We start from the raw sequence: 113,234 nt of genomic DNA, 5'->3' as shown, positions 1-113,234 counted from the left end.
TTCCAGCGCACCCCGATCTGGGTGTTTCCGAAGAGCGATACCGCGGTCGGCCCGCTCGGGCGGCAGGTGCTGGGCAACAGGCGAATCCGATCGGTGCTGCGACTGGCCGGGAACCTCGGCACCGAACTGGCCATGAGCGGGATGGTCGCGGGCCCGCGCTGGCTCACCGAGGGCGGTCGCCGGTTGGCGGAAATCCCGGTGCGGCAATGGATGCGGCGACAGGTCGCGGACCCGGCGCTGCGCGAACGGCTCATGCCGAAATACGGCCTCGGCTGCAAGCGGCCGTCCATGTCCAACGATTACCTGAAGACCTTCAACCGCACCGACGTCAGCCTCGTCACCGATTCCATCGACCGAATTACCGAACGCGGCGTGGTCACCGCGGACGGGCGCGAACACGAGATCGACGTGCTCGTGTGCGCCACCGGCTTCAAACTCTGGGAGCAGGGCGCGGTGCCGCCGTTCCCGGTGCGCGGCCGCGAGGGCAAGGACCTGCAGCGGTTCTGGGACGAGCACCGCTATCAGTCGTACCAGGGCGTTTCGGTCCCGGGCTTCCCCAATGCCTTCACCATTACCGGCCCCTACGGCTTCGTGCTGGGCTCCTACATCTGGATGATCGAGTCCACCGCCGCGCATCTGAGCCGGGCCATTGCCGAGGCGAATCGCCGCGGCGCCACCGAGATCGAGATCCGGCAGCAGGCGCACGACGAGTACTTCGCCGCCTGCCTGCGACGGCAGCAGAAGAACTTCCTGTTCACGCCGGTCTGCGCGGGTTCCAACACCTACTACATCGACAACCATGGAGATTCGCCGTTCCGCCCGTCCACGCACGGTGAGATGTACTGGCAGAACCGGCATTTCGATCTCGATGTCTACCGCTACACCGTGGGCGCGCCGATGCCCGCACCGGCCGCGCTGCCGGAGGAGGTCTCGTGAAGTTCAATGACATCGAGCCGGGCCTGGTGGTGGTCACCGGTGCGGGCAGCGGGATAGGCCGCGCGGTCGCCCAGCGGTTCGCCCGCATGGGCGCGCAGGTCGTGGTCTCCGATATCGACAAGGACGCGGCGCTGGCGACCGTCGCCACCATTCAGGCCGCGGGCCGCCGCGCGGTGGCCATGCAACTGGACGTCACCGATCCCGAGGCGTGGACGGCCTTCGCCCGGGACGTGCACGCCGACCACGGCGTGCCCGATGTGCTGGTCAACAATGCCGGAATCCTGGTCAGCGGCGCGTTTCTGGACCTGGAACCGGCGGACTGGGAGTACCAGCTCAGCGTCAACCTGCTGGGCGTGGTCTACGGCTGCCGCACCTTCGCGCGCCTGATGTTCGACCAGGGCCGCCGCGGCCATATCGTGAACATCGCCTCCGCGGCCGCCTTCACCCAGACCCCGGTCATGTCGGCCTATTCCGTGTCCAAGGCCGGGGTGAAGATGCTCACCGAATGCCTGCGGCTCGAACTGGCGCCCAAGGGCGTGGGCGTGAGCGCGATCTGCCCCGGCGTGATCAATACCAATATCGGCGCGCATGCCGTGACCGTCGGCGTGGATCCGGATCTGGTCGAGCGCGGTAGGCAGATCGCCAGGGATATGCAGGAATTCGCGGCCCGGCTGCCGTTCTCGCCGTTGAGCCCGGATCTGGTCGCGCGGGCGGTGGTGCGCGCGGTGCGCTACGACCTGGCCGTCGTCCCGGTGCGCGCCGAGGCGTGGCTGGGCTACTTCATGCTGCGCCTCGCCCCCGGCATCAATCGCCGTATGAACCAACCTCTCTCGATGGAGCGCATCCAGGCGGCGGGTGAGTACCTACTCGGTAGGAGAGCGTCCGGATGACCCGCGTCCATCGGATCAAGGTGCGCGAGGTCGTCGCGGAGACGGCCGATACCGTCTCGCTGATCTTCGACATTCCCGACGACCTCGGCCCCCGATTCGCCTATGCGCCGGGCCAATACCTGACCCTGCGGGTGCCGAGCGAGCGCACCGGTTCGGTGGCGCGCTGCTATTCGCTGTCCAGCAGCCCGTATTGCGGTGATTGCCCGACGGTCACCGTCAAGCGCATCCCCGGAGGCTTTGCCTCCAACTGGATCTGCGACAACCTCGCGGCGGGCGACCTGCTCACCGTGCTGGAACCGGCCGGAAATTTCGTGCCGCGCAGCTGGAATCGCGATGTCCTGCTGTGCGCCGCGGGCAGCGGCATCACCCCGGTCATATCGATCCTCAAGTCGGCGCTGGTCCTCGGCAACGGCCGGATCGCGCTGCTGTACGCCAATCGCGACCGGCGATCGGTCATCTTCGACGCACAGCTGCGCGAGCTCGCCCGCCGTCATCCGCGCCGCCTGACGGTCCTGCACTGGCTGGAGTCCGAGCGCGGTATGCCCACCGTCCGGGGCCTCGCGGCGCTCGCCAAACCATATCGTCGGTTTGATGTATACCTTTGCGGCCCAGCGGGATTCGCTACCGTGACCAAGCAAGCGCTGGCACAATTGCGGATACCCGGGCGCGCGATCCGCGAGGAGGAGTATCGCTCGCTCACCGACAACCCGTTCGAGCACCACACCCCCGTGGCGACACCCGCCCCGGCCCCCGCCGGACCGACGGGCGACACCGCCACCGTGAAGGTCGAGATCGATGGCGAGACGCACACCCTGCCCTGGCCGCGCAGCCGGAAGTTGCTCGATGTCCTGCTCGATCGCGGCATCGACGCACCCTATGTCTGCCGTGAATCCGCGTGCGGGACCTGCATCTGCCGCGTCCGGCAGGGCCGCACCCGCATGCTCCTGAACGAGGCCCTGATCGACGAGGAGCTGGCCCGCGGCTACACCCTCGCCTGCCAGACCCTGCCGGAATCCGATGAGCTGCACATAACCTTCGACGAATGAGCGCCGTCGCGGCGCGGACAGACAACGAGGTTCCCATGGTCACCCTGCCCGCCGGGATTCGCGGTTCCGCCGATCCCGCCTTCGCCCCCGCCGTGCGCGCCTTCGCGCTGCTCTTCGCACGATATGTGCGCACCGGCGGTGCGCTCGCGGTCTACCTGCGCGGGGAACCGGTGCTGAACATCTGGACCGGCACCGCCGACGCCGCGGGCGAAATCCCCTGGGAGCGCGACACCGCCGCCCTGACGTTCTCCACCACCAAGGGCATCACCGCCATGGTGATCCACCGCCTGGCCGACCGCGGCTGGCTCGACTACGACGCGCCGGTCGCCGAGTACTGGCCTGAATTCGCCGATGGCGGAAAGCATTCCATTACGGTGCGCGATGTCCTCGCGCACCGCGCCGGACTGTCGGATCTGCGCCGGTTGCTCGAGGATCCCGCCGAGGTGCTCGACCACGCGCTCATGGAGCGGCGGCTGGCCGCGGCCACGCCCGACTGGACCCGCGGCCTGCCGGTGTACCACGCGGTCACCTTCGGCTGGCTGCTGGGCGGTCTGACCCGCGCGGTCACCGGTCAGGAGATGGACGAGCTGTACCGCATCGAACTGGCCGAGCCGCTGGGTCTTTCGGGCCTCTACCTGGGCCGCCCGCCCGCCGGTGGCGCGGTGGCCGAAATGGTGGGCCCGGCCCTGGATTTCACCGGTACCCGGCTGGGCAAGCCGCTGACCGCCGCGGTTACCCGCATTCCGGTGGTCGGCAAACTGATCAGCTCCGCCCATATCGCGGGCGGCGAGGCCACCTTGCACGGCCCCTTCCCGGAGTTCGGCGAAGTCCGCAATGGCGCGGCCACCGGTGTTTTCAGCGCCGATGCCATTGCCCGGACCTACGCGCTCATCGCGGGCGAGGGGGTCTTCGGCGAGCAGCGGCTGCTCGGCGCCGATACCGTTCGCGCGCTCGACCGCCGGACCGGTCTGAGCCCGGACCCGAACCGGCTCACCTTCTGGCACCTGGGCTATCACCCGTTCCCCGCGCTGGGCGCGCCGCATGCCTTCGGCCATATCGGCCTGGGCGGCTCCGGTGGCTGGGTGGACCCGGATTCCGGTCTGGCCGTGGGCTTCGTGCACAACCGCCTGGATCTGTTCCGCCTGCCGGTGGACATGACCCTGACCTCGCTGCTGCTCCCGGCGATCACCCGCTCGGCGGACAGTCACGCGCGCCGCGCCGCCGCCACGCGTGCGGCCTGAAGCGGTTCAGAGCGACAGGCTCAGGGGTCTTTTGCGGCCCGCCACCGAGGCCCGGAAGGTTTCGGCGGTCTGCGGCACCAGCAGTGATGCCACAATGGCCAGCGCCGGACCGACGGCCATGGTCGCGAAGGCCGTCGTGTACGAGTAGTGATCGACCACCACGCCGAAGGTGAACGGGCTGAGCGCACCCGCCAGCTGACCGCCGAAGATGATCACGCCCGTCGCCGCGCCGATATACGCGCTGGGCAGGGCGCGCAGCGGCACCGAGAACGCGGGCATCATGGCCAGGCCCGCCACCAGCGTCATGGCCGTGCCCGCCACGACGAACAGCGGGAAGTACTCGATCTGCGGCAGGATGAACAGCATCGAGGCGTAGAAGGCCATGGACGGTACGACGATGACCCGCGGCCGCCCGCCCAGCCGGTCCGACATGCGCGCCCCGAGCACCACACCCGCGGCCGTGCCCAGTGTCGACGGCACCGCGGCGAAGGCGATGGCGGCCATGGAGATTCCGCGCTCCTCGTGCAGGAAGGTCGGCGTCCACGCCGTTACGCCCCACACCAGCACGTCGTATCCGAAGAAGATGACGGCGAAGCCCATGATGGCGGGGGAGAACAGCACCCTGCGCCGTTCGCCGGAGCTCAGCCCCAGGGTGACGGGCTGCACGTCCTGGGTGAGCGGTTCGGGCATCCACTTGCGCCAGGCCAGGATGACGGCGACGCCGAATACGGAGATGATCCCGAAAATCCACCGCCACCCGATGGTCGGCAGCATGACGCCCGCGATCACCGAGGCCAGCAGGATGCCGACCGCGTTCGAGGAGTTCATCCATCCGGTGGCGGTGGTGCGCTGCTCGGGCACGCTGCGCTCGGCCAGCGCCTTGATGGCGGCCGCGGGGAATACGCCCTGTACCAGTCCGAACAGGAAGCGCATGGCGAGCAGGACCGCGAAAGACCAGGCCACGGCGGTCAATCCGGTGAATATGGACCAGGCGACGAGCCCGACCACCCCGACGCGCAGCGCACCGTAGCGATCTGCCAGCAGCCCTGCGGGCACCTGGATGGCCGCATAGGCCACGAAGAAAATCGACACCAGCAGCCCCTGCTGCGTGTGGTCGAGACCGAGATCCTCACCAATGGCCGGGAGCGCGAAATTGATCACGGTCCGGTCGATGTAGTCGACTACCCATGCCGCGAACAGCAGCATGACGGTGATCCGTGTCGTGCGTGGCATCCGTGCCCCTTCATCGAACGAGGCGTGGCGGAATGCCACGAAAGCCCCATGGCCCGAGGATATGGCGAACTACCGTTTTGCGTCCCCCCACCCATTTTGGGGGCTAGCGGTTGCAATACGGGCAACACTAGGGCAAATTTCGGCCAACTCCGCAGGTCAGCGCCGTCGCCCGCGAGGCGGTGAGCCGTCGCCCTCGATGCGTTGAACCGAGCGGGCGCGCGATCCGTACTACCGGATGCGCTGGTTGTGATCCGGTAGCGGCCGATATGCCCGTCGGGGCGGTTCCGCGTCCGGGACGGCTGCCCTGCCGGAGCTTCGCGGCCGGGTATTCGCGCACCCAAGTGTGCTGTCTATCAGCATATTTCGAGCAAGAACGTGACCAAGGACACATTGCTCGGGACGTGAAAACGTAGATACCTTGTGTGCGACGTATCGCGCACAACGCAATTCGAGATGGGAGATCATGTCCGAACACGGATCGGTGACCCGGACGGTCGCGGATGTAATCGTGGCGCGGCTGGCGGAGCACGCCGATCACCTGTTCGGGGTGGGCGGCGCCAATATCGAGGACCTCTACGACGCGGTGGCGCGACGCCCGGAGGTCATGACCGGCATTGTGGCCAAACACGAATTCGGGGCGGCCACCATGGCCGACGGATACGCGCGGGCGACCGGTCGGCTCGGGGTGGTGGTCGCGACCTCCGGCGGCGGGGCCATGAATCTGCTTGCCGCGCTCGCGGAATCGTACGACTCGCGCGTGCCGGTGCTGGCGCTGGTCGGGCAGCCGCCCACCGCGCTGGAAGGGCGCGGCGCGTTCCAGGACACGAGCGGTGGCGGCGAACGGCTCGACGCCGAGCGGATCTTCGCGACGGTTTCGCGATTCTGCGCCAAGGTCACCCGCGCCGAGGACATTCCCGCCGCCCTGGATTGGGCGATCGACGCCGCGCTCGCCGGTGGCCCGGCGGTGCTGTTGCTGCCAAAGGATATTCAAGCGGCGGTGAGCACCTTGACCGAGCCGCCGATGCGGATCCGGCGCGAGCTGCGGCGGATGACCGGCGAGTTCCGTTCGCACATAGCGGGATTGACGGACAAAGCCGGTGACCTCATCACCGCCTCCGGCCGAGGGCCCGCGGTGATCATTGCCGGGCCGGAGATCGCGCGGGCCGGGGCGCGCGCCGAACTGACCGCCTTCGCCGCGGCGATCGATGCGTCGGTACTGGTCACCCCGGACGCCAAAGACGTCTTCCCGAACCGGGATCCGCGTTTCGCGGGCGTCGTCGGAATCATGGGGCATCCGCACGCCCCGCGCCTGGTGGCGCAGGCCGCGCTGTGCGTGCTGGCGGGCGCGACGCTGCCGATGACCGCGCGCGCCGGATTGGACGACGCCCTGGCGGCGTGCCCGGCCGTCGTGTACCTGGGTGACGAACGGCCCCTGGTCGCGGCGCACGTCCGCGTGCCCGGACCGCTCCGGCACCGCCTGCGCGACCTCGCGGCACGCTGCTCCAGTCCGAAATCCCTAGTGGCGCAGCCGGATCACGCGCCCATACCGGAGCTGGTCGCGCCCGCAGCGACCGGTCTGGGCGTGCGCTATCGGGAGGCCGTGGCCGCACTCACCGCCCGCCTGGAGCCGGGCACCGATGTGGTCGCCGATGCCGGGAACACTGGCGCGGCGGTGGTGCACCATCTGCCGGTGCCCGAGGACGGCCGCTTCCTCATCGCGCTCGGCATGGGCGGGATGGGTTACTCGTTCGGCGCGGGCATCGGCTGTGCGCTGGGGCGAAGGCGACGCACGGTCGTGATCGCCGGGGACGGTTCGTATTTCATGCACGGCCACGAGGTGCACACGGCGGTCGAATACCAGGTCCCGATCACCTTCGTCGTATTCAACAACAATGCCCACGCCATGTGCGTCACCCGGGAGCAGCTCTATTACTCCGGCGACTACACCTACAACCGCTTCCGCCCGGCACAGCTCGGCGACGGCGTCGCCGCCATTTTCCCGGACCTGCCCACCTGGACCGCCACCACGCTGGCCGAATTCGAGACGGCCCTGGACAAGGCCCGGATCGAAGCCGGTCCGGCATTCATCGAACTCCGGTGCGATCCCGACGAGATCCCGCCGTTCGCACCATTTCTGAAGGAGCACACCGCATGACCGAATCCGTGCACGCCGCACCCGTCGAGGTCCCGGACGTGGGGGTGCCGGGCGTCTATCGCATCGAGACGCTGACCATGAAGGAGGGCATGCCGATGGTGCTCGACATGACCCGCGCCGTCTACCCGCACGACGAGATCTTCGGCGAGTACTGCACCGTCAACGAATACATCGCCGCACCGCCGGACGAGGTGTACGCCTATCTGGCCGATACCCGCAGCCTGTGCGAATGGACCTACAGCATGCGAGGTTTCGAGCGCACCGGGCAGCCGGACCTGTGGGTGTCCGACGACCGCATCGGCTCCCACACCCGCATCTACACGCGCACCGTCGCCAATCCCGAGGCGCGCACCGTCGACTATCACTGCGCCTGGGATCAGGGCGAGCACTTGTGGATGATCTACCTCATGCGGGTCGTCGACGCGCAACTGGTCCTGGGCAAGCCGGGATCGGTGGTGCTGTGGACCAATTGCCACCACCCGTTCTACGACGCGAACGGCCACCCCGAGACCGCGCCGCCGGACCGCCCGGTGTGGGTCGGCGATTTCTGGCATCTCTTCGCCGCCGGTCATCTCCTGGAATTGCGCAATCTCAAAGCCATTTGCGAACACCGGCATGCCAACGGTCTGCCCATCAAGCCGGAATGGATGGTCTGATATGAATGCGGTCAGCCTGATCGACGTCGCCGGATATCTGCCCGAGAACATCGTTCCCGCGGACTATTTCGCGCAGTACGCGGATCCCGAGGACGTCACCGCCAACATTATGTTCAAGGCCCCCAAGTTCCGCCGCCACATCGCGGCGGGGGAGACGCCCGCCGATATGGCCGAGCGGGCGGTGGCCCCCATTCTGGCGCGGCAGGGCCGGGATGTACTGGGCGAGATCGATATTCTCATCGTGCACACCCAGCTGCCCGAGACCGCCATCGTGGGCAATGGCGGTGAGGTCGCCGCGCGGCTCGGCATCCGGCCCGAATGGCTGATCGACCTGCACAACGGCGGCTGCGCGGCCTTCGTGCACGGTATGAAACTGGCCCGGCAGCTGCTGCTGGGCAGCGCGGCCCGGGCGGCGCTCGTGGTGACCGTGCAGAACGCTGCCGGTCAGGTGTTCACCCAGGAGCAGGTGCGCGGCAAGCCCCAGGCGGCCATTCCCGGTGACGGCGCAGGCGCGGGATTGCTGGTGAAATCCGGGGATTCGCCCATTCTCGATATCGAGACCAAACACTTGCCCGAGTTCGCGGGGCAGATGACCGTCATCGCCGATCCGCCGCGCCGCTACTGGGAGGCGGGCAGCGGGCAGATGCACGTCGGCTTCACCGAATCCCGGATCGCCAAGGTGCTGGGACGCGGCAACCGCATCGTGCCGGAGGTCGCGCACGCGGTGTGCGGGCGGCTCGGCGTGCGCTCCGACGAGCTGGATCTGCTGGTCACCAATCAGCCCAACCGGGCCTTCCTGCGCAACTGGCGCGATGCGCTGCTGCTGCCGCCGGAGCGGCATCCCGACACCTTCGACGAATGCGGAAACCTGTTCGCCGCGGGCATTCCGGTGACCTTCGACCGCGCCGTGGACGAGGGCCGGGCGCCCGCCGGATCGCTGGTGATGTTCGCCGGTTTCGCGCACGCGGGTGATTTCGCCGCGGCCGCGGCGGTGCGCTGGGGCGGGCGCTGATATGGGCCCGGCGGCCGCGGCGAACCGGCTCGGCCATCGGCTCCAGCTCAATGAGAATCCCTACGGCCCACCGCCGTCCGTGCGCGCGGCGCTGGCGCGCGCCCTGGCCTCGGCGAACCGGTATCCGGAGTTCCTGCCGCAGCGACTGCCGCGGCTGATCGCCGAACGGCTCGGCCTGGCGCCCGAGCGGGTGGTGGTGGGCGCGGGAGCCACCGGGGTGATCATGCACATCGTGCTGGAGTTCGGTTCCGGCGGAGCGCATGTCGTCATGGCCACGCCGACCTTCGACGGCTATCCGATCCTGACCGCCATGGCCGGTGGCCATCCGGTCGCGGTCCCGCTGACCGGTGACGGGCGGCAGGATCTGGCCGCCATGGCGCGGGCGGTGGACGAGCGCACCCGGCTGGTGGTGCTGTGCAGTCCGCACAATCCGACCGGAACACTCGTCGCCCCAGCGGAATTGGAGGCATTCCTGCGCCGGGTGCCCGCATCGGTCCCGGTCGTGCTGGACGAGGCGTACGTGGATTTCGTCCTGGGCGCGGAACGGGCCGATGTGGCGGCGCTGCTCGATCGTTTTCCGAATCTGATTGTCCTGCGCACCTTTTCGAAGGCCTACGGGCTGGCCGCGCTGCGCGTCGGGTACGCGCTCGGCGATCCGGAGCTCATTGCCCGAATAGCCCGGTGGCAGTTGCCCTTCGGGATGAACGCCCTCGCCGAGGTCGCCGTGCGGGCCAGCTACGAGGCCGAACCCGAGATCGCGGCCCGGGTGGCCACCATCGGCGGCCACCGGCAGCGCCTCACCGGCGGACTGCGGGCGCTGGGCCTGTCGGTCCCGGAAAGCCATGCCAACTTCTCGTATCTGACCCTGCCCGCCCCGGATATCGATCGCGTCGGAACCGCCTTGGCGGGCGCCGACATCCACGTCAAGCACTATCCGACCGGGATCCGCATTACCGTCGGCGACCGGGCGGCCACGGAGACGGTGCTCGACGCCATACGCAGTACAGTGCAGTAATGTAAGAGAATCCGCCTGCCGGACCCGAGGGGCGCCGGGACGGAGCGGACGCGGAGATCGATTACGCACTGCTGTCCCTGGGCGCGCAGTTGTGCTTCGCGCTGTACTCCACGTCGCGGTCCATGACCGCCGCGTACCGTCCGTTCCTGGACGATATGAACCTCACCTATCCGCAGTACCTGGTGCTGCTGGCGCTGTGGGAGCGGCCCGGCATCACCGTGAAGGAGCTCGGCGAGCACTTCCACCTCGACTACGGGACGGTGTCCCCGCTGGTCGGGCGGCTACAGACGCGCGGTCTGGTGGAGAGCGTGCGCAGCGAGGCCGACGGGCGCGCGGTCATCCTGCGTGCCACTCCCGCCAGCCGGGAGCTGCAGCGCGGCGCGCAGGACATGATCCACACCGTGCTGGATCGGGTCGGCATGCCGATCGAGGACGTCACCGCTCTGCGCGATCGCATCAAGGCGCTCGGTACGCGCCTCGACGCCGTGGTGGCCGCGGCCCGCGCGCGGTAATCAGCACCGAGCCCGGGTGGGCGGGCGCACATTCCGTGGGCCGCCGTCATGGTCGCGCGCACATTGTGATCTACGGCGCACCGACAGAGCATGGTGGCCCGGACCGGAAACGGCCCGGTTCACCAGTGTGCCCGCAAGCCGGACGGGGGCGTCCGGCGCGCGGTGAAACAGAGAGGTCGTCACCAGATGGTTTCCACCACGGTTGCTCCACGCGAATTCGAGGCGCCGGTGTCCTACACCCTGGCCGAGGATGCGGCGCTGACCGATGTCGTCGACGATCTCGCCGCGAACTCCCCCGATTTCGTGGCCTTCCGGAAACCGGTGAGCGGCGGCTGGAGCGATATCACCGCGGCGCGGTTCGCCACCGAGGTGCGGGCGCTGGCCAAGGGCCTCATCGCCGCCGGTATCGAGGCGGGCGATCGCGTGGCCATCATGGCCGCCACCCGCTATGAATGGACCCTCATCGACTACGCCATCTGGACCGCCGGGGTGTGCACAGTCGCCATCTACGATTCCTTGGCCACCGAACAGGCCCGCTGGATTCTCGAGGACTCCGCCACCAAACTGCTGCTCGTCGAGAACGACCGGCATGCGGCCGTCGTGGCCGAGATCAGCACCCCGGATCTGCGGGAGACGCTGTCCATCGAGGCGGGCGCGTTGGCCGAACTCGTGGAGCGCGGCAAGTCCATCGGCGACGAGGTGCTCGCCGAGCGCCGCGCCCAGGTGCGCGCCGCCTCCCCGGCCACCCTCATCTATACCTCCGGCACCACCGGCCGCCCCAAGGGCGTGGTCCTCACCCATGCCAACCTGCTCGCCGAATCCGCCTCCGGCAAGATCGCGCTGCGCCACCTCATGAAGGAGGGGCAGTCCACGCTCATGTTCCTGCCGCTGGCGCACGTCTTCGCGCGCGCCATCGCGGTGGGCGCCCTGGCCGCCAAGGTCACCGTCGCGCACACCTCCGACTGGACCACCCTGACCGATCAGTTCGCCGCGTTCCGGCCGCATTTCATCCTGGCGGTGCCGCGCGTGTTCGAGAAGGTCTTCAATGGCGCCAAGCAGAAGGCCCACGATGCGGGCAAGGGCCGCGTCTTCGATCTCGCCGCCGCCACCGCCATTGCCTGGAGCGAGGCCCAGCAGTCCGGCGGGCCGGGTCTGGGACTGCGGGTCAAGCACGCCGTCTTCGACAAGCTGGTGTACTCGAAACTCCGTGCGGCCCTGGGCGGCCGGTGCGAGGGCGCGGTCTCCGGCGGCGGCCCGCTGGGCGCTCGGCTTGGCCACTTCTTCCGCGGCGTCGGCATTCCCGTCTTCGAGGGTTACGGACTCACCGAGACCAGCGCCGCCATCACCGTGAACACCGGCACCCACATGCGGGTCGGCACGGTGGGCCTGCCCATCGAGGGCAATGCCGTGCGCATTGCCGAGGACGGCGAGGTCCTGCTCAAGGGCAATGTGGTCTTCGACGGCTACTGGAAGAACGACGCCGCCACCGCGGAAGCCCTGTCCGACGGCTGGTTCCACACCGGCGATCTGGGCGCGCTGGATGCCGACGGCTTCCTGTCCATTACCGGCCGCAAGAAGGAAATCATCGTGACCGCCGCCGGTAAGAACGTCTCCCCGGCGCCGATGGAGGATTCCCTGCGCGCCCACCCGCTCATCAGCCAGTGCATGGTGGTCGGCGACAACAAGCCGTTCGTGGCCGTGCTCATCACCCTCGATCCGGAGACCCTGCCCGGCTGGAAGCAGCGCAACGGCGTCGCCGCGGAGACCTCCATCGAGACCCTGATCGACCATCCGGCGCTGCTGGCCGAAATCAATGCCGCCGTGGCCGATACCAATGCCAAGGTCTCGAAGGCGGAGTCCATCAAGAAGATTCGCATTCTCACGACGGACTGGACCCAGGAGACGGGGGAGCTCACCCCGAAGATGTCGCTCAAGCGCGCCGTGGTGCTGGAGAAGTACGCCGCCGAGGTGGGCGCCATCTACTCCTGAGGCTCAGCCGCGGAGGCCGCCGCCGAAGATCCGATGCGCCGCCAGCGCCAGCTGGATCTCGGTGGCGGAGCGCGGGGAGGTGAGGCGGCGGCCGGTCAGCGTGGCGACACGATTGAGCCGCAGGCGCACCGTATTGCGGTGACAGAACTGGGCCGCCGCGATGGCCGAGACCTCGCCGTCGTGGGCGAACCAGGCGCGCAGGGTGTCCAGCAGGGTGTCGCGGTCGTGCGCGGGCAGCGCGAGCACCGGGCCCAGCACCGTGCGGAACAGCGCCGTGGCGACCTCGGGTGAACCGGCCAGCAGGACCGGGAGCAGGGCATCGTCGTAGCGCAGCACTTCGCGCGAGCCGGGTTGGGTTGCGGCGCACGCCAACTCCGACTGCCGCAGCGCGGCGGGCGCCTCGGTCAGGGTCGCGAACGGCGAGCTGATCCCCACCCGTCCGAGAGCGCGTTCGGACAGGATCGCGAGCAACCGCTGCTCGGTGAATCGCGATGTGAGAACCACGATTCCGACCTGACCGTCGACCCGCACCCGCCACGCGGAGGAGACGCCCAGCACCGTGAGCGCCTTCCCGATGCCCGGAAGCGATTCGGCGGCTTCGGCATCCGTGGCCGCCACCACCGCGAAGCTGCCCTGCGGCGGCAGCCCCAGCGTGCGCGCGCACTCCCAGAGCCGGGCGCCCTCCACCTGCCCGGTGAGCACCGCGTCCAGCGCGGCATCGTGCGCGCGGGCATCGCGCCGCAGCTGTTCGGCGACCGCCTCCTGATACCCGGCGGTCAGGGCCTGGGAGTAGTCGTCCACCAACTGCCAGACCTCCGCGGCCGCCAGCAGCAGCGCCCGATTGTCCGCCGGGTCATTGTGCGTCTCGGCCAGCAACTCGTCCCAGATCACTCCGGACCCGATGCGATACGCCCGCAGCACCGCGGGCAGCGGCACCCCGATCTCCGCGCGCCGATACCCGGTATCGCGGGGCGTGCCCAGATGGATGCCCGGCTTCCCGGCGAGGAAGCCGAGCACGGCCGACAGATTGGCCTTGTTGGACCGAATGAGCTCCTCCCGTCCGACCAGCCGCAACTCCCCGTAAACGGGCTCCATCTGCTGGATCTCATCGGCCACTCGGTCCACCACCTCGTCGAGCCGCGCGAGCAGCGCGGTGCAGGCGCGAATCATGAAGGCGCCGGGCCGGGGGGAATCCATGGTCCGATGATCTCCCGAGGGGCTCGGCCGTCTCGTGCGGGGGAGTGTGGTGCGAGACACAATAGGCTGTTGACGGGCCGTCTATGTAGGTGTAACCATGAGGTACATCTAAATTGCTGTCTCTGGAGAGGCCCTGACAATGACGTCGGCACCCGTGAAGACCGATCCCGTGGTCGCGCTGGCTCGGCAATACGCCGAGAAGCTGCTCCTGCTGTCGCAGGGGTCGGTGGACAAACACTTCGATCCGTTCACCGATATCGATTGGGACAACCCCGATTTCGAGGTCGATGCGAACGACAGGCGGTGGATTCTCCCGGAGTCCGGCGATATGTTCGGGCGGCATCCCTGGTATCGCGCGCTGCCCGAGCAGGCCAAGATCGATATCGGGCTGTGGCGGCAGGCGAATATCGCCAAGGTGGGCCTGCAGTTCGAGACGCTGCTCATCGGCGGCATGGTGCAGCACACCTTCAAGCTGCCCAATGGGTCGCCGGAGTTCCGCTACTGCACCCACGGGGTCATCGAGGAGTGCAATCACACCCTCATGTTCCAGGAGATGGTGAACCGCATCGGCAAGGACGTGCCGGGCATGGGGCCCATCCTCAAGCGGCTCACCTATGTGGTGCCGCCGCTGGCGGCGCTGTTCCCGAATCTGTTCTTCATCGCGGTGCTCTCCGGTGAGGAGCCGATCGACCACATTCAGAAGGCCATCCTGTGCGCGGGCGAGGACGTGCATCCGATCATGCGCGGCGTCATGGCGATTCACATCGCCGAGGAGGCCCGGCATATCTCCTTCGCGCACGAGTTCCTGGAACATCATGTGCCGCAGTCGAATACGGTGAACAAGTTCGTGCTCTCGCTGGCGTTCCCGATCGTCATGTGGATCGGCGGGCGGGCCATCGTCGTGCCGCCGCGGGCGTTCTTCCGGGAGTTCGGCATCCCGGCGGCGGTGCGCAGGGAGGTCTTCTTCGGGCTGCCCGATTCCAAGGAGACCTTCGCGGGCTACTTCGGTGATGTGCGGACGCTGGCCACGCGGATCGGCTTGATGAATCCGGTGGCCAAGCGGGTGTGGAAGGTGCTCGGCATCGACGGCCCGACCACGCGGTATCGCTCGGAACCGGAGCGGAGCGGGCGGGTCCGGGCGGCCTGAGGCTCGCCTTGGTGGACGTAACCCTGAATAACATGTAATACTCGGTGTGGCCGGACGCCGGTGTCCGGCCGCGACCAGACGAAGCGAGTACCTCAATGACGCGGCATGTCGACGTACTGATCATCGGCGCGGGCCTGTCCGGGATCGGTATGGCCTGTCACCTGACCCGGGAGCGGACCGGGCGCAGCTATCTGATCCTGGAGCGGCGCACCGCCATCGGCGGCACCTGGGATCTGTTCAAGTACCCGGGCATTCGCTCCGACTCCGATATGTACACCTTCGGCTACGGCTTCCGGCCCTGGCACGGCACCAAGGTGCTGGCCGACGGGCCGCACATCCGGCAGTACATCGAGGACACCGCCGCGGAGTACGGCGTCACCGACCATATTCGCTTCGGCCGCAAGGTGACTCGCGCGAGCTGGTCCAGCGAGCAGGGCATCTGGACCGTCGAGGTCCGCGACGAGCGCACCGGCAAGACCGAGAACTACACCAGCGATTTCCTGGTGGGCTGCACCGGCTACTACGACTACGACAACGGCTACCGGCCCGCGTTCACCGGCGAGGAGAACTTCCGCGGGCGCATCGTGCACCCGCAGCACTGGCCGGAGGATCTCGACTACACCGGCAAGAAGGTCGTCGTCATCGGCAGTGGCGCAACCGCTATCACGCTGATTCCGGCCATGAGCAAGGACGCCGCGCACGTCACCATGCTGCAGCGCTCGTCCACCTATATCGCCGCGCTGCCCGCCGACGATCCGGTCGAGGTCGGCCTGAAGCTGGCGAAAGTGCCCGCCGCCCTGGCCTACAAGGCCGGTCGCGTCCGCAATATCGCCTTGCAGCGGGCCAGCTACCAGCTCTCGCGCACCAATCCGACGCTGTCCCGCAAGCTCATGCTGGCGGCGGTGCGGGCCCAGATCGGCTCCGGCATCGATATGAAGCACTTCACGCCGTCCTACAATCCGTGGGATCAGCGCCTGTGCGTGGTCCCCAATGGCGATCTGTTCTGGGTGCTGCGCAGCGGCAAGGCATCCATTGCCACCGATCACATCGACACCTTCACCGAGAATGGCATCCGGCTGCGCTCGGGCGCGGAACTCGAGGCCGATATCGTCATCAGCGCGATCGGCCTCACGGTGCAGATGCTCGGCGGCGCGGTCCTGGACGTGGACGGCGAGGTCCAGCGGACCCGGGATCTGGTGGCCTACAAGGGCGCGCTGCTGGGCAATGTCCCCAATCTCATGGTCGTGCTCGGCTACACCAATGCCTCCTGGACCTAGAAGGCCGATCTGGCCGCCGAATACTTCTGCCGCCTGCTCAATCACATGCGCGACAACGGATACACCGAGGTCGTCGCCGTCCCCGAGCCCGGTGACCGGTCCGAGGCCTCGCTCATGGGCGGCGCGCTGACCTCCGGCTACATCCAGCGCGGCGACGGCGTCATGCCCCGGCAGGGCACGCGCGGGCCGTGGATGGTCATCAACAACTACTTCCGCGATCGCGCGCTGCTGCGCAAGGGCGCCCTGGAGGACGGCGTTCTGCGATTCGGCCGCGGCGCCCGCCGCGCGGCTCCGGAACCGGCCGAGACCCGCTCCGCCTGAACCGCTTTCCAAGATCATGCCAGTTTCGGGCGGGCTGGATCTTTCGCGTGCGGTCCACGGCTCGGAGGATGGGGTGATGACGATTGTGCCGACTCCAGTTCAGTTTCCGGCCGTCGTTCGGGAGATGTTCGCGCCCGCGGTGACCTACCTCAATACGGCCAGCTACGGGCTGCTGCCCGAGCCGGGCGCCGCGGCGCTCGCGGCCGCGGCGGACGCGCAGGCCCGGGGCGAACTCGACATCCTGATCGACGGGCTGGTCCACGAGTGCCGGACCGCCTTCGGTGAACTGACGGGCTTCCAGCCGCGCCAGGTCGCCACCGGCACCCAGGTCTCGCAGTTGATCGGGCTGGTGGCGCAGAGCCTGCCCGCGGGCTCGACCATTGTCGTGCCCGAGAACGAATTCACCTCGGTGATCTGGCCCTTCCTGATTCGGCCGGACCTGGAGGTGCGCACGGTGCCGCTGCGGGACCTGGCGGATGCGGTGCGGCCCGGGGTCGATCTGGTCGCCGCCGCGGTGGTGCAGTCGGCCGATGGCGGCGTGGTGGACGTCCCGGCCGTGGTGGCGGCGGCGCGCGCGAGCGGGGCCCGGGTGCTGCTCGATCTCAGCCAGGCGGCCGTGTGGTTCCCGGTGCGCGATACCGGTGCGGACTGGGTGGTCAGCGTCGGCCACAAGTGGCTGCTGGGCCCGAAGGGCATGTCGTTCCTGGCCGGAACCGATGCGGCGCTGGATTCGCTGAGCCCGCTGGCCGCCGGGTGGTACTCGGGCTACGTCCCCCTGGAAACCTGCTACGGCGCGCCGCTGCGGCAGGCCGAGGACGCGCGCCGCTTCGACCTGTCACCGGCGTGGTCCATTCTGACCGCGCAGCGGATCGGCCTGGATCTGGTGCGCTCGATCGGGATCGACGATATCCAGCGGCACAATGTGGCGCTCGCGAACCTGCTGCGAGCCGGGCTGGGCCTGGAGCCCGCGGACTCGGCCATCCTCTCGGTCGAGGTACCGCCCGGCACCATGGACACGTTGCGGGCCGCGAAGGTCATCGGTTCGGTGCGCGACGGCAAGCTGCGACTGGCCTGTCACCTCTACAACACCGAGGAGGACGTCGACCGGGCGCTGGAAGTGCTGACGGCGTAGCTCGGCCGGATCAGACGGGCCGGAATCCGGCCCCGACGCCCTTGCTCGCGTTGACCACCGAGCGGACCGCGTCGAAGGATACGGCGATCACCGGCGTATGCAGCGGGTTGTTGTCGTCGGTACAGCTGAAGCGCAGCACCCGGGTGTCATTGATCAGCGGGCCGGACACCATGCCGGCCAGCTGATCGCCCACCGTCAGCGGCCCGCCGGAATCGCCGTAGCCCGAACACGCCTGATCGATGAAGCCCACAGGGCTGGACGCCCAGACCAGCCCGCAGGCCCGACCGCTGGTGCGCCCGTTCTGGCAGACCACATTTCCGGCGGGCGGGGGTTCGCCGATTCCGGCGATGGTGGTACCGCCGACCGTTCGCAGCGGCGCGACCGCGCCCGGATCGAATTCGATGACCGCGTAGTCCAGTTGGGCGTCCGAGGTCACGACGACACCGACGACTCCGGCATCGGGAAATTGCTCGCCGGATACCGGCGTGCCCGGCTCGGCGCAGTGCCCAGCGGTGAAACCCACCAGGCGCCCGGCCCGGTCGTATCCGATGGTTGTCAGACTGCATTTGGCGCCGCCGCCGAGCACGATGCCGGATCCGCCCCCGAGCGCCGCCGTCGGACCGGCCTGCGCCGGTGCGGCCGTGAAAAGCCCGACCGTGGCGATTACCGCGGCGGATACGGCCCACCGGGTGAATCCGAGCATCTGGAACCGTCCGTCCGTCTCGTCCTGGAGTTTGCCTCCAGTTTGCCACCCCTCGGCAATGCGTTCAGGCGGCGCATTGCGTGCGTACAGGCTATAGCGGGGCCGGTGTGCGCCCGGATCTTTGTTCGTAATGCGGGCGGCCCGGGATGGGCCGACCTGCCCGCGGTGGCGCCGCTACTCCCCTCCCGGCAGCGGCGCCACCGCGGGCGGGTCAGCCGGTGGGGCTCGCGATCAACAGGATCACCACCACCGTGCAGGTGGCGGCCGTGATCGAAGCCATGGCCCAGCGGGAGATATGCCTGCTCCCGGTCCGGATATTGGTGAGGCTCAGGGCGCGGAACTCGCCACCGTGGCGCGAGTGCCCCTCGGCGAAGGCCGGATCGCCCAGATGCAGGTCGTGGCCGAACCACGGCAGGAAGTGCAGGATCCACCGGGTTCCGGCGTCATCGGTTATGCCCAGCCGCATACCCGTTCGCCATCGCACGGGCGCCAGCCGCCCCGCGATGCGCGCGATCGGCCGCGACCGGGAGCGCGCCGCAGTGTGCACACACCCGGCCGCCGCCAGCACCCCGCACACCGTGGCCGCCATGACCGTGCGCGGCAGTGGCGGAATGGCCTCCAGGACGAGCAGGAAGGTGACGAGCACGAACCAGAACGGTTGCAGCACTAGCATTTCCATGGGAGCCGGGTCCGTGGTCACGGTCCCGACGAGGGTGGACCGGCGGGATCGGGCGGTGGCGTCGGCGTCGGCGTACATGATCGGCCGATGGCGTCGGGATCAGTGCCGGACCGGCGCGGAGGCGCCGCGCCGGTGTGCGCGGACATGAACGGAGCCGGAACCGAGGCCGTGGCCGTGGTGGCCGCGATACAGATCGCGTTGGGCCACCCGAACCGCCAGGCGCACAACCACTTCCCGCAATGAGAGCCCCAACTCCGCGGCGTGCGCGGCGGCCATGGCCAGGGCCTGTTCGCCGTCGGCCGGTTCCGGATCGCTCAGGATTTCGTCGAGGGCCATACCGCTGATGGCCTGGGAGCGGGTGAGTTCGCGCTCGGACAGCCAGCTCAGCACCCAGACTTCGCTGGAATCGACTGCGCACACGGCGATTTCGGGAGTTAAGTCACTGGTGATCGACCAGGGGGTGATGGAAAGGGCCATGGGTGCGAACACCTCCTGCTTCAGAAGGGCCTGTGACACCAATGCTAGTGCATGACATTGATGACTGAAAGCGAGTAATTGTGTCTTGCAAAGCTATTGAGAATCAAGTGAGGCTCGAAATGTATCAAACAGGATACTGAGTATCGTAAATGTGCTTGGAGAAAGGCGAACTGGCGCAGAATATCGGCGCTGGAGGCGCTCCTGAAGCGGGCCTCGGGGGCGACGGGAGCATCAAGATCCTTGCCCTGTGACACTCTTCGGAGCCCGAAACGATCCGGATCCGAAAACTCTTTCTAGTTGTGTGGCACGTTTGACACCTCATGCTTAGGATGGGTCCCGCATGACACGTTCTGGGCGCAGAGATGCAGATGGATGGGAGACGCAGCATGTCCCGCTCGGCCTCGGACGGTGAGCAGGTCGGCAAGCTGGTGCGCCGGCTCCGCGAGGAGCGCCGCCTCACGCAACAGGCACTGGCCGATCAGACCGGCTGCTCGCGCAGTCTGATCCAGCAGATCGAAAACGGTACTCGCGTACCACCTCTCGCGCTGCAGGAGCGGCTCAGCTCGGTGCTCGGTGAACGATTACCCACCGAGGGCACCGAGACCGCCGCCGATCTCGCGACCAGCGAGCTCCGGATGCGCTTCAGCATTCTGCTCGGCAAGGATCCGGCCGCGGTGGAACGGGTGCTGTCGATCGGCGAGAGCATTGTCAATGCCAATGCGGCGCGCACGGAGGTCGAACCGCTGCGCTATATCGCCGAGCGGCAGCTGGAGCGCGCCGAGGAGGTGCTGACCCAGATTCCCTCGGGCAGTGCGACGGTGTGGGAATGGAACACCATCAATGACTGGCTGACCGTACTGAGCCGCGCTCAGCAGGGCATTTGTGCCATTCACACCGCCGACCTGGGAGCCATCAGCGGCGATGTGGGCGATGAGTACCACGCCGAGATTCTCCGGCTGGCCGGTGCCGACGTGTGGGTGCGGCGGTTGTATGTTCTCGACAATATCGATGATGTCGAATCCTATGAGGACAAACTGTGGCAGCAGGTGCGCGCGGGTGTCGAGACGGTGCTGGTCAATCGCCGTTTCGCGAGCAATGCCCAAGGAATGTTGATTGTCGATGAGAGCTATGTGGCGACCGGCGAATACGATTACGCCCGCCGGGAACGGGTCGCGACCCGTTTCTCCGCACTGAAGCACGATATTCAGTTCGCACAGACCAGGTTCAACAAACTCTACGATCTCAGGAGCGACGGAATGGCCCTCGTGGTCAACGACATCGTCGCACTGCCGCAGCTGGCCGGTTACCAGCGTCTCGGCCAGGACGACTGTCGCACCCTGTTCCGCACCGCATTGCGGCAGGCCTGGAACACCGATGCGGGTGAGCCGCCCGTCGAAGGCGAACACCCGTGACCGAATCCCAGGCACTGCGGTGCCCGGACTCGGTGCGCATGACGATCCGCTCCGATGAGCGAAAGCTGGCCGCCCGCGCCTACCTCGGCCCGAATCCCCGGTTTCTGGGCACCCGCGATCGCGTGTACGCGGGCGTCATCGACGCCTATCACGGCGAGGCCGCGGCGCTGATGGACGAACCCGCCGCCGCCGCATTGAATGCCGCGTGGGCGGAGCTCATGTCGCGCACCCGGTCCGACGAGTTCCGCGACAGCGCGCTGTACGACAAGAAGCAGCCGGAGGTGCTCCGGAAGCTGGCCGTGGACAAGCTCTTCCGGCGTTTGGCGGAGCCCGCGCCGGGCCTGGCGGGTGTCTCGGTCGACCGGTCCGAGGTCATCGTCTGCCCGTATTCGAGCACCGTGCTGCTGGAAGAGGCCATTGCGACGATCGCCCGGCCCGGCGGCGTGCTGGTATGCCCGGAGGGGTACTACAAGAGCGCCAGTGTGCACGTCGCCAAGTACGGCCTGCGCATGGTCGCCAGCCGGGCCACGCCGGACGCGCAGTTCAAGATCGACCCGGCGGCGCTGGCCGCGACGCTGGAACAGCATGCCCGCCAAGGGGATCTGTGCGGCGTCCTGCTCACCCTGCCCGGCAATCCGGTGGTCGCGGAGTACTCGGTCGCCGATCTGACCGAGATCGGCCGGGTGCTGATCGCGGCGCGGGTGCCGGTCATCTGCGATATGTCCTTCGATCAGGTGGTGGACGACCACATTCCGATCGCGGCGATCACCGTGCCCACCCCGGACGGCCCGGTCCGGCTCTACGACCGGGTGCTCACCATCACCGGTAATTCCAAGGCGTACAACGCATTCGGTCCGTGCAAGCTGGGCGCGGCCTGCTCCGGCGACGCGGACTGGCTGCGGCGCGTGAAGGAGCGACTGCAGGTCGCCTTCCAGCGCGAGACCACCCACCTGGTGCGGGCGACCCTGGAACACACCTCCGAGGAGTACCTGACGGGCAATCGCCGTCGCATGCGCGCTCAGGTGGAGACCGCCCGCGGGATGGTCGACGCCATCAATACCCGCGCCGGTGCGGAACTGCTACGCCCGCTGGGCAGTCCGCAAGGCATGTTCCTGACCGTCGAATTCGATGCGGGGCTGCTGGCCGCCGCCGGGATCGGCACCAGTTCGGAGCTCGAGGATCTCCTGCTCACCGTGACCGGAATCAATTGCGTCGCTTTGGATCGCACCGGATCCATGCGCCTGGGCGTCCGCTTCAACGTGGTGGCCCCGGGCTTCGGCCCCGGCTGCGAGGATCCGGAGCTGATCGCTCAGCTCTTCGACCGCGTCGAATGCCTCCTGCAACGAATGCGCGGCGGACTGCGCTATCGGGATGCCCTGTCGGAGTTGCGGATACCCGCGCTGGCGGAGGCGTCGTGATTGTCGGGGCGTTGCGTGAGACAGCCGCCGGTGAACGGCGTGTCGCGCTGACGCCCGACGATGTGCGGCAGCTGTCGGACCGGGGCGCCGCAATCGTGGTGGAGCGGGGCGCGGGCGCGCTCGCCGATTTCACGGATACCGACTATCGCGCGGCGGGGGCGGAACTGGCGCCGGGGCCCGTCGCGGTCTTCGACCGCTGTGATGTGGTGGCCTGGGTGAAACCGCCCGCCTACGACCTGGATTCGATGCCGCTGCGCCGCGGCCAGGTGCTCATCGGGTTCCAGGATCCGGTGCAGCGCGGCGCCCGCATCGCCGCCCTGCGCGAGCGGGGTGTGGAATCGATTGCCTTCGAACGCATGTCGTACGACGTGGCGGCGGCGCAGCCAGACCCGTTGTCGGCCATGAGCCGCATAGCGGGTGGGATCGCCTACCGGGAGGGCCGCGAGCTGTTGCCCGAGCGGGTCCGGTCGCGCCGGGTGCGGGCGCTCGTACTCGGTTGCGGCCAAGCCGGACTCGCGGCCGTCGCCGCGGCCCGCGAGTCCGGCGACGAGTCCCCGATCGTGATCGTCCACCGTGCGGAACAGGAAGCGGCGGCCATGGCTCGTGGCGCCGGATACTGCCTGGTGAATCCGGATCCGGCGGCGATCACCGCGCTGATCGTCGAGATGGACCCGGAGCTGGTCGTCTGTGCCGCCGGGCAGCGCGGGGCGCATGCGCCGCGACTCCTCGATCACGCCGCCCTCGCCGCGCTCACCGCCGGTGCGGTGGTCGTCGATCTCACCGGCGGCAACAGCGTTGCGACCGTGGTGAATTCCACCGTGCGCCTGGACAACGACGTGCTGGTCACGCACCGGTCCAATTACCCGGCCACGGTGCCGCACACGGCCAGTCGCGCCTACGGCGCGGCAACCGCGGCCGCCATTCAGGAGCTGCCGCCATTGCGGACCGGTGTGGATTGGTCGAGTCTGCGGAATTGACACGGTAGGTCCTTAGGCTGGCGCAACAGGTCATGATCGGAATGGGCTGCACGCCCTACTGTTTGAACTGCCCGGTCTGACCGGGCTATCGGATACGAGGTCCGGTGGGTGGCGTTTCGGCGGCACCCACCGGGCCGTCTCGTTCTCCAGCCCTGCGGCGCGCCGAAGGAAAGATCGCTGGAGATTCGCTGAAATTCTGACACGGAGTGGTTCGATGGTCCGGTGGACCAGCGAACGGAGCTTCGGGGCGCCATTGACGGCCTCCTGCCAGAGTTGACCGAGCTGCTGAAGCAGTTCGTCGCCATCCCGTCCATCGCCTTCCCGGATTACCCGAAGGAGAACGTGCGGCGTGCGCACGATCTGGTAGCCGATGAGTTGCGAAAATCGGGCGTGAATGACCTGCAGGTCCTGAACCTGCCCGATACCTCGCCCGTCGTGTACGGGCGGATTCCGGCGCCGCCGGGCGCGCCGACCGTACTGCTGTACGGGCATTACGACGTGCAGCCCTCGGGAGACGAAAGCCAGTGGCACACCCCGCCGTTCACGCCCACCGAGCGGGACGGCGCGATCTACGGGCGCGGGGCCGCCGACTGCAAGGCCAATGTGGTGGCCCACATCGGGGCGCTGCGGGCCTACGGCGGGAAACCGCCCGTCGGCGTCACCATTGTCATCGAGGGCCAGGAGGAGTACGGGTCGGCCTTCGACGACTACCCGGCCGAGCGGCCCGAGCTGTTCCAGGCCGACGCGCTGCTCATCTGCGATGCTGGCAATATCCGGGCGGGCACGCCCACCCTGGTCACCGCGCTGCGCGGGGTGGCGGACGTCTTCGTCGAGGTGCGCACCCTCGCCGCCCCGGTGCACTCGGGGCAGTTCGGCGGCGCCGCGCCCGATGGCCTGCTGGCGCTCATGGCCGCGCTGACGACCCTGCACGACGAGAACGGCAATGTCGCGGTGCCGGGACTGCGCCGCGACACCTGGACCGGCGCGAACTACACCGATGCCGAATTCGCCGAAATCACCGGTATGGCACCGGGAATGCCGCTGCTCGGCACCGGTCCCATCGGGGAGCGCATCTGGTACGGCCCGGCCGTCACGGTCATCGGGCTGGACGCACCGCCGACGAAAACCGCTGCCTCCGCGGTGGTTCCGTATGCCCGCGCGTACTTGAACGTGCGCGTGCATCCGGAGCAGGATCCGGCCGAGGGCCAGCGCGCGGTGATCGAGCACCTGCGGAAGGTCAAGCCCTACGGGATCGAGCTCACCGTCACCGGCGGCGATGTCGGGGCCGGATTCGCCGCTGCCACAACCGGTCCCGCGTATTCGGCCATGCGGGAGGCCATGGGCCGGGCGTGGGGTGCGGCGGCGGTCGACTCGGCCATGGGCGGGTCCATTCCGCTGACCAACTCCATGGCCGCCGCCAATCCGAAGGCCGAGGTGCTCATGCTCGGCGTCGAGGATTCCCAGTGCAATATGCACGGCTTCAACGAACGAGTCCTGGTGAGCGAGTTGGGCAGTGTGGCGCTCGCGGAGGCCGAATTCTTCCAGCTCTTCGCGGACAGGATGCGCCGGTGAGCGATGTGACGACGGTAGCGGACCAGAAACCGGCCGGGCACCGGAAGAAGCGTTCCTTCCCCTCCACCTACACCATTCTCGCGGGCGTCAGCCTGGCGGTGTGGCTGGCGGCCTTCGTGATTCCGCCGGGCGCCTACCGGACCGACGACAAGGGCCATCCGATCGCGGGGTCGTATCACCGCATCGAGGAGACCAAGAGTTTCGTCGAGCGATTGCGCGATCTGTTCCTTGCGCCCATCAATGGTCTCTACGGTGTGCAGGACGCGCAGACCGGTCAGGTCGGACCCGATATGTCCGGCGAGTTGTACGGCGCGGCAGCGGTTTTCCTGTTCGTGCTGGCGGTGGGCGCGTTCATCACGGTGGCCTTCGCGACCGGGGCGCTGGATGCCGGAATCGGGCGGCTGGCCTACAAGCTGCGCGCGAAGGCCTTCCTGCTCATTGTCGGCATCATGGTGGTCTTCGCCGTCGCGGGCACGGTGGAGGGCTTCGCGGAGGAGACACTCGGCTTCTACGCGCTGCTGGTACCGCTCACCCTGGCGCTCGGCTACGACCGCATGACCGCGGTCGGCGCCATCATCTGCGGCGCGGGTGTGGGCGTACTGTGCTCCACGGTCAACCCGTTCGCCACCGGCACCGCCTCCTCGGCGGCCGAGGTCCCCATCGGTGACGGCATCGTGCTGCGCGTCGCCATGCTGGTGGTGCTGACCGCCGTCACCGTCGGCTATGTGCTCTGGTACGCGCGCCGGGTCAAGAACGATCCGGACAAGTCCTGGTCGGGCTGGCTGCCCGGCGACCGGGATGTGAAAGCCGAAGAGCACGAACCGGATCCCATGACCACGCGGCAGATCGCGGTGCTGTGGCTGGTGGCGCTCACCTTCGCGTTCATGATCTTCGCCATCATCCCCTGGGCCTCGGTCATCAAGGGTCCGGAGGCGAAATCCTTCCCGTGGGAACTGGATTGGTTCTTCCCGGAGCTGACCGCGCTGTTCCTGGTGGGCGCGGTGGTGATCGGCCTGATCGGCGGGCTGGGCGAGGGCCGGATGTCGGAGTCCATCGGCAAGGGCTTCGGGGACTTCGTGGGCGCGGGCATCGTCATCGTGCTGGCGCGCGGGGTCACCGTCATCATGAACAACACCCAGATCACCGCCACCGTCCTGCACGCGCTGGAAGGCGTTGTCACCGGGACGTCCTCGGCCCTGTTCGCGGTCGGGATCTTCCTGGTGAACATACCGCTCGCCTTCCTCATCCCGTCCACCTCCGGGCATGCCACGCTGGCCATGCCGATCATGGCGCCGCTGGCCGATTTCGCCAATGTGCCGCGCTCGCTGGTGGTGACGGCCTGGCAGTCGGCGTCCGGGTGGGCGAACCTGGTCACGCCGACCACCGCGGTGGTCACCGGCGGCATCGCACTGGCCAAGGTGCGCTACGACCGGTACGTCAAATTCGTGGCGCCGCTCATGGCGGTGCTGTTCGTGCTGATCTGCGTCTTCCTGGCGGTAGCGGCCTGGATCGGCTGATCACGAGAGCTGCACGACGGCCGTGGCCCGCCCGAAGATCTTGCGGCCGTTGTGCAGTGCGGTGAGCGCGACGGTCGCGGTGTGCGCATCGGGATCCACGGCTTCGATCCGGCCGCTGAACTCGATGGTGCTGGGCCGATCGTCGGTCACATAGACCGGGCTGGTCATGCGCACGCTGTACTGCCGCAGCGCGCCGGGATCGCCCAGCCACGAGGTGATGAAGCCCGCGCCGTAGGCCATGGTCAGCATGCCGTGCGCCACCACCCCGCGCTCCAGGCCGAACAGGCGGGCCGCGTCGATGTGCCAGTGGATCGGGTTCGGATCCTCGGCGACCCCGGCGTAGTGCACCAGATCGCCGAGCGCCACCGTGACCGTCTGTCCGGGTAGCTCGTCCCCGGCCGTCACCGACTCCAGCGTGCGCGCGTGCGTGCTCCAGTGCGTGCCGACCGCGGGCTGCCAGGTGGACAGCTCGATGAGCCGTTCGCGCGGCGGCTGCGGGCCGCTGCGCACGATGCCCGCCAGCAGTGTGGTGGTCCCGGTGTCCGAGGCCACCTGGCCGGAGCGGGCGATGAGGCTGGTGCGGGTGGTGACCACGGCCTCGTCGAGCTGATTGGTGACCGCGATCTCGATGACCAGCAGATCGCCGCCGAAGGCCTGCCGGAACGAGTGCAGTGCGAGATTGGCGGTCAGCCGGTCGCCCACCACGATCGGGCGGTGGAATTCGTAGACCTGATCGGTCTGCACCGAGGCGGTCAAGTCGTAGCCGGTGAGAATCTCGGTCAGCGCCCGCCGGGCCATACCGCCGAGCAGGCAGGTGAAGGTCGGCGAGGCGGTGGTGGCCGCGTAGCCGAAATCCTTGGCGGCCTGATCGTTCCAGTGGATCGGGTGGAAATCCTGGACCGCCCCCGCGTACTCCCGGACCTTCTCGCGGCCCACCTCGTAGAAATCGTCGACCCGATGTCGTCGTCCGACCACCGAGCGCGCATGGGCCGCCGGATCGAATTGCGGATCGAAGCTGATATCGATGCTGCGCACGTGTCCGTCCCCTCGTTCAGGCTGCAGGGTTGTCTGCCGGCCGTCCCAATTTGAAGCGGCTGCTTGGTTATCGGGATCGATCGCCGAACCGTATCCGTGTGAGGGCTCTTCCGGGGTGGAATTCCCTCTGGTCATAGCTCTGCTCTATGAGTCCATCGACCCGAGGCCGCTACCGAACAGCTACCGATAGGCGAAAAGTAAGCGGTGACCGAATTTCCGAAGAAACCAGGACACCATGTACACCTTGCTGTTCGCGCTCATCCTGCTGTGTGCGCTGGCGGTGGTCCGCGAGTGGCCGCGCCGGTACTCCATGTCGCTGTGCGCCGCGACGCTCGCCCTCGCCGTGCTGGCCTTCCTGCCGCATGTCATCGACCACCGGTTCAGCCTCGGCCTGTAGGCCGCCCACCCAGGAGTAATGCCCCATGACCACCTTCGCGATTCCCGCCACCGAGACCGGCCGCGGCACCACCGAGCCCGCCGCCACCGGCCTGTCGCATCGGCTCGGTCTGTGGTTCGCGCACCTGTACGTGATCGGCATGTGCGCCACCCTGGCCGGTGCCTACACCTTCCAGTTCGGTCTGTGGGAGTATCCCTGCCCGATGTGCCTGTTGCAACGAATGTTCTTCCTGCTCAGCGCCATCGGACCGGTCTGGATCATTGTTCGCTCCCGCACCGGGACGGTCACCACCCGCGAATTCGCCACCGGCTGGGGCTGGGCCGCGCTCGCCGCGATCCTCGGCAGCTTCGTCTCGCTGGCCCAGGTGCTCATGCACATCGCCCCCGATGATCCCGGCTATGCCGGGGCGCTGTTCGGATTGCATCTCTACACCTGGGCTTTCATCACTTTCGTCGCCGCCGTGATGGCCGCCGGGATCATGCTTTTCCTGACACAGTTCACCGAACCGGGCGCCGCGGCCGCCACCTCCAAGGCCTTGCGCCGCGCCGCCCGGATCACCCCGGCCGTACTGATCGCCTTCGCCGCCACCAACTTCGTGGCCTGCTTCTTCCTCCAGGGCCTGCACTGGAAGATGACCGGCGATCCCACCGGCTACCAGTTCTTCTCCGATCTGGGTTGGTGAACCGCCCGCAACACCTGAACGGTCGCTACTTCAGCACGGGGATCACCTCGCGCTCGAAGAGTTCGATACCGGAGGTGTCGTAGGCGGATTCGGGGAAGTTGAAGATGCCGTAGGACAGGCCCAGATCGCGGACGCCGGAAATGCGTTCGATGATCTGCTCCGGGGTCCCGACCGCGGCGGAGGTGCGGAACATGGAGTCCACCCAGTGCTTGGCGGCATCGGCCCCGGCGACCGGGGTGAGCTGGGCGGCGAGGGCGGTGAGGCGTTCCTCCACCTCGGCCTCGGTCGCGCCGACCACGGCATTGAAATTGGCGCTGCGGGTAATGGCGCCGAAATCGGTGCCCGCATCGGCGCAGTGCCCGCGCAGCAGCTCGGACTTGCGGGCGAACTCCGCAGGATCGGCGGAGAAGTTGGTGTACTGCGCGTACTTGGCGGCAATGCGCAGCGTCACCTTCTCGCCGCCACCGGCCACCCAGATGGGAATACCGCCCTCCTGCACGGGAAGCGGCCGCACAATGGCCCCGTTGACCTGATAGTGCTTACCGTCCAGCGTGGCCGAGCCGGTGGTCCAGGCCTGCCGGAAGATCTGCACGCCCTCGTCGAGACGGGCCAGGCGCTCACCGGCGGGCGGAAAACCGTAACCGTAGGCGCGCCATTCGTGTTCGTACCAGCCCGCGCCGATGCCCATCTCGACGCGGCCGCCGGAGATGAGATCCACCGTGGCGGCGACCTTGGCCAGGTAGGCCGGATTGCGGTAGCTGATGGCGGTACACATCTGGCCGAGCCGGATGCGCGAGGTGGTGGCGGCGAAGGCCGACATGAGGGTCCACGCCTCGTGGGTGGCCTCCTCGGTCGGAACCGGCACGGTGTGGAAGTGGTCGTACACCCACAGTGATTCCCAGGCGTCGTTGTCATCGGCGCGCTGGGCGAGATCGCGCATTACGTCCCACTGCGCGGCCGGGTCGATCCCGACGAGATCGAGCCGCCAGCCCTGCGGGATGAAAATGCCGAAGCGCACGAGATTCTCCTGTCGTCCGTGATTCCCGAGCTTGTGGCTCAGGGGGTATCGGTGGTCGGGGTGGGTAGGTCGGTGGGGGAGAGCACCTTCCGCAGCGCGGTCGCGACGGCGTCGAGTTCTCCGGTGTCGAGTCTGCCCCCGAAGCGGCGTTCGATGCCTGTCGAATAGTGCGGAACGGCCTCGCGGAAGCGCCGACGGCCGTCCTCGGTAATGCTGACAAATGCCGAGCGGCCGTCGTCAGGGTTGGATCCACGGCGAACCAAACCCTGCGCCTCCAGCTCGGTCACCAGCCTGCTGACGCGGGTGCGGCTGAGCACCACCCGCTCGCCCAGATCGCTCATGCGCAAACGCTGCGGCCCATCGAGTTCCAGCAGCACGTCGTACCAGCTCAGCGGGAGTCCGGTGGCGCGGCGCAGTTCGGCGTCGAGTTCGGGGACCAGCTTGGCGTGCACCTGGAGCAGTGCGGCCCAGGCGCCGATGGCGGGATGGGATCGGTTCGGCACCCCACGATCATAGCCACTTGCGTGCGCGCGCACATAATTGATAGCGTGCGCACGCACATAAATTTCCATCGAAAGGAAAACCCATGACCGCGTTGATCACTCGCGAGGAGCTGGCCAAGGAGATCGAGGCCGGATCGGTCATCGTGCTCGATGCCCTGGGTGGCGAGTACTACGCCAAACAGCATCTGCCCGGTGCGCTCGCCCTGGTCGAGGCCGAGATGGACAGCCGGGCGGCCGAACTGCTGCCGGATCGCGACGCCGCCATCGTCACCTACTGCAGCGATGTCACGTGCCCCAACAGCCAGCACGTGGCCACCCGGCTGGAGCGGCTCGGCTACACCAATGTCCGCAAGTACCGCGAGGGCATCCGGGACTGGGCCGAGGCGGGGTTGCCGCTGGAAAGCTGACCGATTGTCCCAGGCACGTTAGGATGCAGGGCAGTTCATGATCCCCTTCGACGGGAAAGGCGCTCGACGATGAGCACGATCGAACTGACCGCACCCGACGGGCCCATCGAGGCGCTGCTGGAAGTCCCCGCCGGGAACGGGCCGTGGCCCGGTGTCGTGGTGTTGCACGACTCGACGGGGATGAGCGCCGATGTCGCCCGGACCGCCCGCAAGCTCGCCGACAACGGCTATCTGGCCATTGCCCCGGATCTGTTCTCCCGCGGTTTCGTTCGCTGTGTGCCGTCCATGCTGCGCGAGCTCATGGGCAATCGCGCGGGGCAGACCACCCGCGATATTCTCGCCGCCCGCGATCTGCTGGCCGCCGACGAGCGGTGCACCGGCCGCGTCGCCGTCGCGGGCTACTGCCTGGGCGGCGGCTTCGCACTGCTGGTGGCGCCCAAGGGCTTCGCCGCCGCCGCGCCGTTCTACCCCTCCGGCCGCGGCAATTACGAGGAGATGCTGCGCGGCTCCTGCCCGATCGTGGCCAGCTACGGACAGTACGATCCGGCCAATCCGGGGCGCGGGCGAAAACTCGAACGCGTCCTGACCGAGTACGGCATCGATCACGATGTGAAGACCTATCCCGGCGTCACCCACTCCTTCGCCAATCAGCTGCCGGTCGAACCGGTGCTGCGGGTGGCCGGGATCGGCTACAACGAGGAGGCGACCGCCGACGCCTGGTCGCGCATCTTCGCCTTCTTCGACACCCACCTGCGCCAGGGCTAGCGCCTCAGGCGCGACGGCCCCGCACGACCACCGTGAGACAGCCGATCGCGGCGACCACCAGCGCCAGGAACATGGCCGGATAGCTCGAGCCCGCGTCCTGGTGCAGCACGGCCATGATGGCGGGCAGGGCGAAGCCGAGGTAGCTGACGGCGTAGAAGACCGCGGTCAGGCCCGCCAGATCATCGGGGCGGGCCATACGCTCGATCTCCAGCAGGCCCGCGACCAGGCCGATGCCGTACCCCGCGCCCAGCAGCATGGCCGTGGCGAAGGCCAGCCACAGCGACAGCGTGGCGGAAGCCGCTGCGGCCAGCGACATTCCGATCATGACCAGGGCCAGCGTGAGCAGCGGCAGCCGGATGGTGCCGGGACGATCCAGGCGGCGCGCCATCGACTGGATGCCGAAGCCGCAACCGAGGGTCACGACGGTGATCAGGGCCGAGAAGGCAATGGGCGCACCGGCCACCTTCGGCATCATGAGCGTCGGCATGATGGCGTATGCCGTTGCCGAACAGGTGAACAGCCACAGCGCGACCGGCAGCGCGATCAGGCGGAAGCGGTGCAGCGAGACGGCGGGAATCTTGAGATCGTCCAGCAACCGGCCCGGATTCCGCTGCGGGGCCGCGGTTTCCGGCGCGCTCAGCAACCAGGCCGCGGCGGCCAGGCAGAGCGCGACATTGATCAGATAGGGCAGCGTGCCCGGCCACGGGCCCCACTGGGCGAGCACGCCCGCCACGCCCGCGCCCACGCCGAATCCGCCGGTGAGGCTCATGGCCGAGCGGCGCGCGCCGGTGCCGGAGGCGGTATCGGGCGCGAACGGCGGCGACGACAGCTCCTTGAGCCAGCTGCTGCCCACCGCCATGGCCAGGCCGAGCGCCACGCCGCAGAGCACGCGGCCCGTGGAAAGCATGGGCACGGAGGCGGATCCGAAGGCCAGCAGCAGCGATCCGGCGGCGGCGACCAGCGGGGCCGGGCGCATGAGCGGGCGGCGGCCTTAGCGATCCGAGAGCGGACCGCCGATCAGCAGCGCCGGAATGATGCCCAGCACGTACTCGAACAGCAGCAGATCCACGGTGGCCAGCGGCAGTCCGTCGCGTTTGTACATGACCAGCAGCGGCGTGAATTCGTTTCCGCCCCAGGCGATCGCGAAGATGGCGGTGGACACCGCCAGCCAGGCGCGGGTGGTCGTGCGGGTTCCGGTCGCCGGGCTGCCGGCAACGGCCAGGGTGGCCATTACAGTCCTCTCAATTGCACGCCGTGCACATGCGTCAGATGCTCGGCCAGGGCGGTCGCGAAACCGGTGGCGTCCCCGGCCTCGATCAGATCCGCCAGGCGGGTGTGCTGGTCGATGATGCGCGCGGTGTCGCTGGCGCCGTGCCGCAGCGCGACGCTGTTCATGCGCCGCTGTCGTTCCCGCAGTGAGTCGTAGAACCCGGCCAGCAGCGGATTGCCCGCGGCCACCACGAACTCGCGATGGAAATCGGCGTCCACCACCGCGAACTCGTCGAGGTCACTCGCGGCGGCCAGGGTGCGCTGTTTGTCGAGCGAGACGCGCAGCGCCTTCATGGCCGCGGTCCGATCGGTCTCCGCCAGCGCGCGCACCGCGCCCGTCTCCACCACGTACCGCGCCTGGGTCACGTGCTCGGCCTCGTGCGAGGGCACCGGGACCACCAGCGCGCCGCGCTTGGGGTAGAGCTTCATCCAGCCCTCGGTCTCCAGCCGCAGGAAGGCCTCCCGCACCGGGGTCCGCGAGGTGCCCAGCGCCTCGGCGATCTCGCCCTCGCTGATCAGTTCGCCCCCGGGCAGCGCCCCGCTCAGAATGCGTTCCTTGACCTCGCGATAGGCGCGCTCGGCGGCTGAATACGTCTTAGACACAAGTTGCATCCTAGGCACAGACCACGTGGTATTTGCCGGGCTGTGGCTGGGCTCACCCCGGGCGGAAACTGCGGTAACCTGCCCGCACTTGCGTCGGGCACCGGGTTCCGACGATGATTCTCCCTACTGTCGTGATGCCAATACGTGAAAGACATGGAGGTCCGCATGACCACTGAAGCCGCCCCGCCACTGCACGAGATCATCAACGGCGCGATGGAAGCCACCATCCCGGTTGTGCACAATATGGGCGTCAAGGCGACCGAGGTGCGGCCCGGCTACGCGGCCACCACGGTGCCCGCCGAAGGCAATGGCAATCACTTCGGCGTCATGTACGCGGGCGTCCTGTTCACCGTCGCGGAGGTGCTCGGCGGCGCACTGGCCATTGCCAGCTTCGATACCGCCAAGTTCTTCCCGCTGGTCAAGGATCTGCGCATCTCCTTCCGCAAGCCCGCCGCCACCGATGTGAAGGCCGAGGCCTCGCTCACGCCGGAGGAGATCGCCCGCATTGCCGCCGAGGCCGACGAGAAGGGCAAGTCCGACTTCGTCCTGAAGGCCGTCGTCACCGACGCCAATGGCGTGGTCGTCGCCGAGACCGAGGGCCTGTACCAGCTGCGCGCCCACGGCAAGTAACAACGGGCCATAGATACAGCCGAGGCCCGGGATGGACCCGGGCCTCGCGCTCAGCCGATCGGCAGTTGCGGTACCTGAACCTGCGGCACCTGCAACTGGGGCACCGTGGGCAGTTGCTGCAGCGAATCCGGCGTCACCGGGCTGAGCACGATCCGCCCCGTGCACCCGGTTCCCGCACTGCCCGGCCATTCCGGCGAGGACACCTTGAAGTTCATGACCCCCGGTCCCGGCACCCCGAGATCCACCGAGGTGGTCACCGGCCGGTAGGTGTCCGGCAGGGCCACCGCATTGCCGGGCAGCTCGATGACGGCCCCGTCGGTGAAGTTGTCCGAGGTGGTGATCTCCAGCGTGGTCGGCACCCCGGACCTGGCCAGCAGCGTGGTCTTCCCGCACCTGCCCTTGGCGAAGTCCAGCGCGATCTTCTGCGCCGGTTCGGTCGCGGCGGCCCCGGGCGCGAGGAACGCACCCGCCAGGCCGAGCGCGGAGACGGTCAGGGTGGCGCGGTGGACGTAGCGCTTCGACACGGTATTCACGAGCAGCAAACCCCTCTCCAGTGGTCACGGATGCCCCCCGATCGCCGACATCATGCCGTGGAAGGGGCCCCGGCACACCGGAGACGCGCGGGAGAGATCAGCAGACGTTGTCGCGCAGGCAGGCGAGCAGCAGCAGGGTGACATCGGCCTTGGGCGGCGCGGTGGTGCGCGGCTGGGCGGCCAGCGGGATCTGCGGGAAGTCGGCGACGGTGGCCGCGCCGAGCTCGGTGGCCGAGCGGAAACCGTAACGCTTCCAGGCGATCTGCTGGATCTGCGGGTCCTGTAGCGCGGTAATGAGCTGCTGTGCTTCGGCGGTCAGGGCCAGAATCGGATTGCTGTTGAAGATGGTCTGGTCCGGATAGAGCAGGCGGGTGCCCGCGAGCAGCGCGTCGGTGGCCTGCTTGTTGTCGCGATAGGCCGAGAGCTGTTGCAGGACCTGGTTCTCGTAACCGGCGTAGAGCGAACTCGCGCCCTGGATCAGCCATTCCCGGAAGCCGCCGTCGGAGCTCTCCGATTGCAGGCCCTGGGCATCGTAGAGGCCGCGCACCGTCGGGAGGCCGGTCCTGGCCTCGGCCAGCGTGGGCGGTTGGAAGATATCGCCGGAGGCGACAATGGTGAGTTCCAGTTGCGCCAGGGTGAAACCGGAGTTCGAGGTCTGGGGATCGGTGCTGGTGATGCGGATCGGACCGGCCAGGTTCTGCGCGCCGAGCGTCTCCCATTTCGCCTTGGGCAGTACGTAATCCAGCAGCAGCCGCTTGAGATCGATGATGTAGTACGAGTTGTCGCGCTGAGCGATGATGCCCGCGCGCAGCAGCGCGTCGGTGGCGGCCGGGCCCGCGTAGACGACCTCGGGGGATTCCAGCACGGATTCGGCCCGGTAGTCCGGGAAGTCGGCGGTGTCGTGGGTCTGCTCGAAGACGCTGCGGGCGCTGGCCGAGGACGGCCAGAGGCAGCCGATCTGCTGGCCGCGCAGCTGGTCGGTGGGGATCTGCACCAGATCGTAGGAGCCGTGCTTGTCGAAGCGGACCTCCAGGCGGTACTTGTCGCGCAGGATCTGCTGCACCTCGGCATCGGCCATGAGCGAGGACTTCTCGGAGCCGCCCAGGCAGGTCAGCCTGGTGACGGCGACCGGGGGTTCATTGGCGTCCCGGATCACCACGACACCTACGGCGATCGCGACCGCGGCCAGCACGACCGCGATGAGCAGGGGCAGGCGAGAGCGGTTCATCGGTCCTCGATCCGGGGCAGCGGTGGGGGAGAGAGCAATTCCAGATGCGCCAGCGCGGTGAAGAACGACTCCATATTCGCGCCGCGCACCTGTTCGGCGCTGTGCTCGGCGAACGCCTCGAAACCGGTGAGCACCTGGCGGCTGTGCGCGAGCAGCGCCGCGGCGTCGTGATAGCGCCCGGGCCGGTTCTGGATCTCCAGGTACCGCTCGAGTACGGCTTCGACGCTGCCGAGGTAGTCGTCCAGTGCGCGGTAGGTCGTGGAAAGACTTGCGGGATCGACGGTTTCGGTGCGGGACAACAGGACCGGCACGGTATCGCAGGCGCGCAGCAGCGAGGCGCGGGTGTGCACATCGGTGACCTGACCGGCGAGATAGGCCACCCGAGCGTTGGACTTCTGCACGCGTCTCTGCAGCGCGCGGCGGGCCCGTGCGGCCGAGATCGACTGTCCGGCACTCGAAACGATCACCGCCGCGCCCGCCGCGACGAGGGCCGCGCCCAGGGCGGAGCCCAGTACCGCGTAGAGCCCGAGGAACGAGGCGGCGAGCACGACCAGGGCCGCGATCAGGACGGAATTGCTGGGCAAGCGGGCTCCTACCGGTACCCGGTGGCCTGGCGCAGGGCCGCGACCATATCGTCGGAGGTGAAGTACGAACCGCCGGTGCGTTCGGCGATCTGTTGCAGCGCATCGGCATTGGTGGCCTTGCCGAAACCGATGGCGACCACCGGAACGCCCGCGCTGGCAATGGCGTTCACGCTGCCGCCCTCGGTGTCCTGGCCGTCGGTCATGAGGATGACGAGCCGCTTGCGATCCACATCGGCGATGCCGGAGAACTGGCGGGCCGCCGCGTCCAGGCAGCGGTAGATGCCGGTCTCGCCGCCGGGGCTGCTGTCGCGCACGGTAGTGCGCAGGGTCCGCAGGGTCTGGTCGGAATTGCCGCGCAGCCAGGATATTCCGGAGGCGCTGTCATTGAACAGCAGGACCGCGGTCTGATCCCGGGGGGCCGGTCTGCAGCAGGTATTTCTTGGATTCGGCCGGATCGAACAGCAGATCGGCGGCCCGCAGCACCCCGTCCCAGCCGCCATTGTCGCCCATGCTGCCGGAGGCGTCGATGCAGTAGACGAGATCGGTCGGCGTGCGGTACTCGGTCTGGTACTTGTCCAGGGCCGCTTCGATGACCGCGCTGGCGGGGAAGGTGATGGGCTGCCCGGCCAGGGTGGATTGAATGCCCCAGTCCGGGTTGAAGACGGCCCGCGGGGCATCGGGCAGGGACAGGCCGATGCTGGTGATGGGCCGTCGACCCAGCTCGGTCAGCCGCTTCTGGGTGTCGGCCGAGAGCAGGAACTCCTGCAATTTCTGGAAGTTGCGCAGCTTGTCCGGATTGTCGCCGTGCGGGAGGAAGCCCAGCGGTGCGTCCGAAATGGCGAGCACGCCTTTGGGATACACCACCTCGAGCGGCTCCTGGCCCGCCGCGACCAGCTCCTTGTTGCGCTCGATCACCAGATCCTCGTAGGTGAACATCGTCTTGCACTCGGCGGAGGCCAGGCATTCGTCCATGAGCAGGCCGGTCGACGGCGGGGTGCGGGCGAAGGCGTGCGCGAAGCGGGTGATTCCGGTGCGCACCGGTTCGGAGTCGAGCTGCTCGCGGGTGAGCGGTACGCCGGGGCCATTGCCCGCGAAGTAGTTCAGGTAGCCGAGCAATACGGTGGCGCCCGAATTGGATTGGGTCGGATTGGTCATCCACACCGTGGTCTTCTTCGCCTCGACCGCCGCCAGGATCTCCTCGATGCCGACCTCGCGCCCGGAGAAGCCCAGCTTGTCCAGTTCCGAGCCGCGTCCGGCGTAGACCAGCGGCGTACTGAACATCGGCTGGGCCTGCGACAGCTTCTTCCCGGTGTCGCCGAGCTGCTGGAAGACGCTGCTGGCGAACCAGAACGCGTCATAGGGCGCATCCCCGCCCTGCAGAATCCGGGCCTGGTCCACCGAACCCATCTTGGTCATCGAGCAGGTCAGCTTCTGCTCCCGGCACCAGGGGCCGACGATCTGCTCGAACACCGCCTCGTGCTCGGAGCCCGCCACGAAATTCAGGACGTCGGAACTCGGGTCGTAATCGGTGATGCTGCCGGAGCCACCCTCGTCATCCCCGCCGCCGCAGCCCGCAATCAAGGACGCAACCGTGAATAATACTGCGACAAGCACTTTCGTGCGCCGGACTGGCACTTGGCGCCACCTTCCCCTCGATGACCGCAGCCTAGACAGGGCAACAGGGAGGTTGGGTGAACATTCGGTGTCCGTCGAAGGAACCCTGCGGGGTCAATGGGGGATCGGCGAATCCGAGTGCGGAATCGGCAGTAGATCAGGGCGTTTGGGGATGCGGGTGTCGCCGGAGGAGCGGCCCTGCAGCCGGTGCACCGCCCACGGCACCAAGGCGGTTGCCGCCCACTGCAACTCACCGGTGATCGTGGCCAGCATGCCGCGTTCGGACAGGGCGGGGGTGAGCGGCAGCGTCCAGGCGTCGGAACTGCCGGGCAGTCCCAGCGCGTCGGCGACGGCGTCGGCAATGAGCCGATGGCCCAGCGGACTGGCGTGCAACCGGTCCGGGCTCCACAGTCGCGGATCAGCGACCACCGGGTGATGCCCGGTCTCGGCGACGATCACGCCGTACCGATCGGCCGCGGCTCGCAGGCGCGCGTTCATGGCGTGCACGCGGCCGCGAATCGGGCGGGTGATCGGAATGATCCGCCCGGCATCGGGAAAGGTCAGCGTCACCACGGTCGCGCCCTGCGCGGTGAGGGCCGCGAACATGGCATGAATGTGCTCGATGACCTCGTCCGCGTCGAAGCCTGGCCGCAGCAGATCGTTCATACCGGCCATGACGGTGGCCAGATCCGGCCGCAGCGCCAGCGCCGCGTCCAGTTGCTGCGCCCGGATCTGGCGGGCCAGTTTGCCGCGCACCGCCAGATTGGCATAGCGCAGTTCCGGATTGACCGCGGCCAGCTGCTCGGCGAGCCGATCGGCCCAGCCGCGCAGGCCGGTCGCGTCGTCCCCGTCGCCCACGCCTTCGGTCTGACTGTCGCCCAGGGCGACATAGCGGGTGAATATCCCGTCGCACATGATGAATCGCCTTTCGGTGACTGTATCGAGCATCATCACCGATGAAACCCTCGCGCGTGGAGGGTCGTCGCCCGAAGTTCACTCCACCGCAACGCGGATGTGGCGGTCGTTCGCGATCCGGATCAGAGCGCGCGCAGCAGCTCCGCGGCCAGCGGGGCGGAGGAGGCCGGATTCTGGCCGGTGTACAGGTTCCGGTCCACCTCGATGTGCGGTGCGAACGGCGCACCCGCGCGGAAGTCGGCGCCGAGCGCCACCAAGCGGTCCTCCAGCAGCCATTGCGCCTTGTCGGCGAAGCCCGCCATGGTCTCTTCGGCATTGGTGAAGCCGGTCACCCGGTAGCCCGCGAAAGGGGACTCGCCCGCGGCGTCGGCGGTGGCCAGCAGGGCGGCCGGGGCGTGGCAGACGACGCCGAGCGGTTTGCCCGAAGCCAGTGCGGCAGTCAGCAATCGGCCGGAGTCGGCATTCACCGACAGGTCCTCCATGGGGCCGTGGCCGCCCGGATAGTAGACCGCGTCGTAGTCGGCGAGATCCACCTCGTCGAGTCGCACCGGATTGTTCAATTCGACTGCCTTGCGGAGTGTTTCGGCGATCCTGTCGGCGCCCTCCGGGCCGCCGTTGGCCTCGGGGGCCAGGCTGCCGCGATCGATCGCGGGCGCCACGCCGCCCGGCGTCGCGACCACGATCTCGTGTCCGGCGGCCGTGAACGCCTCGTACGGTGCGGCGAACTCTTCGGCCCAGTACCCGGTCGGGTGCTTGGTGCCGTCGGCGAGCGTCCAGTAGTCGACGCCGGTCATGACGAACAGGATTCGCGCCATGCGATTCTCCTCGGATGGGAAGTCGGGGTACCGGCAGCCAACGGTAGGATGGGCCGGATCGGATTGCCAATAGACTCGGCTATATGAGATACAGACAAACCGATGGCACCTTGGATTTGTCGCAGCTCCGCACCTTCCTGGCCGTCTATCGGGCCGGATCCCTCACCGCGGGTGCGACCGCCGTCGGCCTGTCCCAGCCCACCGTGACCACCCAGCTCCAGGCCCTCGAACGGCGCCTGGGCGGCCCGCTCTTCGAACGCCTGCCGCGCGGCGTGGCCCCCACCGCCGCGGCGCACGCCCTCGCCGCCCGCGTCGCCGACCCCCTCGATGCGCTGGCGACCGTCGTCATGACGGCTCCCGCCGCAGCCGCCGCCGAACCTCCCGTTCTGCTGGGCGGCCCGGTCGAATTGCTCGCCGCCCTGGTGCTGCCCGCGCTGGCCCCGCAGATCGACCGGGGCATCCGCCTCACCGTCGCCACCGGCCTGGCCGACGATCTCCTCGCCGATCTCCGCGTCGGCAAACTCGACCTGGTCCTGTCCACCATTCGCCCGCGCGGTCGCGCGGTGCTGGCCGAACCGCTCGCGGATGAGGAATTCGTCCTGGTGGCCGCCCCGGACGTGGCCGCCCGCACCGACGTCGATCGCCTGCGCGCCAATGACTTCACCGGTGTGCCGCTCATCAGCTACGCCCCCGATCTGCCGATCCTGCGCCGCTATTGGCGCCACGTCTTCGAAACCCGGCTGGAAACCGAACCTGCCCTGGTCATTCCGGACCTGCGCGCCGTGCTCGCCGCCGTGGTCGCCGGTGCGGGCCTGTCCGTCCTCCCGCGCTACCTGTGCTCCCGCGAGCTCTCCGCGGGCGCCGTCGTCACCCTGCTCGACCCGGACGACGCCCCCATCAACACCATCCACCTGGCCCGCCGTGTCGGCGGCCCGGCGCGCCCGCACGTCGAGGCGGTCGGCGCCCGGCTGCGCGAGGTCGCCGCGGGCTGGCGGGCCTGCGACCACTGACCGTCGCTCCGGATGTGATGTGCGACACCCGCTTCGGTTGCGGCGTTGACCTGAACAATTGTTGAGGTTTCAAGATGGACTCACACGAACTTCACAGCTTCGACTCAGGAGGTCATCATGACGACCGCGACCCACATCACCGCCCGCACCGCCCGCAGCGCTTTCAGCATCCCCGCGCTGAACCGACCGGTCGCCGTGCTCGGCGCGGTCGCCGCCGCCGTCCTGCTCAACCTGATCGTCTGGCTGATCGGCGCAGCGGCGGGCGGCACCTTCGAAATAAGCAATGCCGGTCAGGTGCAGGACGTCGCCCCCGGCGGCATCGTGACCCTCACCGTCGTCCCCTTGCTGATCGGCCTGACCGCCGCAGCACTGTTGTCCTACAAGTGGATCGCCGTCCTCCGCCTGGCCGCCCTCATCGGCTCGGTCCTCGCCGTCGGCACCATCGCCCTGACCCTGAGCACGAACTTTGACACCCCCTCCAAGATCGCCCTGTCGGTGACCCACCTGACCCTGGTCCCCGCCCTGGTCATCGCCACCGAAGGAATCCGCCGCAACCTGCTCGACCGCTGACCGACTCGAGCACTGACCGACCGAAAGGGCCCGCATCCCAAGGGATGCGGGCCCTTTCGGTCGGTGCGGTACCGTTTCGGGCCATTACGCAAGATCGGAGTGGGAGTGCTGGGTGGCTGGTAGACAGAGAGATCCGTACATGGGCCTGGAGCCGGTGGAGATGAACGAGAGCCTGCGACTCGGTTTGTACGCCTTTCGCACGGTGCGCAAAGTGACCCAGCAGGAACTTGCCGACGCGCTGCACATCAGCGTGAGCACGCTCAGAAAATACGAGAACGGGCGACTCGGAATCCCGAACTCCATCATCGTGAATATTCTTCTGTACTTGAAGATTCCGCGGATCCTCATCCCCAGGATTCCGTGGCTGATACTGGGGCCCGATCTCTACACCTACGAGGCCGGTAGCTGGCCGGGCGAGCTCACCGAGGCCGACCTGGTATTGCTCGAGATCCAGGCGCAGCCCTCGCTGTACAACACCTTTCCGGGCCTGGACATCCTCGCCGCCAGTTCGCGGATGCTCGAGTACGCGGAGTTCCTGCGCCCGGCGCCACCGGGCGCGGACCGGCCGGTCAATCTGCTGGAGGAGGTGGTCACCAATCCGGCCGCCAAGGAGGTCTTCGGAGACTCGTGGGCGGTCGTCGCCGGTGGGCTGGCATTGACCTTCCGAACGATGGGCGCGGGATTGCTGCCTCCGGCGCGAATGACGGAAGTGCTCACGAACTGCTCGGCCAACCCCGAGTTCGAGAGGCTGCTCGCGATCGAGGAGCTCACGGATGACTCCTTCACGGCGAGCAGCGTGACTCTGCGCGTTCCCGAATCCGGGGAGTACAAGCTGCACGAGATCATCGGAAGCGGGCAGGACTTTCCGGCCCAGGGCTGGAAGATGACCAGTTTCGTGCGGGTCGAACCCTAGAAATCTAGCCGTACTTGTAGAAGCCTTCTCCGGTGGCGATGCCGAGCTTGCCCTTGTCGATGTAGTTGTCTTTCAACCACTTCGCGAGCTTTTTGCTGTTCTCGTCGCTGTTGGCGAGGATGTTGTACGGGGTGTTGAGGCCGATTACGTCGAGGATTTGGAAGGGGCCGAAGGGGGCGCCGGTGCCTATGCGCCAGGTTTTGTCGACCGCTTCGGGGGTGGCGTAGCCGCCCTCGCCCAGTTCCATGGCTGCGTGGAGGAGGGGCACCAAGAGTGAGTTGAGGACGTATCCTGCTTTCTCCTTGTGGATTTCGATGGGGACTATGTTGATGGCGGAGGCGAAGGTGACGACGGCTTGGAATACGCCCGGGTCGGTTTCGGGGGTGCCCATGATCTCGGCGGTGTTGAACTTCCAGACCTGATTGGCGAAGTGTAGGGCGAGGAATCGGTCGGGGCGGCCGGTGTAGTCCTTCATGGCGCTGGGGAGCAGGGTGGAGGAGTTGGAGGCGAAGATGGTCTTCTCGGGGGCTGTCTTGGCGAGCTCGGTGTAGAGCTGCTCCTTGATGGTGAGTACCTCCGGCACCGCCTCGATCACCAGATCGGCATCGCGAACCGCTTCGGCCAGATCGGAAGTCAGCGTGATCTCCGCGGCGGTCTGCTCCGCTTTGCCGTCGCCCGCGCCTTCGACCTCTTTCTCGTAGACGGCCGCGAGGTTCTCGAATCGCTTCCGCGCCTCCTTCAGCGCCTCCTCGCTGATGTCGTAGGCGGTGACCTCGAAACCGCTGAACGCGGTCTGGAAGGCGATCTGCGAACCCAGGACTCCGGTTCCGAGGACGGTCACGGTGCGAATGGTCATGCTTTTCTCCTGTTCTCGAGCGAAGCGAAGAACCCGGCCACGATCTGGGTGATCTGTGCGCGTAGGTCGTCGAGGGCATTGTGGCCCGGATGCGCGCCGGTGGCAGGCTGGACGACGGCCAGTTGCAGCACCGCGAAAACACTGCGCCCGGCCAGCCGCGCCTGACTGTCGAGCCGGGGTGAATCGAGCCGCCGGGCCCGGGCGTCGAGGGCCAGCCGCTCGGCGAGCACGGCCTCCAGCCGGGCCACCAGCGCGAGCCCTTCCGAGCGGTACTTGTCGGTCGGCGATCCGAACAGCAATTCTCGTTGATACACAACGGTATTCGTGGGATGCCGGTTCGCGGCCTCGGCGATCGGTCCGGTCACGGCGAGAATGGCCTTGATCGGATCCCGCTGCGCTCGCGCCTCGCGCTCGCCGCGTTCCAGGGCCGCGCGGAAGTCCTCGTTGTAGACCATGAGCAGCAGTTCGCCCTTGGAGGCGGCGTATCGGAACAGCGTCCCGGCGGCGATATCCGCGCGGTCGGAGATCTGTTGTGTTGTGACACTATCGAATCCGCGCTCAGCAAACAGCGTCGCCGCCGCCTCGAAAATCCGCGACTGCTTATCGTGCATATTCCGCAAGCGTCGGCCGACCTGCGCCGACGTGGGCGGTGTGGTCATCGGACACCTCCAGACCCACGGCTGGTAAATGATTAGGCTCAGTAATGAGCGTACTCCCAGTTATCAAACCCGCAACCCCCTATTCCGGGCGGGGGGTCGTGGCACGCATTCGTTAACGAGGCTAACCTTGAGAGCGGGACAATTACGGCGCTCCCCGTCATGGAAGCCGAGCCTAGCCGCTGCGCAAGCCACCCACGTCCACGGACTCGTGTTCGAAAGGCATTGGAAAACAACAGTTTTGGAGATCGACCGATTATGGCAACGCGTACGGTACCCGCAGCAACCTTCCATCCCCGACCCTCCGCCGCCCCCGATACCTGGCACCCCGGATCCCTGTGGTGGGACGCCAAATCCGTCCTGGTGACACGCCCGATCGCCCCCGGCAGTATTGCCACCACCCCGCACCTGGTGCTCCCCGCCGATCACGGCCGCCTGGCCTTCCTGCTCTCCTCGCACGGCGCAGAGGCCGAGGAGCTGGCGTTCGACGGCCGCGTGGTGATCCAGGCCGGTGATTGGCGCGGCCGCCCGGCCCTCGGCTCCCGCCAGCACTACGGCACCGCCCGCATTGTCGGCGACCCCTACCTGGCCGAACGGATCCACGAGGGCATGCGCATCAAATACGGCGCGCGAACCGCCCTGGCGCGCATGGTCCACCGCCTCGCCAATGGCTCCGTCTCCTACGGCGATCTGGTCGCGCTGGTCGAACTGCACCCGCCCCGCCCGCTCATGATCGGCCCGTAACCGGCTGCCCGGTCAGTCCGAGCTCAGCCGTTCCCGGACTTTCTCCGCGCGCCGTTCGATGCCCGCCAGATGCCGGTCGGCGCGGCGGAGCACATCCCGCGCCGCCCGTTCGGCGGCCACGCTGAAGCGCCGCCGTTCCTCGGCCTGGTCCAGCTCCTCGCGCAGCCACGCTATGCGGGATTCGAGTTCGGCCAGATCGGCGGCGGCGCGGTCGTGCTCGGCGGCCGCCGAAGCCCGCTCGGCGCGGGCGGATTCGACCTCGGCGAGTGTCTCCTCGAGGTCCCGCCGCACCGCGGCCTCCGCGTCCGGTGCGGCCTGTCCGGCGCGAGCGGAGCCCGCGGTCCGGCGGGCCTCGGCGGTGGCGTCGCGCCGCTGGTCAGCGGCTTCCGATGCCCCGGAATCGGTTTCGCCGGAGCCGTCGGTCCCGCCGCCCGCCACGGCGACCAGGGCGGCCGGACCGAAGCCCTCGTAGCTGGCGGCCGCGGTCAGCGTCCCGGTGCGAACCTCCTCGGCCACCGCCTGATCGGCCAGCGCGGCCTGCAAGGTGCCGCCGACATCCCGCAGCACCGATTCCGACAGCCTCTGCCCCCGCGCCGCCGCCAGCTCACCGGCCTTCCTGGTCAGCGCATTGACCACCTGCTGCCGCTGGGTAGTGAGCGCCCGCAGCTGCTCTCCCGACAGCCGCCGCTGCGCCTCCCGCAATGTGTCCCCGACACTCAGCAGCGCCTCGACATCCTCCGCCGCCTCCCGCGCCAGCAGATTCACCGCCCACGCCGCCACGGTCGGCCGCCGCAACTTCCCGATGGCAGCGGCCAGCTCCTTGTCCCCGCCGTCTCGCGCCTGCCGCACCCGCTCGCCGCGCACCGCCACGAACTCCGCGGGCGGGACCCCGTACAGCTCGTCCGCGACGTCCTCGAGCCTCATACCGACCCACCCTACGAGTGCTGTCCCCGACATGTGCGCCGCACACTCCGTCCGCGTTCCGCACACGCCGTTCGCGCGGTGTGCGGATGCGAGACGGGTGTGCGGCCGGGGCGTGTCGGCGCAGGTGGGGTCGGAGGGCGTGCGTTAATGGGCGGCATGGTCGTGCGCTGGGTGTCGGCCGGGGTGGCGGTGCTGGTCGCGGTGGTGATGGGGCTGTTCACGTATGTGATCGCCACCGCGCGCATTCCCGCCGCAATGGTCGGTCTGTCGTTCGCGGTGAGCAATTACGGGTTCTTCCTGATACCGCTGGGGTTGTTCGGCGTCGGATTGTCGGCGCTGCTGGCCCAGCGGCGCATGCACGGTGCGCTGCGGCTGGTCGGGGCGGTGACCGCGGCGGTGTGCCTGGTGGGCGTGGTGGCGGCCGGGTTCCCGCTGGTGGCGTCGTGGCGGACGGCCGATCGGTACGACGCGAAGCTCTCGGTGCTGGATTACCTGACCGACGGGTCCAATCGGGGGCGGCCGGTCGATTCGCTGAGCACGATCTACAACACCATCGACGGCACGCCCTTGCTGCTGGACGCCAAGGTGCCCATGGGCGGCCCGTCGGGACCGCGGCCCGCCGTGGTGTGGGTACACGGTGGCGGCTGGGCGCACGGCGATCGCGGGGAAGCGCCGAAATGGCATAAATGGTTGAACGACAAGGGATATGCGGTCTTCTCCATCGAATACCGGATGTCCCCGCCGCCGCGCTGGGATCAGGCGCCCGCCGATGTGAAATGCGCGATCGGCTGGGTGAAACAGCATGCCCTGGAATACACGATCGATCCGGAGCGGGTCATGGTCGCCGGTGGTTCGGCGGGCGGCAATCTCGCGCTCATGGCCGCCTACGCCGAGCCCATCGCGCCGAGCTGCGCGGTGACCGATACCTCGGTGCGCGCCGTCGCCGCCTTCTACCCGCCCACCGATCTCGCCGCCGGATGGCGAAATCCCCGTCTGCTACCTGATATTCGCGATCTGGTCGAGGACTACACCGGTGGCACCCCCGACCGCGCGCCCAGCCACTACGCGGCGGCCTCACCGATCAACTACGTCCGCCCGGGCCTGCCGCCCACGCTCGTCATGCACGGCACCCGCGACCATGTGGTCCCCTACGGCGAATCGGTGGCCTTCATCGATCGCCTCGACGACGCGGGTGTGCCCAATCAGCTGCTGCCGATTCCGTACGGCGAGCACGCCTACGACTTCACCTGGGGCGATTGGGGTACGCAGACGTCGCGGCGGGTGTTCGCGGACTTCCTGGACGAGCACTTCCCGGCTCGGTGAGCGCCGCCTCCAGACCGGAGAAGTCGCGCAGCACAACGTGATTGCGTGAGGCGAAGCTGCCCAGCGCATGATCGGGGTACATGCCCAGGAACTGGCGGCGGGTGCGGGTGCTCCAGCCGCGCGCCGACTCCGAGCGCGTCTTGTAGAAGTTGGCCATATAGCCGCCCTCGTAGAGGCGCAGGCGCATATAGCCGCCGGGATACTCCTTGACCGCCGCCACCTCGAGGAATTCGACGGCAATGCCGGAATCGGGGCGGCCCAGGCGATTTCGATGCGTATGACCGCAGTGATGCAGGAACACCCCGGGCGCGGCGCGGTAGAGCTCGTGCAGTGCGGCGGAGTTCGAGCGATCCAGCACGAATCCGGGTCCGCCCGGATTGCTCACGGCCGCACAGGAAGTCACCGGGTGGTGACCGAAGACCAGGGTGGGCTGCCCGGGATCGGCCCGCAGCAGCTCGCGCAGATGATCCAGTTGCGGCCGCACGATCGTCCCGTCCGCACCGCGCAGCCGAGTGGTGTCGAGGCCGATAATGCGCAATCCGCCGATTCGGTGCTCGGCCAGCTGCTGCCGCGGATGGAAGACCGAACCCCACGGATCGTCCGGATAGCGCAGCGGCGCATCGTGATTGCCGCGGCACACGAAGTAGTCGCGGCCCAGCGCGCCCCAGCGATCCAGCCGGGCGCGGACTGCCAGCGACTCTCGCAGTGATCCGCTGTCGGTCAGATCGCCCGCCACGATCAGGTGATCGGCGCCCCGGTCCGGCGCGCGCAGATCGTCGAGGAGCGCGTCGAGCATGACCTCGGGATGATCCTCGGTGTCGTGCCGCAGGCCCTGCGGCCACCCGGCCACGAAGATGCCGCTGGCCTCCTCGCCGTAGTGCACGTCATTGGCCAGCGCGATGGTGCGCAGCAGCCGCCCCGGCGGCGGTGTGAGAGTGGTGAAAACCCCCGTGGTTTCCGGTGTTCCGGCGCGCCGCGTGACCCGCGTGCGCGCCGGGACGACGCGATGGCCCGCCGAGTACGCCTCGAACCGGTAGCCGCGCCCCGGCTCCAGTCCGTGGATCTCGGCGTAGTGGAAGGCGGTCGGCCGCTCGTCCACAGACAGCGGCAGTGCGGGCGCGACGCCGTCGGCCGGGGTGATGCGCACCTCGGTATCGGCGGGCGCGGGCCGCATCCTCCCGGTCTTGTCCCGGGCCCGGGTGGTCCAGGTGAGGACCACCGAGCAATCGGTGACGGTGACCACCTCGAGGTCCGAGGCCACAATGGCGCTGCGCGCACGGCCTCGGACTGGTAAACGGTGAAGACGGACCGCGGCAGCGAGGCCCGTACCGTGACGGCCGCCGCCCCGGCGGTCACATTCGCCAGCCATGCGGTTCGAAGACGTGCGTTCTGCATGGGAACCTCCGTCGTGCCCTTTACTCGACGGTAGGTCCGATTCTTGAACGCACGGACTCCCGTGCATAACAGTTCGGCTTACCCGGCTTAACTTTCGGCGGCCTGTTTCCCCGCGAGCACCTGCTCCAGATGTTTGTCCAGTTCGGTGAGCTTCGCGGAGATCGACGCGATGGTCGCGGCCGAGCGATTGAGATTGTCGATGGCGTCCTCGAGCAGTTCGAGGCGCTGCGAGATCGACTTCATGCGATGCAGGATGGTGTCCACGCCGGTGGCGGTGGGCAGGTTCAGCAGGCCGAGCACGGCCTCCTGCGCCTCCAGGGCGGCATCGCGGGCATCCTGCGCCCGGTCGATGGCCCCGCGCGCGATGGGATTGCCGAGCACGTCGTTCAGCAGATTGGCGATCATGGGATTCTCCTGGCGGGATTCAGCTGACCGGAACCAAAGTCGTGGTGGCCCAATCGGATTCCGCCTCGATGCGGCCGAGCTCGGTCACCGGGGCCTCGTTGTACTGCCATTCGCGGGCAATGCGATGCCAATTGCCCTCGGCGCGTAGCTGTCCCAGCGCCGCCATCACCATGACAAGGGTGCGCAGCGTGACCAGCTGCTCCTGCGGCACTGATTGCTTGCGAATCAGCCCGAAGCTGTCGGAGGTGGGGACAATGGTCTGTGCCATTGCATCGTTCACCATTTCCGTTGTGATGCACAGGTTTTCGTCGGTGGTCAGCCAGCCGATCACCGCGCCGACAATGCCTGCCGCCTCCGCCACCGGTACCGAATCGGGATCCGGGATGAAGCCCGCCTCGCTCAGTGCCCGGTGCACCCCCGGGGCGTCGTCCTCGGCCATGGCGCGCTGAATCCGCAGCTGATGTTCGACCGCGTCGGCGGCCACGTATTTGTAGAGTCCGAAATCCAGGAATGCGACCCGGCCGTCGTCGCCGACCAGGAAATTGCCGGGATGCGGGTCGCCGGAGAACTGCCGGTAGCGCAGCATGCCGCCGCCGAAGAAGCGGAACAGGATCTCCGCCACGCGATTTCGGGTCTCCTGATCGGTGTCCTTGATCTCCTCGAATCCACGCCCCGGAAAGAATTCGGTGACCAGCACCCGGCGCCCGGACAGGCTCGAGACCACATCGGGTACCACGATGAACGGATGCCCGCGGTAGAGCCGGGCGGCGGCCCGCTGGTTCTGCGCCTCCAGCTCGTAGTCCAGCTCCTCTTCCACGCGATCGCGGATCTCCTCGGCCATGGCCTTCGTATCCAGTGCGGGCGCAATGATTTTCAAGCCGTGGGTGAGCAGCGCCATATTCTTGACATCGGCGCGCACCGCCTTGTCGATGCCCGGATACTGCACCTTCACGCAGACCTCGCGGCCGTCGTGCAGCCGCGCCCGGTACACCTGGCCGATGGAGGCCGAGGCCAGGGGCTTGTCCTCGAACTGTGCGAAGTGTTCCTTCAGCGTGCCGCCGAGATCCTCCTCGATCACCTTGCGCATCTTCTCGAACGATACGGTCGGCGCCGAATCCCGCAGCTGGGCAAGGGCTTTCTGGAAATCCTCGCGGATCTCGTCCGGGAAGATGCCGCCGTCCACCACCGACAGCGCCTGCCCGATCTTCATGGCCGCCCCGCGCATGGTGCCCAGGCCGTTGACCAGCGCCCGCATGGCCTCCGCCTGGCGGCGGTCCATGACGACCTTCTTCTTCTCGTCGCCGCGCCCCACCGTGGCGACCTTCGCACCAGCCTGTCGCAGCACCTGACCGGCGGCAATACGGCCGAGTGCGGCGGTGCGCACCGTGCGGGAGGTGGGGACCTTCTTGTCCATGGGATCTTTCGCCATGTTCGTCTCCATGCATCAATGAATGAGGTCTCATTCACCAAAAATCTAACAGCCGCGCGACACCCCTGTAAATAAGTGAACGAGACCTCACTCACCTAATTTTCCGGGCGGTACGCTGTCTCCGACGCCGCACCTGTCCCGAGAAAGCGCCCATGACCACCGAAGGATCGACCGCACCCGACCGCCCCAAGCGCGGCCGCCCCCCGCGCGCCGAACTGGCCGCCCAGCGCCGCCGCGAACTGATCGAGACCGCCTATGCTGTCTTCATCGACAAGGGCTACACCGCGGCGGGAGTCAACGACATCACCGATCGCCTCGGCGTGGCCACCGGCACCTTCTACCGGTACTTCGACTCCAAGCGCGACATCCTCGACCACGTCATCGATTTCGGCATCGAGAAGATGTTCGACGTGGCCCGCGAGGCCTGGGGCGACGGCCCGCCGGAGGACTTCGAAGGCTTCCTCACCCATGTCCGCGCCGTTGGCGAAGCGGTCCTGCGCGCCGTCGACGACGAACCCGGCATGATTCGCATGCTCATGTTCGAGGGCACCGCCGTGGACGCCGAACTGACCGCGCGCCTGCTGGCCGTCAACGAGGCCCTCGCCGCGGGCACCGCCGCCGCCCTCGAACTCGGCATTGCCCAGGGTTATCTCCGCAACGATATCGACACCCGCACCCTGGGCCGCGCCATCTATATGATGCTCACCCCCAGCATGGTCGACATGATGTCCGGCCCGCTCGGCCCCGAGGCCCGCGCGCACAATCTCGACGCCATCCTCGATCTGCTGCTCAACGGCCTGCGCAAACACTGAAAGGAACCGTTCACCTGATGGTGGCCGTCGGCAGGCATGCTGGAGTTCGTGGCGATGGATATCGCGCAGGCTCGGCCTGCGCCGGTGGGGTCCGATGTGGTGCGGGCGCGAGGCAGTGAGTACGCGGTGCTATTGCGCCGGGTGCGGCACGCGCGGCTGCTGGATCGACGGGTGCGGTATTACGGCGGGCTGACCGCCGTCGCCGCGGCGGCGTTCGCGGGCGGTTGGGCGGCCTTCGCGGTGATCGGGGATTCGTGGTGGCAGTTGGGAACCGCGGTATTCCTGGCCGCGGTATTCGCGCAGTTCGCATTCCTGGGGCACGATGCCGGGCATCGGCAGATCTTCCGGACGCGGCGGGCCAACTACCTGTACGGGTTGTTCGCCGGGAATCTCGCCATCGGGCTGAGCATCGGCTGGTGGACCAGCAATCACAATCGGCACCACGCCCATCCCAATACCGAGGGCGCCGATCCCGATATCTCGGGGATCCTGGCGCACTCCGGCGATCGGGCCGCGACCGGTAAAGGCTGGCGGCGGTTCATCTTCCGGTATCAATCCTGGTTGTTCTTCCCGATGCTCCTGCTCGAGGCGGGGAGCCTGCACTACGCGAGTGTGCGCGCGGTGCTGAGCTGGCCGCTGCGCCACCGCATCTGGGAGGGGGCGCTGTTGGCGGCGCACGCCATCGGGTACCTGTCCGCGGTGTTCCTGGTGCTGTCGCCGGGCAAGGCCCTGGTCTTCATCGCCGTGCAGCAGGGCCTGTTCGGATTCTACATGGGCTGTACCTTCGCACCCAATCACAAAGGGATGGAGGTGCTTTCGGCGGACGAGGCCACCGACTTCCTGCGCCGCCAGGTGCTCACCTCCCGCAATGTGCGCGGCGGCCGGTTCATCGATGCGGCGCTGGGCGGGTTGAACTATCAGATCGAGCAACACCTCTTCCCGGCCATGCCGCGCCCCAGCCTGCGCCGCGCGCAGCCGATCGTCGCGGAGTTCTGCGCCGAGATCGGCGTGCCGTACAGCCAGGCCGGATTGTTCGACTCCTACGCCCAGGCGTTGCGGCACCTCGATGCCGTCGGCCGGTTCGCCGGGCCGACGGCATCCGATCGGGCTGCGCACTGAGCGGATTCGTCAGCGCGCCTGGGCTTTCCGGAATTCCGAGGTGCTCAGGCCCGCGACGCCCCAGTCCTCGAGCTCGACCTCGTCGATAATGACGAAGGTCAGCCGCGGGTCCTTGTCGAGGACGTCGACGAGGACTTCGGTCATACGGGCGATGATCTCGGCCTTCTGCGCGGCGGTAGCGCCTTCACGGGTGATCTTGACATTGACGTACGGCATGGCGGGGACTCCTTCGAATGCGATGGTTTCAGCGGCGGGCGGTGACGAAGCCGCCGTCGTGGTCGAGCTGGGCGCCGGTGGTGAACTCGGCATCGGTGAGATGCAGGACGGAGGAGGCGATTTCGGCGGCCTCCGCGACCCGGTTCAGGACCGCCAGGGCGCCCAGCTCGTCCACATCGGCGCTGTGCAGCGGGGTGCGCACAATGCCGGGCGCGACCTCGTTCACCCGAATGCCGTACGCCGCGAGCTCGGCCGAGAGCGAGACGGTAAGTGCGCGGACGCCGCCCTTGGACGCCATGGCCGCACTCGCCGGGAATCCGGCAATGGAGTGCGACAGCAGCACGGTGGTGATATTGACGATGGCGCCGCCTGCGCCCTGCTGGATCATCCGGCGCGCGACGGCCTGGGTGACCAGATAGGTGCCGCGCAGATTGCCCTGCAGGAACCCGTCGAGCTGATCCGGGGTGACCTCGGTGAACGGGGTCGAGCCGAAGGTCCCCGCATTGTTGACCAGGATGTCGACCGAGCCGAACGCCTCGACGGCGGTCGCCACCAGGGCCGGACCGGTGACCTCGTCGGCTAGATCGCCGACCGCGAACCGGCTGCGCCCGCCGCCGTCCAGCTGTTCGACCGCCGCCGCGAGCTTGGCTCGATCCCGGCCGCCGATCACCACATTGTCGCCGCGCGCGATGAGGGCCGCCGCGACGGCGAAGCCGATACCGCTGGAACCGCCGGTCACGATGGCGGTGCGTGAATTGCTCGTCATCTCATCCTCTTTCGTCTCCGCCGGTCTTCGGTAACCGGCGCCCTTCGAGGATCGGCCGTGAGCGCTATATAAGTCCACAACGTAAAAGTTCGCCAACCGCTAAGCTGAGCTTATGGATTTTGATGTCCGGGATCTGGAGCTGCTCGACGCGCTGGCGACCGGCGGCACCCTGCAACAGGCGGCCGACCGGCTCTATGTCAGCCAGCCCGCGCTCAGTCAGCGGCTGCTCAAGATGGAAGAGCGGCTCGGCACCCCGCTGTTCGATCGGGTGGGGCGGCGACTGGTGCCCAATCTGGCCGGAAAACGGTTGCTGCCGAGAGCTTCTCGCATTCTCGCCGATCTGGGCGCCGCGGAGCAGGAGGTGCGTGAGGTCGCCCGCTACGGCGATCGCACCATCCGCCTCGCCACCCAGTGCGCGACCACCTTCTCCTGGCTCACCCCGGTCATGCGCGAACTGCGAATCAATCGCCCCGACAGCCTGATTCGCGTGCAGAACATCGGCGACGAGGATCCCGTCGACGCCCTGCTCGCGCAGCGCATCGATGTGGCCGTGGTGACCAAACTGCACTCCACCGCCGACCAGGTCCGCCTCACCCATCTCATGGACGACGACATGCTGGCGGTGGTCGCCCCGACCCATCCCTGGGCCACCCGGGATCACGTCACCGGCCCCGATTTCGCCACCGAGAACCTGATCCTCTACGACACCTACGACCCGAGCCGCCCCAACCCGACCCAGCCGCCGCTGCCGCCCGGCGCCCACCCGGCCCGCCTGACCCTGATCCCCATCCTCACCGAACTGTTCATCGAATTGATCGTCGCCGGTGAGGGTGTCGGCGTCCTCCCGTCCTGGGTGGCCGCGCCCTTCGTGGCGCGCGGCGAGATCGCCACGGTGCGCATCGGCCCCGGGGGTGATACCAGGCCCTGGTACGCGGGCGTGCGCTCCGATGACGATCGCCCGCATATCCAGGATTTCGTGACCCTCATCCGATCGCATTTCACTGCCGCGCCGGAGGAAGCGGCGTCCCGTTGAGGGATACCGCTCATGCGCCTGTCGAGTGCTGGCGCGCATCGGGGACGATGACGACCTTGCCTGTCACCGTGCTGGATTCGGCGAGTTCCAGGGCGCGGGCGGCCTCGGAGAGGGGTATGCGGGCAGCGACCACGGCGCGCAGGGTGCCGGTGGCGGCGAGGCCGAAGACCTCGGTGAGGTCCGCGGCGAGGCGGTTGCGGAAGCGGGTGAGATTGCGCTTGCCGGACCACAGGTTGTAGAAGTGGGCACTGCGCTTGTTGGGCAGTGCGTTCCACAGCAGCAGGCGGGCGACGAGCTTCAGGACGGGGAGCTGGGAATTGCCCTCCTCGTTCTTGGTGGCGGCGGTGCCGTAGGACACCAGGGCGCCGCCGGGGGCGAGCAGGCGCCAGGAGTCGACGATGCCCGGACCGCCGATGTGGTCGAAGACGGCGGCCACGCCCTCGGGGGCGAGCTCTCGAACCTGTTGTGTCACATCACCGCGGTAGTCGATCTAGGTGGCGCCCAACTGGGCCACGGCTTCGGCATTGCGGGCCGAGGCGGTGCCGATGACGTGAATTCCATTGGCCCGGGCCAACTGCACCAGGGTGGAACCGACGCCGCCATTGGCCCCGTGCACCAGGATGGTCTGGCCGGGCCGGACCTTGGTGTGCCGGAAGAGCATCTGGTAGGCCGTGATTCCGTTGACCACGAAGGTTTCCGCCTCGGCCGGGTCGAGCGCCTCGGGCACCCGGACCAGGTCGGCGGCGTCCAGCAGTACGTGGCTGCTCCAGCCGCCGATCTTGGTCAGCGCGGCGACGCGGCGGCCCACCAGATTCGGGTCGGCCTGGTCGCCGACGGCGATGACGGTGCCGACCAGGTCGTAGCCGGGCACGAAGGGGAAGGCGGGCTGGTCGTAGTACTTGCCGCGGCGCATCTGCTGCTCGGCGAAGGAGACGCCGGACGCGTCGACCCGCACCAGCGCCTGATGCGCTGTGGGAGCGGGCACTTCGCGCTCGGTCACGAGCAGGCCGTGCGGTTCGACCTTGCCGGGGAGCACGATCTCGGTGGCGTGGGTGATGGTCGGAGTGGTCATTGTTCTTCCCTTCCTGATGGTGAGTGATTGGTCAGTCACTCTATGGCTCGAAATAATGCCCCGGGACGGGGCATCGTTCGAAATCTCTAGCGGGGCTTCGGATGTCGAATGCCCGCGGTGACGATGGTGGCCCAGTCGTTGGTATTGCCGTCGAGTTGCAGGGTGGTGATGAGGTGGCACAGCTGGCCCCAGGCGATGAAGCGCTGGACCTCCGCGTCCGGGGCGCCGGAGCGCCGCTTCACGAAGCCGGTGACGCGGGCCAGGCCATTGCGCATGGCCTCGCCGACCTCCGGAATATCGGCGACCGAGAGGGCGTGCACCTGGATCATGAGCAGGTTCTTGTCGGCAATGAGCTCGGTATAGGCCCCGCCCATTTCCCAGAGCAGCTGCTCGGGATCGTCTCCGGCGCGGGTGGCACCGGTCGACATGGCGCGCTCGATCTGTTCGAAGGTGCGCTCGAGGGCGGCGACGAACAGGGCGACCTTGCCGGGGAACAGCTTGAAGACATAGGCGGAGGAGATGCCCGCGGTCGCCGCCACATTGGTGATCGGCGTGCCGTGGTACCCGGTGCGGGCGAACTCGACGATGGCCGCGTCCACGACGGCATCTCGGCGAACGTCCGATCGGGAGAGGCTGGCTCTGGGCTTTGTCATGTGAGTGACTATACACTCACTCTTTCCGGATTGTCCAGAGGGCCGCGAGAATCCCGTGCCGTGGATACCGTGGAGAGGCGATACGGCTCGGCAGATCCGAAGTGTGGAGGTTGCGTGAATTCCCTGGTCTCGGCGACTGATTCGTCCAAGAAGGCCCTGGTCGGCGTGCGCGTCTTCGATGGGTCGGGTATCACCGGGCCGACGACCGTGGTCATCGACGGGCCGGTCGTCGGCAGCGATGCCGAGGGCGCGGAACGGATCGACGCGCAGGGTGCGCTACTGCTGCCCGGTTTCATCGACGCCCACATTCATCTGCACGGTCCGGAATCGCTGGACCAGCTGGCCGCCTACGGCGTCACGACCGGATTGGATATGACGACCTGGCCGGTCGAGAAGCTGGCCGCGCTGCGGAATGTGCGCGTCGCCAGCGATATTCGCAGCGCGGGCGTGCCGGTGATCGGCGGCGGTGGGGTGCACGCCCAGCTGCCCGGATTGGCCGCCGACGCCGTCATCACCGGACCCGAGCAGGCCGATCGCATGGTGGCCGAGCGCGCGGCGGCGGGCTCGGATTACGTGAAGCTGGTGCTGGAAGCGCCCGGCCAGGGTGGTCCGGAGCCGGAGTCCGCCGCGGCCGTGGTGGCGGCCGCGCACGCCCGCGATCTGCGGGTCATCGCGCACGCGACCGCGATCAGCGCCTACGCGCTGGCCGCACAGATCGGCGTGGATGTCGTCACGCATGTGCCGCTGGACGGCGTGGTCCCCGCCGAAGTGATACGGCTGCTCGCCGACCGCGGCCTCACCGTCGTCCCGACCCTGGTCATGATGGAGGGCATTGCGGCGGCGGTCGGCGCGCCCGAAGCCTTCGACGGCTGTCTCGCCACGGTGCGCGCCTTGCACGAAGCGGGCGTGCCCGTCCTGGCGGGCACCGATGCCAATGCCCAACCCGGCGTTCTGTTCCAGCCGCCCCACGGCGCCGCTATCCACCGCGAACTCGAACTCCTGGTCGCCGCGGGCCTGACACCGGCCGAGGCGCTGCGCGCCGCGACCCTACTGCCCGCCGAGCACTTCGGCCTGCCCGACCGGGGCCTGATCGAACCCGGGCTGCGCGCCGACCTGGTCCTCCTCGACGGCGACCCCCTGACCGACATCCGCGCCACCCGCCGGATCACTCGAGTCTGGTGCGAGGGCGTCGAACACGATGTGGCGAAACCCGAGAACTGACAACGCCTCTCGTACAGCGTCGTGCCCCGCTGCCGTCAGGCAGCGGGGCACGGGATTCCAGAGCTACTGGAGCGCCTTTTCCGCGCCGCGGTTCAGCGGGACCGGGGCGGTATTGCCCGCGGTGGAGCGGTCGATGCCCTTGGCGGCCGGGTTGGCTTGCACCAGTTGGTCCTTGCGGTCGAAGAGGACCTTGGTCAGGACGCAGGCCAGGTTGGTGTCGATATTGTCGCGGACCAGCAGGACATTGGGGACCACGATGGATTTCACATCGGCGGGCAGTCCGTAGGTGGCGGCCGGGATGACGCCCTGCTCGTAGACCGGATTGACCGTGCGCATCTTGTCGAGCAGATCCGTGATATCGAGGAACTTCACCGAATCCTTCGCGGTGGTGAACAGGTCGGTAATGCCGGGGGTGGGCAGGCCGCCCGACCAGAACATGGCGTCGACCGAGCCGTCCTTCATGCCTTCGACGGTCTTGGTCAGATCCAGGCGCTGGGCGGAGATATCCGAATTCGGGTTCAGGCCCGCGGCCTGCAGCAGGCGGTTGGCAATGACCTCGGTGCCGGACTTGGGCGATCCGGTGGACACCCGCTTACCCCGCATATCGGCAATGGAGTTGATATTGGCGCCGGTGCGCACGATCACCTGGGTGTAGTTGGTGTAGATGCGCGAGATCGCCTGGACCGGTTGCTTTTCCTTGAAGGTGTCACCGGTGCAGAGCACGGCGTCGGCGGCGGAATCGGCGAGCGAGAACGCCACCTGGTACTGGCCCTGCACGAGCTGCTGGATGTTCTGCACCGAGGCGCCGGTCTCGGCGGCGGTGGCCTTCACCTTGCCGCCGGTGGCCGCCGAGATCTGCTCGGCGTAGGCATTGCCGAGCGCGTAGTACACGCCCGTGGCATTGCCCGTGGCAATGCTGACCCGCGTCTCCTGCGTCACCTCGCAGGTGATCTCCCCGCCGGTATCGGCCGCCGGGGTGTCCTGCCGGCCACCGCATCCGGTGAGCAGCGCGGCCGTGACCGCCGCCGCCACCGCGATCGTCGCGAATCTGATCATGATTTCCCCTCGTGTGAGACCGGCTTCGAAAGAGCTTGTGCCGGGGCCGGTTCCCGACGGTGACTTGTGAAGCTGGTGAGCGCCCAGGCCGCGGCCAGCAGCGCCGCACCGATGCCGAGCGTGACGAAGTTCGGATACAGCAGCACAATGCCCGCCAGCGCCGCGAGAATCCGGGCCGCGCGCCCGGCCCCGCCCGCCCCGAGGATCCAGCCGCCGGTGGCCATGGCCAGCGCCGCCACCGCGAGCGCGACCATCAGGCTGGTCGTCACGATCTCGATGATCGGCCCGCGGCCGAGCAGCCGCTCACCGGAGTCGGTGAGCACGAAGACCAGTGGAACCAGGAAGGCGGGCAAGGCATATCGCAGGGTCTGCCACATGGTCGGCAGGGGCCGCGCGCCGGTGACGGCCGCCGCGCCGACGGCCGCGAGGGCGGTCGGCGGGGTCACCTCGGAGAGCACCGAATAGTAGAAGACGAACATGGCGGTCGCGGGCGCCGAGACCCCCAGCGTCAGCAGCGCCGGGCCGATGATCACCCAGCCGATGACGAACGACGCCGTCACCGGAATGGCCAGCCCCAGCAGCGCCAGGGCGATGGCGGCCAGCGCCACCGTGGCCGCCAGCACCACGGTCGCATTGTCCGACAGCGCCGACGCCGTCCGCACCAGCACCGCCGCCAGCTGCGCGCCCAGCCCGGTCTTGGTGGTCATGGAGGTGATGATTCCGGCGGCCGCGCACACCGCCACCACCGGCAGGGCCGAGCGAATGCCCGACGACAGCGAGGACAGGCTGCCCGTCACGAACTCGCGCACCGCCGCGCGGTCGAACGAACCCTGGTGCCGCACAGCCCGATCGATGAGGGCCAGCGCCAGGGCGAGCGCCGTCGCATAGGCGACCGCCTTGGTGGCGCCGACTCCGATCAACAGTAGCACGATAATGGCGAGCAGCGACAGGAAGTGATATCCGAAGCGTGCCAGCAGCTTCCACGCCGGTATCGGCGTTTCCGCCGCTTCGCCGTCGGCGGGAGCCGCGCCCTGCGAATGGAACCGCCGCGCATCGATCTCGACCGCCAGCAGGATCCCCAGGTAGTAGAGCACCGTGGGAATCGACGCCCAGACCAGCACCTGGAGATACGAAACCTCCAGGTACTCGGCCACGATGAACGCCGCGACACCCAGCGTGGGCGGCGACAGGATCGCCCCCACGCCCGCCGCGGCGAGCATGCCACCCGCCTGTTCCGGCGAGTATCCGGCCTTGCGCAGAATCGGCCAGGTCACCGCTCCCGTGCTGACGGCGGTGGCGGTCCCCGATCCGGACACGGTCCCGAGCAGGAACCCGGAGGTGACGGCGGTCCGCCCCGGAGCGCTGTTCGACCGCCGGAACGCCGCCACCGACAGGTCGACGAAAAACCGCGCCGCCCCGGAGAATTCGAGAATCGCGCCGTAGATCGTGAACAGCACGATGTAGCTGGCCGCGACGTCGAGCGGCGTCCCGTAGAACCCGCTGGCCGAGTTGTACAGCGCGTCCACGATCTGCGAGAAGTCCAGTCCCGCATGCGCCACCGACCAGTCCTGCGGTAGCAGCCCGCCGTAATACCCGTAGGCCAGGAAGATCACGCCCACCAGCGGCAGCACCCACCCCGTGGTTCGGCGGCAGGCTTCCAGCACCAGCAGCAGGACCACCGCGCCCATCCCGATATCGACGGGATCGAGCAGCCCCTGCCGATTCAGGAAGGCGTTGTAACCCCCGCCCCCCGAACCGATTTCGAACGGAAGCACCGGATACAAGCAGGCGAGGAGCGCAATGGCGGCGAGCACCCAGTCCAGCCAGACGGGCCGATCGGCCCGATCCAGCCGCCGCCACCCCGACCCGTAACTCAGGAACACCAGCGGCAGCGTGAGCCCCAGAAACAGAACCAGGTAGTACTGGCTCCCCTGCGCCAGCGGCCGGAACACCTGCCACAGCGCCAGCACCCCGATCCCGAACGCCCACACCGCAACACAGCGATTCGCCCACCCGCTCAACCGCCGCGAGGGCCGTTCCTCGTCGTCAACCCCGAGCTCGGCCGGCGTAGCCAGACCCGTACTGGCACCTTGCGCAGCCAACATGTGCGAGACGATATAACGCTCAGTTTGTTTCTGCAGACGAACTACGCCCCCATTTCCGGGTTACGCCGCCCCGCCGTGCGGCCGATCCAGCATCCCCCGCGCCCGCGTCAACACCTGCACCGGATCGAAGGCGTCGGCATGCCACAGATCGGTGGCCACCGTGACCCGACTGCGCCACGCCCGCACAATCTCGGTATGCACCGGCCACCGCACGAACCGCCGCATATCCCGCTCGGTCTCCCAGACCGTGATGGACCCACCCCGGAACTCCGCGGGCCGCCCCCACAACCACAGCCCCACGGCCCCCTGCATGACAGGCCAGGTCCGGACCAACTCCGTGCCGAGTTCATAGATTTGGCGGACACCGCTCTCGGAACCGGTCTGGAAGTCCGTCACGCTGACGCAGACCTGCCCCGAGATGTCGTGCCGCGGACCGGGCTGCCACGGCAGGAGCACGGTGCCGTCGGCGAAGGCGGGGACGGAATCAATCGTACGCATGGGCATACCGTATGCGTCAGTGTACGATTAGGCAATGGTGGTGGGCTCCTCGTCAGGGTTCGTCGCCACCGCCCACGAGGGATTCGGCGGTGCGAGCTGCGGCCTGCTGCAGGGTGAAGCTGCGGCCGAGTGTGAGGGTGGAGAGGTCGATGCCCAGGGTCTTGACGATCAGGGCGCCGAATTCGACCCCCATGAGGGAATCGACGCCCAGGTCGGGCAGGCGGGTGGTGCGGTCGATGGAGCCGGATTCCACGCCCAGCACCGTCGCCAGCTGTTCGGCGAGCAGCCCGGCGACGAAGTCGGTGCGCTGCTGTTCGTCCAGTTCCCGCAGTGCCGAGCGGAGTTTGGCGGCGGCCGAGTCATTGTCGGCCGCCGCCGCGATGAGGGGCCGGACGCGGCCCACCAGTTTGAAGTGCGGGATGGCAGCCGCGACCCGTCCCCAGTCCGTGGCGGTAATGGCCACGTGGTGCTGGACATCGAGTTCGAGAGCCCGCTCCAGATACTCGGTGGCCTCGTCCATATCGATGGGATCGAAACCGGTGGTGCGCAGGTACTGGGTCACGCGATCGTCGGCCTCGGCCATGCAGCCGCCCGCCATATGGCCCCACCCGACCGCGAGCGCCTTGCCGCCGGGCGCGAGGCCGAGGCGGTCGCGCGCCGTCTGATCGGCAATGGCCTGTAGTGCGAGATTGGCCGCGGTGTACGAGTATTGGCCGACACTGCCGAAGGTGGCGGCGATCGAGGAGAACAGGACGAACATGTCCAGCTCGGCCCCGGTCGCGGCGAGAGCCCGTCGCAGGGCCCGGGCTCCCTCGACCTTCGGCCGGTAGACCGCGGCCAGGCTGTCCCGCTCCAGCGCCGCGATGCGTTGATCATCGACGATTCCCGCGGTGTGGAATACGCCGCGCAGTGGGTGATCGACGCCGTGCGCCCGCGCCAGTGCCGCGGTCACGGCGTCGACGTCGGTGACATCCACTCGCTCCGTGGTGATTTCGATGCCCTGCCGCTCCCAGGCCGCGAGCTGGTTCCGGCTCGCCTCGGTGCTCGCCCCGGCGCGTCCGAGCAGGACGAGGTGGCGAGCGCCCGAGCCGACCAACCGGCGGCCGATCGCCAGGCCGAACGCGCCGAAACCGCCGGTGATCAGATACCGAGCAGCCGGATCCACGGGGAGCGGCGGCGTGTGCGGCCGCACCGCCGGTGCGACGGCCTCGAGACTCAGCGCGATCCGCCCGATCCGATCCGGCTCCGCGGCATCTTCGAATGCCTGTGCCACGGTGTCGGTTTCGTAGAGGTCGACGGGCAGTGGCCGGTACTGCCCGGCGGCGAGCGCGGTCTCCGCGCGCCGCAGCAGGTCGACGGTATCGGCGCGGCGCACCCGCAGCATGCGGTCCAGATCGAAGGACCGGTAGGAGATGTTCCTGTCGAAGGACCCCATATCCAGGACACCGCCCCGGTCGCCCGCCTTCCCGATCCGCACGATGCGGCCGAATTCGGCCGCCGCCAGGCAACTCCGGTGCAGGACCTCGCCGTGCATGGCGCCGAGCACGATATCGGCGCCGCGCTCCTCGGTCAGGCGGAGCACATCGTCGGCGAAATCGAGCGAGCTCGAGTTCAGGGCGTGGTCGGCGCCGTCGGACAGCACGCTCGCGCGCAACTCGTCGGTACCCGCGGTCCCGATGACCTCGGCCCCGTGCAGTTTCGCAATCCGGACCGCCGCGGCGCCGGGGCCGCCCGCCGCATCGTGCACCAGGACCACATCGCCCGCGCGCAGGCGAGCCAGCTCCAGCAGCGCGTATTCGGCAATGGCGAAGGACATTACGCTCACGCAGTGGCCGGGCCGGGTGACGAGGGCGCGGTCGGTGGTGTGGAAGCGGCTGATCCCGCCCCGCGCGAACAGCATCACCCGATCGCCGACGGCCAGATCGACCACCTCCGAACCGATCCGGACCACGGTCGCATCACCGGCCATACCGGGGAGGATTCGGTCCGGCTCCGTGTCCGCCGCGCCGATGACCTCGAGCGGATTCCGGTCGCCGAGCCCGATCGCCCGCATCCGGACCTCGACCTCCGACGGTCCGGGCCGCCGCCGCTCGCAGCGCCGCCAGCCCAGTCGCGCGAGCAGGCGCGATCCGGGAGCCTCGAGGGTGTAGTTCGCCTCCGAATCCATCAGCGGCACAGCCTGATCGAGCGCTTCGAGACGGTCCGGCAGACTTGCGGTGAACACGGTGGACCAGCGCTCGCCGGAGCGCAGGATCACTTCATCGGTGTAGTCGTAGGTGAAGGCGCCCGGAACGGCGAGTTCGGCGGCGAGTTCGGCCGTGTCCACCTCGGATTCGACATCCACCAGGCGCCAGCGCAGGCGCAGTTGATCGTTCAGCAGCACCCGGCGCGCACCGGCGAGCGCGGTGTGCGCCGGATTCGGCGCGGTGGCCTCGCCGGGATGGGCGTAGGCGTGTTCCGTGACCAGGGTGACATGCATGGAACCGTCGCCGATCATGGGGATTTCGGCGCCGCGCCGTTCGAGCCACGCGTCGAGGAATTCGTCGAAGGCCACTGCCAGTCGGCGCAGTGCCCACAGGCCGTCCAGATCGTCGTAGTCGTTCCCGGCGACCAGCACGACGTGCAGTCGTTCCGCGTCCTCGAGACCTGTGATGGCCCAGAGCCGTTCGTGTACAATCGTTTCCAAGTCCTCGCGGCCGGGATCACCGACCGCGAGGACCTCGCTGCGCGCTGAGCCCGCCGCAATGCGCGCGGCGAGACGACCCGGCTCGGAGCAGAAGTCGACGATGAACGTGAATCCGGATTCGGCGGCGGGCAGTGCGGTGCGATCGACCGGTGCCCGCCGTTCCCACCGGTCCTCGTAGAAGTAGTCGGTCATCCGTTGCAGCGCACCGCGACCCGGCACGATCGCGCCGAGGCGCAGGCCGATCACCCGCACCACCACGTTCTGCTCGGCATCGAGCAGGTCGACATCGGCGATGAGCCCCGTAGCGTCGGTGAAGCGGGCCAGGACCGTCACCTCGTCGGGGAGCGCGCCGAAGACCCGCACCCCGGCCACGGCCACCGGGGCCAGCGCCTCCCTGCTCGTTCCGGCGGTATCCGAGAGCAGCGCCGCGAGGCTCTGCAGGGCGGCATCCAGCACGCGGGGGTCCACGAGATGCCCGGAATCCCGCGCGCCGGTCGCGTCCAGGGTGGCGAGCACGGTCGATTCCGATACCCGCAAGCCGGTGGCGAGCCGGAAGGCCGGGCCGTAGTCGAGTCCGCGTGCCGCGAACCCGGCGTAGAACGCCACCGGGTCGACGGTACGCAGCTCGTCGGGCTCGGGCAGTTTCACCGTGGCTGGCTCGAAGTCGCCCGCGACGAGCCGCCCGGTGGCATGGGTGGTCCACAGTTCACCGTCGGCATCGCGGGCGCGGATGGTGAATCGCCCGGTCGACTCCTCGACATGCAGCTCCATGACGGGGGCCGCACCGTCCTCGATGACGATCGGCGCGATGAACCGCACGTCCGCCACCGACACCCGCCCCGATGCGGTGCGCAGGGCCGCGGCACTGAGCGCGGCGTCGAGGTAGGCCGCGCCCGGCAGCATGCGAGCGCCCCCGACGACGTGGTCGGCCAGCCACGGCATGGCGCCCACGCTGAGCCGGGTCTGCCAGGTACCGGCCGGGAGCTCCGGATCCAGATCGCCGAGCATCGGGTACCCGCCCGGCGTGCCGAATTTGAGCCGCGCCACGATGGGCGCCTGACTGCGCAGATGCGTGCGCTGCCACGGATAGCGCGGCAGGTCGATATGCGGGGTCACCAGACCGTCGAACAAGGCGTCGACATCGAGCGCGCCCCCGGTGTACAGCCCGGCGATCGTCTGCCGCAGACTGTCGGAATCGGCCTGTTTACGACTCAGCGTGGCGACCGATGTCCCGGATTCGCCCGCGCGGATGAGGGTTTCGCGAATGCTCGCGCCCAGTACGGCATGCGGCCCGACCTCGAGGAAGACGCGGTGGCCCGCGCCGATCATGGCGGTGACGGCATCGTGGAAGCGCACCGTGTGCCGGACATTGGCGCACCAGTACCCGGCATCCCAGTCGGCTCCGGTGACGCGCTCGCCGGTGACCGTCGACCACAGCGGAATCGCCGGATCCGCGACCCGCAGCCCGGCCAGCGCGGTGTGCAACTCGTCGAGGATCGGTTCCATGAGGTGACTGTGATAGGGCACCTCGACGTGCAGTTGCTTGGCGAAAACGCCTTGTTCGGTGAGTGTTTCGGCGATCTCCCGCAATCGCGTCACCGCGCCCGCCAAGGTGACGACGCCAGCGCTGTTGACGGCGGCGATATCGACCCGCTCGTCCTCGGCAATGAGCTCCCGGGCGGCGTGCGGCGACAGCGCGACCGCCAGCATGCCGCCGGTGCCCGCCACGGTGGCCTGCAATCGGGCGCGGTGATAGCTGACCAGCAGCGCGTCGCGCAGCGACAGCATGCCCGCGACATAGGCCGCCGATACCTCGCCGACGCTGTGGCCCACCACCGCCGCGGGGCGGATGCCGAGTTCGCCGAGCGTGGCGAACAGCGCGACCTGCACCAGGAAGTTGGCGGGCTGTGCGACCGCGGTCGTCGTGACCCGCGACTCGGCCTCGGGCCGCAGCAGTTCGGCGACAATGGACCAGCCCGCGATCTCGATGAACTCCGCGTCGATGCGCGCGGCCTCCGCGGCGAAGGTTCCACTCGCCGTGAGGAGTTCGCGGCCCATGGCCCACCACTGCGGTCCCATGCCCGTGAATACGAAGACCGGATCGGTGTGCTCGCTCGTCGCCACGTTGGTCGCGCGACGGCCGGTGCCGACCGCGAAATCCCGTAGGGCGCGCAGCAATTCCGTATCGTCGCCGAAGATCAACCCGGCGCGGCAACGGTGGTGGCGGCGGGTCCAGGCGGCCTCGGCCAGACGTGCCGGATCGGCCCCGCCGGAGAGCAGTTCGGCATAGCCCCGCGCCACTTTCCGCGCGGCCTTTTCGTTGCGCGCCGAAATCGGGAATATCCCATAATGTTTCGGCTCCCGGACCGGGAGCGCGACCGGTGCGTGCTCCTGGAGAATGGCGTGCGCATTCGTGCCGCCGTAGCCGAACCCGTTGACCGCGATGGTCATTCGCTCGACCTCGGCTCCGACCGGTTCGGCGTCCCGCTGCAGCGTTATGCCGAGCGCGTCGAACGGGATATCCGGCGCGGGCTGTCGCAGCCAGCCCTGCGGGGGAATGATCCGCTTCGAAATCGCCAGGGCCGACTTGATGACGCTCGCTATGCCCGACGCGGCCTCGGTATGCCCGAGCTGACCCTTCTCCGATCCCACGCCCACCGGCCGGGCGCGCCCCTCGACCTGCCCGTACGCCCGCCCGATGGCCCGCAATTCGAGAGGATCGCCGATGGGCGTTCCGGTGCCGTGCGCCTCCACGTAGGTGACGTCGTGCGGTGCGATGCCCGCTCGCCGCGTAACCGACTTGGCAAGGGCTTCCTGGAGTTCGGCATTGGGGACCGTGATGGCGGTGGTGCGCCCGTCCTGATTGGATCCGGTCGCCTTGATCACGGCGTAGATCCGGTCGCCGTCGCGCTCGGCGTCGCCCAGTGGTTTGAGCACCACCATGCCCGAGCCCTCACCGCGTCCGTAGCCGTCGGCGGCGGCGTCGAACGGTTTGCTGCGCCCGTCGGCGGCGAGGAAGCCCGCCGTGCTCATGGAGATGAACGGCTCGGGCTGCATGAGCATATTGATTCCGCCCGCCAGGGCGGTCGCGCAGTCGCCGGTGTCGAGGGCCTGGCAGGCGAGATGCAGCGCGACGAGCGAGGACGAACAGGCCGTGTCCACGGTTATGGCGGGCCCGATGAGGTCGAGCGCGAACGCGATTCGATTCGACAGCATGGTGTACGAGGCGCCCGCGGCGGTGTGCATATCGACGTGCGGGAGTGCGTCGTTGGAATTGGATACCGCGAGGTGATCGAGGGTGAACGCGCCCACGTAGACGCCGATCGGGGCGCCCGCCGCCCGCCGCGCGATGCCCGCGTCGTCGAGGGCTTCCCACGCCACTTCCAGCACCAGCCGCTGCTGCGGATCCATGGCCGCCGCCTCACGCGGGGAGATACCGAAGAAGTCCGGGTCGAAGGCCCATGGATCGCCGGTCAGGAAGGCGGCGCGTTTGGTGTACATGCTTCCGGGCGTGCGTTTGTCCGGATCGTAGTAGCGGCGGTAATCCCAGCGGTCGGCGGGAATGTCGACGACCCCGTCGCGCTTGCCGATAATGAAGTCCCAGAACGATTCCGGTGAATCGATCCCGCCCGCGTAACGGCACCCGATACCGACAATGGCGATGTCAGCCAATATCTTTCCCTCACATGTTCGCGTCCGGCGCCAACACTAGGCGAGGGCCGGGAGCCGCGCCCGTTCGGTCGTACGCCGTCGAATCGGGGGTGTGGAGAGTTCGACCCCCGGCCCTCCGATGTGGGACGATCTTGCAGGTGAGCAACCGGACCGGTACTCAACAGCATCTGCAGGATCTGGCTCGGCTGCGGCGGGTCAAGGATCGGATCGATCGGGAATACGCGCAGCCGCTGGATGTGGAGCGGCTTGCTCGGGACGCGCATATGTCGGCGGGGCATCTCAGTCGGCAGTTTCGGGCGGCGTATGGGGAGTCGCCTTATTCGTATTTGATGACGCGGCGGATCGAGCGGGCCATGGCGTTGTTGCGGCGGGGGGATCTGAGCGTGACCGAGGTGTGTTTCGAGGTGGGGTGTTCGTCGCTGGGGACGTTCAGTACGCGCTTCTCCGAACTGGTCGGCGTGTCTCCGAGTGTGTACAAGCGGGAGGCGGAGGCGGAGCGGACCACGGCGGGGATGCCGTCGTGCGTGGCCAAACAGGTGACCAGACCGGTCAGGAATCGAGAAGCATCGGTCTTCGGGCAGCAATTAGCGTGATCGGCATGGACATCAGAATCAGCGAAAGCTACCTGCCCCATACCGACCCGGACGCCGCCATCACCTTCTACCGCGACATTCTGGGGTTCGAGATCCGCAGTGACGTCGGGTTCAGCGGGATGCGCTGGATCGCCGTCGGCCCGCCCGGCCAGCCCGAGATCGCCATCGTGCTGCATCCGCCGGCCGCCGATCCGGGCATTACCGATGAGGAGCGCAAGGTCATCGAGGAGATGATGGCCAAGGGCACCTACGGCGGCATCAATCTGGCCACCCCGGATCTCGACGGCGTCTTCGAGAAGCTCCAGGGCAGCGGCGCCGAGGTGGTGCAGGAGCCCACCGATCAGCCCTACGGCGTGCGGGACTGCGCCTTCCGGGATCCCTCGGGCAACATGATCCGCATCAAGCAGCTGGGCTGAAAGGGAGTACCGACGCATGAGCCCTGCCACGAAGAAGAGCGCCGCCACGGACAGTCACGATCTGATCCGCGTGCACGGCGCGCGCGAGAACAATCTCAAGGACATCAGCATCTCGATTCCGAAGCGCCGGCTCACGGTGTTCACGGGCGTCTCGGGCTCGGGGAAGAGCTCGCTGGTGTTCGCGACCATCGCAGCGGAATCGCAGCGGCTGATCAATGAGACCTACAGCGCCTTCGTGCAGGGCTTCATGCCCACGCTGGCACGGCCCGATGTGGATGTGCTCGAGGGACTGACCACCGCGATCATCGTCGATCAGGAACGGATGGGCTCCGACCCGCGCTCCACGGTCGGCACCGCCACCGATGCCAATGCCATGCTGCGCATTCTGTTCAGCCGCCTCGGCAAACCGCATATCGGGTCGCCGCAGGCGTACTCCTTCAATGTGGCCTCGATCAGCGGTGCGGGCGCGGTCAGCATCGAGCGCGGCGGGCAGACGGTCAAGGAGCGGCGCAGCTTCAGCATCACCGGCGGCATGTGCCTGCGCTGTGAGGGCCGCGGCTCGGTCAACGATATCGATCTGACCCAGATCTACGACGAGAACAAGACGCTCAACGAGGGCGCGCTCACCGTGCCCGGCTACAGCATGGACGGCTGGTACGGGCGGATCTTCAGCGGCAGCGGCTTCTTCGACATGGACAAGCCGATCAAGAAGTTCACCAAGAAACAGCTCAACGATCTGCTCTACAAGGAGCCGACCAAGATCAAGGTCGATGGCATCAACCTCACCTACGAGGGCGTCATCACCAAACTCCGCAAGACCACGCTGGCCAAGGACGTGGACTCGCTGCAGACGCACGTGCGCGCCTTCGTGGAACGCGCGGTCACCTTCCAGATCTGCCCGGAATGCGAGGGCACCCGGCTCAACAAGGAGGCCCGGTCCTCGAAGATCGAGGGCATCAGCCTTGCCGACGCCTGCGCCATGCAGATCAGCGATCTGGCCGAGTGGGTCGGCAAGCTGAAGGAGCCCTCGGTCGCGCCGCTGCTGGAATCGCTGAAGCATACGCTCGATTCGTTCGTGGAGATCGGGCTGGGCTATCTGTCGCTGAACCGGCCCTCGGGCACGCTGTCGGGCGGTGAAGCGCAGCGCACCAAGATGATTCGCCACCTCGGATCCTCGCTCACCGATGTCACCTACGTCTTCGACGAGCCCACCGCCGGATTGCACCCGCACGATATCCAGCGCATGAACAATCTGCTGATCCAGTTGCGGGACAAGGGCAATACGGTGCTCGTGGTCGAGCACAAGCCGGAGACCATCGTGATCGCCGACCACATCGTCGATCTCGGTCCGGGCGCGGGCGCGGCGGGCGGCGAGGTCTGCTTCGAGGGCAGCGTCGACAAGCTGCGCGCCAGCGGCACCATTACCGGCCGGCACTTCGACGATCGCGCCACGCTCAAGGACGCGGTGCGAAAGTCCAAGGGCGCATTGAAGATTCGCGGCGCGAAGGCGAACAACCTGCGGAATGTGAATGTTGACATCCCGCTCGGGGGTGCTCTGCGTGATCACCGGAGTGGCGGGCTCGGGCAAGAGTTCGCTCATCCACGGCTCCATTCCGGCCTCGGAGAACGTGGTCTCGGTCGACCAGACGCCCATTCGCGGTTCCCGGCGCAGCAATCCGGCCACCTACACCGGCCTGCTCGAGCCGATCCGCAAGGCCTTCGCCAAGGCCAATGGCGTGAAACCCGCACTCTTCAGCGCCAATTCCGAAGGCGCCTGCCCGAACTGCAATGGCGCGGGCGTCATCTACAGCGATCTCGCCATCATGGCTGGCGTCGCCACCACCTGCGAGGTCTGCGAGGGCAAGCGCTTCCAGGCCGAGGTACTGGACTACAAGCTCGGCGGTCGCGACATCAGCGAGGTCCTCGCCATGTCCGTCGCCGACGCCGAGGAGTTCTTCGGCTCCGGCGCGGCCCGCATCCCCGCCGCCCACGCCATCCTCGAACGCCTGGCCGACGTCGGTCTCGGCTACCTCACCATCGGCCAGCCCCTCACCACCCTGTCCGGCGGCGAACGCCAGCGCCTCAAGCTGGCCACCCACATGGCCGACAAGGGCGGCGTCTACATCCTGGACGAGCCCACCACCGGCCTCCACCTGGCCGATGTCGAAAACCTCCTCGCCCTCCTCGACCGCCTGGTCGAATCCGGCAAGTCCGTCATCGTCATCGAACACCACCAGGCCGTCATGGCCCACGCCGACTGGATCGTCGACCTGGGCCCCGGCGCGGGCCACGACGGCGGCAAGATCGTCTTCGAAGGCACCCCCGCCGACCTGGTGGCCGCCCGCTCCACCCTGACCGCCGAACACCTCGCCGCGTACGTCGACGCCTAGGAGTCGCGGGCCAGGAGGCGGGCGAGGGGGCGGCGGTGGTGGGGGCGGTGGTGGGGGCGGTAGCGGTCGGCCCAGCGGGGGTTGTCCTCGTTGCGGCGGTAGGCGGAGACTCGGCCAGCGACGCTGAAGCGGAGGTGGGTGCCGTCGCCGATGACCTCGCCGTCGGCGGCTACCGCTTGGGGTTCGGTCAGGTCGACCAGGAGTTCGCGTACCTGGCGTTCGCCGTAGACCTTGCTGTGGCCGACGGCGGCCAGGGCGAGGGCCAGGACGGCGCGGGTGCGGGAGAAGCGGAGGTCGGCGCGCAGCCAGCGGACGTCGAGCAGGCCCTCGTCGAGGCGGGAGCGGAAGGCGGGGACGGCGCCGTGCGGATGGTAGGGGTCATTGCCGACGAACAGGAACCAGACGTCGTGCCAGCGGTCGTCGATGCGCACGCGGATGGGGGTGGCGCGGCGCAGGGTGACCACCAGGGCGGCGGCGAAGGCGGGCCATTTGCCCCAGCGCTCCTGCCATTTCTCGCGCAGCCGCACCAGATCCGGATACGAGCCGAGGCTGGCGGTATTGATCCAGTGGTGGGTGCGAATGCCGTCGGGGGCATCGAATTCCACGCCCGCGATATCGACCGCCACGGCCTCTCCGGCGCCGGTGGCGTCCACGACCTCGCGCAGATCGTAGACGCCCAGGTCGCGGGCGAAATGGTTGAGCGTGCCGGTCGGTATGACGACCAGGGGCAGCTTGTGCCGCACCGCGACCGCGGCCGCGGCGGCAATGGTGCCGTCGCCGCCGGCCGCGCCCACCGCGACCAGGCGGTCCGGGTGCGCGGCCAGGGCCTCTTCGAGTTGTTCGGTGCAGTCGCGGCCGGGTTCGGTGCGCAGCACCAGGGCGGCGGGCAGCGCCGTGGCGATATCGAGGGTCGGGTCGTAGTACTGATCGCCCGAGATGGGTTCACCGCCAGCACCAGGCCGTGCCCGTCCGCCAGGACCGGTGCGTGGGCCTCGGCCTCATCGGATTCGCGCACCGGCCACCAGCGCCGGGTGGCCAGTGCGACGCCGGAGCCGATGGCCGCGCCGACCAGCACGTCGGAGGGCCAGTGCACCCCGGTGTGCACGCGCGAGTACGCGACGGTCGCCGCCAGCGGCGCCACCGCCAGCGCGGTGCGCGGGCTCTCCAGGGCGACGGCGGTGGCGAAGGCGGCCGCGCACGCGGCATGCCCGGACGGGAAGGACGAGGAGGTCGGCGCCTTGACCAGTCGCCGATGCGCGGGCAGTAGTTCGGCGGCCGGGCGGCGGCGCACGAACACCGACTTCAGGACGAAATTCACCAGCACCGAGGCGCCGCCGACGGACACCATGCCGCGCAGTGCGGCCCGCCGCGTCGATCCGGTCTTGGTGGCCAGCAGCGCGGCGGTGACGGTCCACAGCACGCTGTGATTGGCCGCGGTCGTCAAGCGCAGCATGCCGCCGTCCATCCCGGACTTGGGCATCCGGGCCACCATCCCGGTCACCGATCGATCGACATGACCCACCCTGCGGAACTTCCGCCTCAACCGCGCACTCACCCTCCCGACCCTACCGACCTTGACGGCCAGCGCATTTCGTACCTCCGGCAAATCCAGACCGCCCTGTTTGCTGGACCACTGGGCGCAATGCCCGATACGGGAATATGCTTGAGGTAACCGGCTGGTAGTTGTATCGAGGTTGCCGTGGCGTATATCGATCCGCTCTCCACGCAACGTTCGCCGACCTCCGGATTCGCGGCGGAACTCGAGGCTGCCGGGTTCGCCGACGCCATCGAGATCGGGCGAGGCGGTTTCGGCGTCGTGTATCGCTGCTTTCAGGCTGCCCTGGATCGGATGGTGGCCATCAAGGTGCTCACCGCCGATCTGGAATCGGAGAACCTGGAGCGATTCGTTCGCGAGCAGCTAGCCATGGGGAAGCTGTCCGGACATCCCAACATCATGAGCGTGTTCGAGGTGGGCTCCACCGCGACCGGGCGGCCCTACATCGTCATGCCGTATCAGGCGCACGGTTCGCTCGATGCCCGGGTCGCCGAACAGGGTCCCGTCAGCTGGCAGGAAGCGGTGCGCATCGGGGTGAAGATCTCGGGCGCGCTGGAGACCGCGCACCGGCGCGGCATGCTGCACCGGGATGTGAAGCCCGGCAATATCCTGCTCACCGAATACGGCGAACCGCTGCTCGGCGACTTCGGCATCGCCCGGCTGGTGGGCGGTTTCGAGACGACGGCCGGGACCATCACCGGCTCGCCCGCCTTCACCGCACCCGAGGTCCTGCAAGGGCAGACGCCCGATGCCACCGCGGATGTGTACAGCCTGGCCTCGACGCTGTTCTGCGCCAGCACCGGGCACGCGGTCTTCGAGCGCCGCAGCGGTGAGCAACTGGTGGCGCAGTTCGTGCGCATCACCAAGCAGCCCATCCCGGATCTGAGCGGCGCCGGACTGCCCGCCGATCTGACCGAGGCCATCGAGGGCGCCATGGCCCGCGATCGCGCGAAACGGCCCGGCACCGCAGCCGAATTCGGGGAGATGCTGCGCGAGGTGCAGGAGCGGCACGGACTGCCGCCGGACGAAATGGCGATACCGCTGCCCGCCGCCGAACCGGTCGGCCACCGCCCCGCGCCGACGCCGACCGGATCCAATCGGCGGCGCGGGACCTCGTCGGCGCGGGTGACCCCGCCGGTTCCGGCCACCCGGTTGCGGCCGCCGGTGCTCACGCGGGCGCTCGTCGACCGGGAGCGATTGCTGGATCGGCTGCGGCAGGGGAGCGGGCGGCGGCTGGTGGTCATCCACGGCCCCACCGGTTTCGGCAAGACCACCCTCGCCGCGCAATGGGCGGCGGCGCTGACCGCCGAGGGCACGTCGGTGGCCTGGCTGACCGTCGATCACGACGACAACAATGTGGTCTGGTTCCTGTCCCATCTCATCGAGGCCATGCGCGCCGTGCGGCCCTCGCTGGCGCGTGAACTGGGCGAGCTGCTGGAGGAGCACGGCGACGAGGCGGAGCGTTTCGTGCTAACCTCGCTGATCAACGAGATCGACCGGCGCGGTGAGCAATTGGTGGTCGTCATCGACGACTGGGATCGCGTCACCGATCCGGCCACCACGCACGCGCTGCGGTTTCTCATCGAGGGTTGCAGTCCGGCAGTGCAGACGGTGGTGACCAGCCGCCGCCAGACGGGGCTGCCCATGAGCTCCATGCGCGGGCGCGACGAACTGGTGGAAATCGGCACCGCCGCACTGCGTTTCGATATCGACGAGACCTACGCCTTCCTGGTCGAGCTGAGCGAGCTGGAGCTGGATCGCGGGGATGTGGAGGACCTGTGCGAATCCACCGGCGGGTGGATCGCGGCGCTGCAACTGGCGGTGCTGTCGCTGCGCGGCAGTGACGATCCCGCGCACTTGATCGGGCATCTGACCGGTCGCCATCACGCCATCAGCGAATTCCTGGCCGAGAACGTCCTGGACACCCTCGAACCCGGGACGCTCGACTTCATGGTGGCGACCTCCATTACCGAACGCATCTGCGGCGAACTGGCCACCGCGCTCACCGGGATTCCGGACGGGCAGGGGCTGCTGGAGCACATCGAGCAACAGGATCTGTTCCTGCGCAGGCTCGATGGCGGTAAGTGGTTCCAATATCACCGGCTCTTCCAGGATTTCCTGCAGCAGCGCCTGGAACACGATCTGCCCGAACGCATCGACGATCTGCATCGCGCGGCCTCGGAATGGTTCGCCGCGCACAAGCATGTCAGCGAGGCCGTCGATCACGCCCTGCTCGCCGGGGAGGAGCAGCGGGCCGTGGAGATCGTGGAGCGCGACGGCATGTCGCTGCTGGAGTACGGGCAGATGGCCAGCCTCATCGGGCTGGTCAACAAGTTGCCCGCCACGGTCATCGACACCCATCCGCGCCTGCAACTGGATCTGGCGTGGGCCAATATCCTGCTGCACCGCGCCGGTCCGGCCGAGCGGGCGCTACGGCTGGCGGAGGCGAATATCGATCACGGCGGGCTCGATCCGGAGGTCGCGGCGCTGCTGTGCGCCGAGGCCGGGGTCGTGCACGCGGTCATCACCGTGCGCGCCGATGTGCTCGCGGGGGTCGAGGACATATTGGCGCCCTGCTTCTTCCGCGCCGACGACCTGTCCCCGTACGTCATCGCCATCGGGGCGAATGTCGCGAGCTTCGCGGCCGGGTACCGCTATGACTTCGACGAAGCGCTGCGCATCCAAGAGTGGTCGGCCCCGTATATGCGGCGCAACAAGGGTTTCTACAACAATGTGCACGGCTTGTGTTTTCTGGGCGGCGAGGCCAGCCTGCAACTCGATATCGCCGGAGCCGAACAGTACTTCCGCAAGGCGATGAAGGTCGCCAAGCAGTCCGGAGGCAGTCACTCCTATGGTGCGCGGCTGGCCGGATCTCTGCTGGGGGAGCTGCTCTACGAGCGCAATGAGATCGTCGAGGCCGAACGGCTGCTCGACGAGGGCTACAAACTCGGGCCCGATGCCGGGGTGGTGGATTTCAAGTTGGCCCGGTATGTGGTGGGTGCACGGATCAAAGCTCTGCTGGGTGATCGCAGTGCTGCTATTCGCCGCCTCAACGAGGGCGCCCGCGTGGCGCATTCGATGAACCTGCCGCGGCTGCGCGCCGAGGTCGAGAACGAGCGGCTGCGGCTGGGGCTGCCGCCGCACCCCGAATTCGGCCCGCTGCCCGTGGTCGACTATCACAACCGCCGGACCCCGGTCGACGCCATCGACGAATTCACGGTTCTCTACGAGGAATTCACGTCGATTCGGCTACTGCTGGCCGAGGAGACTCCGGACAGCATCGCGCTGGCCTGTACGTGGGCGCGGGAGTGGGTCGACAAGCTCGAATCCGTGCACCGCCCACGGGAACTACTCAAGGCCCGCCGCCTGCTGGTGGCCTGTCTGGCCGCCGCCGGGCGCGGCGGTGAGGCGAAGACCCTGCTGGCTACCATAACCGCCCAATGCGCCGACCTGGGTTCGGTGCGCTACATCCTCGACGGCGGCCCGCACGTGGTGGCCCCCCTCGCCGCCCTGCAGGCGGACCAAACCTCGGGCCGCTGGCATCCCGAGTGGCCGCATGTTCCCGCTGCTTTCCTGCAAGCGCTCGTGGATGCCCATGCTGCGCAGACCATCTGAGCAGGACTGTTCAGTCCGCGCCCACCTTGCGGACTCGGGTGGTGTCCGAGGTGGCGGGGGTGCCCGCGAGGGTTTCGGGGCGTAGTTCGGGAAGCGGGGTGTTGGTGGCGTCGACGAGGGTCGAGTGGGATTCGCCGTCGCGAAAGGCGTGGCGTTCGCCCCATTGACGCAGGGCGACCACGGTGGTGAAGAGGTCGCGCCCGGCCGTTGTGAGCTCGTAGGTATGGCGTTTGCCGCCGGGGGCGGTGGCCGGGACCAGGATGCCGTGCTCGACGAGTTTGCGCAGGCGGTCGGCGAGGATATTGCGGGCGATGCCCAGCCGCTGCTGAAACTCGGTGAAGGCCGTCGCGCCGTCCATGGCATCGCGCACGATCAGCAGGCTCCAGCGGTCGCCGACCAGGTCGATGGTGCGGGCGACGGGACAGGTGGGATCGGTCCACTCGCGGGCCGGGGCCGGGGTCGCCGACATGGGCATCTCCTCCTGATCGGTTGCGATTTGAAACCATTATGCCTTACCTTAAATTGGTTTCAATTTGCTACCGATGGAGGTGTGGTGTCGACGGGAATCATGGCGGCGCAGCGATTCGTGCTGGCGTTGGTCTGCGCGGTGGCGGTGGCGACGATCTATGCGATTCAACCGATCCTGGAAGCGGCGGGCGGTGAGCTGGGGCTGAGCTCCGGAGCGCTCGGAGTGCTGGTCGCCGCGGGGCAGATCGGGTATTTCGCCGGGCTGGTCCTGCTGGTTCCGCTCGGCGATGTGGTGAATCGCCGGAGGCTGATCGTCGTGCATCTGATGCTCACCGCGCTGGGGTCGGCGATGGTGGCGGGTGCTCCCAATGGCGTTGTCGCGGTGGCCGGTTTGGCGGTTGCGGGTGTGTTCGCGGTGGTCGTGCAGGTGACGGTCGCCTATGTCGCCGCGGTCTCGGAACCGGGGGAGCGGGGACGCAATATCGGCGCGGTCACGTCGGGGGTGGTGCTCGGGATCCTCGGGGTGCGGATGCTCGCGGGCGTGTTGGGGGAAGTGGTCGGGTGGCGGGCGGTCTATGCGGTGCTCGCGGTGCTGTGTGTGGCGTTGGCGGTGACCGTTCGGGTGAAACTCGCTGCGGATGAGCGGGATTACAGGGCGGGGGGATACGGGCGGGTAGTGGCGGGACTCGGGCGGGCGGTGTGGACCGATCGGCTGTTGTTGGGGCGTGGGGTGATCGGGTTGTTTCTCTTCGCCTCCTTCGGGGTGCTCTGGAGTGGGCTGGCCCTGCCGCTCGGGGCCGCGCCGTGGGAGCTCGGTACCGCGGAGATCGGGCTGTTCGGGTTGGCGGGTTTGGCAGGGGCGTTGGGCGCTGGGCGGGCTGGGCGGTGGGCCGATGCTGGCCGCGCTCAGGCGATTACCGGCTGGTCGCTGGGGCTGCTCACCGTCTCCTGGGTGCTGATCGCGTGTCTCGGGGTGAGTCTGTGGGTGCTGGTGGCTGGAATCATCCTGCTCGACTTCGCCGTTCAGGCGGTGCACGTCAGCAGTCAGCATTTGCTGACTGCCGCGCATCCCAGCCGCGCCAGCAGTGTCATCGGGGCCTATATGGCTTTCTATTCGGTCGGCTCGGCCCTCGGGGCGGTTACGACTACCTGGGTTTACAGCGGTTGGGGGTGGGTGGCTTCGTGTGGGGCCGGTGCGGTCTACTCCTTGTTGGCATTGGCGGTGTGGGGGCTGACGCGGGTGCGTGGGGACAGGAAAGCTGTTGCGGCCAAGGCGATCAGCAGTAGTCCGGCGCAGATGTAGCTCGAGATGCCGATACCGGTGCTCATGGCCGACCGCGCCGAGTCGGCGACGGTGGCCGTGGCCGGGTCGGCGGACAGGGTGGGAATGACCGCGCCCGCGCTCTCGGTGACCGTATGGCTCAGTTCGCCGGGGGCCGGGTGACCGGCGTCGGTGAGGCGGTCTCGGACGCCGGTGCCGAGCAGGCTGAAGAAGACGGTGGTCAGCAGGGCGATGCCCAGGGCGGAGCCGAGTTCGCGGGCGGTGCTCTGGATTCCGGAGCCCTGGCCGGAGAATTCGGCGGGTACCTCGGCGAGCACGACATTGGTCACCTGGGCGGTGGCGAAGCCGACGCCGATGCCATAGAAGAACAGGGCGATGGCAATGGCCCACCAGGCGGTGCCGGTTCCGGCGATCAGGCCGAGCAGAGCCAGCCCGGCCGCTTCCAGGAGCAGGCCGATGCGCACCTGGGTGAGGGGTGCGGCGGTCATGCCGAAGCTCGCGCCGCTGGCGCAGAAGCTGCCCGCGGCGAGCGCCACCAGGGCCAGGCCCGCCTGTAATGCGCTGTAGCCCAGCGTGAACTGCAACCACAGCGGCAGGATGGCGATGATGCCGAATTCGCCGAGGCCGACGATCAGGGTGACGGCATTGCCGGTGCGGAAGGAGCGGATGCCGAACAGGCGCACATCCATGAGCGGTTCGCCGCCGGTGCGCGTCAGTGTGGACTGTCGCCGCCAGCATGCGTACAACGCGAGACCGGCGGCCAGGAAGGCGAGCAGGACCGGTGATGGTCCACTGCGCCAGGCAAATTCGCCGATGGTCAGCGGTGCGACGGTGTGCAGCCAGCCGTAGGCGCGGCCCTCGATCAGGGCGAAGGCGAGCAGTCCGAGGCCCGTGATCGACAAGGCCGCGCCGAGGTGGTCCACCCGGCCCGGAATGCGCTGCGGGGCGGGGAGATAGCGCAGCACGCCGACGGCGATCAACACCACGAGTGGGATGTTCACGCCGAAGGCCCAGCGCCAGGAGAAGTCCGCCAGCCAGCCGCCCAGCAGCGGCCCTATGGCGGCGGCCGCTCCGATGGTCGAGCCCCAGATTGCGAAGGCTTGGCCGCGCGCCTTACCGGTGAAGCTCGCGTTCACCAGTGCCAGCGAGGTCGGCAGGATCAGTGCGCCGCCGATGCCCTGGAGGAATCGTGCGGCGATGAGCAGTTCGCCATTGGGTGCGAGAGCGGCGAGCAGGCTTGTCAGGCCGAAGACGGTCAGGCCGATCAGGAAGATTCGCCGCGCGCCGTGCAGATCCGACAGCCGCCCGGCGAGCAGCAGCAGAGCGGCGAAGACGATGGCATAGGACTCCTGGATCCACTGCGCCTCGATCGAGGTGATGCCCAGGTCGTCGATGATCGGCGCGACGATCACATTGACGATCGTAATATCCACCACGATCAGCGCGACGCCGAGCGATACCGCGATCAGTCCCAACCACACCCGCCGTGCGGGCGCCTCTGTTTCGGTGGTCAATGTACCTCCATGATAAAGTAAATTTATCATGAAGCTAAATCGGAGACGGGTAGGTTGTCAATCCGATCGAAAATGACGAAGGAGGAATCCGGATGGCGGGGCAGTCGCCCGAAAGCATTGCGGCACAGCGAGAACGGCTGGCCGAAGCACTACAGGCCTACGGTGCGGCCTTCACCGAACTGGGCCGCCGGTTCGCCGTGGCGCTGAATGTGCACTCCACGGATGCGTTCGCCTTGCTCGAGATCGCCTCCGCCGAAGCCAAGGGCGGCCCGATCTCGCCCGCTCAGCTGAGCAAGCGCATCGCGCTGACCTCGGGCGCCATGACCGCGCTGTTGAATCGGCTCGAGCAGGCCGGGTACATCACCCGCACGCGCGAGCACTCCGATCGCCGGGTCGTCACCTTGCGGGCGAGTCCGCTGGTCAAGGAGTTGGGCGACGACTTCTTCGGTCCGATCAACGCGCAGCAGGATGCGGTGCTCGCCGAGTATTCGCCCGCTGTGCTGCGTCAGTTCGAGGCTCTGCTGGCGAGCCTGCGCGGCGCGATCGAGGACTACAATCGCTGACTGCATAGTTATTTGAAGTCGCGGAAATCTATTTACATCCGCCGGATTGCCGCCTACGCTCCGGGCAATGGTGAGAATCGCTGTGCTGTCGGATGTCCACGGCAATACGCTCGCGCTCGCGGCCGTCCTCGCGGAGATCGACCGGCAGCGCGTCGATCTCACGGTGAACCTGGGCGATATCGCCTCCGGCGGCGTCGATCCCCGGGGCACCTTCGACCTGCTGCGGCGGCGGCCCGAAATCATTACGGTGCGCGGCAATCACGAGCGGCAGGTGCTCACCTTCGCCGCGGATCGGATGAGCCGGTCCGACCGGCTCGCCGCCCGCCTCGCCACCCCCGATGATCGCGTTTGGCTCGAAAGCCTGCCCGTCACAGCCGAACCCGCGCCGGGCGTGCTCGCCTTCCATGGCAGTCCGGCCGACGATCTCTGCTATCTGACCGAAACCGTCGAGCCGACCGGCCTGCGCGAGGCGACCGACGCCGAGATCGTGGAGCGCCTCGGCGAAACCTATGGCCGCCACCGGGTTTACCTCTGCGGCCACACTCACCTGCAACGCACTCGCCGACTGCCCGACGGCTCCCTGGTGGTCAATCCCGGCAGCGTCGGCTGGCCCGCCTACGACGACGACCATCCGTATCCGCACCTGGTGGAACCCGGCACGCCGCACGCCCGATTCACGATTGTCGACGACAATGAACCATTCTGGACCGCAGTCGAATTCGCCCTCGAGTACGACAACGAAGCGGCGGCGCGCAGCGCCGAGGCGAACGACCGCCCCGACGTCGCCCGCGCCCTGCGTACCGGCCGGGTCTGATTCGTTCGGACCGTCTCGACGGCGCGTTCAGGCCCGTAGGTGGCGGATGATGCGCTGCAATTGCTCGGTGTAGAAGCGCTGGAATTCGGGGGAGTCGGGGTTCAGGCCCGTTACCCGGCGAACGGCCTGGGGCAGGACCGTAGGGACCATGGCTGCGCCCATGACGGTGAGCAGAAACGCGCCGGGGTCGATATCGGCGGGGAATTGGCCCTCGGACTGGCGGCGGCGCAGGTCCGAGAGGTCTTCGGGGGCGTAGTCGATGGGTGGGGCGCCGCTGGATTCGGCCAGGCCCTCCCAGGCCAGTAGGCGGCCCATGCGGGAGTCCTCGAAGCCGTTGTGGAGGTAGGCGGCGGCGAGTTCGTCGAGGGCCAGGTCGGGGGCCGCGAAGCCGCCTTCCATTTGCAGCCATTGCTGCTGGAGGGCCTGGTAGAGGCCGTCCTTGCCGCCGAAGTAGTAGGTGATGAGCTGCTTGTTCACGCCTGCCCGGTCGGCGATCTCCTGGACGCGCGCGCCCGCGAAACCCTTGGCGGCGAAGACATCCAGGGCCGCGGCCAGGAGTCTGCCGCGGGTGCGTTCGGCATCTCGCTGCCGTTCGTCGGCGGTGGGGACGAGTCGGGAGCGGCGGCCGGGGCCGGTGTCTTCATTCGTCTGATCAGCCATAACAAGGTGCAACTGTACTCGTGGTTTGACACAATCATCCAAGTGGATGATTATTGCGGCATGTCGAAGAACACTTCAGAAACCACCATTGCCATTGCCGGAGCCGGACTGAGCGGGTTGTGCCTGGCGCAGTCGCTGCTGGGCGCCGGATTCGACGTCCGGGTGTACGAGCGGGACGCTGCTCCGCACGCCCGGCGTCAGGGCTACCGCATCACCACCGACGAGCACGGGATCGAGGCATTGCGGCAATGCCTGCCGCCGCGGCTGTTCGAGCTGTATCTCGCCACCGCCAGTGATACCCGCGCGGGCGGGCACTTCCGCTTTTTCGATCAGCGCATGCGGGAGATCTTCAGCCTCACCTTCGAGGGCGATCCGACCGGGGAGGATCTTACCAAGCCGCGGCAGTCCGACCGGCAGACACTGCGGGCGTTACTGCTCGACGGTCTCGAGGATCGCGTGCATTTCGGTAAGGCCGCCGAGCGTATCGAGACCGACTCCGAGGGCGCGACGCTCCATTTCACCGACGGGTCGTCGGTGCGGGCCGATCTCGTGGTCGGCGCGGATGGCGCGAATTCACCCCTGCGCGAGCAACTTCTGCCGGATTGCGCGCCGAAGGGCACGGGGATGACCGCCGTGTACGGCTGCTCCCAGCTGATTCAGGACGGCGCCGCGCTGGTCCCGGCGGCCCTGGCCGACAGCGGGGTGCTGTCGGTGGGCGCACCCGGATCGGCGTTCTTCTTCACCACCATGCCGTTCAAGGAATCTCCGGCGAAAGCCTTCGCCCGCTTGGCTCCCGCGCAGCGCCCGCCCGTCGAGGACGACTACGTCATGTGGGCGATCATCTTCCCCGACAATGCTTTTCCGACCGACGCGCGGCTCGACAGCACCGCGCTGCACGGTCTCGCCCTGGCGGGCTCCCGCGAATTCCATCCCGTGCTCCAGCGTTTGGTGGAGCGTGCCGATGTCGACTGCACCCTCGCGGTCCCGCTGCGCGCGTCAACCAAGCCCGCTCACTGGCAGGCGTCCCGCGCCACCCTCATGGGCGATGCCGTCCACACCATGCCGCCCTTCGGCGCGCACGGCGGCAATACCGCCCTGCGTGATGCGGCCTTGCTGAGCGAAAAGCTCCAGGCGGCAGCGCGAACCGGCGCCTCGATCGAGTCGGCGGTCGCGGCCTATCAGCAGGAGATGCTCGCCTACTCGTTCAAGGAGGTGGAGGCTTCCGAGAAGATGATGACCCGCTTCACCACCCGCAATCCGATCCTGCGCTGGGGTATGATGCGCGTCGCCCCGTGGATCCAGTCGCTGCGCGGTAAATCCCTCGATCTCGAAGCCGCTTGACCCGGCCCTGCGCCACCGCATCCGCCGCTATCGTGAGTTCATGTCTCGCGCCGCCGATACCGTCTCCGTCGCGCCGCCGGTCATCCCGGGCGTGACCCGCTCGTTCGTCGAAGCCCGGGGTGTTCGTTTCCACGTGACCGAGGCCGGTGATCCCGAGGGCCGCCCCGTGGTGCTGTTGCACGGCTGGCCGCAGCATCACTACGCCTATCGCGATCTGCTGGCCGACCCGCCCGCGGGGCTGCGCATCATCGCGCCCGACCTGCCCGGCTACGGCTGGTCCGGTCCGGCTCCGCATCGCTGGGCCAAGGAGGACGTGGCCTCGGATGTGCTTGCGCTCCTGGATGTTCTGGGATTAGACCGGGTGCTGCTGGTCGGCCACGACTGGGGCGGTTTCATCGGGTATCTGATGATCTTGCGCGAGCCCGAACGCTTCTCCGGGTATCTGGTCCTCAATATGGCGCACCCCTGGGTCCCCGCGAAAACCCTGGCCCGCAATGTCTGGCGCTTCCTGCTGTATCAACCCTTGATCGCCGCGGCCGGTGTCCCGTTGCAGCAGCGCACCCGATTCCTGGAGCGGATGTTCGTCACCGCGCTCTCCGACCGCGGCGCCCTCACGCCCGACCAGGTCCGCATCTTCTCCGATCGTTTCCGCGATCCGGTCTGCGCCCGCGCCGCCACCGACACCTACCGCACCTTCTGGCTGCGCGAAATCCCGGCCTCGACGCGAACTCCCGAACGCCGCCGCGGCGCCATTCCCATTCGTGCGCTGTTCGGCGTCGACGATGCTGCGGTCCACCACACCCTGGCATCGGCCGCGACCGCACGCGCCGACGATTACACCCTCGAACTTATCGCGGGCTGCGGGCATTTCGTCGCCGACGAACGCCCCGATCTGGTCCGCGCGCGCCTGCTGGAGTTGGCCGCGGCCACCAAGTAGTCAGCAGACCGCGGCGGGATCGGCGGCGGCCCAGGCCAGGCGGCGGGCCGCCGGGAGACGATCGTCGATCAGGTGCGGCCGGGCGTCGAAGGACATGCAGGCGCGATTCTCCGGGGTGAAGGACGGCCAGGCGGGCAGCTCCGGCGCCGACGGGTTTCCGGTGTGGGCGAAGGCCGCGAAGGTGGAGATCATTGCGGTGGAGAGGGTGCGGGCGGTGGCCGGTTCGGTGAGATCGGCGGGGTCGAGATTGCCGAAGGTGTACGGGACGTCCGCGCCGTGCACCGGCCCCCGGGGACCCGCGGCGGGGTAGTCGAAGGTGTACTTCCAGACGGATGCGCCTGTGCGCTGGGCGTTTTCGGCCAGCCAGACCGAGGGCATGACGGCGAACCAGCCGCTGAGGATGTCGTTCAGCGGGGTGTGGCCGTCGATCGGGGTGCCGTCGTAGACCTCGAGCAGGTGGTTCCAGGTTCGATCGCCCACCGCCTGGCGGGCTTGGGTCTCGAAGCGGGCGCGATTGGTCGGGTTGATCAGGAACAGGTCGGCCTCCTTGTCGCAGGTGCCGATCAGAAGATCGATGCTGCCGTCGAGCGTCCGCAATGGGTGATCGGTGAGAACGATGTCGTCGATGACGTGTGGATAGGGTTCCAGCAGTTGGGGATCGGTGCGCGCCGTGGCCGAGGCTTGCAGCAGGTCCTGGGCGGGGACGTCCATGAGTTGTGTGGGATCGGTCAGGTTGAGGGTTTTCAGGACGGCCGTGGTGGTGAGCGCCGCGAACTCCGGTGTGCGGACGGGGCGGGGGCCGCCGCTGGAGAGGATGGCGCGGTGGAACAGGCGGCGGGCGGAGCGGATGCCCAGTAGCGGGCCGATGGACATGGCGCCCGCCGATTCGCCCATGACGGTGACGTTGTCCGGATCGCCGCCGAAATTGGCGATATTGTCGCGGACCCAGTTCAGGGCCGCCATCTGATCGAGGAGGCGCAGGTTGCCGGATCCCGGTTTGCCGGGCTGGTAGAGACAGCCGAAAGCGCCCAGTCGGTAGTTGAGGGTGACCAGCACACAGCCGCGGGCGACGAATGGCCTGCCGTCGAAGGCCGAGTCGCCACCGGTGCCCGCGACGAAAGCGCCGCCGTGAATCCAGACGATCACCGGGCGCTTGCCGTCGGTCGCGGGCGACCACACGTTCAGGTTGAGACAGTCTTCGCTCTGTGCGGAAGCCTCGGGTGCGTTCGGCAGCAGCGGCACTTGCAGTGCGGCGAAACCGAATTAGGTGGCGTCGCGAATGCCGGTCCAAGGTTCGGCGGGCTCGGGCGCGGCGAAGCGGCGGGCACCGGTGGGCGGGGCCGCGAAAGGAATGCCCTTCCAGACCACCATGCCCTCGGACGCGATGCCGCGGACCGCGCCGTGGCGGGTCTGCGCCACGGTCGACGAGGCCGGATCCTTACCGCACGCCGCGTTCAGCGCCAGGCTCGCCGCGCTCAGCCCGGCCAGGGTGAGGAAGCGGCGCCGGCTCGGTGCGCCGCTGGGGCGGCCGTCGATCATTTTCTCTCCCATTCGAATTCATTGTCGGCGACCGGCTCGGACAATTGCTCGTGCCGGGTCTCCGACAGCACCAGGACGCACACCACCGACAGCAGCGCGAAGGCGGCGACGACCAGTGAGACGCCGATGGTGTTGTTGCCGAACGATTTCTGCATGCTCGTGAAGATCAAGGGTGCGACGCCCGCGCCGATACCGGCGAGCTGATAGCCCAGCGAGGTGCCGGTGTAGCGGGAGGAGGTCGAGAACATCTCGCTGCACAGTGCCGCCAGGGGACCGTACCAGGCCGGATGCAGAATACACACGCCGATGACGAGCGCGATGAGCAGCATGGTCCAGCTGCCGGTGCGGATCATGGGGAACAGCGCGAAGGCGAACAGGCCCAGCGCGACCGCGCCCGCCAGGATGACCGGGCGGCGGCCCACCCGGTCGGTCAGGCCCGCCCACACCGGAATCAGCACCACCGAGAAGGCCGAGGCGATGGTGAGCGCGTTCAGCACCGAAGGGCGGGCGAAGCCCACGCTCACGGCGTAGGCGACCACGAAGGTGGTCAGCGTGCTCTGCGCGATGAACGCGCCCAGGTCGACGCCGACGGTCAGCAGCAGTTTGCGCCAGTGGTTGCGCAGCACGTCGAGCAGCGGGAAGCCGTGATCCTGCCCGGACTCCCGCAGCTGTTCGAACGCCGGTGTCTCGCGCACGCTCAGCCGGATGTAGAGCCCGACCGCCAGCAGTCCCAGGCTGAGCAGGAAGGGAATTCGCCAGCCCCACGACAGGAACTGCGCATCGGTGGTGAGACCGGCGGTGGCCGACATGACCGCCGTCGACAGCACCAGGCCCGCCGGTGCGCCCGCATTGGTGAAGCTGGCCCACAGCCCGCGCCGCGAGGTGGCGTGCTCGGCGGTCATGAGCACCGCGCCGCCCCATTCGCCGCCCACCGCGTTGCCCTGCACCACGCGCAGCAGGGTCAGCAGCAGCGGGGCCCACAGGCCGATGGCCGCATAGGTGGGCAGCAGGCCGATGGCGGTGCTCACCCCGGCCATGAGGGTCATGGTCAGCACCAGCATCCGCTTGCGGCCGAGCCGATCGCCGAAGTGCCCGAACACGATTCCGCCGAGGGGGCGCGCCAGATAGCCGGTCGCGAAGGTGGCGAAGCTGGCGAGGGTGGCGGTCAGCCCGTCCAGGTGGGAGAAGAAGACCTTGCCGAAGACGACCGCGGAGGCGGTCGAGTACAGCATGAAGTCGTAGTACTCGATGAGGCTGCCGGTGAAGCTGGAGGCCACGACCCGGCGCATATGGCTGCGCGCGTCCGCGGTGGAAGTTGTTGACATGGGGGAGCTCCCAGAGGTGACACAAAAAGATCAGGGTTCCTGATAGTCAGGTACCCTGATGATTGTGCTGTGTGGTCCAGCTCACGTCAAGAGGCCGAGCAACCCGGCGGCATTGCCCTTGAAAATGCCGGGCAGCACGTCGTCTTTCAGGCCGAGCGTGGCGAAATCGGCGAGCCAGCGCTCGGGCGCGATGAGCGGATAATCGCTGCCGAACAACACTTTTCGGCGCAGCATGCCGCCCGCCGCCTTGACCAGTTCGGCCGGGAAGTACTTGGGCGACCAGCCGGACAGGTCGATGAAGACATTGGCCTTGTGGGTGGCCATGGAGATGGCCTCGGCCTGCCAGGGCACCGACGGGTGCGCCAGAATCACTGTCAGACCGGGGAAGTCGGCGGCGATGTCATCGAGCAGCAGCGGGTTGGAGTAGCGCAGTTTGATCCCGCGGCCGCCGGGCAGGCCCGCGCCGATGCCGTTCTGGCCGGTGTGGAAGAGCGCGGGCATGCCCAACTCCTCCAGGGCCGCCCAGAGCGGATTGAACTGTGGCTCATTGGGTGCGAACCCTTGCAGGCTGGGATGGAATTTGAAGCCGCGCACGCCGTGGTCGGTGACCAGCCGCCGGGCCTGCTCGATCGCCGCCGCGCCGCGCAGCGGATCCACGGAGCCGAAGGGGATCAGCACATCCGCGTGCGCGGCCGCCCGCTCGGCGATCTCCTCGCTCGAAATGGCCGGGTGGCCGGTGGCAGTCGAGGCATCGACGGTGAACACCACCGCCGCCATACCCGCCGCGCGATAGCGTTCGGCAATATCGTCCACCGTCGGCGTGCGATTGTCCGAGGACTTGAAGTAGGCCGCCGACGCGTCCATCAACTCCTGATCCAGGGAGAGGCACCCGTGGTGATCCTGTTCGATGTGGACGTGCATATCGAGCGCGGTGATGGCGTCGACATCGATCTTGCATTCGTACTTCACGGGGTCTCCTCGTCCACCGCACCGTGCAGTTCACGAATGCGGGCCTTGATCAGCTTTCCGGCGGCGTTGTGCGCCAATTCGTCCACGAACACAACGGATTTCGGGATCTTGTAGCGGGCGATACGGGTATCCAGGAAGGTCAGCAGCTCGGCCTCGGTGAGCGTCGCGCCGGGGCGCGGCACCACGACGGCGCGGCCGACCTCGCCCCAGACCGGATCGGGCACGCCGATGACCGCGCATTCGGCGACGGCCGCGTGGGCGTAGATGGCCTGCTCCACCTCGGCGGGATAGACGTTCTCACCGCCGGAGATGAACATGTCCTTGAGCCGGTCGACGATATGGAGGTAGCCGTCGTCGTCGCGGCGGCCCAGATCGCCGGTGTGCAGCCAGTGCCCGTCCTCGAATGCGGCGGCGGTCGCGTCGGGCCGATTCCAGTAGCCGGGGCTGACATTCGGGCCCTGGACCAGGATTTCGCCGGAGTCCCCGGAGTCCCCGGAGTCCCCGGCCAGGCGGACGTCGGTGAAGAAGCAAGGCGTGCCCGCGGAACCCAGTTTCGCGCCGTCCGCTCCCGGATCGGCGGCCCGCAGCATGGTGACGCCTCGGTGAGGCCGTAGCCCTGGATGATGGTCAGCCCGCGTGCCCGGTAGGTCTCCAGCAGTGCGACCGGAATCGGTGCGCCGCCGCTGAGAGCATTGCGCAGCGAGGACAGATCGGCGGTGTCGAATCCTGGTGTGAGCGCCAGCGACTGATACATCGAGGTGACACCGAAAAGCATGGTGACGCGGTCGTTTTCGATGAGCCGCAAGGCGCGCGCAGGATCCCATTTAGCCTCGATGAGCGCGGTGCCGCCCTTGAGCAGCACGGGGAACAGCACTTGATTGAGCGCCGCGGTGTGGAACAGGGGAGCGGTGACCAGCGCGATCTCGGTACCGCGAACGTCCATGTCCACCAGCAGGTTGTAGACGTTCCAGGTGATATTGCCGTGGATGAGCATGACGCCCTTGGGCCGCCCGGTGGTGCCGGAGGTGTACTGGACCATGAACAGGTCGTCGAGCGAGATCGGCTCGTCGATCGCTGTGCCGGAACCGGATTCGCGCACCTCGTCGACCGCGACCGGGTCCAGGCCGAGCGCCCGTACCTCGTCGGAGCCGAGTACGGAATCGAAACCCTGATCGGCGATCAGCAGTCGCGGCCCGCAATCCGCGAGAATGAACGCCGTCTCCGGTGCGGCCAGCCGGGTATTCAACGGCACCAGCACCGCCCCCAATTTGGCCACCGCGAACATGGTTTCGACGAACGCCACCGAATTCCAGCCCAGATAGGCCACCCGATCCCCGCGTTCGACCCCGCGCCCGCGCAGCCCGTGCGCCAGCCGCACGGCCCGCTCGTCCAGCTCCCGGTAGCTCGTCGCCACCCCGTCCTGGACGAGGGCCGCCCGATTCGGCGTCATCCGGGCGCGACGGGTGGTCCAGGAACCCATTCCCTGGTCGTTCATCGATGTCTCCAAACTTCGCTGTCTGCCAACGTCTCGGACATATCAGCCGAGCCCATGGCGGTCCTTGAGCGACAACAGGTCTCGCAGGGCACGATCTCGGCGATCCGGCAACTCATCGGCCGCGATATCGCCGAGCTCCTCGGCGACGCCGGTCACCAGGCTTTCCATCAGTTCGGAAGTGAGTTTGGGCGAACCCAGATCGGCCCACCAGTCGACCATCGGGGGCCCGAGATGCTCGAGCACATGCCCCAGCCCGCCCGGTCCTCCGGACAGGTGTTGAGTCGCGAACGGCCCCAGCAGCGCCCACCGCAATCCCGGCCCTGCGGATATGGCGGTATCGATATCGGCCACCGACACTACGCCCTGCTCCACCAGGTAATACGCTTCCCGCCACAGCGCCGCTTGCAACCGATTCGCCACATGCCCGGGCAACTCCCGTCGAATATGCACCGGCTCTTTGCCCCAATGCCGCATGACCGCCATGGCAGTCGCGATTGCCGCCGCCGAAGTCTGCTCGCCCCCGACGATCTCCACCAGCGGCACCAGATGCGGCGGATTGAACGGATGCGCCACGAGCACCCGCTCCGGATACCGGCACACCCCCTGAAAACTGCTCGGCGCCAGCCCGGATGAACTACTGGCGAGAAGGACGTCCGGCCGCGCGGCAGCATCCAGCACCGCGAAGATCTCCCGCTTCACCACCAGCCGCTCCGGCCCGTTCTCCAACACCAGATCGGCCGCAGCCGCCGCCTCGGCCGGATCCGCCGTGAAGTGCAGTCGACCCCGCCAGTCCGCCACCGCGCCGAGTTCTGCCAACCGTGCGCCCACCGCATCGGGCAACGACTCCAGGGCTCCGCGAGCGGGATCCGTAGCGATCACGGTCAGCCCACGCGCCAAAACGAGCGCCGCCCAACTCGCGCCGATCGACCCCGCGCCGACAATGGCCACGGTGCCTATATCGTCGGCGTCAATCATTTCGCGACCGCCTTCCGTGCTGGTGCTCAGTGATATCCGCCGAGGCGAGGGTGCCGATGCAGTGCCGGATGGGCGGTGCGTCCGGCTGCTTGCGGGTGTGGTCCGGCTGGGCCGGGAGGGTGAATGCCTGCGGAGCGCTCATTGCGGGGCCGCCCGATATTCGGCGGCGAGTTCGACGAAGGCATGCAGGGAGGTGGGGTCGGAGAGGGCGTCGGGGCTGGTGACGGCTTCCGGTGGGGCGCCGAGGAGAATTCTCTTGGCGGGGAGTTCGAGTTTCTTGCCGGTGAGATTGCGTGGCACCACGGGGATTCGGTGGACTTCGTCGGGAATGTGGCGGGGGGACAACGAGGTGCGCAGGACGCGAGTGATCGTTGTGCGCAGGGGTGTGTCCAGTTCCGTGCCGGGGTCCAGACTGACGAAGAGGAGGAGTCGGCCGTTGCCGCCGTCGCGGTCTTCGAGGTGGACGACGAGGCTGTCGGAGATGCCGTCGATTTCCTCGACCACGCGGTAGAACTCGGCGGTGCCGAGGCGGACGCCGCCGCGGTTCAGGGTGGCGTCCGAGCGGCCCGCCACGTGGCAACTGCCATTGTCGTCGAAGCGGATCCAGTCGCCGTGGCGCCAGATGCCGGGCCAGCGGTCGAAGTAGGTGGAGCGCAGGCGGGTGTCGTCGGGGTCGTTCCAGAAGGCGACCGGCATGGAGGGCATGGGGGAGGTGATGACGAGTTCGCCGAGTGCCCCTGTGATGGGGCCGCCGGATTCGTCGAAGGCGTGGGCGTCCACGCCGAGACAGCGGCCGGAGATCTCACCGGCCCGGACCGGGAGTAGCGGGTTGTTCTGGACCAGGCCCGAGCAGACGTCGGTGCCGCCGCTGCCGACGTTCAGGTGGACCCGGGGACCGAACTGATCGCGGATCCAGGCGTAGCCCTCGGGTGGCAAAGGCGCTCCGGCGGAGCCGATTACGCGGAGTGGGAGGTCGAGTTCACCCGGTTGGAGTCCGGCCTTGCGGGAGGCCATGACGAAGCCGGGGCTCGCGCCCATGATGGTGGCCCGGGTCCGCTCGGCGAGACGCCATTGCCAGCCGACATCTGGGAACATCGGGTTGCCGTCGATCATGACGATGGACGAGCGGGTGAGGAGGCCGGAGACGAGGGCGTTCCACATCATCCAGGCGGTGGTGGTGAACCACAGCATGCGGTCTTGCGGGCCCATGTCCCAGGACAGGGTGTGGTTCTTCAAGTGCTCCAGCAGGATTCCGCCGTGGCCGTGCACGATGGCCTTGGGCTTGCCCGTGGTTCCGGAGGAGAACAGCACGAACAGCGGGTGGTCGAAGGGCACCGGGAGGAATTCCGGGGCTCCGCCGGGGGCGGCCGACAGGAGGGCGGGCCAGTCGAGGGCATCGTCGACACGCCATGCGCCGTACCAGATATCGGCCACGTGCCGCACGCTGGGCAGTTCTGCTCGGATCTCGGCGATCTGGGAGCGGCGGTCGATCTCCTTGTCGCCGTAGCTGTATCCGCCCGCGACCAGCAGGACCGCCGGTTCCAGCTGGGCGAAGCGGTCGATCACGCTGCGCGGTCCGAACTCCGGGGCGCAGCTCGCCCAGATCGCGCCGAGACTGGCCGTCGCGAGGAAGGCGATCAGGGTTTCGGGCGCGTTCGGCAGGTATCCGGCGACACGGTCGCCCGGGCCGACGCCGAGGCTCGCCAGCACGGCGCGCGCTCGCGCGACCTGGTCGCGCAGCTGCCCGAAGGTCAGCTCTACATCGGGTCGGGTCTGTGAAACACCCAGCACCGCAGTGCGATCGGAGTCCGCATCGAGACCCATGGCGTGCTCGGCGTAGTTGAGCAGCGCGCCCGGAAACCACCGTGTGCCCGGCATGACTCGTTCGGCGAGCACGTTGCGGTACGGCGCATGGCTGATCACCCCGCCGAATTCCCAGATGGCGGACCAGAATCCGTCGAGATCGGTCACCGACCACCGCCACAGGTCCTCGTGGCCGCCGAACTGCAGCCCGCGCTGCTCGCGCAGCCACCCGAGGAACTGCCCGACCCGGCTGTTGTCAAGCACATCGGCCGGTGGCGTCCAGACGATCTCACCCTGTTCGATACTCATGCGGGCTCCCCGGTCACCTTGGCCGCGCGCCCGGTGAGGAAATCGCCCATGCGCACCTTGGCGTCGTCGCTGCCCGAGGCAATGGCCGCCATGAGCGATTCCATGAGATATCCATCGCGCGGATTGGACTCCGCGATGCGCGGCAAGGCTTGCAGCACCGCGTAATTCGTCTGCGGCGCATTGGCGGCCATGCGCTCGGCGAGTTCGAGCGCCTTGTCGAAACCGTTCCCGGACGGCACCACATACTGCGAGAGGCCGATGGTCGCGCCCTCGTGCGCGTTGTAGGTCCGCCCGGTCAGCATCATGTCCGTCATTCGCGCCACGCCGATGAGCCGGGGGATCCGCACCGAACCCCCACCGCCGACGAACAATCCGCGTATGCCCTCCGGCAGGGCGTAGAACGTGGACTCCTCGGCCACCCGGATATGCGCGGCCGCGGCCAATTCCAGACCGCCGCCCACCACCGCGCCCTGGAGTGCCGCTACCACGGGCACGCGCCCGTTCTCGATGACCTCGAACACCCGATGCCACATGCGCGAATGCGCGACCGAGTCCAGGGTGTCCCGCTCCGTCATCTCCGCCAGATCCAGTCCGGCGCAGAAATGTTCGCCCTCGGCCGCCACCACTGCGGCGCGCACCTCCGGCCCCAGCGAGGTGAAGAACCGCTCGATGCCGAGGACGGTGTCGTCACTGAGCGCATTGCGTTTGTGTGGCCTGGCCAGCGTCAATACCGCCACGCCGCCCCTCGTTTCGGCGCGCAGGGTATCGGGCAGGGTGACGGCGGAGAGCGGTCGAGGCGGGTTCAACAAATCCTCCGGAGCAGCAGATCATCAGGTTTACTGATAATGCATCAGGTTTCCTGACTATGCAAGATCCTGCTTGAATGGCCGGGTGACCGATTCCGACGATCCGGCCCCCGCCTCGCTGCTCTACCTGATCAAGCGCCTCGAGCTGGCCAATCGCGCACAGCTGGACGCCCTGCTCAAGCCGTCGGGTGTGACGGCCCTGCAGTACACCGCCCTGACCGTGCTGGAACGGCGGCCCACCATGTCCTCGGCCGATCTGGCGCGGGCCTCCTTCGTGCGGGCGCAATCGACCTCGGATCTGATCGGCGCGCTGGAGCGGCGCGGGCTCATCGAGCGCGCCGTCGATCCGGCCAATCGGCGGCGGCTGCTCATCAGCCTCACCGAGGAGGGCCGAAAGTTCTTGGCGCGGTACAACCCTCGCGTCGCGGAAATGGAAGAGCGGATGGTCGCCGAGCTGAGCGCGCAGCAGCGCCGGGACTTCCGTGACTTTCTCGTCACGAGCCGCCGGGCGCTGAGCAAGGACTCCGACGCCTGAGCGCGGCCGCACGCTGAAACCGGCCCCGCGGGTCTTGAGCCGCTGCCGCCTGCGCGTTAGTGTGTGCGTATAGCGACCATGTATGCGTATCGCACACAAATGCACTAGGGAGTGAGTATGGCCAGGATTCTGTCCTTGGCTGCGGCGGTCGCCGAACTCGTCCACGACGGCGACACCGTCGCCTTGGAAGGGTTCACCCATCTGATTCCGGTGGCCGCCGGGCAGGAGATCATTCGACAGCGCCGCCGCGAGCTGACGCTGGTGCGCATGACCCCGGACATCGTGTACGACCAGCTCATCGGCGCGGGCTGCGCGCGCAAACTGGTGTTCTCCTGGGGCGGCAATCCGGGCGTCGGATCCCTGCACCGATTCCGGGACGCGGTGCAGGGGGCCTGGCCCGCGCCGCTGGCCATCGAGGAGCACAGCCATGCTGGCATGGCCAACCGGTATGCGGCGGGCGCGTCCGGACTGCCGTTCGCGGTGCTGCGCGGCTATGCCGGGACCGATCTGCCGACGGTGACCGACACGATCAAGTTCATCGACTGCCCCTTCACCGGCGAGCGGCTGGCGGCGGTGCCCGCCATCAATCCGGATGTCACGATCATTCACGCGCAGCGCGCGGACCGGCAGGGCAATGTGCAGCTCTGGGGACTGCTCGGGGTGCAGAAGGAAGCCGTGCTGGCGGCGCGGCGCAGCCTGGTCACCGTCGAGGAGATCGTCGACGAACTGACCCCCGTACCCGGCGCGATCGTGCTGCCGGGCTGGGCGGTCACCGCCGTCGCCGCTGTTCCCGGCGGCGCGCACCCCTCCTATGCGCAGGGCTACAGCGAACGGGGCAACGCCTACTATGCGGAATGGGACGCGATCAGCCGCGACCGCGACGCCTTCACCGGCTGGCTCGACCGGCACGTCTTCACGACCACCGGGAGCCCGGCATGACACTCACCGATATCGACGCCCCGGCCACCGAGCCGGGCTACACGGCCGACGAGATGATGACCGTGGCGGCCGCGCGAGCGCTGCGCGACGGCCTCCGCTGCTTCGTGGGCATCGGCCTGCCCTCGACCGCGGCCAATCTCGCCCGCACCACGCACGCGCCCGGATTGGTGCTGGTCTACGAATCGGGAACACTGGGCTCGAAACCGGATCGGCTGCCCGCCTCGATCGGTGACGGCATTCTCGCCGAGACCGCCGATGCGGTGATCAGCGTGCCGGAGGTGTTCAACTACTGGCTGCAGCCGGGGCGGATCGATATCGGCTTCCTCGGGGCGGCGCAGATCGACAAGTACGGCAATATCAATACGACCGTCATCGGCGGCGACTACGCGGATCCGGGGGTGCGGCTGCCCGGCGCGGGCGGCGCGCCGGAGATCGCGGCCTCCTGCGGTGAGGTGTTCGTGGTGGTGCGGCAGTCGCGGCGCTCGTTCGTCGACCGGGTCGATTTCGTCACCTCGCTCGGGCACGGGCGGGGCGGGGGCGAGCGGGAGAAGCTCGGAATGCGCGGGGCGGGAACGACTCTGGTGATCACCGATCTCGGGGTCATGCGGCCGGACGCGACCGGCGCACTGGTGCTGGTCGCCGTGCATCCCGGGGTGACGGTGGCGCAGGTGCGGGCGGCCACCGGCTGGGAGCTGCGGGTCGCGCCCGAGTTGTCGTCGACCGAAGCGCCTACGCCCGAGGAACTTTCGACACTGCGCGCATTGCGGGCGGCGTCATGAACAACGCATTTCTCTACGACGGGGTCCGCACGCCCTTCGGCCGCTACGGCGGCGCGCTGAGCGGTGTGCGGCCCGACGATCTGGCCGCGCATGTGCTGCGGGCGCTCGCCGAGCGCACCGGGCTCGATCCGGAGACCGTGGACGAGGTGGTGTTCGGGGCGGCCAATCAAGCGGGGGAGGACAATCGGAATGTGGCGCGCATGGCCGCGCTGCTGGCGGGCTGGCCCACCACCGTGCCCGGAACCACCGTGAACCGCCTGTGCGGCTCGAGTCTGGATGCCGTCGTCCACGCCGCCCGGATGATCGAAACCGGGTATGCGGCAACGGTTGTCGTGGTCGGTGTGGAGTCGATGAGCCGAGCGCCCTGGGTGATGTCCAAGCTCGCCAAAGGTTTTCCGGCCGGGAGTGAGACGCTGCACTCCACCACGCTGGGCTGGCGGCTGGTGAATCCGGCCATGCCCGGGCGGTGGACGGTCGCACTGGGTGAGGGCACCGAGATCCTGGCGGGGCGCTACGGCATCCATCGCGCGGCGCAGGACGAATTCGCCTCGCGCAGTCATCAATTGACAGCCAAGGCGTGGGACTGCGGGTTCTACGACGATCACGTCGTCACCGTGCCCGGCACCGATCTGGCCCGCGACGAATCGCTACGACCGGATACCACCGTCGAGATGCTGGCGCGGCTGAAGCCGTCGTTCCGCGGCAACGGCACCGTCACCGCGGGCAATGCCTCGCCGCTCAACGACGGTGCGTCGGCGCTGCTGCTGGGTGACGAAACCCTCGCCGACCGTATCGGTTTCGCTCCGCTGGCGCGTATCGCCGGGCGCGGTGCTGCGGGTGTGGATCCGGACGCCTTCGGCATCGGGCCCGTCGAGGCGGCGCGAACCGCTTTGCGGCGGGCGGGAATCGGCTGGGAGGACCTGGGTGTCGTCGAGCTGAACGAGGCCTTCGCCGCCCAGGCGCTGGCCTGTCTGTTCGAGTGGCCCGCGCTGGATCCGGCCATTGTCAATGTGAACGGCGGAGCCATTGCCATTGGGCATCCGCTCGGGGCGTCCGGCGGCCGCCTCGTCAATCAGCTGGCCCGCGAGATGCGGCGCAGCGGCAGCCGCTGGGGGCTGGCCGCGCTGTGCATCGGCGTCGGCCAGGGCCTTGCCGTCGTCCTGGAGGCACAGTGAAAATCGTTACCGGCCAGCAGCTTCCGATCTACCGCCCGGACGGGACGGGGACGCATCCGCCGCTGGACTTCCCGGACTACAAGTCGACGGCGCTGCGGCATCCCACGGAGCCACTGGTGCTGCTGCCGCACACGCTGACCGAGATCACCGGACCGGTGCTGGGCGAGGGCCTGGTCCGCCCCGGCGATCACGACCTCACCTTCCAGCATCGCGGTGATCCGATCGGGCAGAAGATCCTGGTCTTCGGCCGTCTGCTCGACGGTGACGGCCGATCCATTCCGCATTCGCTCATCGAGATCTGGCAGGCCAATGCGGCGGGCCGCTACCGCCATATCGGCGACCGCTGGGACGCGCCCCTCGATCCCCATTTCGACGGCGTCGGCCGCACACTCACCGACAAACAGGGCCGCTACGAATTCGTCACCGTCAAACCCGGCGCCTACCCGTGGGGCAATCACCACAATGCCTGGCGCCCGGCCCATATCCACTTCTCGGTATTCGGCCGCGCCTTCACCCAGCGCCTCGTCACCCAGATGTACTTTCCCGACGATCCGCTGTTCGGTCAGGATCCCATCTACAACTCCGTCCCGGAAGCCGCACGCGCCCGGCTGATTTCGCGCTTCAGCCTGGAACGCACCAAGCCGAACTGGGCACTGGCCTTCGAATTCGACATTGTGGTGCGCGGCCGCGCCGCCACCCCGTTCGAGGAGCCGCACGATGACTGAGACCCGATTGCCCGGCACGCCCTCGCAGACCGTCGGCCCCTACCTGCACATCGGATTGGACTGGGTGATCGACGGACGCCTGGTCGTCCCCGAGGGCACACCCGGCGGCTTCTGGATCCGCGGAGAGGTGCTCGACGGACTCGGCGAACCCATCTCCGACGCCATGATCGAGACCTGGCAGGCCGATCCGGACGGGCGCTTCGACCACCCGGACGATCCGCGCGGGCGGGTGCACGGCTGGCGCGGCTTCGGGCGCAGCGATACCCGCCTCGGTGAATTCGCCATCCACACGGTGCATCCCGGTGTGGTCCCGGACCGCGACGGCCGTTCCCAGGCACCGCACATCGATGTCTCGGTCTTCGCCCGCGGCATGTTGCACCGCGTGGTCACCCGCCTCTACTTCCCGGAGCACGCCGACCGCCACGCGACCGATCCGGTGCTGAGATCGGCACCCCCGCACCGCCGTTCGACGCTGGTCGCCGACCCTGCACCCGGCGGTTACCGCTTCGACATTCGCATTCAAGGCGAGCGTGAAACGGTGTTCTTCGATGTCTGAGGGTTTGTTCGACGGCGTGCTCGCGGCCGGTCCGGTCGCCGAGCGGGTGAGCGACCGCGCCTGGGTGCAAGCCATGCTCGACTTCGAAGGCGCGCTGGCGGCGGCCGAGGCGGAGGCCGGTGTCATCCCCGAGACGGCGGCGCGCGTCATCGAAAGCCAGTGCGACGCTGATTCGTACGATATCGCCGCACTCGGCGCAGGGGCCGTCGCCATCGGCAATCCCGCGGGCCCGCTGGTGCGCTCCCTGACCGCGCGCGTCGAGCCGGATGCGGCCGGGTACGTCCACCTCGGAGCCACCAGCCAGGATGTCCTCGATACCGCCGCCATGCTGGTCACCGCCCGCGCACTCACCGCCTTGGCAGCCGATCTGCGCGCCTGCGGCGACCGGCTCGCCGAACTCGCCGAAACCCATGCGCGCACCGTGCAAGCCGGGCGCAGCCTGCTCCAGCAAGCGCCCCCGATCACCTTCGGGCTCACGGCCGCGGGCTGGCTCACCGGCATGGCCGCGGCGCTGGACCGCCTCGATGCTCTCCGCCCGCGCCTGGCCATCCAATTCGGCGGCGCCGTAGGCACTCTGGCCGCCCTGGGCGACAGGGGACTCGACGTACGCGCCGCCCTCGCCCACCGCCTCGAACTGGCGGAACCCACCCTGGCCTGGCATATCGAACGCAGCCGCATCGCCGAGGTCGCCGCGACCCTCGGTCAAACCTGCGCCGCCGTCGCCAAGATCGCCCGCGATATCACCCTGCTCGCGCAAACCGAGGTCGGCGAGGTCCTCGAACAAGGCCCGCCCGGCACCGGCGGCTCATCCACCATGCCGCACAAGCGAAACCGGGTCGCGGCGGTCCTCGCCGCCGGATCGGCGGGCCAGGCTCCCGGCCTGGTCGCCGCCCTGCTCGCCGCCGCCCCCCACGACTACCAGCGCGCCGCAGGCTCCTGGCACGCCGAATGGCGTCCCTACACCGAACTCCTGCGCACCACCGGCTCCGCGGCCCACTGGCTGCGCACCTCCCTCAACCGCCTACGCGTCGACCCGGACCGCATGCGCGCCAACCTGGACCTGACCGGCGGCCTGCTCCTCGCGGAAAACATTGCCGTCGAACTGGTCTCGGCCTCCCACGGCGAACTCGGCCGCCAGGCGGCCGCCGACGCCGTATCCGCCTGCTGCGCAACCCGAGGAGCGACGGACGATCTCGGGACTCGGCTGGCCGCGGATCCGGCGATCGGGAAGTACCTGACCCTGGAGCGGATTCGGGAGTTGCTCGAACCGGAGCGGTATCTCGGCGTGACGGCGGAGCTCGTCGCGGGAGTACTTCGGAATTGGAAGGCGGTGGAGCTGTGAGTGTTGCGGTCAGCTATGCGGCTGAGGGTGTGGAGGATGGGCCCATCGTGGTGCTCAGCGGGTCCATTGGCAGTGATGGGCGAATGTGGGGGGGCGCAGGTGGGGCCGTTGGTGGCGGCGGGGTATCGGGTGATTCGGATGGATCATCGGGGGAATGGGGGGTCGGCGGTGCCCGAGGGACCGTACACGCTGGCGGATTTGGGTGGGGACGCGCTCGGATTGCTGGATCGGCTGGGGGTCGAGCGGGCGCATTGGGTGGGGCTGTCGCTGGGCGGGATGGTGGGGATGTGGTTGGGGGAGAACGCGTCGGAGCGATTGCGGTCGTTGACGTTGTGTTGTACGTCGGCCGAGTTGCCGCCGGTGAATTGGGCCGAGCGGGCGCGGGCGGTGCGGGCCAATGGGATGGGGTGGCTGGCGGAGACGTCGATGAATCGGTGGTTCACCCCGGACTGGCAGCGCGACCATCCCGACGAGGTGCGGTTCTTCCAGGAGATGGTCGGTGCTCAACCCGTGGAGGGGTATGTGGCCTGTTGCGGCGCAATCGAAACCATGGATATCGCGGCGGGGCTGGGTGCGATCACGACGCCCACGCTGGTGATCTCCGGGGCGGACGATCCGGCGACGACCACCGCGGACGGGCGCAGGATTGCCGCGGGCATTCCGGGGGCGCGGTTCGAAATCGTCGGTCCGGGAGCGCATCTGGCGACCACCGAGGCGGCCGATCAGGTCAATCCGTTGATTCTGCGACATCTGGAGGAGAACTCGTGAGCGATCGCGCGGAGCAGGGGATGCGGGTGCGGCGGGAGGTGCTGGGGGATGTGCACGTGGATCGGGCGGTGGCGCGGACGAGCGACTTCACCCGGCCGTTCCAGGAGTACATCACCGAGGCCGTGTGGGGGTCGATCTGGACGCGTCCGGGGTTGGACAGTCGGACGCGCAGTTGCGTTACGCTGGCCGTGCTCACCGCCCTGGGGCGGCACGAGGAGATCGCCATGCACGTGCGCGCCGCACTGGGCAATGGGCTCACCTCGGAGGAGGTCGCCGAAGTGCTGCTGCACACCGGCGCGTACGTGGGCGTGCCCGCCGCCAATGCCGCCTTCGCGATCGGGCAGCGGGTGCTGTCCGAGATCGCGGCGGAGGGCGCTGGCGAGGAGGGCCGATGACCGGAGACGAGCGCGATGGCGCGGCGGACGACACCGCCCGCGGTGCGCATTACGTGCAGTCGCTGGAGCGGGGGCTCGCGGTCATCACGGCGTTCGGTGCGCACAGCCCGCAGCTGACGCTCGCCGATGTGGCCCGCTCGACCGGGCTCACCCGCGCCGCCTCGCGCCGCTTCCTGCTCACGCTCACCGATCTCGGCTATGTCCGCACCGACGGCAAGCGGTTCTCGCTCACGGCAAAGGTGCTGGAGCTGGGGTACTCCTATCTGTCCAGCATGACCCTGCCCGAGGTGGCGCAGCCGCACCTGGAACAGCTCTCCGCGCAGGTACGCGAGTCCAGCTCGGTCTCGGTGCTGGATGGTTCCGACGTGGTCTATGTCGCGCGTGTCGCGGCCTCGCGGATCATGACCGTGAGCATCAATATCGGCACCCGCTTCCCGGCGTACGCCACCTCCATGGGTCATGTGCTGCTGGCGGGTCTGCCCGCCGCAGCACTCGACGACTATCTGCGCGAGACCAGTCTGGACCGCTTCACCTCGAATACCGTCACCGATCCGGCGGTCCTGCGCGCCGAACTGGAAACCGTGCGCTCCCAGGGCTATTCGATCGTCGACCAGGAATTGGAGGAGGGCCTGCGCTCGGTGGCGGCGCCGGTGCGCGATGCGACCGGCGCGGTGGTGGCCGCGGTGAACATCTCCACCCACGCCACCCGCCGCACCCTCGAGGAGATCCACGCCGATCTGCTCCCGCGGCTGCGCAGCGCCGCGCAGGGCATCGAACGCGATCTCGCCGCCGCCAAACCGATCACCCGGCTGGGCTGAACCGCCCGTCCGGGCCCGCCCGGAATCAACCGCGGGCCGACGCGTTGGCATAGATCATGAGCTCGGTGCTGCGACAGACTCGCTTCTCGATCCTGGACCGTTCGCGCCGCCGACAGGGCCAGACCCATCCTGAGGCCCTGCGCGAGACCGTCGAGTTCGCCCGGCTGGCCGAACGCTGGGGCTACCACCGCTTCTGGGTCTCCGAACACCACAGCGTGCCCGGTGTCTCCGGCTCCGCGCCCACCGTGCTGGCCGCCGCCGTCGCCGCGGCCACCGACCGGATCCGCGTCGGCACCGGCGGCGTCATGCTGCCCAACCATCAGCCGCTGGTGGTGGCCGAACAATTCGGCGTCCTGGAATCGCTCTACCCCGGCCGCATCGATATGGGCTTGGGCCGATCGGTCGGCTTCACCGACGGCGTGCGCCGCGCCCTCGGCCACGACAAACGCGATGCCGAGGACTTCGACGCCCAGCTCGGCGAACTCCAGCAGTACCTGAGCGAAGGGCGGCTGGGCGTGCACGCCTGGCCGGCCGAGGGGCTGCGCATTCCGGCCTTCCTGCTGGCTGTCGGTTCCGGCGCCGAGCGCGCGGCCCGCTTCGGGCTGCCCCTGGTCATCGCCCCGATCGCGGGCGAGACCGCCATGGCCGAGGCAATCGACCAGTACCGCACCAACTTCCAGCCCGGCTACTGGGGCGCGGAGCCCTACGTCGTCGTCTCCGCCTCCGCCGTGATCGCCGATACCGAGGCGCAGGCGCACCGCCTGCTGCTGCCCGAGGCTTGGTCGGCCGCCTACTCCCGCACCCACGGCGAATTCCCGCCCCTGATCTCGCCGGAGGAGATCGAGCGCGAACCCATGGCCGACCGCCAGCGCCGCATATTCGAGGAGTCCCTGCGCGGCCACATCCACGGCACCGAGGCCACGGTCACCGTGGCCCTGGAAGGTCTCGTCACCCGCACCGGCGCGGACGAAATCCTGGTGCACACCAGTACCTTCGACCGGACCGCCCGCCTCGAATCGCATCGCCGCCTGGCGGAGGCCGTCGGACTGGTAACACCGGTAGGGTCCGCTCATGTCCTATGAGGCCGACCCCCGCGTCGACGCCTATATCGACGCGCTACCCGAATGGCAGCAGCGGATCTGCCACGAGGTGCGAGAACTCGTGCACGCCGCCGATCCGGAGGTCGAGGAGACCATCAAACGGACGGTGCAGCCGTATTTCGTCCTCCAAGGCAATATCTGCGCGCTGCTGGCCGCAAAGACGCACGTGAACGTCTTACTCTACGACGGGGCGATCGTCCCCGATCCGGAGGGGATCATTACCGGCGGGCACGACAACAAGACCGCCCGCACGGTGGCGATCAAGGAAGGCGAAAAGCTCAATGCCCCAGCCTTGTCGGCGATGTTCCAGCAGATCATCGGCAACAACCGCGCGGGCGGCTGGCGCAAACTGAAGGGCTGAAAGTCCCACGCGCGCACTCACTCCCAGGTCGCGGTGTCCGGATCGACGCCATGGGCACGGGCATTCGCGGCGATGACGGCGCGGAACCACTCGGTCAGACCGGGTTCCAGGGCGTCGTAATAGTCGGCATAACCGGGCTCGTCGGTGAACATCCTGCCCATGCAGACCTGCATGGCGTGGGTGCAGTCGAAATACTGGGACATCAGGGCGCGATGGCGCTCGGCCAGCGCGTTCGCGGCGGCCGCGCCGGGAACCAGTCCTTCGCGCTTCGCGGCGGCGAGATCGGCGTTTAGGTCCTCGGTGTCGGCCGTCATGCGGGTCCAGTCGGCGAGAGTCCACTCGCCGGTCCGGTCGGCCCACTGCGCCCACTGCGCACTGTCGCCCCAGCGGTGTTCGGCTTCCTCGAGCCAGGACGCCCGCCATTGATCGCCGAATATCTCGACCTGCTGTTCGGGGGTGAGCTGGATGCCCTTGGACGAGACCTCGAGCATGCGGTCCACCGCGCCGACCATGCCCTCCAGCCGGGCAATGCGCTCGACCAGTTCCGAACGCTGGCGGCGCAGGTGCGCACCGGCATCGGCGTCCGGGTCGTCCAGGAGTTCGGTGATGCGGGCCAGGGAAAGGCCGAGCTCGCGATAGACGAGGACGCGATGGATGCGAGCAATGTCCGCGGGGGCGTACATGCGATAGCCCGACCAGGTCCGGCCGCTCGGCCGGACCAAGCCGGTGGTGTCCCAATGGTGCAGGGTGCGCACGCTGATGCCGACGAGCGCGGCCGCGCGGCCCACGGTCAGCGCGTCACCGGTGGGTTCGGGCTGTTCGGGTGCGCGGGAACCGGATGCCATCGGCTCAGTATCGCGCACCGGCCACAGCACCCGGCCACGCGTCACGGCCGGGGGACCTCGATGCCGATCGACCGCAGGAACTCCGCCTCCGCGCCATCGGGATCGATCGGACGCGCCGCGGTCAGCACCACCTGGGCGTTCTCCGGCGTGACGACGGCGAATTCCACCGAGTTCCACGGCTTCAGCTCCGGTTCGCTCGTGCAACCCGGCACGAGTTCCTCACAGCGCGTGCGGATCTCCTCGATCTGGCCGAGCACGCAGGCGAAGCTGATGCTCGCGGCGGGCGCCTCGGCGGGCCGCTCGCCGGGGACGAACAGCACATCCTGGAAGGCCCAGCGGCGCAGGTGGGTCACCTGCTCGGGCACCGAGAACAGATCGATGAAACCGAGTCCGCGCATCCAGAAATCCTTGGTGGCGGCGAAATCGGCGGTCGGGAGGATCGGGAACATGGGCATGCCGTAGAAGCCGCGATAGACCGCGGGGGCCACGGCATCGAGGGCGGGCATGGGGACGGGGCCGAGGTATTCCTTCGTGTCACTGTGTTCGTTCATGACACCGAGCCTCGAGCCTCACGCCGCGTCAGGGTCAAGCCGTATGGCGGAGGTCACGCCTCGCGTGCGCGGTGCGCCAATTGGACCGTCGCGTCCCGCAGTTCGCCGATGCCGTCGATCGGCGCGAAATATCCGACGCGGGTGACGGCGACCCCGCGCGGGGTCTGCACGCGCAGGTCCAGGCCGTAGCGGTCGGCGCGTTCACAGGTCGCGGCGGTCGCGTCGGGATAGCCGCCGAAGGCGTGGGCCATATCGAGCAGGGCGTCGGCGTGGTCCTCGTTGACGTGGGTGACCGCGCGCTGGGCATTCGGAATGATCGGATCCGGGTGCGCCGCCGCATAGTCCGCGGCGGTGGCGGAATCCATGCGCCCGTAGCCGCCGACCCAGCGCACCCGCTCGACGCGCAGCACCCACAGCGTGAAATCGCTGTAGTCGATGTAGTACTTCGCGGCGGGAACGGCCGCCAGATGCGCCTCGCGCGCGGCGTCGGCCGCCTCGCCCTCCGGGCGTTCCATCACACCGGCGAGGGTGACCCGGGCTCCGGCAAGGGGATCCGCCGGTGCGTCGGGCGCCACGATGGCCAGGCTCGCGCGGGGATCATCGAGCAGATTGCGCCCGTGCTCGGCCAGCCGCGAGACGCACAGCACCGGCTGCCCGTCGCTCAGACCGTAGGTGACGAACGACGCCCACGGTGCGCCGTCGCCGGTCAGCGATGCCAGGGTTGCCGTATTCGTGGATGCCGCAACGGTTTTCGCCTCTTCGGCGGGGGTCGGGCGGACCGCGTTGGCCACCGGCGCGAGCGGGGGCGGAGTCGAGGGAGCGTCGCCGGGATCACCGTGGTCGAGAGTCATATCCCGAGGCTACGCGGGCGCCCCGGGATCGGCCCGCCGGGTTCACAGCGGCTGGAATCCGGCTCCCACAATGCCGAGACTGTCGATTTCGGCGAGCACCGAGGTGATCTGATTGGAGATATCCGGTTCGTGAATCGGATTCCCGGGCCCGGTGCACGGCATCTCGGCCGAGCCCTCGGGGCTGAGTCCCGCGTTGATCATGCCGACGAGCTGATCGCCGCGCAGCACCGGTCCGCCGGAGTCGCCGTGATTGGCGCACACCTGGGAGAGGAATTCCTGCGGGTAGGCGTCCCACACCACACCGCAGGTGAATCCGGTGGTGCGGCCGTTCTTACAGACGGTCTCCCAGGGCGCGGCCGGTGCGCCGATACTCGCGACCACCGACGGCCCGACCTGCCGCACCGGCGTCACGCGCGCCGGATCGAGTTGCACGACCGCCCAGTCGTGGCCGACATCCTTGACGGCGACGAATCCTATGGGCCCGCCCTGCGGCGCGGCCTCGGACCACACCGCCACGCCCGCGTCCTCGGCGCAGTGGCCCGCGGTAATGCCGACCAGCTGCCCGGTCCGGTCGTAGCCGACGGCGGTCATGGTGCACAGCACCACCAGATCGGGACTCCCGGTCTGCAAGGCGATTCCCGAACCGCCGCCCACGACCGCTGGCGGATTCGCCTGCGCCGGTGCGGCCGTCGGCCCGGCCGCGATCAGGGCGATGGCCCCGCTCACTGCGATCTTCGTGGCGAAACCTATCGTGAGAACCATGCCCACTCCCTTCGGCCAACGAGCGCGCTGACCCGGGTCACGCTATTTGCCGATTCATAGCCAACAAGATCAACACACCGATTGTTGGCCAACTGTGATGCCGCGCCGACCGGCCGGGTGGGCGAAGATGGGTCGGTGACCGCCGAGAACGACCGCCCCCGCCCGCCCGCGCCGAGCGCTTCCATCCTGGTGCTGACCCTGGCTCGGAAGGTCGAGACGGAACTCGCCGCCGCCCTCGTCCCGCTGGATCTGACCATTGCCCGGCTCGCGCTGCTCGGGCACATCTCCGGGGTGCCCGGCGCCTCGTTCAGCGATCTGGCGCGCATGTCGGGCACCAGCGTGCAGAGCGTGCACACGGCGGTGAAGGCACTGGTGGCGGCCGATCTGGTGCGGGACCGCACCGCGCGGGCGGGATCCGCCTCGACCATCGAGCTCACGGCCAAGGGGACCCGGCTGCTCGAGCGGGCGCGCAAGGTCGTGATCGAGGTCGACAACCGCGTCTTCGGACCCGCGGCGGATCCGATCCAGCAGCAGGTCGGTTCGGCCATTGTCGCCGCCTTCGTCGCGGGATTCGAATCCTGAATCGGTAGCCCTGAGTTCGCTGATACTGCCTTCCGATGGCACCCTTCAACTTCATTGAAGGTTGGTGCTAGTCTGCGTGCACCATGAAGCTTCAGCTGCATTGAAGGTAAGGTCTCGGATCCTTGGAACATCTCCTGCTGTCCGTCCACGTGGTCGCGGGCATTGTCTTCGTCGGCGGTTCGGCCGTCGCCGCCAGCCTGTTTCCCCGCTACGCCCCCGTCCTCGCCGCACCGGCCGCCGACGGTGAGCCGCCCGCCGAATCCGACCGCAATCCGGCGGTCGCCCGCGCCATGCACCGGATCACCGGCAACTACGCCATCTTCGGCCTCATCGTCCCCGGCGTCGGCATTGCCCTGGCCCTTGCCCAGGACCGCATGGGCGAAATCTGGATCACCATCGCCATGCTGCTCACCGCCGTCGCGGGCGGCCTGCTCGCCGGTCTGATCCACCCCTTGCAGCGCGACGCCCTCCGCACTCCCGACGACGGCAAACAGCTGCGCCGCCTGGGCATGTGGGCCGGAATCTACAACCTGCTGTGGACCGTCGTCGTCGTCCTCATGATCGTCCGCCCCGGCTCCTGACCACCGTTCTCCCACCCGCACAACCAATTTCGGAGGATTCCGCCCATGACCGACCACGGTGTCACCTTCATCAATGCCATCGAGCTCCCGGCCGATCAGATCGACGACTTCATCCGGCAGTGGCGCGAGCGCGCGGCGCTCATGCGCACCGCCCCCGGCTTCCGCGACGTCCGCCTGCACCGCGCCCTGCTGCCGGGCGCCCGCTTCCAGCTCGTCAATATCGCGCACTGGGACAGCGCCGAGGCCTGCGAGGCCGCGGGCCTGAACCCGGCCGTGGTGGCCTCCGTCGACGAGGCCCGCAAGGTGGCCAGCGCCAATCCGGGTCTCTACGAGGTGGTCGCCGAGTTCGCCTGAGGCGGACGGCTTCCGGCGCGGCGGATGGCGCCGGGGGTGGTGCCCGCCATACGGGTGAAGGCGCGACTGAAGGCAGCCTCGGATTGGTAGCCCATGCTGGCCGCGACGGCCGCGATGGTGTCGCCGCGCGCGAGTTGCGCTCGGGCGGAATCCATGCGGCAGCGCGCCACGTAGTGCATGGCGGGTTCGCCCACGAGTTCGGTGAAGCGCGCCGCGAAGGCGGAGCGGGACATGGCTGCTTCGGGGGCCAGCAGGGCGACGGTCCAGGGGGTGCCGGGTTCGCGGTGGATGGCGGTGATCGCGCGACCCAGTTGCGGATCGCGCAGGGCGCCCAGCCAGCCGGTGCGGGCGGCGGGCGCCTCGGCCAGCCAGGCGCGGATGGCCTCGATGACGAGGACATCGGCGAGGCGGACGGTCACGGCCTCGCCGCCCGGGCGCATGTGCCGGAGTTCGGCCGCCATCAGGCGCAGGATGTCGCGGACGTGCGAATCGTCCTCGCCGCCCGGGCGATACAGCACCGGCGGGAGCACATCCAGCAGGCGACCTACCGCGGGCTGTTCGAAACTCACCACGCCGCAGATCATTACGGTCCGCGGGCCGTCGCCGCCGCAGTGCAGGATCGAGTACCGCTCGCCGAACATGCGCTGCGGCAACTCGTCCACGCGTCCCGTGGCGGGTGCGCCGGGCGCGCTGCGCAGCCAGTGACCGCGGCCGTGCGGCACCAGGGCCATATCCCCGGCCCGCAACTGGACCGAGGGTTCGCGGTCGACCTCGAGCCAGCCGCAGCCCTCGGCCACCACATGGAAGGCCAGGCAGTCCGGATACGGCGGAATCTCCAGCCCCCAGGGCGCGCCCGCATCGGTGTGCGAATAGAACACGCCCTGCATCCGCACCGGGAACAGCGCTTCTCCCAAGGGATCCCGGGAAATCCGGGGAGCCACCGGCACTGGACGATCGAGCACAATTCCGAGACTAACCGTCATGGATCATCCAGTCACTCCTTCCTAGCGTGGAGACATCACTTCTCCACTCCGAAGGAACCTCATGAAAATCCTGGTCCTGGGCGCCACCGGCGGCACCGGCGCCGCGGTGGTCACCGAACTCCTCACCCGCGGCCACGACGTCACCGCCTTCTCGCGGCACGCCGAAACCCTCCTGCACACCAGCCCCTCCCCGGCCCTGCGCGCCATCTCCGGTGACGCCACCGATCCCGCAGCCGTCGACAGTGCCGTCGCCGGTCAAGACGCCGTCGTCATTGCGCTCGGCATCACCGAGAACCCGCTCCGCGTCCGCTTCCTCGGCCCCGCCCACACCTCTTCGAAGATCCGTTCCCAAGGCACCGCCGCCGCCGTAGCGGCCATGCGCCGCCACGGCGTCCGCCGCCTGGTGGTCCAGAGCTCCTACGGAATCGGCCCCACCGCAGGCAAACTCCGCCTCATCGATAAAATCTTCTACCCCCTGGTCATCGGCAACCAGATAGCCGACCACGCCCGCCAGGAGGCAATAGTCCGCGCCAGCGACCTCGACTGGACCATCACCCAGCCGGTCCACCTGAACGACGCCACCCCCACCCCCGCCCTCGTCTCCACCACCGGCGAAGTCGGCAACTGGCACGTCCCCCGCACCACAGTCGGCCGAGTCCTCGCCGACACCGTCGAATCCCCCGCCCACATAGGCCAATCCGTAGCAATCTCCGCCCGTCTCTGAACGGTTCACACCCCTCCCGCCCGGTTCACACCCGTTGTTCACCGCTGACAAGGGGTGTGAACCGGCGGTAAAGGGTGTGAAGCGTCAGGGCGTTCGGTGGGGGGAGCGGTGGACGACTTCGCGGGCGAGGGCTCGGTATTGGTCGGCGCCTGCGGAGTTCGGGGCCCAGGTGGTGATGGGTTCGCCCGCGATGGTGGCGTCGGGGAAGCGGACGGTGCGGGAGATGACGGTGTCGTAGACGCTGTCGCCGAAGACTTCGGCTACGCGGGCCTTCACCTGGCGGGAGTGGGTCAGGCGGGCGTCGAACATGGTGACCACGATGCCGAAGAGGGTCAGTCGGGGGTTCAGGCGGTCGCGGACCTTGTCCATGGTGTCGGTCAGCAGGGCCAGGCCGCGCAGGGAGAAGAACTCGCATTCCATGGGGATGATGACGCCGTCCGCGCAGGCGAGTGCGTTCACGGTGAGCAGGCTCAGGGAGGGCTGGCAGTCGATGAGGATGTAGTCGTAGCGCTCGCGCACGGGGGCCAGCACCCGCCGCAGCGAATGCTCGCGGCCGATCTGATTGACCAGCTGGATCTCCGCCGCCGACAGATCGATATTGCTCGGCAGTAGATCCATCTCGGGGACACGGGTTTTCCGCAGCACGTCGTCGATCGGAATCGGTGCGGTGCCGAAGAGGTCGTAGACCGTCGCGGTCAGGTCATTGGGCGGGACGCCCAGTCCCGCGGACAGCGCGCCCTGCGGATCGAGGTCGACCAGCAGGACGCGCTGACCGGATTCCGCAAGCGCGGCACCCAGATTGATGGTCGATGTGGTCTTGCCGACGCCACCCTTCTGATTACACAGCGCAACGATCTGCGCTTCGCCTCCTTCATCAGTCCGCGAGTAGTTTGCCAGCATGTCGCTAGGCTAGTCGCCGCGCTCCGCGACACTTCGACGGGCCGGATGAGGGATTGCTCACGCGCTCCCGCTCAGTCGCGGCGCATGAGTTTCGTGAGGGTCGCGGCATCGGTCGTACGGGAGCCGCCCGCGAAAGCGAGGGTGGCCAGCGCGCGTTCGGCGGCCTCCGAATGCCCTGCGCCGCAGGCATCGGTCACCATGATCGGGAGATAGCCCAGATCGGTGGCGTGCCGCACGGTCGGTTCGATACCCACCTCGAGAGCGATACCGGCAATGGCGAAGCTGTCGATCCGCAAGTCGCGCAGAGCGATATCCAGCGGCGTGCCCGCGAAAGCGGACATGGTGATCTTGTCGAACACCACTTCGTCCGGGCCCGGGGCGAGTTCGGGAATCAGCTGGTACTGCGGCGATCCCTGCGGGAAGGCGGTGCGGACCGCGGTGGGTTCGTCCACGTGCTGCCACTCCATGGCGGTGCGCAGTTGCGCGACGCCCGCCGCCGGACCCGGAATCGACATGTGCCGCGTGTAGAAGACGCGAAAACCGTTCTCCCGCGCCGTATCCCGCAACCGGCGGCAGGACTCGGCAATGCGCTCCCCGTCCGGGATCTGACCGACGATGCCCACCTGCATGTCGTAGATGATGACGGCCATGCGCGCCGGATCGCAGGCGTCCTCGACGGTCTACGGGATGGTCAGGCCGTAGGCGTAGCGCATGCGGGCCTCACTTGGTCCGGTCGTAGGGCTCGGCCACGTCGACCGTGGGATCCATGAGCGCCTCCAGCGGCAGCGGGGCGGTCACCGGAATGTAGGTCCACTCCAGGAAACCCTTCTTGCTGAGCGGGAAATCGTCGATATAGCGCTTGGCCTCCTCGACGCTGTCGACCTCCCACACGATGATCACGCCGGGCTCGTCGGCGCGCGCGTAGTTCTCCCGCACGATCCCGGCCTTCCACAACCGCCACACATTGGCCACCTCCTCCGGCAGGAAGGGCGTAATGGTCTCCATGGTCACGCCGGGCTTGAATCGGTCGAAAGTAATGACCTTCATAGGATTTGAACTCCGTGTCTGTCGTCGCGGCCGGACGCCGCGGTACGCAGTCCATGGAAGCTCGATGATTACAGTGTTACAAGAACGCACTTTTCGGTAAGTACCGGAGACGAGAGATGTCCGCGAAGCGCTACTACTGCCCGGTCGAGGTGACCGTCGACCTGATCGGCGGCAAATGGAAGCCGGTGATCCTGGCCCACCTCAAGGAGGGCGTGCACCGCTACGGCGAACTCCGCCGTCTGATGCCCGCCACCAGTGAGAAGATGCTGATCCAGCAACTGCGCGAGCTGGAATCGGACGGCTTCGTGCGGCGCACGGCCCGCGACACCGTGCCGCCGCAGGTGGAATACGACCTCACCGGGGAGGGCTGGAGTCTGGTCCCGGTGCTGACCGCGCTCTACGAGTGGGGCGAAAAGCGCGGTGCGCGAACCGGTATCACCATCGAGGCGCCCTCCTGACCGCGTCAGGCGGGCGCGCCGACCCAGGTGGTGAGCGCCTCGGCCAGCCCGTCGGCGCCGGGCTCGGCGGCCGCCCAGGCGATATAGCCGTCGGGACGAACGAGCACGGCGGCGGGGACCGGGGTAGCGCCCACGCCGGGCACGGGCCACTGCGCGGTCGGCGAATCGGCGCTGACGATGTCGATCCGATCGGCCCACCCGGTCGGCTCGGGAGCCGGAGTTCCGTTGAGCAGCAACAGGACCGGCCGCGCGGCGCGCAGCAGTTCGCCGACGCGGACCAGCCCGTCCGATACCACGAGGTCGGCGTCGGGGCAGCGGCGGCCCGCGAGAGGGTGGTCGCACTTGGTGTCGTAGCGGATGTCGAGGGCGGTGATCATGAGGCCGAGGCGGTGGCGCACCGGGTCCGTGTCGATCAGATCGCTGAGCACGCCGCGAAGGGCGTCGGTGTGCGCGCCGGGGCGCATGAGGGCGGTTTGGGCGCGGGTGTTGTGCAGCACGCGCGCCGCGACGGGATGGCGCTCGGATTCGTACGTGTCGAGCAGTTCGGCGGAGGCGGTGCCGTGCACCGTGGCCGCGAGTTTCCAGCCGAGGTTGACCGCGTCCTGGAGGCCGAGATTCTGGCCCTGGCCACCGGCGGGGTAGTGGATGTGGGCGGCGTCGCCCGCGAGCAGCACGCGGCCCACGCGGTAGCGCTCGGCGTGGCGGGCGGCGTCGCCGTAGTGGGTCACCCAGCGGGGACCGTGCATGCCGAAATCGGTTCCGGCGAGCTCGGTGAAGTACGCGCGGAAATCCTCGAAGGTGAGTTTCGTGCCGCGCGGGAGGACCACATCGTGGCGTTGCACGACCAGCCGGTACCAGCCGGGCTCGAACTGGATGGCGGAGAAGTCCCCGGCGCCCGCGCGCTGTGCGAAGAAGGGCTGAGCCGGTGGATCGGCCAATTCGACATCGGCGATCATGCCCGTGACGGTGACGGTGGCGTCGGTGCCGGGGAAGGCAATGCCCGCGAGCTTGCGGACGGTGCTGCGGCCGCCGTCGCAGCCGACGAGATACGCGGCGCGCAGGCGGCGTGGGTCCGGTCCGCCGATCTCCACTTCGACGCCCGTGGCGTCCTGGCGGAATCCGGTGACCGGCGACGACCACTCGGTGACGGCACCCAATTCCACTGCGCGGCCGTTGAGTTCGCGTTCCAACGTCGACTGGAGAACGGCGAGCGTGTACGGGTGGCGGGTGTCGAAATCGCTGAAGTCCAGTGGCAGACCGCCGAAGTGCCCGGCCTGGCCCTGTGGATACACCCGGTCGAGCAGACCGCGCGAGTCGAGGATCTCCATGGTGCGGGCGTGAATACCGCCCGCCCGGGATTCGCCGGTGCGGCAGGGCAATCCGTCCACCAGTACCACCCGAACTCCGGCGAGCCGCAGTTCACAGGCCAGCATCAGGCCGGTCGGTCCGGAACCGGCGATCACAACGTCGGTGGTTTCCATGATCTCTCTCCTTAACAACGTTAAATACCTTAATGCTGTTAAGGAGAACAGAACGTTGTTAAGGTGTCAAGGACGAGAGGAGACCGTGGTGAAACTGGATGCCAAGGTGATCGCCGAGACCGCACTGGGATTGCTCGACGAGGGCGGGCTCGACGGGCTGACCATGCGCAAGGTCGCGACGGCGCTGAACGTGCAGGCGCCCGCGCTGTACTGGCATGTCAAGAACAAGCGCGAACTCCTGGACGCCATGGCCGTGCACGTCTTCGTGGTCGCCGTCGACGGGGTCGAGGCGCCGCGGCAGGGCGAGGACTGGGGGGAGTGGGTGCTCGAACTCGCGCGGCGGCTGCGCCGGGCCATGCTGCGCTATCGCGACGGCGCGAAGGTGCTGGCCGGAACCTATGTCAGCGACGAGGCCATGTGGCGCACGGTCGAATTGACGCTGCGCACGCTCGAGGACGCGGGCCTCGCGCCCACCGACGCGGAGCGGGTCTTCCCGATCCTGCTGCACTACACGACCGGGTTCGTCATCGAGGAGCAGGCGCGCGGCGGTGTTGAGTACACCGAGAACCCCTACCGCCCCGAGCATCTCGGGCAGCTGGTCGATCCGGGCCGTTATCCCCGCACGGCGCGGTTGGTGACCGATATGGCCGCCGCCGACGTGGACGCGGAATTCGATCACGGATTGCGGATCATTCTCGCTGGAATCGTGGCCACCGCGCGGACCTGATTCGAAAGTATGTTCGCCGAACGGCCGTGCGGCGGTGCGGGCTCACTTAGGCTGGGGACCAAGGGGGCTCGAACGCCCCGTTCCGAGTTCAAGAGTTGATCCTCATGAGCGTATTCGCCGTTTACGGGGCCACCGGTCACACCGGTCGGCTGGTCACCGCCGAACTACTTTCCCGCGGTAAGGATGTCGTCGTATCCGGGCGAAATCCCGCCGCCCTCGCCACCGTCGGGCCCGCCCGCGTCATGGCCGCGCCGCTCGACGATCCGGCCGCGCTGCGCGCGCTGGCGGAGGTCGCCGACGTCGTGATCCATTGCGCCGGACCATTCGCCGAGACCGGACTGCCCGTCGCCACCGCCGCGGTCGAGGGCGGCTGCCACTATGTCGACCACGCCGTCGAGGTGCATCATGTGCGCCGATTGTTCGACGAGTTCCCGGAGCGGGCCCAGCGCGCCGGGATCACCATGCTGCCCAGCGTGAGTTTTTATGGCGGACTGGGTGATCTGCTGGCCGGTGCGGTCGCCACGGGCGTGCCCGAGATCGAGCGCATCACCGTGGCCTACGCCGTGACCAACTGGATGATGACGCACGGCGCGGTGGAGACCGCGCGCCTGCTCTTCGCGGACACCGAGCGCATCGGCTTCGCCGACGGCGAGCGGCAGGTCGGTTTCGTGGAGCCGCGCAATGCGGTGTTCGCCTTCCCGCCGCCGGTGGGACCGCGCACCGTCATCGCGCCGGTGCCTTTCCCGGAAGCGGTGACCATTCCGCGGCACACCCGCACGCGGGCGGTGGAGGCGCAGCTGACCGCGCGCACCTTCGAGGAGGAACAGGCCTTCAGCAGCGAGAATGTCGCGGCCGAAGAGCGCGCCAACAGCGAATTCAC

General features: G+C 68.3%; 109 protein-coding genes and 5 pseudogenes (2 of these 114 only partly in view). 60 read left to right on the top strand and 54 right to left on the bottom strand.

Annotated features, from left to right (window positions below; translation table 11 throughout):
- The 4 genes in view from NC4_RS18595 to NC4_RS18580 are tightly spaced (each overlapping or abutting the next) and all read left to right on the top strand, a layout consistent with a single transcriptional unit that may run on beyond the window.
- Nucleotides 1-936, top strand: partial view of a flavin-containing monooxygenase gene (locus NC4_RS18595; RefSeq protein WP_067539758.1) — the 3' portion only. Its footprint begins 630 nt before the window's first position; 936 of the gene's 1,566 nt are visible here — the last part of the coding sequence; the start codon falls outside the window, past its left edge; its stop codon occupies nt 934-936.
- On the top strand, nt 933-1,826 hold the full coding sequence (locus NC4_RS18590; RefSeq protein ID WP_084529325.1) for an SDR family NAD(P)-dependent oxidoreductase: 894 nt from the start codon (nt 933-935) through the stop codon (nt 1,824-1,826). Before NC4_RS18595 ends, NC4_RS18590 begins: the two co-directional genes overlap by 4 nt.
- Nucleotides 1,823-2,872, top strand: coding sequence for a ferredoxin--NADP reductase (locus NC4_RS18585; RefSeq protein WP_067539756.1), 1,050 nt, complete (start codon nt 1,823-1,825; stop codon nt 2,870-2,872). Before NC4_RS18590 ends, NC4_RS18585 begins: the two co-directional genes overlap by 4 nt.
- Entirely contained in the window at nt 2,869-4,113 is a 1,245-nt protein-coding gene (locus tag NC4_RS18580) for a serine hydrolase domain-containing protein (RefSeq protein WP_067539754.1), read from the top strand. Before NC4_RS18585 ends, NC4_RS18580 begins: the two co-directional genes overlap by 4 nt.
- A 6-nt stretch (nt 4,114-4,119) precedes the next feature.
- Here NC4_RS18580 and NC4_RS18575 read toward each other — a convergent pair whose 3' ends face one another.
- Nucleotides 4,120-5,346 carry an MFS transporter gene (locus NC4_RS18575; RefSeq protein ID WP_067539752.1) on the bottom strand — a complete coding sequence of 409 codons (1,227 nt, stop codon included), beginning with the start codon at nt 5,344-5,346 and terminating at the stop codon, nt 4,120-4,122.
- A gap of 463 nt (nt 5,347-5,809) precedes the next feature.
- On the opposite strand from NC4_RS18575, the gene NC4_RS18570 reads away from it, so the two are divergent.
- The 6 genes from NC4_RS18570 to NC4_RS18545 all read left to right on the top strand — a co-directional run bounded on the left by NC4_RS18570 (nt 5,810) and on the right by NC4_RS18545 (nt 12,685).
- The gene (locus NC4_RS18570) at nt 5,810-7,501 is read left to right on the top strand and encodes a thiamine pyrophosphate-binding protein (RefSeq protein ID WP_067539750.1); all 1,692 of its coding nucleotides are present in this window, start codon (nt 5,810-5,812) and stop codon (nt 7,499-7,501) included.
- Nucleotides 7,498-8,157 (top strand): hypothetical protein, encoded by a 660-nt coding sequence (locus NC4_RS18565; protein WP_067539747.1) that lies wholly within the window; start codon nt 7,498-7,500, stop codon nt 8,155-8,157. Before NC4_RS18570 ends, NC4_RS18565 begins: the two co-directional genes overlap by 4 nt.
- A 1-nt stretch (nt 8,158) precedes the next feature.
- On the top strand, nt 8,159-9,169 hold the full coding sequence (locus NC4_RS18560; protein WP_067539745.1) for a 3-oxoacyl-ACP synthase III family protein: 1,011 nt from the start codon (nt 8,159-8,161) through the stop codon (nt 9,167-9,169).
- A 1-nt stretch (nt 9,170) separates the two neighbouring features.
- Complete coding sequence (locus tag NC4_RS18555; RefSeq protein ID WP_067539742.1) at nt 9,171-10,184, top strand: pyridoxal phosphate-dependent aminotransferase; 1,014 nt, start codon at nt 9,171-9,173, stop codon at nt 10,182-10,184.
- 122 nt (nt 10,185-10,306) lie between these two features.
- Nucleotides 10,307-10,696 carry a MarR family winged helix-turn-helix transcriptional regulator gene (locus NC4_RS18550; RefSeq protein WP_084529364.1) on the top strand — a complete coding sequence of 130 codons (390 nt, stop codon included), beginning with the start codon at nt 10,307-10,309 and terminating at the stop codon, nt 10,694-10,696.
- 186 nt (nt 10,697-10,882) lie between these two features.
- A complete protein-coding gene (locus tag NC4_RS18545; RefSeq protein ID WP_067539730.1) occupies nt 10,883-12,685 on the top strand; it encodes an AMP-dependent synthetase/ligase in 1,803 nt (600 codons plus the stop codon).
- Nucleotides 12,686-12,688: 3 nt separating this feature from the next.
- Here the strand turns inward: NC4_RS18545 and NC4_RS18540 are convergent, their stop codons facing one another.
- A complete protein-coding gene (locus NC4_RS18540) occupies nt 12,689-13,882 on the bottom strand; it encodes a PucR family transcriptional regulator (RefSeq protein ID WP_067539728.1) in 1,194 nt (397 codons plus the stop codon).
- Nucleotides 13,883-14,015: 133 nt separating this feature from the next.
- Between NC4_RS18540 and NC4_RS18535 the strand changes: the two genes are divergently transcribed.
- The 3 genes and pseudogenes from NC4_RS18535 to NC4_RS18525 all read left to right on the top strand — a co-directional run bounded on the left by NC4_RS18535 (nt 14,016) and on the right by NC4_RS18525 (nt 17,759).
- On the top strand, nt 14,016-15,029 hold the full coding sequence (locus NC4_RS18535; protein WP_067539726.1) for an AurF N-oxygenase family protein: 1,014 nt from the start codon (nt 14,016-14,018) through the stop codon (nt 15,027-15,029).
- A 95-nt stretch (nt 15,030-15,124) separates the two neighbouring features.
- A pseudogene (locus NC4_RS18530) lies at nt 15,125-16,627 on the top strand (flavin-containing monooxygenase).
- A gap of 76 nt (nt 16,628-16,703) precedes the next feature.
- Nucleotides 16,704-17,759 (top strand): aminotransferase class V-fold PLP-dependent enzyme, encoded by a 1,056-nt coding sequence (locus NC4_RS18525; RefSeq protein ID WP_067539724.1) that lies wholly within the window; start codon nt 16,704-16,706, stop codon nt 17,757-17,759.
- A gap of 10 nt (nt 17,760-17,769) precedes the next feature.
- Here NC4_RS18525 and NC4_RS18520 read toward each other — a convergent pair whose 3' ends face one another.
- The 3 genes from NC4_RS18520 to NC4_RS18510 form a co-directional block, all read right to left on the bottom strand.
- Nucleotides 17,770-18,462: a chymotrypsin family serine protease gene (locus tag NC4_RS18520; protein ID WP_067539722.1), complete on the bottom strand. Its 693-nt coding sequence runs from the start codon at nt 18,460-18,462 to the stop codon at nt 17,770-17,772.
- Between the two features lie 211 nt (nt 18,463-18,673).
- Nucleotides 18,674-19,219 carry a hypothetical protein gene (locus NC4_RS18515; protein ID WP_067539719.1) on the bottom strand — a complete coding sequence of 182 codons (546 nt, stop codon included), beginning with the start codon at nt 19,217-19,219 and terminating at the stop codon, nt 18,674-18,676.
- A 21-nt stretch (nt 19,220-19,240) separates the two neighbouring features.
- Nucleotides 19,241-19,657 (bottom strand): hypothetical protein, encoded by a 417-nt coding sequence (locus NC4_RS18510; RefSeq protein ID WP_157554860.1) that lies wholly within the window; start codon nt 19,655-19,657, stop codon nt 19,241-19,243.
- A 347-nt stretch (nt 19,658-20,004) separates the two neighbouring features.
- Between NC4_RS18510 and NC4_RS18505 the strand changes: the two genes are divergently transcribed.
- From NC4_RS18505 to NC4_RS18485, 5 genes are all read left to right on the top strand, one after another.
- Nucleotides 20,005-21,030 (top strand): helix-turn-helix domain-containing protein, encoded by a 1,026-nt coding sequence (locus tag NC4_RS18505; protein ID WP_067539713.1) that lies wholly within the window; start codon nt 20,005-20,007, stop codon nt 21,028-21,030.
- Entirely contained in the window at nt 21,027-22,448 is a 1,422-nt protein-coding gene (locus NC4_RS18500) for an aminotransferase class I/II-fold pyridoxal phosphate-dependent enzyme (protein ID WP_067539709.1), read from the top strand. The genes NC4_RS18505 and NC4_RS18500 overlap by 4 nt, the downstream gene beginning before the upstream one ends.
- 11 nt (nt 22,449-22,459) lie before the next feature.
- Nucleotides 22,460-23,425 carry a hypothetical protein gene (locus NC4_RS18495; RefSeq protein ID WP_169814825.1) on the top strand — a complete coding sequence of 322 codons (966 nt, stop codon included), beginning with the start codon at nt 22,460-22,462 and terminating at the stop codon, nt 23,423-23,425.
- 222 nt (nt 23,426-23,647) lie between these two features.
- Entirely contained in the window at nt 23,648-24,997 is a 1,350-nt protein-coding gene (locus NC4_RS18490; RefSeq protein WP_067539703.1) for a M20/M25/M40 family metallo-hydrolase, read from the top strand.
- Complete coding sequence (locus NC4_RS18485) at nt 24,994-26,514, top strand: YfcC family protein (RefSeq protein WP_218021210.1); 1,521 nt, start codon at nt 24,994-24,996, stop codon at nt 26,512-26,514. Before NC4_RS18490 ends, NC4_RS18485 begins: the two co-directional genes overlap by 4 nt.
- Here NC4_RS18485 and NC4_RS18480 read toward each other — a convergent pair whose 3' ends face one another.
- On the bottom strand, nt 26,515-27,549 hold the full coding sequence (locus tag NC4_RS18480; RefSeq protein WP_067539698.1) for a fused (3R)-hydroxyacyl-ACP dehydratase subunits HadA/HadB: 1,035 nt from the start codon (nt 27,547-27,549) through the stop codon (nt 26,515-26,517).
- Between the two features lie 235 nt (nt 27,550-27,784).
- Here NC4_RS18480 and NC4_RS40310 point away from each other — a divergent pair, with 235 nt between their 5' ends.
- Together NC4_RS40310 and NC4_RS18475 are read left to right on the top strand one after the other, a co-directional pair.
- Nucleotides 27,785-27,946 (top strand): hypothetical protein, encoded by a 162-nt coding sequence (locus NC4_RS40310; RefSeq protein ID WP_157554858.1) that lies wholly within the window; start codon nt 27,785-27,787, stop codon nt 27,944-27,946.
- A 25-nt stretch (nt 27,947-27,971) separates the two neighbouring features.
- On the top strand, nt 27,972-28,628 hold the full coding sequence (locus NC4_RS18475; RefSeq protein WP_067539695.1) for a disulfide bond formation protein B: 657 nt from the start codon (nt 27,972-27,974) through the stop codon (nt 28,626-28,628).
- A 25-nt stretch (nt 28,629-28,653) separates the two neighbouring features.
- On the opposite strand, the gene NC4_RS18470 is transcribed toward NC4_RS18475, so the two are convergent.
- The gene (locus NC4_RS18470) at nt 28,654-29,646 is read right to left on the bottom strand and encodes an LLM class F420-dependent oxidoreductase (protein WP_067539692.1); all 993 of its coding nucleotides are present in this window, start codon (nt 29,644-29,646) and stop codon (nt 28,654-28,656) included.
- A 38-nt stretch (nt 29,647-29,684) separates the two neighbouring features.
- Nucleotides 29,685-30,149, bottom strand: a complete 465-nt coding sequence (locus NC4_RS18465; protein WP_067539969.1) for a MarR family winged helix-turn-helix transcriptional regulator — start codon at nt 30,147-30,149, stop codon at nt 29,685-29,687.
- 83 nt (nt 30,150-30,232) lie between these two features.
- Between NC4_RS18465 and NC4_RS18460 the strand changes: the two genes are divergently transcribed.
- A complete protein-coding gene (locus tag NC4_RS18460; RefSeq protein WP_067539691.1) occupies nt 30,233-30,556 on the top strand; it encodes a rhodanese-like domain-containing protein in 324 nt (107 codons plus the stop codon).
- 69 nt (nt 30,557-30,625) lie between these two features.
- Nucleotides 30,626-31,321, top strand: a complete 696-nt coding sequence (locus NC4_RS18455) for a dienelactone hydrolase family protein (protein WP_067539690.1) — start codon at nt 30,626-30,628, stop codon at nt 31,319-31,321.
- A gap of 4 nt (nt 31,322-31,325) precedes the next feature.
- Here NC4_RS18455 and NC4_RS18450 read toward each other — a convergent pair.
- Together NC4_RS18450 and NC4_RS18445 are read right to left on the bottom strand one after the other, a co-directional pair.
- Nucleotides 31,326-32,552, bottom strand: a pseudogene (locus NC4_RS18450) (MFS transporter).
- Nucleotides 32,552-33,202 (bottom strand): GntR family transcriptional regulator, encoded by a 651-nt coding sequence (locus NC4_RS18445; RefSeq protein ID WP_067539685.1) that lies wholly within the window; start codon nt 33,200-33,202, stop codon nt 32,552-32,554. The pseudogene NC4_RS18450 and the gene NC4_RS18445 overlap by 1 nt, the downstream one beginning before the upstream one ends.
- 156 nt (nt 33,203-33,358) lie before the next feature.
- Between NC4_RS18445 and NC4_RS18440 the strand changes: the two genes are divergently transcribed.
- Nucleotides 33,359-33,823: a PaaI family thioesterase gene (locus tag NC4_RS18440; RefSeq protein WP_067539966.1), complete on the top strand. Its 465-nt coding sequence runs from the start codon at nt 33,359-33,361 to the stop codon at nt 33,821-33,823.
- Nucleotides 33,824-33,873: 50 nt separating this feature from the next.
- Here the strand turns inward: NC4_RS18440 and NC4_RS18435 are convergent, their stop codons facing one another.
- The 7 genes from NC4_RS18435 to NC4_RS18405 form a co-directional block, all read right to left on the bottom strand.
- Nucleotides 33,874-34,356, bottom strand: coding sequence for a hypothetical protein (locus NC4_RS18435; RefSeq protein WP_157554856.1), 483 nt, complete (start codon nt 34,354-34,356; stop codon nt 33,874-33,876).
- A gap of 97 nt (nt 34,357-34,453) precedes the next feature.
- Entirely contained in the window at nt 34,454-35,584 is a 1,131-nt protein-coding gene (locus NC4_RS18430; protein WP_067539679.1) for a hypothetical protein, read from the bottom strand.
- Nucleotides 35,581-36,168, bottom strand: coding sequence for a hypothetical protein (locus tag NC4_RS18425; RefSeq protein ID WP_067539677.1), 588 nt, complete (start codon nt 36,166-36,168; stop codon nt 35,581-35,583). Before NC4_RS18425 ends, NC4_RS18430 begins: the two co-directional genes overlap by 4 nt.
- Before the next feature lie 8 nt (nt 36,169-36,176).
- Nucleotides 36,177-36,668, bottom strand: a complete 492-nt coding sequence (locus tag NC4_RS40305; protein WP_169814824.1) for a vWA domain-containing protein — start codon at nt 36,666-36,668, stop codon at nt 36,177-36,179.
- Nucleotides 36,550-37,749 (bottom strand): substrate-binding domain-containing protein, encoded by a 1,200-nt coding sequence (locus NC4_RS18415; protein WP_067539671.1) that lies wholly within the window; start codon nt 37,747-37,749, stop codon nt 36,550-36,552. The genes NC4_RS40305 and NC4_RS18415 overlap by 119 nt, the downstream gene beginning before the upstream one ends.
- A 147-nt stretch (nt 37,750-37,896) precedes the next feature.
- Nucleotides 37,897-38,697: an SGNH/GDSL hydrolase family protein gene (locus NC4_RS18410; protein ID WP_067539963.1), complete on the bottom strand. Its 801-nt coding sequence runs from the start codon at nt 38,695-38,697 to the stop codon at nt 37,897-37,899.
- A gap of 122 nt (nt 38,698-38,819) precedes the next feature.
- On the bottom strand, nt 38,820-39,512 hold the full coding sequence (locus NC4_RS18405; RefSeq protein ID WP_067539668.1) for a type 1 glutamine amidotransferase domain-containing protein: 693 nt from the start codon (nt 39,510-39,512) through the stop codon (nt 38,820-38,822).
- A gap of 83 nt (nt 39,513-39,595) precedes the next feature.
- On the opposite strand from NC4_RS18405, the gene NC4_RS18400 reads away from it, so the two are divergent.
- The 3 genes from NC4_RS18400 (at nt 39,596) to NC4_RS18390 (ending at nt 42,005) form a co-directional block, all read left to right on the top strand.
- Nucleotides 39,596-40,522 carry a LysR family transcriptional regulator gene (locus NC4_RS18400; protein ID WP_067539665.1) on the top strand — a complete coding sequence of 309 codons (927 nt, stop codon included), beginning with the start codon at nt 39,596-39,598 and terminating at the stop codon, nt 40,520-40,522.
- A 117-nt stretch (nt 40,523-40,639) separates the two neighbouring features.
- Nucleotides 40,640-41,092, top strand: coding sequence for a DUF6069 family protein (locus NC4_RS18395; RefSeq protein ID WP_084529313.1), 453 nt, complete (start codon nt 40,640-40,642; stop codon nt 41,090-41,092).
- 112 nt (nt 41,093-41,204) lie between these two features.
- A complete protein-coding gene (locus NC4_RS18390; RefSeq protein ID WP_157554852.1) occupies nt 41,205-42,005 on the top strand; it encodes a helix-turn-helix domain-containing protein in 801 nt (266 codons plus the stop codon).
- A 4-nt stretch (nt 42,006-42,009) separates the two neighbouring features.
- Here the strand turns inward: NC4_RS18390 and NC4_RS18385 are convergent, their stop codons facing one another.
- Nucleotides 42,010-42,861 (bottom strand): 3-hydroxyacyl-CoA dehydrogenase, encoded by an 852-nt coding sequence (locus tag NC4_RS18385; RefSeq protein ID WP_067539658.1) that lies wholly within the window; start codon nt 42,859-42,861, stop codon nt 42,010-42,012.
- On the bottom strand, nt 42,858-43,520 hold the full coding sequence (locus NC4_RS18380) for a TetR/AcrR family transcriptional regulator (protein WP_245721764.1): 663 nt from the start codon (nt 43,518-43,520) through the stop codon (nt 42,858-42,860). The genes NC4_RS18385 and NC4_RS18380 overlap by 4 nt, the downstream gene beginning before the upstream one ends.
- A gap of 255 nt (nt 43,521-43,775) precedes the next feature.
- On the opposite strand from NC4_RS18380, the gene NC4_RS18375 reads away from it, so the two are divergent.
- The gene (locus NC4_RS18375; RefSeq protein ID WP_067539655.1) at nt 43,776-44,261 is read left to right on the top strand and encodes a hypothetical protein; all 486 of its coding nucleotides are present in this window, start codon (nt 43,776-43,778) and stop codon (nt 44,259-44,261) included.
- Between the two features lie 12 nt (nt 44,262-44,273).
- Here NC4_RS18375 and NC4_RS18370 read toward each other — a convergent pair whose 3' ends face one another.
- Nucleotides 44,274-45,185: a hypothetical protein gene (locus NC4_RS18370; protein WP_067539653.1), complete on the bottom strand. Its 912-nt coding sequence runs from the start codon at nt 45,183-45,185 to the stop codon at nt 44,274-44,276.
- Between the two features lie 147 nt (nt 45,186-45,332).
- On the opposite strand from NC4_RS18370, the gene NC4_RS18365 reads away from it, so the two are divergent.
- Nucleotides 45,333-46,508, top strand: coding sequence for an alpha/beta hydrolase (locus NC4_RS18365; RefSeq protein WP_245721763.1), 1,176 nt, complete (start codon nt 45,333-45,335; stop codon nt 46,506-46,508).
- Here the strand turns inward: NC4_RS18365 and NC4_RS18360 are convergent.
- The 3 genes from NC4_RS18360 to NC4_RS18350 all read right to left on the bottom strand — a co-directional run bounded on the left by NC4_RS18360 (nt 46,429) and on the right by NC4_RS18350 (nt 49,737).
- The gene (locus tag NC4_RS18360; RefSeq protein WP_067539650.1) at nt 46,429-47,769 is read right to left on the bottom strand and encodes a metallophosphoesterase family protein; all 1,341 of its coding nucleotides are present in this window, start codon (nt 47,767-47,769) and stop codon (nt 46,429-46,431) included. The genes NC4_RS18365 and NC4_RS18360 overlap by 80 nt on opposite strands.
- 221 nt (nt 47,770-47,990) lie before the next feature.
- Entirely contained in the window at nt 47,991-48,308 is a 318-nt protein-coding gene (locus tag NC4_RS18355) for a hypothetical protein (RefSeq protein ID WP_067539646.1), read from the bottom strand.
- Between the two features lie 19 nt (nt 48,309-48,327).
- The gene (locus NC4_RS18350) at nt 48,328-49,737 is read right to left on the bottom strand and encodes an ABC1 kinase family protein (protein ID WP_084529362.1); all 1,410 of its coding nucleotides are present in this window, start codon (nt 49,735-49,737) and stop codon (nt 48,328-48,330) included.
- Nucleotides 49,738-49,889: 152 nt separating this feature from the next.
- Between NC4_RS18350 and NC4_RS18345 the strand changes: the two genes are divergently transcribed.
- A complete protein-coding gene (locus NC4_RS18345; RefSeq protein WP_067539643.1) occupies nt 49,890-50,549 on the top strand; it encodes a TetR/AcrR family transcriptional regulator in 660 nt (219 codons plus the stop codon).
- 36 nt (nt 50,550-50,585) lie between these two features.
- Nucleotides 50,586-51,668: a fatty acid desaturase family protein gene (locus NC4_RS18340; RefSeq protein WP_084529310.1), complete on the top strand. Its 1,083-nt coding sequence runs from the start codon at nt 50,586-50,588 to the stop codon at nt 51,666-51,668.
- Nucleotides 51,669-51,677: 9 nt separating this feature from the next.
- On the opposite strand, the gene NC4_RS18335 is transcribed toward NC4_RS18340, so the two are convergent.
- Both NC4_RS18335 and NC4_RS18330 read right to left on the bottom strand, forming a co-directional pair.
- On the bottom strand, nt 51,678-51,884 hold the full coding sequence (locus tag NC4_RS18335) for a tautomerase family protein (protein WP_067539636.1): 207 nt from the start codon (nt 51,882-51,884) through the stop codon (nt 51,678-51,680).
- A 28-nt stretch (nt 51,885-51,912) separates the two neighbouring features.
- On the bottom strand, nt 51,913-52,650 hold the full coding sequence (locus NC4_RS18330; protein WP_067539633.1) for an SDR family NAD(P)-dependent oxidoreductase: 738 nt from the start codon (nt 52,648-52,650) through the stop codon (nt 51,913-51,915).
- Between the two features lie 112 nt (nt 52,651-52,762).
- Here NC4_RS18330 and NC4_RS18325 point away from each other — a divergent pair, with 112 nt between their 5' ends.
- Nucleotides 52,763-53,683, top strand: a complete 921-nt coding sequence (locus tag NC4_RS18325; protein WP_067539630.1) for a LysR family transcriptional regulator — start codon at nt 52,763-52,765, stop codon at nt 53,681-53,683.
- Between the two features lie 10 nt (nt 53,684-53,693).
- On the opposite strand, the gene NC4_RS42810 is transcribed toward NC4_RS18325, so the two are convergent.
- The 3 genes from NC4_RS42810 to NC4_RS18315 form a co-directional block, all read right to left on the bottom strand.
- On the bottom strand, nt 53,694-54,173 hold the full coding sequence (locus NC4_RS42810; protein WP_305781637.1) for a zinc-binding dehydrogenase: 480 nt from the start codon (nt 54,171-54,173) through the stop codon (nt 53,694-53,696).
- Nucleotides 54,174-54,755: an alcohol dehydrogenase catalytic domain-containing protein gene (locus NC4_RS42805; RefSeq protein ID WP_245721761.1), complete on the bottom strand. Its 582-nt coding sequence runs from the start codon at nt 54,753-54,755 to the stop codon at nt 54,174-54,176.
- A gap of 86 nt (nt 54,756-54,841) precedes the next feature.
- Nucleotides 54,842-55,408 carry a TetR/AcrR family transcriptional regulator gene (locus tag NC4_RS18315; protein WP_067539627.1) on the bottom strand — a complete coding sequence of 189 codons (567 nt, stop codon included), beginning with the start codon at nt 55,406-55,408 and terminating at the stop codon, nt 54,842-54,844.
- A gap of 114 nt (nt 55,409-55,522) precedes the next feature.
- Here NC4_RS18315 and NC4_RS18310 point away from each other — a divergent pair, with 114 nt between their 5' ends.
- Nucleotides 55,523-56,629 (top strand): amidohydrolase family protein, encoded by a 1,107-nt coding sequence (locus NC4_RS18310; RefSeq protein ID WP_245721760.1) that lies wholly within the window; start codon nt 55,523-55,525, stop codon nt 56,627-56,629.
- Between the two features lie 63 nt (nt 56,630-56,692).
- Here NC4_RS18310 and NC4_RS18305 read toward each other — a convergent pair whose 3' ends face one another.
- Genes NC4_RS18305 through NC4_RS18290 form a run of 4 tightly spaced genes read right to left on the bottom strand, consistent with a single transcriptional unit; the run spans nt 56,693 to nt 66,646 of the window.
- Nucleotides 56,693-57,685, bottom strand: a complete 993-nt coding sequence (locus NC4_RS18305) for a TAXI family TRAP transporter solute-binding subunit (RefSeq protein ID WP_067539624.1) — start codon at nt 57,683-57,685, stop codon at nt 56,693-56,695.
- Entirely contained in the window at nt 57,682-59,790 is a 2,109-nt protein-coding gene (locus NC4_RS18300; RefSeq protein WP_067539622.1) for a TRAP transporter permease, read from the bottom strand. Before NC4_RS18300 ends, NC4_RS18305 begins: the two co-directional genes overlap by 4 nt.
- A 60-nt stretch (nt 59,791-59,850) precedes the next feature.
- Nucleotides 59,851-60,288, bottom strand: a complete 438-nt coding sequence (locus NC4_RS18295) for a hypothetical protein (protein WP_157554850.1) — start codon at nt 60,286-60,288, stop codon at nt 59,851-59,853.
- A gap of 52 nt (nt 60,289-60,340) precedes the next feature.
- Complete coding sequence (locus tag NC4_RS18290) at nt 60,341-66,646, bottom strand: type I polyketide synthase (protein WP_067539618.1); 6,306 nt, start codon at nt 66,644-66,646, stop codon at nt 60,341-60,343.
- Between the two features lie 137 nt (nt 66,647-66,783).
- On the opposite strand from NC4_RS18290, the gene NC4_RS18285 reads away from it, so the two are divergent.
- From NC4_RS18285 to NC4_RS18275, 3 genes and pseudogenes are all read left to right on the top strand, one after another.
- Nucleotides 66,784-67,239, top strand: a complete 456-nt coding sequence (locus NC4_RS18285) for a helix-turn-helix transcriptional regulator (protein WP_067539944.1) — start codon at nt 66,784-66,786, stop codon at nt 67,237-67,239.
- 5 nt (nt 67,240-67,244) lie between these two features.
- Entirely contained in the window at nt 67,245-67,655 is a 411-nt protein-coding gene (locus tag NC4_RS18280) for a VOC family protein (RefSeq protein ID WP_067539946.1), read from the top strand.
- A gap of 16 nt (nt 67,656-67,671) precedes the next feature.
- Nucleotides 67,672-70,045: pseudogene (locus NC4_RS18275) on the top strand (ATP-binding cassette domain-containing protein).
- On the opposite strand, the gene NC4_RS42800 reads toward NC4_RS18275, so the two are convergent.
- Nucleotides 70,042-70,920 (bottom strand): diacylglycerol/lipid kinase family protein, encoded by an 879-nt coding sequence (locus NC4_RS42800; RefSeq protein WP_245721759.1) that lies wholly within the window; start codon nt 70,918-70,920, stop codon nt 70,042-70,044. The pseudogene NC4_RS18275 and the gene NC4_RS42800 overlap by 4 nt on opposite strands.
- Nucleotides 70,921-71,117: 197 nt before the next feature.
- Nucleotides 71,118-71,393 (bottom strand): annotated as a pseudogene (locus NC4_RS42795) (phosphatase PAP2 family protein); the annotation flags it as partial.
- A 351-nt stretch (nt 71,394-71,744) separates the two neighbouring features.
- Between NC4_RS42795 and NC4_RS18265 the strand changes: the two are divergent.
- Nucleotides 71,745-75,215: a serine/threonine-protein kinase gene (locus NC4_RS18265; protein ID WP_067539614.1), complete on the top strand. Its 3,471-nt coding sequence runs from the start codon at nt 71,745-71,747 to the stop codon at nt 75,213-75,215.
- A gap of 10 nt (nt 75,216-75,225) precedes the next feature.
- On the opposite strand, the gene NC4_RS18260 is transcribed toward NC4_RS18265, so the two are convergent.
- Nucleotides 75,226-75,684, bottom strand: a complete 459-nt coding sequence (locus NC4_RS18260; protein WP_218021209.1) for a winged helix-turn-helix transcriptional regulator — start codon at nt 75,682-75,684, stop codon at nt 75,226-75,228.
- Between the two features lie 84 nt (nt 75,685-75,768).
- Between NC4_RS18260 and NC4_RS39140 the strand changes: the two genes are divergently transcribed.
- On the top strand, nt 75,769-76,986 hold the full coding sequence (locus tag NC4_RS39140; protein WP_245721758.1) for an MFS transporter: 1,218 nt from the start codon (nt 75,769-75,771) through the stop codon (nt 76,984-76,986).
- On the opposite strand, the gene NC4_RS18250 is transcribed toward NC4_RS39140, so the two are convergent.
- On the bottom strand, nt 76,884-78,479 hold the full coding sequence (locus NC4_RS18250; protein ID WP_245721757.1) for an MFS transporter: 1,596 nt from the start codon (nt 78,477-78,479) through the stop codon (nt 76,884-76,886). The genes NC4_RS39140 and NC4_RS18250 overlap by 103 nt on opposite strands.
- A gap of 92 nt (nt 78,480-78,571) precedes the next feature.
- On the opposite strand from NC4_RS18250, the gene NC4_RS18245 reads away from it, so the two are divergent.
- Nucleotides 78,572-79,042 (top strand): MarR family winged helix-turn-helix transcriptional regulator, encoded by a 471-nt coding sequence (locus NC4_RS18245; RefSeq protein ID WP_067539600.1) that lies wholly within the window; start codon nt 78,572-78,574, stop codon nt 79,040-79,042.
- A gap of 67 nt (nt 79,043-79,109) precedes the next feature.
- Complete coding sequence (locus NC4_RS18240) at nt 79,110-79,856, top strand: metallophosphoesterase family protein (protein ID WP_067539597.1); 747 nt, start codon at nt 79,110-79,112, stop codon at nt 79,854-79,856.
- Nucleotides 79,857-79,883: 27 nt separating this feature from the next.
- On the opposite strand, the gene NC4_RS18235 is transcribed toward NC4_RS18240, so the two are convergent.
- Nucleotides 79,884-80,516, bottom strand: coding sequence for a TetR/AcrR family transcriptional regulator (locus NC4_RS18235; protein ID WP_067539594.1), 633 nt, complete (start codon nt 80,514-80,516; stop codon nt 79,884-79,886).
- A 60-nt stretch (nt 80,517-80,576) separates the two neighbouring features.
- On the opposite strand from NC4_RS18235, the gene NC4_RS18230 reads away from it, so the two are divergent.
- Complete coding sequence (locus NC4_RS18230; RefSeq protein WP_067539591.1) at nt 80,577-81,857, top strand: FAD-dependent oxidoreductase; 1,281 nt, start codon at nt 80,577-80,579, stop codon at nt 81,855-81,857.
- A gap of 40 nt (nt 81,858-81,897) precedes the next feature.
- Nucleotides 81,898-82,794 (top strand): alpha/beta fold hydrolase, encoded by an 897-nt coding sequence (locus NC4_RS18225; protein ID WP_067539588.1) that lies wholly within the window; start codon nt 81,898-81,900, stop codon nt 82,792-82,794.
- Here the strand turns inward: NC4_RS18225 and NC4_RS18220 are convergent.
- The 8 genes and pseudogenes from NC4_RS18220 to NC4_RS18185 form a co-directional block, all read right to left on the bottom strand.
- Nucleotides 82,795-84,333: pseudogene (locus NC4_RS18220) on the bottom strand (carboxylesterase/lipase family protein).
- Entirely contained in the window at nt 84,330-85,658 is a 1,329-nt protein-coding gene (locus tag NC4_RS18210; RefSeq protein WP_067539579.1) for an MFS transporter, read from the bottom strand. The pseudogene NC4_RS18220 and the gene NC4_RS18210 overlap by 4 nt, the downstream one beginning before the upstream one ends.
- A gap of 81 nt (nt 85,659-85,739) precedes the next feature.
- Nucleotides 85,740-86,579 carry an amidohydrolase family protein gene (locus NC4_RS18205; RefSeq protein WP_067539941.1) on the bottom strand — a complete coding sequence of 280 codons (840 nt, stop codon included), beginning with the start codon at nt 86,577-86,579 and terminating at the stop codon, nt 85,740-85,742.
- A 44-nt stretch (nt 86,580-86,623) separates the two neighbouring features.
- Nucleotides 86,624-86,851, bottom strand: coding sequence for an AMP-binding enzyme (locus tag NC4_RS44705; RefSeq protein WP_369690765.1), 228 nt, complete (start codon nt 86,849-86,851; stop codon nt 86,624-86,626).
- Nucleotides 86,767-88,122, bottom strand: a complete 1,356-nt coding sequence (locus tag NC4_RS44700; protein ID WP_369690764.1) for an AMP-binding protein — start codon at nt 88,120-88,122, stop codon at nt 86,767-86,769. Before NC4_RS44700 ends, NC4_RS44705 begins: the two co-directional genes overlap by 85 nt.
- A 42-nt stretch (nt 88,123-88,164) precedes the next feature.
- Nucleotides 88,165-89,097: a 3-hydroxyacyl-CoA dehydrogenase NAD-binding domain-containing protein gene (locus NC4_RS18195; protein ID WP_067539576.1), complete on the bottom strand. Its 933-nt coding sequence runs from the start codon at nt 89,095-89,097 to the stop codon at nt 88,165-88,167.
- 138 nt (nt 89,098-89,235) lie between these two features.
- Nucleotides 89,236-91,209 carry an acetoacetate--CoA ligase gene (locus NC4_RS18190; protein ID WP_067539573.1) on the bottom strand — a complete coding sequence of 658 codons (1,974 nt, stop codon included), beginning with the start codon at nt 91,207-91,209 and terminating at the stop codon, nt 89,236-89,238.
- Nucleotides 91,206-92,015, bottom strand: a complete 810-nt coding sequence (locus tag NC4_RS18185; protein WP_067539938.1) for a crotonase/enoyl-CoA hydratase family protein — start codon at nt 92,013-92,015, stop codon at nt 91,206-91,208. The genes NC4_RS18190 and NC4_RS18185 overlap by 4 nt, the downstream gene beginning before the upstream one ends.
- Before the next feature lie 85 nt (nt 92,016-92,100).
- Between NC4_RS18185 and NC4_RS18180 the strand changes: the two genes are divergently transcribed.
- From NC4_RS18180 to NC4_RS18125, 12 genes are all read left to right on the top strand, one after another.
- Nucleotides 92,101-92,550, top strand: coding sequence for a MarR family winged helix-turn-helix transcriptional regulator (locus NC4_RS18180; protein WP_084529302.1), 450 nt, complete (start codon nt 92,101-92,103; stop codon nt 92,548-92,550).
- Between the two features lie 117 nt (nt 92,551-92,667).
- Nucleotides 92,668-93,489, top strand: a complete 822-nt coding sequence (locus NC4_RS18175) for a CoA transferase subunit A (RefSeq protein ID WP_067539567.1) — start codon at nt 92,668-92,670, stop codon at nt 93,487-93,489.
- Complete coding sequence (locus tag NC4_RS18170; RefSeq protein WP_067539564.1) at nt 93,486-94,268, top strand: CoA-transferase subunit beta; 783 nt, start codon at nt 93,486-93,488, stop codon at nt 94,266-94,268. Before NC4_RS18175 ends, NC4_RS18170 begins: the two co-directional genes overlap by 4 nt.
- Nucleotides 94,265-95,443, top strand: a complete 1,179-nt coding sequence (locus tag NC4_RS18165; protein ID WP_067539561.1) for a thiolase family protein — start codon at nt 94,265-94,267, stop codon at nt 95,441-95,443. The genes NC4_RS18170 and NC4_RS18165 overlap by 4 nt, the downstream gene beginning before the upstream one ends.
- Nucleotides 95,440-96,168 (top strand): protocatechuate 3,4-dioxygenase subunit beta, encoded by a 729-nt coding sequence (gene pcaH, locus NC4_RS18160; protein ID WP_067539559.1) that lies wholly within the window; start codon nt 95,440-95,442, stop codon nt 96,166-96,168. The genes NC4_RS18165 and pcaH overlap by 4 nt, the downstream gene beginning before the upstream one ends.
- Nucleotides 96,161-96,724 carry a protocatechuate 3,4-dioxygenase subunit alpha gene (pcaG, locus tag NC4_RS18155; protein ID WP_067539556.1) on the top strand — a complete coding sequence of 188 codons (564 nt, stop codon included), beginning with the start codon at nt 96,161-96,163 and terminating at the stop codon, nt 96,722-96,724. Before pcaH ends, pcaG begins: the two co-directional genes overlap by 8 nt.
- Nucleotides 96,717-98,066 (top strand): 3-carboxy-cis,cis-muconate cycloisomerase, encoded by a 1,350-nt coding sequence (gene pcaB, locus NC4_RS18150; RefSeq protein ID WP_067539553.1) that lies wholly within the window; start codon nt 96,717-96,719, stop codon nt 98,064-98,066. The genes pcaG and pcaB overlap by 8 nt, the downstream gene beginning before the upstream one ends.
- Before the next feature lie 15 nt (nt 98,067-98,081).
- Nucleotides 98,082-98,834: an alpha/beta fold hydrolase gene (locus tag NC4_RS40300; RefSeq protein ID WP_369690763.1), complete on the top strand. Its 753-nt coding sequence runs from the start codon at nt 98,082-98,084 to the stop codon at nt 98,832-98,834.
- Nucleotides 98,831-99,229, top strand: a complete 399-nt coding sequence (gene pcaC / locus NC4_RS40295) for a 4-carboxymuconolactone decarboxylase (protein ID WP_245721755.1) — start codon at nt 98,831-98,833, stop codon at nt 99,227-99,229. The genes NC4_RS40300 and pcaC overlap by 4 nt, the downstream gene beginning before the upstream one ends.
- The gene (locus NC4_RS18135; protein WP_067539550.1) at nt 99,226-100,047 is read left to right on the top strand and encodes an IclR family transcriptional regulator domain-containing protein; all 822 of its coding nucleotides are present in this window, start codon (nt 99,226-99,228) and stop codon (nt 100,045-100,047) included. Before pcaC ends, NC4_RS18135 begins: the two co-directional genes overlap by 4 nt.
- 65 nt (nt 100,048-100,112) lie before the next feature.
- Nucleotides 100,113-101,129, top strand: a complete 1,017-nt coding sequence (locus tag NC4_RS18130) for an LLM class flavin-dependent oxidoreductase (RefSeq protein ID WP_439957523.1) — start codon at nt 100,113-100,115, stop codon at nt 101,127-101,129.
- Complete coding sequence (locus NC4_RS18125; protein ID WP_067539544.1) at nt 101,119-101,508, top strand: DUF1801 domain-containing protein; 390 nt, start codon at nt 101,119-101,121, stop codon at nt 101,506-101,508. The genes NC4_RS18130 and NC4_RS18125 overlap by 11 nt, the downstream gene beginning before the upstream one ends.
- A gap of 17 nt (nt 101,509-101,525) precedes the next feature.
- On the opposite strand, the gene NC4_RS18120 is transcribed toward NC4_RS18125, so the two are convergent.
- The 4 genes from NC4_RS18120 to NC4_RS18105 are packed head-to-tail and all read right to left on the bottom strand — an operon-like array spanning nt 101,526 to nt 104,517.
- On the bottom strand, nt 101,526-102,353 hold the full coding sequence (locus tag NC4_RS18120) for a MerR family transcriptional regulator (protein WP_067539933.1): 828 nt from the start codon (nt 102,351-102,353) through the stop codon (nt 101,526-101,528).
- Nucleotides 102,354-102,394: 41 nt separating this feature from the next.
- Nucleotides 102,395-102,904, bottom strand: a complete 510-nt coding sequence (locus tag NC4_RS18115; protein ID WP_067539541.1) for a VOC family protein — start codon at nt 102,902-102,904, stop codon at nt 102,395-102,397.
- Nucleotides 102,905-102,957: 53 nt separating this feature from the next.
- Nucleotides 102,958-103,755: a HugZ family pyridoxamine 5'-phosphate oxidase gene (locus tag NC4_RS18110; RefSeq protein WP_067539538.1), complete on the bottom strand. Its 798-nt coding sequence runs from the start codon at nt 103,753-103,755 to the stop codon at nt 102,958-102,960.
- A 42-nt stretch (nt 103,756-103,797) separates the two neighbouring features.
- Entirely contained in the window at nt 103,798-104,517 is a 720-nt protein-coding gene (locus NC4_RS18105) for a S1 family peptidase (protein ID WP_067539535.1), read from the bottom strand.
- A 135-nt stretch (nt 104,518-104,652) separates the two neighbouring features.
- On the opposite strand from NC4_RS18105, the gene NC4_RS18100 reads away from it, so the two are divergent.
- The 3 genes from NC4_RS18100 to NC4_RS18090 all read left to right on the top strand — a co-directional run bounded on the left by NC4_RS18100 (nt 104,653) and on the right by NC4_RS18090 (nt 106,034).
- Entirely contained in the window at nt 104,653-105,099 is a 447-nt protein-coding gene (locus NC4_RS18100; protein ID WP_067539931.1) for a MarR family winged helix-turn-helix transcriptional regulator, read from the top strand.
- Nucleotides 105,100-105,221: 122 nt separating this feature from the next.
- A complete protein-coding gene (locus tag NC4_RS18095; protein ID WP_067539532.1) occupies nt 105,222-105,680 on the top strand; it encodes a hypothetical protein in 459 nt (152 codons plus the stop codon).
- Between the two features lie 45 nt (nt 105,681-105,725).
- Nucleotides 105,726-106,034 carry an antibiotic biosynthesis monooxygenase family protein gene (locus tag NC4_RS18090; protein ID WP_067539529.1) on the top strand — a complete coding sequence of 103 codons (309 nt, stop codon included), beginning with the start codon at nt 105,726-105,728 and terminating at the stop codon, nt 106,032-106,034.
- Here NC4_RS18090 and NC4_RS18085 read toward each other — a convergent pair.
- The gene (locus tag NC4_RS18085; protein ID WP_245721754.1) at nt 106,007-106,996 is read right to left on the bottom strand and encodes an AraC family transcriptional regulator; all 990 of its coding nucleotides are present in this window, start codon (nt 106,994-106,996) and stop codon (nt 106,007-106,009) included. The two genes, NC4_RS18090 and NC4_RS18085, sit on opposite strands and share 28 nt — an antisense overlap.
- 82 nt (nt 106,997-107,078) lie before the next feature.
- On the opposite strand from NC4_RS18085, the gene NC4_RS18080 reads away from it, so the two are divergent.
- Nucleotides 107,079-107,741 carry an NAD(P)-dependent oxidoreductase gene (locus NC4_RS18080; RefSeq protein ID WP_067539523.1) on the top strand — a complete coding sequence of 221 codons (663 nt, stop codon included), beginning with the start codon at nt 107,079-107,081 and terminating at the stop codon, nt 107,739-107,741.
- Between the two features lie 84 nt (nt 107,742-107,825).
- On the opposite strand, the gene NC4_RS18075 is transcribed toward NC4_RS18080, so the two are convergent.
- The 3 genes from NC4_RS18075 to NC4_RS18065 form a co-directional block, all read right to left on the bottom strand.
- The gene (locus NC4_RS18075; RefSeq protein WP_067539521.1) at nt 107,826-108,641 is read right to left on the bottom strand and encodes a ParA family protein; all 816 of its coding nucleotides are present in this window, start codon (nt 108,639-108,641) and stop codon (nt 107,826-107,828) included.
- A 71-nt stretch (nt 108,642-108,712) separates the two neighbouring features.
- The gene (locus NC4_RS18070) at nt 108,713-109,291 is read right to left on the bottom strand and encodes a cysteine hydrolase family protein (protein WP_067539518.1); all 579 of its coding nucleotides are present in this window, start codon (nt 109,289-109,291) and stop codon (nt 108,713-108,715) included.
- Between the two features lie 70 nt (nt 109,292-109,361).
- Nucleotides 109,362-109,688, bottom strand: coding sequence for a hypothetical protein (locus NC4_RS18065; protein ID WP_067539515.1), 327 nt, complete (start codon nt 109,686-109,688; stop codon nt 109,362-109,364).
- A 116-nt stretch (nt 109,689-109,804) separates the two neighbouring features.
- Between NC4_RS18065 and NC4_RS18060 the strand changes: the two genes are divergently transcribed.
- On the top strand, nt 109,805-110,146 hold the full coding sequence (locus NC4_RS18060) for a winged helix-turn-helix transcriptional regulator (RefSeq protein ID WP_067539511.1): 342 nt from the start codon (nt 109,805-109,807) through the stop codon (nt 110,144-110,146).
- Nucleotides 110,147-110,151: 5 nt separating this feature from the next.
- On the opposite strand, the gene NC4_RS18055 is transcribed toward NC4_RS18060, so the two are convergent.
- Entirely contained in the window at nt 110,152-111,627 is a 1,476-nt protein-coding gene (locus tag NC4_RS18055) for an FAD-dependent monooxygenase (protein WP_067539506.1), read from the bottom strand.
- Nucleotides 111,628-111,712: 85 nt separating this feature from the next.
- On the opposite strand from NC4_RS18055, the gene NC4_RS18050 reads away from it, so the two are divergent.
- Complete coding sequence (locus NC4_RS18050) at nt 111,713-112,354, top strand: TetR/AcrR family transcriptional regulator C-terminal domain-containing protein (protein ID WP_245721753.1); 642 nt, start codon at nt 111,713-111,715, stop codon at nt 112,352-112,354.
- A gap of 104 nt (nt 112,355-112,458) precedes the next feature.
- On the top strand, nt 112,459-113,234 hold the 5' portion of the coding sequence (locus NC4_RS18045) for a saccharopine dehydrogenase NADP-binding domain-containing protein (RefSeq protein WP_067539503.1). It continues 226 nt past the right edge of the window; 776 of the gene's 1,002 nt are visible here — the first part of the coding sequence; the start codon lies at nt 112,459-112,461; the stop codon falls past the right edge of the window.

The sequence above is a fragment of the Nocardia crassostreae genome, assembly GCF_001613405.1.
Lineage (GTDB): Bacteria > Actinomycetota > Actinomycetes > Mycobacteriales > Mycobacteriaceae > Nocardia > Nocardia crassostreae.
Note: the sequence above shows the minus strand (reverse complement) of the source record. Positions and strands in the feature narration are given on the sequence as shown.

Excerpts from the sequence above, each read along its gene's own strand:
- NC4_RS18585 (WP_067539756.1), top strand. The coding sequence starts at position 1,823 with ATGACCCGCGTCCATCGGATCAAGGTGCGCGAGGTCGTCGCGGAGACG.
- NC4_RS18580 (WP_067539754.1), top strand. The coding sequence starts at position 2,869 with ATGAGCGCCGTCGCGGCGCGGACAGACAACGAGGTTCCCATGGTCACC.
- NC4_RS18575 (WP_067539752.1), bottom strand. The coding sequence starts at position 5,346 with ATGCCACGCACGACACGGATCACCGTCATGCTGCTGTTCGCGGCATGG.
- NC4_RS18570 (WP_067539750.1), top strand. The coding sequence starts at position 5,810 with ATGTCCGAACACGGATCGGTGACCCGGACGGTCGCGGATGTAATCGTG.
- NC4_RS18565 (WP_067539747.1), top strand. The coding sequence starts at position 7,498 with ATGACCGAATCCGTGCACGCCGCACCCGTCGAGGTCCCGGACGTGGGG.
- NC4_RS18560 (WP_067539745.1), top strand. The coding sequence starts at position 8,159 with ATGAATGCGGTCAGCCTGATCGACGTCGCCGGATATCTGCCCGAGAAC.
- NC4_RS18555 (WP_067539742.1), top strand. The coding sequence starts at position 9,171 with ATGGGCCCGGCGGCCGCGGCGAACCGGCTCGGCCATCGGCTCCAGCTC.
- NC4_RS18550 (WP_084529364.1), top strand. The coding sequence starts at position 10,307 with ATGACCGCCGCGTACCGTCCGTTCCTGGACGATATGAACCTCACCTAT.
- NC4_RS18545 (WP_067539730.1), top strand. The coding sequence starts at position 10,883 with ATGGTTTCCACCACGGTTGCTCCACGCGAATTCGAGGCGCCGGTGTCC.
- NC4_RS18540 (WP_067539728.1), bottom strand. The coding sequence starts at position 13,882 with ATGGATTCCCCCCGGCCCGGCGCCTTCATGATTCGCGCCTGCACCGCG.
- NC4_RS18525 (WP_067539724.1), top strand. The coding sequence starts at position 16,704 with ATGACGATTGTGCCGACTCCAGTTCAGTTTCCGGCCGTCGTTCGGGAG.
- NC4_RS18520 (WP_067539722.1), bottom strand. The coding sequence starts at position 18,462 with ATGCTCGGATTCACCCGGTGGGCCGTATCCGCCGCGGTAATCGCCACG.
- NC4_RS18515 (WP_067539719.1), bottom strand. The coding sequence starts at position 19,219 with ATGTACGCCGACGCCGACGCCACCGCCCGATCCCGCCGGTCCACCCTC.
- NC4_RS18505 (WP_067539713.1), top strand. The coding sequence starts at position 20,005 with ATGTCCCGCTCGGCCTCGGACGGTGAGCAGGTCGGCAAGCTGGTGCGC.
- NC4_RS40310 (WP_157554858.1), top strand. The coding sequence starts at position 27,785 with ATGTACACCTTGCTGTTCGCGCTCATCCTGCTGTGTGCGCTGGCGGTG.
- NC4_RS18475 (WP_067539695.1), top strand. The coding sequence starts at position 27,972 with ATGACCACCTTCGCGATTCCCGCCACCGAGACCGGCCGCGGCACCACC.
- NC4_RS18460 (WP_067539691.1), top strand. The coding sequence starts at position 30,233 with ATGACCGCGTTGATCACTCGCGAGGAGCTGGCCAAGGAGATCGAGGCC.
- NC4_RS18455 (WP_067539690.1), top strand. The coding sequence starts at position 30,626 with ATGAGCACGATCGAACTGACCGCACCCGACGGGCCCATCGAGGCGCTG.
- NC4_RS18445 (WP_067539685.1), bottom strand. The coding sequence starts at position 33,202 with ATGCAACTTGTGTCTAAGACGTATTCAGCCGCCGAGCGCGCCTATCGC.
- NC4_RS18440 (WP_067539966.1), top strand. The coding sequence starts at position 33,359 with ATGACCACTGAAGCCGCCCCGCCACTGCACGAGATCATCAACGGCGCG.
- NC4_RS18430 (WP_067539679.1), bottom strand. The coding sequence starts at position 35,584 with ATGAACCGCTCTCGCCTGCCCCTGCTCATCGCGGTCGTGCTGGCCGCG.
- NC4_RS40305 (WP_169814824.1), bottom strand. The coding sequence starts at position 36,668 with ATGGCGGCTGGGACGGGGTGCTGCGGGCCGCCGATCTGCTGTTCGATC.
- NC4_RS18410 (WP_067539963.1), bottom strand. The coding sequence starts at position 38,697 with ATGTGCGACGGGATATTCACCCGCTATGTCGCCCTGGGCGACAGTCAG.
- NC4_RS18405 (WP_067539668.1), bottom strand. The coding sequence starts at position 39,512 with ATGGCGCGAATCCTGTTCGTCATGACCGGCGTCGACTACTGGACGCTC.
- NC4_RS18400 (WP_067539665.1), top strand. The coding sequence starts at position 39,596 with ATGAGATACAGACAAACCGATGGCACCTTGGATTTGTCGCAGCTCCGC.
- NC4_RS18395 (WP_084529313.1), top strand. The coding sequence starts at position 40,640 with ATGACGACCGCGACCCACATCACCGCCCGCACCGCCCGCAGCGCTTTC.
- NC4_RS18385 (WP_067539658.1), bottom strand. The coding sequence starts at position 42,861 with ATGACCATTCGCACCGTGACCGTCCTCGGAACCGGAGTCCTGGGTTCG.
- NC4_RS18380 (WP_245721764.1), bottom strand. The coding sequence starts at position 43,520 with ATGACCACACCGCCCACGTCGGCGCAGGTCGGCCGACGCTTGCGGAAT.
- NC4_RS18375 (WP_067539655.1), top strand. The coding sequence starts at position 43,776 with ATGGCAACGCGTACGGTACCCGCAGCAACCTTCCATCCCCGACCCTCC.
- NC4_RS18370 (WP_067539653.1), bottom strand. The coding sequence starts at position 45,185 with ATGAGGCTCGAGGACGTCGCGGACGAGCTGTACGGGGTCCCGCCCGCG.
- NC4_RS18365 (WP_245721763.1), top strand. The coding sequence starts at position 45,333 with ATGGGCGGCATGGTCGTGCGCTGGGTGTCGGCCGGGGTGGCGGTGCTG.
- NC4_RS18355 (WP_067539646.1), bottom strand. The coding sequence starts at position 48,308 with ATGATCGCCAATCTGCTGAACGACGTGCTCGGCAATCCCATCGCGCGC.
- NC4_RS18350 (WP_084529362.1), bottom strand. The coding sequence starts at position 49,737 with ATGGCGAAAGATCCCATGGACAAGAAGGTCCCCACCTCCCGCACGGTG.
- NC4_RS18345 (WP_067539643.1), top strand. The coding sequence starts at position 49,890 with ATGACCACCGAAGGATCGACCGCACCCGACCGCCCCAAGCGCGGCCGC.
- NC4_RS18340 (WP_084529310.1), top strand. The coding sequence starts at position 50,586 with ATGCTGGAGTTCGTGGCGATGGATATCGCGCAGGCTCGGCCTGCGCCG.
- NC4_RS18335 (WP_067539636.1), bottom strand. The coding sequence starts at position 51,884 with ATGCCGTACGTCAATGTCAAGATCACCCGTGAAGGCGCTACCGCCGCG.
- NC4_RS18330 (WP_067539633.1), bottom strand. The coding sequence starts at position 52,650 with ATGACGAGCAATTCACGCACCGCCATCGTGACCGGCGGTTCCAGCGGT.
- NC4_RS18325 (WP_067539630.1), top strand. The coding sequence starts at position 52,763 with ATGGATTTTGATGTCCGGGATCTGGAGCTGCTCGACGCGCTGGCGACC.
- NC4_RS42805 (WP_245721761.1), bottom strand. The coding sequence starts at position 54,755 with ATGACCACTCCGACCATCACCCACGCCACCGAGATCGTGCTCCCCGGC.
- NC4_RS18315 (WP_067539627.1), bottom strand. The coding sequence starts at position 55,408 with ATGACAAAGCCCAGAGCCAGCCTCTCCCGATCGGACGTTCGCCGAGAT.
- NC4_RS18305 (WP_067539624.1), bottom strand. The coding sequence starts at position 57,685 with ATGATCAGATTCGCGACGATCGCGGTGGCGGCGGCGGTCACGGCCGCG.
- NC4_RS18300 (WP_067539622.1), bottom strand. The coding sequence starts at position 59,790 with ATGTTGGCTGCGCAAGGTGCCAGTACGGGTCTGGCTACGCCGGCCGAG.
- NC4_RS18295 (WP_157554850.1), bottom strand. The coding sequence starts at position 60,288 with ATGCGTACGATTGATTCCGTCCCCGCCTTCGCCGACGGCACCGTGCTC.
- NC4_RS18280 (WP_067539946.1), top strand. The coding sequence starts at position 67,245 with ATGGACATCAGAATCAGCGAAAGCTACCTGCCCCATACCGACCCGGAC.
- NC4_RS18260 (WP_218021209.1), bottom strand. The coding sequence starts at position 75,684 with ATGTCGGCGACCCCGGCCCCGGCCCGCGAGTGGACCGATCCCACCTGT.
- NC4_RS18245 (WP_067539600.1), top strand. The coding sequence starts at position 78,572 with ATGGCGGGGCAGTCGCCCGAAAGCATTGCGGCACAGCGAGAACGGCTG.
- NC4_RS18240 (WP_067539597.1), top strand. The coding sequence starts at position 79,110 with ATGGTGAGAATCGCTGTGCTGTCGGATGTCCACGGCAATACGCTCGCG.
- NC4_RS18235 (WP_067539594.1), bottom strand. The coding sequence starts at position 80,516 with ATGGCTGATCAGACGAATGAAGACACCGGCCCCGGCCGCCGCTCCCGA.
- NC4_RS18230 (WP_067539591.1), top strand. The coding sequence starts at position 80,577 with ATGTCGAAGAACACTTCAGAAACCACCATTGCCATTGCCGGAGCCGGA.
- NC4_RS18225 (WP_067539588.1), top strand. The coding sequence starts at position 81,898 with ATGTCTCGCGCCGCCGATACCGTCTCCGTCGCGCCGCCGGTCATCCCG.
- NC4_RS18210 (WP_067539579.1), bottom strand. The coding sequence starts at position 85,658 with ATGTCAACAACTTCCACCGCGGACGCGCGCAGCCATATGCGCCGGGTC.
- NC4_RS18205 (WP_067539941.1), bottom strand. The coding sequence starts at position 86,579 with ATGCACGTCCACATCGAACAGGATCACCACGGGTGCCTCTCCCTGGAT.
- NC4_RS44700 (WP_369690764.1), bottom strand. The coding sequence starts at position 88,122 with ATGAACGACCAGGGAATGGGTTCCTGGACCACCCGTCGCGCCCGGATG.
- NC4_RS18195 (WP_067539576.1), bottom strand. The coding sequence starts at position 89,097 with ATGATTGACGCCGACGATATAGGCACCGTGGCCATTGTCGGCGCGGGG.
- NC4_RS18190 (WP_067539573.1), bottom strand. The coding sequence starts at position 91,209 with ATGAGTATCGAACAGGGTGAGATCGTCTGGACGCCACCGGCCGATGTG.
- NC4_RS18175 (WP_067539567.1), top strand. The coding sequence starts at position 92,668 with ATGGCCAGGATTCTGTCCTTGGCTGCGGCGGTCGCCGAACTCGTCCAC.
- NC4_RS18170 (WP_067539564.1), top strand. The coding sequence starts at position 93,486 with ATGACACTCACCGATATCGACGCCCCGGCCACCGAGCCGGGCTACACG.
- NC4_RS18165 (WP_067539561.1), top strand. The coding sequence starts at position 94,265 with ATGAACAACGCATTTCTCTACGACGGGGTCCGCACGCCCTTCGGCCGC.
- pcaG (WP_067539556.1), top strand. The coding sequence starts at position 96,161 with ATGACTGAGACCCGATTGCCCGGCACGCCCTCGCAGACCGTCGGCCCC.
- pcaB (WP_067539553.1), top strand. The coding sequence starts at position 96,717 with ATGTCTGAGGGTTTGTTCGACGGCGTGCTCGCGGCCGGTCCGGTCGCC.
- NC4_RS40300 (WP_369690763.1), top strand. The coding sequence starts at position 98,082 with ATGCGGCTGAGGGTGTGGAGGATGGGCCCATCGTGGTGCTCAGCGGGT.
- NC4_RS18135 (WP_067539550.1), top strand. The coding sequence starts at position 99,226 with ATGACCGGAGACGAGCGCGATGGCGCGGCGGACGACACCGCCCGCGGT.
- NC4_RS18125 (WP_067539544.1), top strand. The coding sequence starts at position 101,119 with ATGTCCTATGAGGCCGACCCCCGCGTCGACGCCTATATCGACGCGCTA.
- NC4_RS18120 (WP_067539933.1), bottom strand. The coding sequence starts at position 102,353 with ATGGCATCCGGTTCCCGCGCACCCGAACAGCCCGAACCCACCGGTGAC.
- NC4_RS18115 (WP_067539541.1), bottom strand. The coding sequence starts at position 102,904 with ATGAACGAACACAGTGACACGAAGGAATACCTCGGCCCCGTCCCCATG.
- NC4_RS18110 (WP_067539538.1), bottom strand. The coding sequence starts at position 103,755 with ATGACTCTCGACCACGGTGATCCCGGCGACGCTCCCTCGACTCCGCCC.
- NC4_RS18105 (WP_067539535.1), bottom strand. The coding sequence starts at position 104,517 with ATGGTTCTCACGATAGGTTTCGCCACGAAGATCGCAGTGAGCGGGGCC.
- NC4_RS18090 (WP_067539529.1), top strand. The coding sequence starts at position 105,726 with ATGACCGACCACGGTGTCACCTTCATCAATGCCATCGAGCTCCCGGCC.
- NC4_RS18080 (WP_067539523.1), top strand. The coding sequence starts at position 107,079 with ATGAAAATCCTGGTCCTGGGCGCCACCGGCGGCACCGGCGCCGCGGTG.
- NC4_RS18075 (WP_067539521.1), bottom strand. The coding sequence starts at position 108,641 with ATGCTGGCAAACTACTCGCGGACTGATGAAGGAGGCGAAGCGCAGATC.
- NC4_RS18070 (WP_067539518.1), bottom strand. The coding sequence starts at position 109,291 with ATGGCCGTCATCATCTACGACATGCAGGTGGGCATCGTCGGTCAGATC.
- NC4_RS18065 (WP_067539515.1), bottom strand. The coding sequence starts at position 109,688 with ATGAAGGTCATTACTTTCGACCGATTCAAGCCCGGCGTGACCATGGAG.
- NC4_RS18060 (WP_067539511.1), top strand. The coding sequence starts at position 109,805 with ATGTCCGCGAAGCGCTACTACTGCCCGGTCGAGGTGACCGTCGACCTG.
- NC4_RS18055 (WP_067539506.1), bottom strand. The coding sequence starts at position 111,627 with ATGGAAACCACCGACGTTGTGATCGCCGGTTCCGGACCGACCGGCCTG.